The organism is Nostoc sp. (genome assembly GCF_036917555.1).
In the GTDB taxonomy this organism is placed as follows: domain Bacteria; phylum Cyanobacteriota; class Cyanobacteriia; order Cyanobacteriales; family Nostocaceae; genus Nostoc.
On record NZ_JBALDD010000023.1, the window covers coordinates 403,428 to 518,770 of the forward strand.

The following is a 115,343-nucleotide window of genomic DNA, read 5'->3' on the forward strand; positions in this document are numbered from 1 at the left end:
AACTGGCAAAAATGGGTAGCAGTGTATATCTAGAATATTGCTTTTCTTCAGTGTTTATCTTTAGGTATAAAATAATAAAGAAAAAAGCTGGTGAATTCACCAAAAACTAAAAAACGAGGCGCAGAGTAAATAACTTGTCAAATTCAGAGGTGAATCGTGTTTATCGACTACATCACACTAATGTTAATCAACATGGTAGCTGGGTTATTTCTCCTAGCTGACTATGTGTATCGTGGTATAGATAGTTCTAATCAAAGACTGTGGATTCCAGGATTTGGAATTACAGGTGCGATCGCACTCACAACTGGTTTACATATGAGCTTCACCTGGCCAATAATGGGTAGCTTTAACATTGCCTTCGGTGAGACAAGTATTCTATTTGGAATCTTGTTTGTGGCGGCTGCGATCGCCCTGGCTCAAAATTGGGATTTATTGACAATCGCAGTTTACGGCTTCTTTGCTGGTGCAGTTGCGATCGTAGTGGGTATCCGGATCATCAACTTGAATTTGACAAAGCAACCGCTTTTATCAGGAATCGGCTTTATTTTAACTGGGTTAGGTGGTATTTTTGCAGCACCAACTCTTTATTGGAAAACCAACCGAACTTGGCGGCTAATTGGCGTAGCAGTGCTGATAGTAGCCGCTCTAATTTGGGCATTGACTGGATATTTATCTTACTGGAATCATTTAGAGAGTTTCCAAAAGTGGGTTCCAGCGCCGATGCGGTAAGCAATTGATCTAGGCTAGAGACATAGTGAAAACCTTGCTTAAGATCAATATGCTGGACTTTCTTAATCCCCTTTTAAATCGCCATCCAGAGCGAGTCAAAGCCAACGTCGAACTTTACACATGGCAAACTTGTCCTTACTGCATTCGTGCCAAAATACTGCTGTGGTGGAAAGGTGTAAATTTTACTGAATACAAAATCGACGGCGACAAAGCAGCCAGAGCGAAAATGGCAGAACGCGCCAACGGTCGCCGTACAGTACCACAAATTTTTATCAATAACCAGCACATTGGCGGCTGCGATGACCTCTATCAGTTAGACACACAAAGTCAACTCGATCCCCTTTTAGCCCAAGCTGCTATTTAGAAATCAGATTAGCCCCCAACAATTTCCTTGGTGATGCTATGTTGGGCAATTTTTGATTTTAAATTGCTCGGTGAGCAAGTTTGTAGTAAGGACTTTAGTCCTTAATCCTGTTTTGTCTCTGTCGGAAAACAAGAATTGAACCCAGATTCTGAAATTGTGAATTAATAAAGCTTTGAGGCTTTATTTTCTAACAATAACTAAAATCTATAGTAAAAAATCGGAAATCAAAGCACCAAAAGGCTTTCAGCCATTGGGTTCTCCCACTCTGACAAAATAAGGTTAATTTTCTAAGCATTAAAGTGCTTACTACAAACCCTAAACCCTCAAAACTAGCTTGACAAAGTGCCAGTAAACTGTAGCGCAAGGAATATCGAATTGATAAGAATATGCTAACTAAGTATACAGAATATCTTATACATAAACAATGGATGAGTTATGCCCTAGAATTAGCAAAAACAGCAGGTGAAGCAGGTGAAATCCCTGTAGGTGCTGTTATCATTGATTCGACAGGCAAATTGCTAGCGCAAGGAGAAAACAGAAAAGAGCGCGACAAAGATCCTACCGCTCATGCGGAAATTCTCGCTCTCAAGACAGCGGCAACAACTTTACAAAATTGGCATCTTAATGAATGCACCCTCTATGTAACTCTCGAACCTTGCCCGATGTGTGCAGGTGCGATCGTCCAATCACGACTAGGACTACTTGTATATGGAGTAGACGATACAAAAACTGGCGCAATTCGTACAGTTATTAACATCCCCGATAGCGCTGCTTCTAATCACCGCTTACAGGTAATCGGAGGCATACTAGAGTCAGCTTGTCGTCAGCAATTACAGGCTTGGTTTGCCACTAAGCGGCGTCGGGTAAAATAACGGACAGAGGTAAAACTGTCCATTTAGTACGACACAAGTCACACAAGAGAATCTACGGTGTAACTAATCAGGCTTTTCGTTAAATTTTTACCCGTCAATCAGCTGCATCCGTCATGATGGAATTTTACTCTTCATCCAATACCTGCCAGCACACCTCAGCAAATCCTCAGGTAGATAGCACTACCTCAAGGGTTTCTCCTTGGTTAAGTCCCCTGGCATATTTATTAGGGCGTCACTGCCTATTACCATTATTCTTTGGACAAATTAGAATAACCGGAGAAAAAAATATCCCTACAACTGGGCCTGTGATCCTTGCGCCTACTCATCGGGCGCGTTGGGATGCCTTGCTCGTACCTTACGCTACCTCTGATTGTCGGAGAGAACAAGACTTGCGGTTTATGGTGACTATTGACGAATGCCAAGGTTTGCAAGGCTGGTTTGTCCAACGTTTGGGGGGGTTTGCTGTAAATTCTAAGCATCCGTCAATCCGCACGCTGCGACATGGAGTAGAACTACTTCAGCAGCAAAAAACCCTGGTAATCTTTCCAGAAGGTAACATTTTTCGTGATGGCCAAGTTCACCAGTTGAAGTCAGGAATTGCTCGTCTTGCTTTGAGTGCTGAATCTAGTCATTCCGGGCTGGGAGTGAAAATTATACCCGTAGGCATTAACTACAGCCAACCTTATCCCAATTGGGGTACAGATGTGAGTATTGACATTGGCTCTCCAATCAAAGTCGTGGATTACATGAATGGCTCTATAAAACAAGATGCCAAAAGCATTACAACTGATTTAGCAAAGGCATTGCAACAATTGAGCCATCAAGAAACAAAAGTTACTAACCACGCATTTGCAGAAATTACTAATTCTTGATACAGTCAAACCTTATAATCATTGACCGTGCATAATTCAGAAACTGCACTTTTTGAATATTTGACAATAATTGCTAACTGCTATATTCATCCTGAGTAAGTCACAAAAGATTAGTGGTGTTTTACGACCTTTGAGTATGTATATCTAGATTACCCTCTATTGATGATATATTTAGCCAAATTGGCATTTTTTTGAGCCAATAGCTAATTAATTGCCTGCAAACTATTGAATTGCCTGATGATAAATATTTTCACTATTTAGTCAGACAGTTAAATAAAAGTTGGGAAAGGCCGACTGAAGACATCGCCATTCTTAACTTGTTTGGTGCGATGCCTACACAAATACTTCGAGCAGTGCTTTGGGAAAATTCTCCTGCCAAATATCCCAGTTAACCTGAGATAATTCTTGGGGAGGAAACTTGGTAGTTAAGCAGATGGTGACGCACTCCCCCATAGGTATCGCTCATCACAGCGATATAAGTTAGTTGGTATACAGGGGTAATGGGAACTCTATTAAACTGATTTTTAGTCTAAATCAGAGATACTTAGGATGTAACTTTGCTTTGTCCAAGACCAAAACAGAGTTAAGATACCCGAAGTTTCCGTAACTCTTTTATATAGTTGTCGCACTAATTGATCCCATGAACACTGCTGTCGCTGTTACCTTGATGCACCGTACTGTTTTATCAGTTATAGCAGTCCTCAGCCTGCTATCACCTGTGAATGCTCAGGTATCACAGTCACCAGGCACTACCAGCCAACCACAACTCATTGACCCCAACGCTCCTAATAATCTCCGCCCCATAACCGAAAATAACAGCCTTTTGAGCATTGCAGGTGGCGATCGCTTAGTAAAAGATGCAGAACAAGCCGTTTCTGCTCAAAACTACCCTTTAGCTGCCAAGAAACTGCAAGAAGCACGTCAAGTTTATAATCAGCTATCTAATTTTTATCAAGAGTTAAATTCTAGCTTTTCGGGAATTGACAACAGAGTTTCTGATTCTCAGCGTCAAAAAGCTCTATTAACAGCCCAAAAGCGAGATGAAGCCACCTTTCAGCTAGCATTGGTACATCGGGCACAAAATCAGCCAGAATTAGCTGTACCGTTGTTAGTTCAAATAATTAAGAGTCAAAACCCGACACGGGATTTAGGCAAGAAAGCCTATAAACAGTTGTTTGAGTTGGGTTTTGTTGATTCACCCTATCCCAGAGAAGGTGGTAATTCATCCTCTTCATCACCAAAAAAATAAATTAAATTTTTGTTAGCTCTTTTACCTACATTTTCCTAAGCAGTTGCTTGGGAACGCCCCAGTGCTAAGATAGAGCTATCCGCCGTAACCAAAACCTGAGCGTTTTCAAGCAATACACCCCAGAGGCGCCTTTGTCTACAGCCTTGCCAAAGCCTGAAGTTGGCACAGGCATTTGCTCTATATCTGTTAATAATAGAAAAGTAAGTTTTTTCAGGAATTGCGATGATTAGTCCGCAACAGGTTGAGGAAATGATCAAGGCGGAACTGCCTGACGCACAGGTTCAGGTGCAAGACTTGACTGGGGGCGGCGACCACTATCAGGTGACAGTAGTTTCATCGCACTTTGCAGGTAAAGGACTAGTGCAACAGCACCAGTTAGTTTATGGTGCGTTGGGTCAAGCTATGTCAACTGAAGCGATTCATGCCTTGGCGGTGAAAACATACACTCCCGAAGCTTGGCAAGCAACAGCAGCTTCGTAAATAAGAGTCAGAAGTTAGGAGTTATGAATTTTGACTCCTCATTTCTCACTCCTCACTGTTGAATCCAACATAGGAAACACAAATACCATGACTCCAGAACTCAAAGACAAAATTGATAGCTTGCTACAAGAAAACAAGATTTTAGTTTTCATGAAGGGAAACAAGTTAATGCCCCAATGCGGTTTCTCCAACAACGTTGTGCAGATTCTCAATACCTTGGGAGTTCCCTTTGAGACGGTTGACGTTCTATCAGACCCTGAAATTCGCCAAGGTATTAAAGAATACTCTAGTTGGCCCACAATCCCCCAAGTATATATCAATGGTGAATTCCTTGGCGGTTCTGATATCTTGATTGAACTGTACCAAAAAGGTGAGTTGCAGGAAAAGGTAGAAGTAGCATTAGCTTCTTAATCTTTCTTCACGCAAACTAAACGGTATGCTGCTGAATTTGCCCTTCGCAATCAAGGCAATCTGCCGTTTTTAATATCCTTGAAAGGAGAGACACTATATTCTCTCCCCTTTCAAGGGTTTTTTAATTGGTTTCTGACAAAAATACTCTTTGTTGGGCTTGATTTCATAGCTAGCCAACAATCCCCTCAGTCTGATTGGCAAAACCAATATAGGGCTGAGGGGATGCGTTTAATCAATACAATATCTCCAAAATTTCACACCACTACAACCCGTTGACCAATACAGATAATATGCTATAATGATCTGCTGTAATTAACGGTTACTATCAATGGCCAGGTTAGTACTTTAGTAGTAATCGGGTTGTGGCTGTGGTTGCGGCACTGCAAAATTTGATCCATCGTACAAGTAGCGACTGGCTTCCTCTTCTAGGCGATGAATCAGAAAAGGTTCAATGACGTTGCTATGTCGTAGTGCGGCTAGATATCCATCCAAATACATCCGCATATCATCCGTGCGATAACCGCGATTCCATAGCTCGACGAAGGCGTCGGTGAGTCTTTGGTAATAGCGGATGGTTTGTGTGTCTTGGAGCATAACTGCTGTATTAATCTCTTTGGAATGAGAATTGTAAATGATTCACGCTAAAAAGTGAAGTGTAATTTCACTTTGGCATAAACTCAAAGTCAACACATCTACTTTGGGTATTACCCTCATAGCAGCTACAAGCTACTTTAATCCTATTCCAGAAAACATCGATTCTAGTTAGCTGCTAAATTATTTTTTTTGATTTTCACAATCAACAGGCCAATTGTATTGATGTTATGTTCCTGGATAGAAGCACTAAATTTTTGCAAAAAAATTCACTTTCACCATCACATTCAAAAGCTGTTGTAGTAGTGGTTAGCTGGTTAGGTTATAGATATTTGCCACATTCCACCCATCTAAAAGCAAAATGTTAAGCTAAAAGAACTTTTCATAAGTTTAACAACTCTTTCGAGAAATTTAATAAAAATTTAATAATATTTCTAATCTCCTATCAGCAAGGCATAAATTAAAGATATTGCCACTTATTTTATTAGGAAATGTAAAGTTAATCGCAATTGAAGTAACAAAGGCTACAAAACCTTAGAGATGGGCTTGTTACTTTGAAAGTCATCGACGCTAAGGGGTCTTGCCACCGTGGGTTCGGTTTGTATAGAAATCATTGAGGGGAATCCCCATCTGAGGTCGTTATTGGGTTGGCACTTGCAACAACTGGAATACCGCGTGCATCAAGCTGCCAGTATTTATCAAGCAAGGGAAGTATTTTTAAGCCATCAACCAACACTGGTAGTTTTAGATGCAGACCTGCCTGATGGTGATGGCATTGAGTTTTGTCGTTGGTTGCATCGTCAGCAGCAGCCTCTAATCTTAATGCTATCTGCCCGTAATAGTGAAGCTGATATAGTTGCAGGTTTAAAGGCGGGTGCAGATGATTACTTGAGCAAACCTTTTGGGATGCAAGAGTTTTTGGCACGGGTAGAGGTATTGATTCGCCGGAAGCGCACACCTACTGCACCAGCTTATTTGGATTATGGCACTTTGCAAATCGATTTAGTTCAGCGTCGTGTCCGCTTCCAAGGGGAGTTTATTGACTTAACACCCCAGGAATTCAGTTTGTTGTACGTTTTAGCACAAGCTGGAGGAGTACCTCTAAGTAGATCAGAATTGCTGCGTCGTGCTTGGCCTGACGCTATCGATAACCCTCGTACCATTGATACTCACGTTTTATCACTGCGAAAAAAGGTTGAACTCGATCCCCGGCAACCCAATTTGATTCAAACTATCCGCAATGTTGGATACCGTTTTAACATGGAAATTTTGAATACCAATATTTCACAGTCACAAACAACAAAGTTAGCTCGAGAAAGATTTAATAATCAACGTTCAACACTTACCAGTAGTCAAGTGTGAATGGGGCATTGGGGTGAGAAGGAGTAAGAAAACAACTCCTGATTCCTATCTCCTGACTCATCCAAAATTTAAAATCCAAAATCGTCTTGAGCTTCTGCTTGAATCAGGCCTTTTCGTAATTCAATCCAGTCTATCTCTGAGACTCTTTGATTTGCCAATAAATGACCTTGTTGCAGATGTAATAACCGAGTGCAAAACATCTGGGCTAGTTCCAGTTGGTGATTTACCATCAGAATCGTGGTTTGATGAATTTGACTCAACTGGGTTAAGACTTGCATTAGATGAGAAGCCATACCAGTATCGAGGGCAGAGGTTGGCTCATCTAATAATAATATTTTAGGCTGGATGACTAAGGCACGAGCGATCGCTACTAGTTGTCGTTGTCCTGCAGAAAGTTGTACCTCTGTTTGCCCTAACCATTCACTGGGAATGTGCAGTTGTTCTGTCCAGTAATCGATTCGTTGCTGAATTGTCTGTTTGGGCAAACCACGCAAAACTAAAGGATAAGCCAAGGCTTGCCCAACTGTCATCCCCAATAACTTTGACTCTTGCAATACAAGTACAAGCATCTGCCGTAGTTGGATGACGGGAATTTGACGATATTCTTGATTTTCTAGATAGAGTTTACCACTCGTGGGTTCAATTAGGCGGTTGATGAGGTGTAATAACGAAGTTTTCCCAGCACCTACTGGGCCTACAATGGCAATGCGTTCGCTCTGGAATACCTCTAAGGAAATATCCTGCAATATGGGGTATCCCTGCTGATTGCCGGGAAGTTGGGTTTTCAGCTTTGTAAACAGATTAACTTGCTCTAGCCTGAGTGTGGCTTTTGCTGTATTCAAGGGGAGTGGGGAGTGGGGAAGATGAGGGAGATGGGGGAGATGGGGGAGAGGGACAAGAATAACTGGTGGGAATTGATGACAATGCCCAATTCCCAATGCCCCATGCCCAATTCCCAATTTTAAGTTAATTGTCTGGTAGTTAACGCTGTAGCGATCGCCCAGCCATCGACTAATAGTAGCAGCAGAGTGAATACTAGTAAAATCAAGTACATCCAGGGCTGCGCTAAAGGGCGAACATCGGTGGTGTCAATGCTCGTCTTTACTTGGACAATTTGCACCAAACGGGCGAATCCAGCTATACGCATCGGTAGTAAATAAGCTTTTCCATCCTGGCTGAGGAAGTAATAAACTAGCCCTCCTTGGCCAGTGGTGCGGGGTTTTAACTCTTTAACTTGTGACCAAGGTAAAGACCAGCCTTTACGAAAAAAGCGAGGCACCCAGGCGGGGTAAGTAACCTGAATTCCTTGGTCATCTACCATTACTTGTTCAGTTAATACCGCGTACAAGGCAACTAAACCGATGCCAATCCCTATCCACAATAATTCTGGAGGTACGGGTGCAGCTGTTACCTGCGATAAAAAAGGTAATGGCACTGTGAGTGCTATGTATAGACTCAGCAACGTTATCCGAATCAAAGGAGACAAACGAAAAACAGAAGTTGAGATGTTGGCTGAGTTTGCTGTCACGGCTCAATTACAATGCTTTTCTTGATTGTAGGGTAGGTCTATGTCCCTGGTAGTTCACGGTAAATACTTTTGCACTACAATCCAACCAGTTAGGGATACCCAGGCAAATCCTACAAACAGAATAATATTTACGCTGATGTGTAAGGGTCTAGCCCAAGGTCGTCTAACGCTAATTTGGGTGGCACTGAAAGCAGACAGTAAAACTAGTGCTACCACTATCAATCCAGCGATTAAGTGTGATGAGTGACCTAAAGAACCAAAGTGCCCGAAAGTGCCAACAATACCGATCGCTAGCAGTAGTAACACTAAACTTACCATGCTGATGCCCATTGTATAGTGGAGCGATCGCACCCCTTTATTACCGCCTATAAATGGCGTAATAAAAGGGAATTGCTGCGAAGTTCTCCCCCGAAACATCCAAACACCAGTAACTGCTAACATCAGATATGCCAGCAGGGATAATCCCATTGACCAGGCGGCTATTTTCCACAACCAAAGAAATGAAGGCAGATTCATAAGAATGATTGTAGATGAGATGAGGGGGACAAGAAGAATAACCAATGCCCAATGCCCAATAAATAATAAACAAAAAGGGCTGCTGAATTAGCAACCCTTAAATTTAGATAAAATTGTTTTTTTTAATCAACCGAGGCTAAACCAAGGATTTGCAAGGGTTTTGTAGTATCTCCGATTTTTGTATTAATTTGCTGCACCATTAGTTTGGTATTAAAAGGGTCTTTTTCATCTGATGAGTCTGTATCAAACTCATTAGTACTGGGTTCTTCGAGCATCAGGCGCTCGCACGGAATCTTATCGGATAAAATTGCACTTGCCATCATCCCTGTATGAATCTCCACTTGACCTTTTCGCGGAGCTTCAAACACTAAACGTTGTCCAGGGAAGACAACCCTTTCAAAGTACCAACTGGGAATATTGGAGATGCGAGCTACCTGTATTTTGCTCGTGGCATTAATGTAGCAGCAGAGAATTTTTCCTGATTGCTCAGGTGGTAGAGGATCTAATATTTGAGCCATAACTGCTGAGGAGCTTTACGCCACAATTTTACATTACACTAGCCAAGCCTAGCACCCACTGATCCCCAGTTGCTGTAACTGCGAATACCAACTGAGTAGTTGTAGATTATTTCTGTCTAAAGATATATTTTTGGTTATAAAAATTTTGTAAATATTCACACCTTTTTTAGAATTATACACTATAGATAAAAGTTTTTGATATTTTTTTCTGGTATGAAAGTTTCAATTCTCTTAAAGCAGATCATTAGGGAATTGACATAACAATGATCCCCTTGCTTTTAGCATAGCGAAGAAGTAAGTTTTGCTGTTTCATCTATCCCAGGATTAATCGGCAGGGATCATCGCTTAATGAATAAACTCAATGTTATGGTAAAGCTATATGAAAAAATGTTCTCATAAAGCTCTCTATAGATTCTATGTATGTTTTATGTATAGAAATTTTAGCGTTTTCCGCAGTTGCTAACGGCAGCTTCGTGAGTACCAATAATCGGTTGAAATGTCAAGCACGATTGCGATAAATAAAACAAAATAAAACAAGCACACACTTTAAGACTGGATGGATGTTTCTCTCGCTTTCTCCACAGATTGGCAAGATGGAAGTTAAAACACAGATGATGGAAAATCGAATTCTTTACGTTCGCCTTCCTTGTAACCCCATCTTTCCTATTGGGGTTGTCTACCTGAGCGATCATGTCCACAAGCAGTTTCCTAATATTGAACAGCGCATCTTTGATTTGGGAACAGTGCCACCTTTAGATTACAGTTCGGCTTTGGATCGCTGTATTGATGAATTTAAACCGACACTACTAGTATTTTCTTGGCGGGATATTCAAATTTATGCCCCAGTTGGTGGACGTGGTGGCAATCCGCTGCAAAACGCTTTTGAATTTTACTACGCCAAAAATCCTCTATTGAAACTACGCGGCGGATTGGGCGGTTTACGAATCTTCATCGCTTACTATGTAGAGTTGTGGCAAAATCAGAGCTTAATCAAACGCGGTTTAAAGCGTGCCCAAAAATATAATTCTGATGCTCGTGTAGTTGTGGGTGGTGGTGCAGTCAGCGTATTTTACGAACAATTGGGTAAAAGTTTACCTCAAGGAACAATTATTTCTGTGGGTGAAGGCGAAACCCTGCTGGAAAAACTTTTAAGTGGCAAAGATTTTCGAGATGAACGCTGTTACGTTGCCGGAGAAACTCAACCACGTCAACGGCTAATTCACGAACAACCTACCCCAATAGAAAAAACAGCTTGTAACTACGACTATATCGAAAGTATCTGGCCGGAATTTAACTTTTACCTGCAAGAGCAAGACTTTTATATAGGTGTACAAACTAAACGTGGTTGTCCTCACAACTGTTGTTATTGCGTCTATACCGTCGTCGAAGGCAAACAAGTACGCATCAACCCAGCAGATGAAGTCGTTGCTGAGATGCGTCAATTATACGATCGCGGCATTCGCAACTTCTGGTTTACTGATGCCCAATTCATCCCCGCGAAAAAATTTATCGCCGACGCTGTTGAACTATTGCAAAAAATCGTCGATTCTGGTATGACAGATATCCACTGGGCAGCATATATCAGAGCCGACAATTTGACACCCGAATTGTGTGAGTTGATGGCGAAAACCGGGATGAACTACTTTGAAATCGGTATTACCAGTGGTTCTCAAGAACTCGTGCGAAAAATGCGGATGGGGTATAACCTGCGAAACGTTTTGCAAAACTGCCGTGACTTAAAAGCCGCTGGTTTCAACGACTTAGTTTCTGTCAACTACTCCTTTAACGTCATTGACGAACGTCCCGAAACCATCCGTCAAACCATCGCTTACCACCGTGAACTAGAACGGATTTTTGGCGCTGATAAAGTCGAACCTGCCATCTTCTTTATTGGACTACAACCCCATACCCATTTAGAAGAATACGCTTTCAAAGAAGGCATCCTCAAACCAGGGTATGATCCAATGAGTTTGATGCCGTGGACAGCCAAAAAACTTCTCTGGAATCCTGAACCCCTTGGTTCATTCTTCGGCGAAGTCTGCTTGCAAGCTTGGCAACAAAACCCCAACGACTTCGGGCGTGAAGTCATGAAAATCTTAGAAGAAAAGCTGGGTTGTACTGACTTAGAAGCAGCACTGACAGCACCATTAGAGACGAAAGAAAAACAATTAGCAGGTGTATCCTAGAAAACACCAGGATGTGGGGATATTCAGGTTTCTGAATTTCTCCCCCTCTTTTACTCAGTGCCTCTGCGGTTATTTTTACCAAATCCCATGTTAGAAGGTTCAATCCTACAACAGCTAGAAACAGCCCATCGCCACACCACCAGGCCAATTAGATTCGGTGTTTACTACAAAAATACCTTAGTTGCCCTGTGCCACGCTCTTGAAGACCATATCTTAACCGATGACGGTACACCCTTAGTGATCACAGCCTTCCAACAAGGTAAATGGTATCTACAAGAAGCTCAACGATATGCAGACATCGCCCAGTGTAGCCGCGAAATTGCCATCATGGCTGCCGCTGAATCCGGCTTTGCTGAACATCCTACCAGCCAGCTACCCAATGTAGACTTAGTAGCATTAGATCGAGTCGATCCAGTAGCGCAGGAGTGGCACTTAATTATTTTGTCTTCTAAATACACAGCAATGGTAATTTGTCAAGAATTATCTGAGGCTGATTATGGCAGCACTGGAGTACCGACATCAGACTTAGAGCGCAAATTCTATGGTTTGTGGACATTTGAGCCAGGGTTAGTGCAAGAGACAGCAGAAATAGCGATCGCTCACATCAAAAAATACAACCCAGAACTGGCAGAAAAACTCACAGCCGATAAACAGCAAATTGTACCTTCAATGGACAGATCCCAAAATTTAGGTGCAGTTGTCTCCCGTGTAGTAGATTACCTCCAGACTGGGCAAGAGAATTTATCTATCCCCACAGCACTTCAGAAACAAACGCTGGATCGCAACTTGGTTTCTAACGAAATCCAAGCCTTTTTGCGAATGGCGCAACTGATGGATATGGCAGATGTCAACAATCCAATGGCAGCTGCAGAAGTAGTAGTTCTTGCTGAAGCGATCGCCCAGCTTTTGGATCTTCCCGCATGGCAGATTAAGAGGTTACGGCTAGCGGCTTTGTTGCATCGCATAGATCCGTTACAAAATGCAGAAAGTGTCCTGAATTCTGGTAGTATACCGACACGCTACCAAGAAGATGCACCAAGTTGTCCTTTAATACCAGGGGCGCAAGTATTGCGAACAATGCCACGACTGCGAGCCGTTGCCCAAATTATCACTCACCAAACCGAGTGGTGGAATGGCGCAGGGGAACCAGCAGGTTTAGCTGGAGATGAAATTCCCCTAGAGTCGAGAATTTTAGCATTATTGGCAGACTTTCAGTGGCGAGTCAATCAGCAAAAATCCTCAAATCAAAGTCGAGAACAAATATTTACTCAAGCTTTAGATGAGTGCAGACAGCAACAATCTACTCGCTTTGACCCTAAACTTGTAGATACCTTAGCTTTGTTAGTTATGGGTTTACAACAAGGACTTGACTTACCCTTGATGACACCCAAAGTCAGCGCCGGTATCTGGATACTTGATTCCCAATGGGATAGCCAAAGCAAGATAAGTGAGGAGATTGGTAGTTACTTTACATGAATATTGAAGCCATTAAATTAGGAAAACTCAAACAACTTTCAGGGGCAAATTTAGAAGACGAGGAACTCTCTCGACTGGATTTAAGCCGGATTAATCTTGCTGGTGCTACCCTTGTTGGCACTAATTTTGCTGGTTCTAAACTCGAAGGTGGGCATTTGGAGGGGGCAAATTTGATGGGAGCCAACCTCCAAGAAACTGATTTGCGGGCGAACTTGATGGGAGCAAACTTGATGCAAGCAGATTTAACAGGCGCTGACTTGCGGGGTAGCAATTTGCGTGGTGCTAACTTGATGGGAGCAAGACTCAGTGATGTGTCATTGATGGGTGCTTTCTTGAGTGGTGCCAATTTGATGAATGTGAACTTACAAAGTGTAGACTTGCGCGGTGCTGATCTGCGCGGTGCAAACCTGACTGGGGCAAATCTTAAAGGTGCAGACTTAAGTCGCGCTGATTTACAAGGGGCTTTGTTGAGTGAAGCAAACCTGGAAGAAGCTGACTTGCGGGGGGCGAATTTGGCGGGAGCGAATTTTTCAGGGGCGAATTTACTCTGTGCAGAGTTAGAAGGTGCAAATTTGAGCGGCGTTAATTTGAATAAGGCGTGTGTAGTGGGTACTGTGGTTGAGACTCTTGCATAAAGATTCTACCAAAAAGCCCAGTATACTTGGGTATTGTTAAAATTTCCGCAAATGACACCCGTCGCCGCACAAGTCTCAATTACCGCAATTATTCCCATGTTGACTGCGATCGCAAATCGGCAATGGGAACAGTTCAAAGAACTAGAGGCAGATTTTGTATTCCAGTATGGAGTAGAAGTATGGCAAGAGGTTTTTAATTTCCGTCTCAAGCCAGCACTGGATAAAGATTCTGACAGATGGCTACTGATTCAGTGGTGTGGTGAAGGAATTATCTCAGTCAAAAATGTGGCGTAGGTGCGATCGCCCAAGGTGAATTATAGCGATCGTTTTTATTTCCATCCGAAATACACAATGATTTATACCTTAAGCTCATGTAGAATATTTACGGTCGGCAGCTGCAAGTAAGATTGAAGTCAGCACCAAAGGCTTTTAGCAGTCTATTATATCAAGGTTGTTATGCCGAACTTCCATAACTCTCTAGAACAACTTGACCGTTTTCAGGATCTAATTTAATGATCGCTGCCTTTAAATGGTCATTAATTTTGAAGAGTTGGTTTGGATTGTCAACAGATGGATGGAACATTTTTGAGGTCGGCAACAAGGCATATAAATCTCCAATATCGACGAACACACCATAGTCTCTGATAAGCCGTATAGTGCCGCTAACAATTTGACCAACCTGCAACTGTCTGAGTCTGATTGAAATAGAGCGATGGAGCAGTATTAGCCGATTATACTCCTCTCTAACTTCTATAATCTTGAGTGGAAGTTCCTCTCCTACTATCAATTCTTCTCTATGCTTATCAACATAAGTACGAATGAAGCCATGCAAACCCTCAATTTTCACTAATGCACCCCTCGAAGTTTTTTGAAGTATTTTTCCATACATTGTTACGTCTTCAGCCTGCAATTGGCGTACCCGTTCCCATGCTTTTCGCATCTCTAGTTGGCGAATTGAAAAAGAAACCGTTGGAGGATGCTCTTGAGAACATAAGAACCAGCAAATCCTTACTGATAATCCGCCTCCATGAACAGCAAGAATTTTGGTGTGTACGATCAGGTCTTCTCTATTGATAGGATGACCACATTTTTCAGAAGCCAGATACAATGTAGTTTCGTACAAGCGATCGCTATCTTTCAGTGTCTCAGGTGAACAATTCGAGAAGTAAATCTCATGTTCGCCATCGTAATTACCCACAACCAAAAATTCTCGAATTTCATTTAGTTGCACGGCTTCTTCTGGGGACTGAATCTCAGTGAGTGATAGCTCTAATAGTGGAACATAAGCTAGTTGATCGGTATAAAAATCGACTAGAACACCTGTAGACTCCAGCTTAATGATTTTTCCAGTGATGAGATCGCCGATTTGAAAGCTATCTAAACTAAAGCTCATAGCATAGTGGGCTTAACATAATTCATTATCTTGATTTTCATATATGAAGCGATCGCTCAGTTCGCCCTCGTATCCACAAAGCTAGTACACTCATTAACAACACCCCCATCACTCCTTGTAGGGGATTATTATTCACACCAGTTACCCAATCAGGAACTTGACCAGAATATTTCACTAATTTACCTACATTAATAATGTAGTAACCCCAAACTAAACCACCATGCAAACCAATTGGGAAACCCAAGCGTCCCCTTTGCCAACGCTTTCCCCATACCTGCGTTAACCCCAGCAGTACTAAAGCTGGAAATTGCGGCAGTGTATGAATAATTGCCTCCAAAGGTTTAATAAAGTGCAATGTAGCAAACGCAGTTGCATCTGTCCACAGTGCCACACGTGGACTGTAATCTCGTTGTAATTCATCTAGCAACCAGCCTCGGAATAACAATTCCTCAGCAAATCCAACACCTAAGCCAACAAGTAAACCCTCTAAAATCACTTTCAGCAAAAAGACTTTCGGTTGTTGCCACACCAACCAACCCAACAAACTTTCTACCCCAAAAAGTATCAGAATATTAATTATGCCCAGAGCCAAGCCACGCAGTAAATCCACACCATTTTGCCGCGTGAATTCTAAGCCATAATGCCGCAGAATTTGGGGCTGCTGGTAGACATATTTACCCCATAATCTCAGGAGAAAAATAAATACTGCATATAACAATACCAATGTCAATATACTTTCTAAGTTTGAATCATACACTAGTAAGTATATTGGTGTAGCCAATGGCAACCATAGCAACAGTAAAGTCAAAATAAAAGCACCCAGCCTAATAGGGGCAGGGCGTTCAGCTAAACGGACAAGGTTTTCTTTCATACCAAGTAAGTCATCAAACACCAGTCAATACTCTAAATTTCGACTAATGACCAATGACCAATGACCAATGACCAATGATTATTCATCAGGTTCAATCGTGCTACTTAAACCGTGACTTATCAATGTTTCGCAATAAAACTCAGCGTGTTCCAGGGCGCAAGTAATGACTAAAGCTAGCCCGTTAGTATGGGCTTCCATCATGATGCTCACAGCTTGGGGTTGGGTAAGGCTAGGTACAGTGGCTATTAGTGACTGTACAACATGCTCCATCGAGTTGTAGTCGTCGTTATGGAGCAAAACGCGATACCGAGGCGCGAGCTTGCGGGTTGTGGAAGGCTTTTCAATAGTTTCAACTGACACGGCTCTTTGCTCTTTTCTCGTTACTTCACTACAACAAAGTCTCTGTTTTGCGATCGCTCAACAGTTGTTTACCTATTCTATAGTATTTTTGCTCAGATATTATGCTAGGAAAACCCTTGGCTGCCAGGGATTGGTTGTATTAGTTTTACGTAGCGACTTGATCAGGTATACATATAAGACATGGCTGCCGTAAGAGTGCTACCCTAATCTTACAGAAGCTTTTCTTAAACGTAGCGCATTTTCACTTTTAAAATTAAGGAAGTTGCAAGCAAAATAATCCTTGCCCCTGCCCAAGATGGACATGAGCCTAGATTTTCTTCAAGCGGGACAAATTGTGTCTCTAAAATATGGCGACAGGAACCTGTATGCAGAAGTCATTCAATTTGTAGTTTCCCGCCAGCTATGCTGGGTGCGTCCTTTATTAATGGTTACTTTCATAGAAGAATCACCCCTAATTACTGATTTGCGAGATGCATCTGACTTACTTTGGCCTGCCAATTTATTTCGTCCAGCATTAGACACAGAAGTAATTACCTTCTTAAGCCAACTTTTAGCGAAAGAACCAAAAACTGAACCTGATTCGGTCGCAAAGCAGCAACTCAATCAGTTTATTCACCAACTTTGGCAAGCATATCAAGAGGGATTGGAGATTAAGGATTAGGGATTGGGCATTGGGAATAGACAACATAGAGACTTCTTGAATAATTCTTCCTTGTCTTCCTTGTCCCTCTTGTCTTCCCAGTCCCCAGGAATACACTGAGTTTCGACTGCGCTCAATTACTGCTGGTCGTTGGCGCAGCCTAAGAAGAGAAGTGTCCCTAATTCCCAGTCTCTTCCTCAACTGTAGCGAATACTAGCATTTTTCATGCATTGAAGACTGTGAAATTCAATTGCTACATCCTTCGCACCCGAAATTTTTTTGTTCCTTGCTAAGGTGGATAATTGTGGTTAACAGCGTCGTCAATCGCCTCATGCATCACCTGAATTATATGACTAGAAGTCAGTTTATCTGGATCACCAGTAGCCATATTGATGATATCAACTCCCTTAGCAACGAGTTCATTCCGCTTGTGGACAAATTCAGCAAACAGATTGGGAGGAATTTTTTTAGGCATTTAGCAAACTCTATGAAGATTTACTACGAATGCATAATGTAGAGGTTCATTAGCACAGTTTACGCCACCTTAAGTATTTAAATAATCAACCTTATAGAAAAATACTAGCAATGATATCGCCCTTGTATCCCCCTGCTAAATTTAATTACGAATTACGTTAGAGAGTCCTCGTATCCTTACAGAGAAGCAAGCTACACACAACTTCTGACTGCGGCACGCTGTTCGCCTTCGTAGAGAGCGTCATTATGAATTATTTTAAAATCCCAGGCTAGGAACCAACTGGATTCGTCCAGCATCCATCTCTGCCATTAATAATTCTAGGGCTTCGTAATCAACATCAGAAATGTAACCCAGTTCCGTCAGTTCTGAGTTTATTTCATTCTCTATCTCAGGAGTTAGTTTTTTAATGTCAAGAGCTTTTTCTACCAATTTACGAATAGCGTACTGAGTTCTCATAAGTAATAACCCAACTGTAATATGACACTAATCATCCCAGATCAGCCTCAGTATAAAGAGTGATCCAAATACTAACTTAGTAGTGATATATATCACAATTTAATTAGTTAGATAGATAATTCACTATGACTTTGCCGTATGCCATCAGCAACACTAAAGTGGCAGATTTAACCTAACGTTAAGACTTGGCTAAATTAGCTTTAGTTATAGACTAAGCAAGGTTTCTCAGCATAGTTACTGATAATTTGTCTGCTATATGGCCGTCTATAGTTGATTGTTTTTGAAGTGACATAAAAAAAAAGTATATATAAACACATTTTAACCTGGAATTATAACAATCTTTAAACAGACATACTAAAGCAATAAAGATTCAGCAAAGAGAGCTAAGACGTATGGTCGATGCAACAAAATAGAGTTTATGTTCAAATAATCCTTAGCTTGACGCTTCAAAATTCTTAATAGGATGTAACTATGCTGGCAGTGCTTAACTATCCCAAGATTGCAGTCATTCGCCCCCAAGGGTGTTTAAATGCTGCAAACGCCTTGAAATTTGAACGAGATATGACTACAGCGTTGGCGCAAAATGGTATTTCCATCTTGGTAGTAGACCTCGCAGCAGTAGAATCGTTAGACAGCACGGGGTTGATGGCATTGTTATCTACACACAAGCTGGCTCTCACTTTAGGAAGAAGTTGCCGACTTTGCGCTGTTGCTCCACAAATTAGAATTATTTTTGAACTGACGCAACTCGATAGGGTATTTGAAATATTAGACGCTGAAGCCGAATTGGCCCAAATATAACTTTATGTAAAAGCACAAAGGTTCGTGCAATAAATGGGCTTTTTGTAAAAGAGTTGTAAGTTGCAACGATAAACTTTGTTAGAAGACCTAATTCAATGCTAATGTTGGGGTTGGGTAGCTGTAATTAAGGTGGCTAGAAGATAGCACAGTGGTTGTTGCAGTTGAAAGATTAATAACGTCGGGTATTTTAAAACCAGCCCGTTACCTGGGTAACGAGCTATTAGCAGTACACAAACCTTGGGATACGGCAGCAATACGTTGGGTTTTAACCTATCCAGAAGTATATGAAGTCGGTGCATCTAATTTAGGGCATATCATTCTTTATAACATCTTGAATGCCCAACCGCGTCAATTGTGCGATCGCGCCTACCTCCCAGGAAAAGACCTGGCAGCCAAACTACGCGAAACTAATACGCCGTTGTTTGCGGTAGAGTCAAAGCGATCGCTGACTGAATTCGACATTTTAGGTTTTAGCCTCAGTTACGAACTGGGTGCAACTAATATCCTCGAAATGTTGGATTTGGCAGGAATTCCCTTAACATGGCGAGAAAGGCAGGGGAGCAGCACTTCTCTACGAGAGGCTGCGCCAACGGCTACGCTCAGTGACCGAGGAGCAGAGGGGCAGGAAGTCAGGGAATCTACCGATACCCAGTCATCCTTTCCGTTGATTTTCGCTGGTGGGCAAACAGCGACATCAAATCCTGAGCCTTATGCTGACTTTTTCGACTTTATCGCCCTTGGAGATGGAGAGGAACTTCTGCCAGAAATTGGTTTGGTGTTAGAAGAAGGCAAACGAGCAGGATTGAGTCGGGAAGATATATTGCTGGATTTGGCACAGATACCAGGCGTATATGTCCCTCAGTTTTACGATATGGCAGAGGATGGCTCAGTTCACCCTCGTCGCCCAGACGTGCCAAAACGAATTCTGCGACGGGTTGCAACTCCCATACCAGCATATTCCATCGGGTTAGTTCCCTATGTAGAAACGGTTCATGACCGCTTGACCATTGAGATTCGGCGTGGTTGCACTCGTGGCTGTCGCTTCTGTCAACCAGGAATGCTGACTCGACCAGCACGGGATGTAGAGCCTGATAAGGTTGTAGAAGCAATTGAACAGGGGATGCGGGCAACTGGTTACAATGAGTTTTCCCTACTATCTCTGAGTTGTTCTGATTATTTATCCCTACCAGCAGTAGGGATGGAAATCAAAAATCGCTTAAAAAATGAAAATATTTCTCTAACTCTACCAAGCCAACGGGTAGACAGATTTGATGAAAATATTGCCAACATCCTGGGAGGTACGCGGCAAGCTGGACTGACTTTTGCTCCAGAAGCTGGTACTCAGCGGATGCGAGACATTGTGAATAAGGGGTTGACGAATGAAGAATTATTGCGGGGAGTAAAAACCGCTTGGGAGCAAGGCTGGGACAAAATAAAGTTGTATTTTATGATTGGCTTGCCGGGTGAGACCAATGCTGACGTTGTGGGCATTGCCGAAACAGTAAGCTGGCTACAGCGAGAATGTCGGGGCAAAGGCAGAAAACCTTTAAACTTTAATCTGACGATTTCTAACTTTACGCCTAAGCCCCATACACCATTCCAGTGGCATTCAGTTTCTACCGCTGAATTTAAGCGCAAACAAAACCTGTTGCAACAAGAATTCCGCCGAATAAAGGCAGTGAAGGTAAATTTTACTGATGTCCGCATTTCGGCAATGGAAGATTTTGTGGGACGAGGCGATCGCAATTTGAGCAAAGTAGTCCGCCGTGCCTGGGAATTGGGTGCTGGTATGGATTCCTGGTATGAAAATTTAGATCGAGCTTTTAGCGCTTGGGGGTCTGCGATCGCCCAAGCCGATTTAGATTGGAAATACCGCCAAGTAGAAAATGGTGAATGGAATTTGTTTCACGCAGAGGAGCAGAGGAATACAGAAGATGGAAAAAATACCCAACTCCTAACTCCTAACTCATCACTCCCTAGTACAGACGCGATTAATCGCGTCTCTTCCCACTCCCTCGATATTCCCCTACCTTGGGATCATATTGATACCGGGATTGACAAAAAGTGGCTCCAAGAAGACTTGCAACGTGCTCTAGAAGCTGCAATTGTCCCAGACTGCTCTTTTGAAGGTTGTTCTCATTGTGGCGTCTGTGGCATCGACTTTGGTCATAACGTGGTGATTGAATCACCTGCTATCCCAAAATTCGCAGGCGAGTTTGTCCCCAACACAACAAAGGCGCAAAGACTGCGAGTTTGGTTTGGTAAGCAGGGTAATATGGCTTTGATGAGCCATCTGGATTTAATCCGTCTATTTGACCGAGTTGTGCGGCGAGCAGGCTTACCAATTGCTTTTACTGGTGGGTTTCACCCAATGCCACGGATTTCTCTAGCAACTGCTTTAGCTTTAGGGGCTACTAGCAGCGGGGAAATTGCAGATTTTGAGTTAACTGTGCCAGTGGAAGTTGATACTTTCCGAGAAAAGTTGGCTCATGAAATGCCCACAGACATACCTATATATAATGTGGAGCAGATAGATTTAAAAGCTAGTGCCGCTACCCAACTGCTAGAGACCGCAGAGTATTTGATTACTGTAGGAGCACTTGCAGAAACAACACCCATACAATGGCAAAACTGGATTGATACAATCAAAGCAAAAGAGGAACTTTGGTACGAGCAAATAACTAAATCAGGCAAGAGCCAGTTAATAAATCTGCGCGATCGCTTATTTGAACTGGAATTAGTAGAAAACTACAATTGCGTTGCAAAATCTATGTCATCTGTAATCCGTTATCTAGGTAGCTATCGCCAGGACGGTTTGCTGTTGCGTCCCGAACAAATCCTGTTTATGCTAGAGACAGTGGCTGGTGTAGAATTTCAACTCCTGCACATCCACCGCAATCGGCTAATTTTAGGGGTATAATCCCTGTAGGCCAACTTGCTAGTAGTTGTCCTAAGATGGCAGCTCACAGGAATTGATTTTTAGTAAGGTTGCGTTAGAATAGGGTGAAGATAAATTTTCTGGCGCTGCATTGAATTAGCTGGTTCACTACCCTGGTATTCAGGGGGCGAAAGCAAAGATATTAGAGTGCAACTTCTAGGATTTTATCCTAGACAAACAAAAAGCAGATTAAAGAATGCACACTCTCTCTATAGCTACCTTGTGAATCAGTAACTAACAGCAGGCTCGGTTAGCTTCTCTAAATCCATGCTTTTAAACAACTGCTGAATGTCTAATCCAGGTAGTGCCCAAGAGCTAGTGCATTACTTTTTTAGAGTTAAAGCAACCTCTGTCGGTTATGCCGACTTGTAGACGTTTACGAGACGCGCAAAGCGCTGCTTGTTTTAGGCTAGAGCGGCTTAAGGCAGGTTAGCAACTGGCGCAGCTAAGTATAACCCTAAGATAAATCCGGGGAATGGAAAATAGAAATAGTTTCTTTTTCTTAACGAATTCAGTAGGTTACTCTCAAATAAAGCATCCTGAATTAAGATGCTCACTCAGGATTTAGAACTTTCAACTCAGAACTCTCTTGATTGAGGGTATTGGATCACAAATCAACCACGGACGGTTGATTTAATTGCTTAAACGATATGCAGCAGTTCTAGAATAATCAGCCGTGGAAACGCTCTTAAGAGCGCCAATAGCTATTTAACTTAGAAGCTCAGATTTGCGATTTTTATTATTCAGTAGCGCCTTTTGAGGGTTGTGAATGCAACGAAAGTATAATATCAAACCGAGAAAACACTGCTAATTAAAACTGACGCAAAAACGCAAGTAGTTTTGAATTATTAAGTAATTAACCGGACTTGATACAACAAACCTCAAACCTGTAAGTGCTGCCAATTTTTGAGGAAATTGAATGCCAAAACAAATTATCATCGCGGAGCAGCACCAAATTGCTGCAGTTTTTTCTGAAGATCAAATACAGGAACTCGTTGTTGCTACAGGTCATCATCAAATAGGTGATATCTACTTAGGAGTAGTAGAAAACGTATTACCTGGGATAGATGCGGCTTTTGTCAATATTGGTGACCCAGAGCGCAACGGTTTTATTCACGTCACCGATTTGGGGCCATTGAAGCTCAAGCGTACCGCAGCGGCAATTACAGAACTACTAGCACCACAACAGAAAGTTTTGGTGCAAGTAATGAAAGAGCCAACGGGGACAAAAGGTCCCAGACTCACGGGTAACATTACCTTACCCGGACGCTACGTAGTACTGATGCCTTATGGTCGGGGCGTAAATTTATCCCGACGGATTAAAAGTGAAAGTGAGCGCAACCGCTTACGAGCGCTAGCGATTTTGGTTAAGCCAGCGGGAATGGGTTTGCTTGTGCGTACAGAAGCAGAAGGCAAACCCGAAGAAGCAATTATGGAAGATTTGGAGTTGCTGCAAAAGCAATGGGAGGCCATTCAGCAGGAAGCCCATTCCACCCGTGCTCCAGCACTGCTCAACCGAGACGATGACTTTATCCAGCGCGTATTGCGGGATATGTATGGTGCGGATGTCAATCGGATTGTCGTAGATTCTAGTACTGGTTTGAAGCGCGTCAAACAGTACTTGCAGAATTGGAGTGGCGGTCAAACACCGCAAGGATTGTTGATTGACCATCATCGCGATCGCTCCCCAATTTTAGAGTACTTCCGCATTACTGCTGCGATTCGAGAAGCTCTGAAACCGAGAGTAGACCTACCTTCTGGCGGTTACATTATCATTGAGCCGACAGAGGCATTAACCGTAATCGATGTTAACTCAGGTTCCTTCACGCGATCGGCAACAGCTAGAGAAACAGTTTTGTGGACAAACTGCGAAGCAGCAACAGAAATTGCTCGCCAGTTGCGTCTGCGAAATATCGCCGGGGTAATTGTCGTTGATTTTATCGATATGGAATTGCGACGTGACCAACTACAAGTTCTCGAACATTTTAATAAAGCACTCAAAGCAGACAAAGCTCGTCCCCAGATTGCTCAACTTACCGAACTGGGTTTAGTAGAATTGACCCGCAAACGTCAGGGTCAAAATATTTATGAATTGTTTGGTGAAACTTGCCCCACCTGTGGCGGTTTAGGACATACTGTACGTCTGCCTGGAGAAATCGAAAACCGATTACCGATACCGGCAGAGACACCAGAGCGCGAGCGTTTTGTATCTTTGCCTCACCGAGAACCACGTCAGCCATCTGCCCGCATCCCGGAACCACGAGAAACTTATGATGGATTTGGGGAAGCATTTGACGGCGACTCGGAATTGAGCAACCTCAATCTGATCAATCATCCTAGTTATCAAGAACTTAATGATAAGCGCCGTACGCGGACTCGCCGCAGTCGAATTGGTGTTAATGGGTTAAACGGGAAAGATGAAGCTCGGATTGTTCCCAATCCCCTGGCTTTTGTTAACGAGCCAGACCTAGACCTGGATGTAGAACCAGAACTAGGAGTTGCGCCAGAAATTCCCTCGCCTTCCCTTGGTAAACCAGGCTGGAGTGAAAGAGTAGAGCGCACTAAAATTATCAAGGCAGAACCAGTTAAGCCAGTGGTAGAACCACCGGAGATTAAAACTGTAGAAATGAGCCTTCAAGAACAGGATATATTTGCTTTAATGGGAATATCTCCCTTGGTGAAGTTAGAGCAAGAGGTTAAAAATACCAAGTCTGTGATTATTAATGTGATTCAGCCCGGTCAACAGCCAACGACCCCAATTGAATCAACCTCAGAATCAACTATTGTCCAAAAAGCAACACCTGAAGTAATCACTATTGCCCAAAAGGTAACACCTGAAATAACTGCAAGCAAAATACCCACACCAAAAGTTATTGAGCCAGAACAAAAATCTTTGATCGAAGAGACAACTGAACCATCGGAGTTGAGTGTGAATCCTTCGGGACGCTTGTCTGCCAAAGCTGCAGCCGCGAACGAGATCGCAGATGAAAGCGAAGCTAATAGCAGTGCCACTGCCAGCCGCCGCCGCCGCCGCCGTTCCTCAGCGATCGAGGATAATTAATTTACTTTATGGTAGAAACATCGCCAACGCCTTTGGAACAATCCACTTGGCTGGAGTTTTCTACCTTGTCAGGGATTCCAGGGTTGGTTGCAGGTGTTGATGAAGTAGGGCGAGGCGCTCTATTTGGCCCTGTGGTAGCGGCAGCTGTGATCCTACCAGATCGCGCTTTGCCAATACTGATGGCAGCTAAAATCAAAGACAGTAAAAAGTTGTCTAGTTCTCGGAGAACTCAGCTAGCGCAGCAAATTTGTGGGCTGGCTATAGACTGGAAAATTGGGTTTGCTTCTACTGCCGAAATTGACAAGATAAATATTTTGCAAGCAACGCTGTTAGCAATGAAGCGGGCTGTGCTGAAGTTAAAAGTACAGCCTGCACTTTGCTTGATTGACGGCAATCAGTCAATCAAAGATTTGCTATTGCCGCAACAAACAATAGTCAAAGGGGATGAGCGATCACTCGCTATTGCCTCTGCTAGTATTGTTGCTAAGGTTTGGCGTGACGATCTGGTAATGCGTCTAGCATTAAAATACCCTATGTACAACCTGGAGTGTAACAAGGGTTATGGTAGCCAACGGCATTTGCTGGCTTTGCAACAATACGGGCTCTCGCCCCTACATCGTCAGTCTTTTCGTCCTTGCCAAATCAAAGGTCTAAGTGCTGAGTAATTAAAGAAGAATTCAGAATGAATTAGTCGGGGATTCAGTCCTGCCACTAATTACAGAATTCAATTCTGAATTCTGGCTCCTGATTCCTGAATTCTGTTTGTTAAAAAATTACTCAGCATTCAGGATTGGTAATTCAGTGCTATCACTGTCAAGTCCTCTATCTTTAGTTTGTGATATCACCCAGTAGCGATAATCCGTCAAAAGTTGATTCAATAACCGTTGCTTGACCGACAACAGTACACTTTTGAGCAAACCATTGCCAGTAGTTTCTAAAATCGGCTTAGGAGTAAAGGAAAATGGTGGTGGGAAATCCACCAGCACTTCTAAATCAGCTTTTCCTTGCAGGCGAGTGCCAGTACTAAACTCTTTGGGAGACAAATACCCTTTTAAATTGAGAACAAAACGCTGGTTAATATACTCGAAACCTAAAATTTCACAGTTTAGCGATCGCAAATAAATTATTCCATTTGATTCTGCCCAGACTCTCATGTCTACAGTAGGTTGAATACTTAATGACATAAAAGTCAGCGGACGCATTTTCAAGCGAAATACTTCCTCAGAAAGCTGCTGAATCCGGCTATTGTCAACCAAAGCCTTAACCAGACGTTGAGGCTGACGCAAGTAGTGCTGAATGGGAATAGGCTGCTCTGGAACAGCGATTTCAACCGATTGGGAGGCAGTAAACCGGGTAGCCATGAGCTAATAAAAATATCTGTTTCTTAATTTTAATATTTTTTAACAACTTAGTTCTGATTATTAGAAAACTACAAAATTTATTGACTATAAAAACGATTGTCGCTTATCAGCTATACATCATTAGCAAAAAGTTGGTACGCTTATTCTATCTTTAGTTCAAGAAATATAGATGAGTATTTAACTCTTGACACAAAATCAAGAATATGCTCACTTATTTGGGTAGAAACCAATATCATTGCTCTTAAATCTTCAGAGGGATTTAGCCAAAAAACTGCTAGGAAATCTATCTGCTAGAAGACTGATTTCCATAACTTGTTTTTCTGGATAGATATTTTGTTCTATCCCTTTAGTGCGTAAATTTTAGAGATAACAGTGTTTAGTAAGAGTAGATGTTGAATATATTTGCCAAACCAAAATATTATAATCTCTGTTCACACATTAAACTCGCAGCTCAAGGCTAAAAGCATGACTTTATCAATCGCACATTTAGGGCCTCCCGGCACTTACACAGAACAAGCAGCTGTTCTTTATATCAACTGGTTGACTAAAAGTACGGGAGTTGAAGCTATGTTAAGTCCTTATCCCACCATCTCTCAGTCACTGCACGCCGTTGCTGATGGTCAAGCCCACTTGGCTGTTGTACCAGCAGAAAATTCTATTGAAGGGAGTGTTACCACAACACTAGATACACTTTGGCAGTTAGGCAATTTGCGAATTCAATTGGCTTTGGTATTACCCATTGTCCATACGTTAATTTCTTGCGTGTCTAGCTTAGATAAAATTAAAACTGTTTACTCTCACCCGCAAGCTTTGGCACAATGTCAGGGATGGTTAGAGCGGTTTCTGCCGACTGTACAGATTATTCCCAGTAATTCCACAACCGAAGCACTACAGCGATTGGAACAAGAAACAACAACGGCAGCGATCGCCTCTAGTAGAGCAGCTCAACTCTACAACCTGCCGATGCTTGCTAGTGGCATCAATGACAATCCAGAAAACTTTACTCGTTTTTGGGTAGTAAGTCAGGGTGAAGCGGAAGCTAGATACCGGGCATCAACAACACGCGCCAGTCACACATCGCTGGCTTTTAGTATGCCTGCCAACACACCCGGAGCATTGCTCAAACCTTTGCAAATATTTGCTCAACTAGGAATTAACCTCAGCCGGATTGAATCTCGTCCGACAAAGCGATCGCTAGGCGAATACTTGTTTTTCATGGATTTAGAAGCAGATGCCAAGGAAGCACAAATGCAATCTGCTTTAGCCGAATTAACTATCCACACAGAGATTTTAAAAATTCTTGGCACTTACAATATTTTACCCATCAGCGCCGTTAATTAAGAAGTTAGAAGTTATCTGTTAAGAGTTATCATTTAGGATTTACCAGTTATCAGCTAGGAAATATAAATTATAAGTTGTCGATCTTTTCTTTTTGTTTTTTCTTCCTAACTCCTTACTCTTAACTCCTAACTCCTCACTTTTGACTAAATGTATCTTTGAGAACAGCGCGAGCTGCCAAGTGATTCCGAGTAGAAGTTAAAATTTCTGCTTCCCGCTCTAGACGAGTTACAGTATCTTGCATTTCTAACAATAATTGCTGCTCTGCGGCGACACCATAAAGATTACTGGCTACCCAATAAGATAATTCTGTTGGTAGATCGGGCAAATCTTCTGGTAATTCAATGTTTTGTTCGGTTAATTTGGCTGACAAACGTACAACATCTCGCAGTAGTTGTTCTACTTCAGTTGATAAAGGTCGCAAATCTTTAGTCGGTGGTTGGTCTTCAATCCACTCAACTAAGCCAACACGATATGGCTTTTCACGAACATACTCTAATACACGAAATCTTTGCTGCCCTAAAGTCATCATCTTGATCCGATCGTCTGGCAGCCGTTGGTGATGAATGATTTCGGCACAGCAACCAGTGTTTGCAATTGTACCTTTGACTGGATCGAACATCAAGACACCGAACCTGCGATCGCTCTCCAAAATCGTGTTCATCATGATTCGGTAGCGAAATTCAAAGATGTGCAGGGGTAATGGTCTAGTAGGAAACAGAACTACTTCCGGTAACGGGAACAGAGGTAGTTCACGAACTGCAATTTTAGAAGATGATGTCATTGTTACTTGGGTATAAACTTAATCTTTAAAATTTCTTTTTCTCTGGTTTTCCCGTACTTTATCTACATTCTATCATTTGTTTCCTAGCTAAATAAAAGCCCTGAGATATATTTCTTCAGGGCTATGTAAATATTCATACTAGTGTCATTTGTCTGAGTACTAATGACTAATGACTAATAACTAATTAAAGTTTGACTTCGATATCTACGCCCGATGGTAGATCCAATTTCATCAGGGCATCAATAGTCTTAGAAGAGGGCTGGTAAATGTCAATAATCCGGCGATGAGTACGGGTTTCAAAGTGCTCCCGTGAATCTTTATCTACGTGAGGCGATCGCAGCACACAATAGATCCGGCGTTTTGTTGGTAAAGGAATTGGGCCTATAGCTGTAGCGTTGGTGCGGTTAGCCGTGTCTACAATCTTCTCGCAAGATGTATCTAATAAGCGCCTGTCAAAGGCTTGTAAGCGAATTCTAATCTTCTGCTGCTGTAAAGTTGCCATCTTTAATTTTCCAGGTTCTGCGTAATTAGGGGAGTATTTACAGGTTAAAGGTTACAAGTTATAGGTTACAGAAAACTATTACCTGTCCCCTGTAACCTATTACCTTATTTATAGAGGGAAGAGAAAGGAGCAGAGAGGCAAAATACATACCATCTCTGCTCCTTTGTTATGAGCGAAAAGGTGCTACTTGATAATTTTGGAGACGACACCAGCACCGATGGTGCGACCACCTTCGCGGATAGCGAAGCGCATTCCTTGTTCAATAGCGATCGCGTTGATCAATTCTACTGTCATCTTGATGCGATCACCTGGCATCACCATTTCTACTTCTTTACCTTCATCGGAGGTGTAGGCTTTGATAGTACCAGTTACATCAGTTGTCCGCACATAGAACTGGGGACGGTAGCCAGCGAAAAATGGAGTCTTACGACCACCTTCTTTTTCTGTTAGCACATACACCTCACCTTCAAATTCATTGTGAGGTTTAATCGAACCAGGTTTGGCAATGACCATACCCCGTTCAATATCAGCCTTCTGGATACCCCGGAGTAGTACGCCAGCGTTATCCCCAGCCATACCTTGGTCGAGACTCTTCTTGAACATCTCAATACCAGTTACGGTAGTGGCGCGAGTATCTCTGATACCCACTAGTTCAACGTTATCGCCAACTTTGACTACACCCCGCTCAATCCGACCTGTGGCGACAGTACCACGACCTGTAATTGAGAACACGTCTTCTACAGCCATCAGGAAGGGTTTATCAACATCCCGCTCAGGAGTGGGGATGTAAGAATCTACAGCATCCATCAATTCGTAGATTTTGTCTACCCAAGGATTTTCACCGCGTTTGGTCTTGGGATTCTTGGTCATTGCTTCTAGAGCTTGCAGACCAGAGCCTTTGACGATGGGGATGTCGTCACCAGGGAAATCATAGCTGCTTAACAGTTCTCTCAGTTCTAGTTCTACCAGTTCCAAGAGTTCTGGGTCATCCATCAAATCTTCTTTGTTCAAGAAGACAACCAGACTGGGAACGCCTACCTGTTTTGCCAACAGGATGTGTTCGCGGGTTTGGGGCATAGGGCCATCGGTAGCAGCAACTACCAGGATTCCTCCGTCCATCTGGGCAGCACCGGTGATCATGTTCTTCACATAGTCAGCGTGTCCTGGACAGTCTACGTGAGCATAGTGCCGACTTTCGGTTTCATACTCTACGTGAGCAGTATTGATGGTAATACCCCGTGCCTTTTCTTCTGGGGCATTATCAATTTGGTCGTAGCCCTTAGCTACAGCCTGACCCGTAGCTGCCAAGGTCATGGTGATGGCTGCTGTCAAGGTAGTTTTACCGTGGTCAACGTGGCCAACTGTACCGATATTAATGTGGGGTTTATTCCTTTCAAACTTTGCGCGTGCCATGAATGCTCATTTCCTTATTTTAACTAAGCGTTCCCTTTGCTTTTTGCAATGATAGTTTCAGCTACGCTGCGAGGCACCTCTTCGTAGTGGCTGAACTCCATCGTGAAGATACCCCTACCTTGCGTCTTTGAACGGATATCAGTGGCGTAGCCAAACATGGTCGCTAGTGGAACTTTGGATGCGACCTTAGCAAGTCCCTGTTCAGTGCTTTGGCTTTCAATCTGCCCTCTGCGGGAGATGAGGTCGCCAATGACGTTCCCGATATAGTCTTCAGGAACTTCAACCTCAACTTTCATCATAGGCTCTAAGAGGACGGGTGAAGCTTTCAGCACAGCCTCTTTCATCGCCATTGAGCCGGCGATTTTGAAAGCCATTTCTGAAGAGTCTACATCGTGGTATGACCCATCAATTAGCGTCGCTTTAACGTCAATCAACGGATATCCAGCTAGAACACCGGATTCACAGCTTTCTTTCATTCCTTGTTCTGCGGGGCCAACGTACTCTTTAGGTACTGTACCACCAGCAATTTTGGAAACGAATTCAAAGCCAGTACCGGGGTCTCCAGGCTCCAAATTGATCACAACGTGACCGTATTGGCCTTTACCACCACTTTGGCGGATAAATTTGCCCTCAATTTTGCTTACAGCTTTCCGAATTGTTTCTCGGTAAGCTACTTGCGGCGCACCTACATTCGCTTCCACCTTGAATTCTCGTAACATCCGGTCTACTAGAATTTCTAGGTGTAGCTCTCCCATCCCCGCGATCACAGTTTGATTTGTTTCCGGATCGACGCGGACACGGAAGGTGGGGTCTTCTTCTGAGAGAGATTGCAGAGCCTTGGACAGCTTGTCCATGTCGTTCTTAGTTTTGGGTTCAACCGCCACCGAGATCACAGGCTCAGGAATGAATAGGGATTCCAGAATTACTGGCGATCCATCATCACAGAGCGTGTCACCTGTCAAAGTGTCTTTCAATCCCAAAGCTGCTCCCAAATCACCTGCTCGCAGTTCATCGACATCTTGCCGATCGTCTGCCTTCATTAGAACTAAGCGGGAAATCCGTTCTTTTTTATTCTTACTAGCGTTGAGAACGTAGCTGCCCTTTTTCAGGACACCAGAATAAACGCGAACAAATGTCAGGCGACCGTAAGGGTCAGCCATAATCTTAAATGCCAGAGCTGCTAAGGGTTCGTTGTCATCAGCCCGCCGCTCAACAGTATCGCCATTCGGCAGTAAGCCTTGAATTGGCGGTACTTCACTTGGCGCTGGCAGGTAATCGACAACGGCATCCAGCATCAACTGTACGCCTTTGTTTTTGAATGCCGAACCGCAAAGTACTGGTACAATTGTTCCCGCAATTGTGCCTTTACGCAGGGCAGTCCGAACTTCCTGTTCTGTAAGTTCTTCGCCCTCGAAGTACTTAGTCATCAGAGCATCATCAGTTTCTGCCGCCGCTTCTATTAGCTTGGTGCGGAATTCGTCTACCTGCGCTTGCAATGCTTCCGGGATATCGGTTTCTTGGATATCGGTTCCTTGGTCATTAGCGTAAATATACGCACGCATCCGTACTAGGTCAACGATACCTTGGAAGTCGTTTTCACTACCGATTGGTAGTTGAATAGCGATCGCATTCGCCCGCAGGCGATCGCGGATTTGATCGTGAACTTTATAAAAGTTCGCTCCGGTGCGATCCATCTTGTTGATAAAGGCTATCCGAGGAACTTTGTAGCGTTCTGCTTGCCGCCATACTGTCTCAGACTGCGGTTGCACGCCGCCCACAGAACAAAATACTGCGATTACACCATCTAACACGCGCATGGAACGCTCAACTTCAATTGTGAAGTCTACGTGACCCGGGGTATCGATAATGTTAATTTGATGATCTTTCCAGCTGGTACTGATAGCAGCAGCAGTAATGGTAATTCCCCGTTCCCGCTCCTGCTCCATCCAGTCTGTGACGGCAGTTCCTTCATGAACTTCGCCAATTTTATGAATTATCCCAGAGTAAAATAATATTCTCTCTGTTGTTGTTGTTTTGCCCGCATCTATATGCGCCGCAATACCAATGTTGCGTACTTTATCTAGCGGGATCGTGCGTGCCACAGCTACCTCCTATAGTTTTTGCCTCATGATATCTTGTATATTACTCTTTGTTAAGATTCTATACTTTTACGGAAAACCGTCTTTTTTTGTAAATCCGCGATATACCACTTGGGCAAGGCGATATATCGCTTTTTTACTTAGTAACGATAGTGTGCGAATGCTTTGTTAGCTTCCGCCATCCGGTGCGTTTCTTCGCGTTTGCGAATGGCATTGCCAGTTTCGTTTGCAGCATCCATTAATTCATTTGCCAATTTGCTGGCCATTGTCCGGCCTGGTCTAGACCGGGAATATTGCACTAACCAACGCAGTGCTAAAGTAGTGCCCCGTTCTGTACGCACTTCCATTGGTACTTGGTAGGTTGCTCCACCAACTCGCCGAGCTTTTACTTCTACTAAAGGCGTGGCATTTCGCACTGCTCTTTCAAAGGTTTCCAACGCACCAGCACCAGTGCGTTCTTCAATCGTTTTTAATGCATCATAAACAATGCGTGCGGCAAGTGATTTTTTGCCATGACGCATGATCCGTCTGATAATCATGCTCACAAGGCGACTGTTATATACGGAGTCAGACGGAACTGGGCGCCTTTGAATAACACCACGACGAGACATACTTCACCTTTAATTCGGGATTGGCAACGAAATTATATGCTATCAGACACCGGAAACTAAAAGCGGTAGAACCTGACCCTCAGACTTCCTCTATTTTTTTCAACTGTTGCAGCAAGGCTGACTTACTTTAATGTCAATTCTTGATTTTGGATTTTGAATTTTGGATTAAAAGTTTTCGGTATATATTCCGATCCCAAGGATCTGAACAAATCAAAAGTCTGTAAGCCTAATTCCCTTGTGGGTTCGACCAATCCAAAAGACGCTCGATAACTCGCTAACGCTACGCTATCGCAAATCTAAAATCTAAAATTCATTGACTTGCTACCTGCAACAAAATACTCAAGGCGACAAGATTATAAACTTTAATGTTCAGATGAGAAATTAGCTGTAGATTACAGCATTCTCCTCCTTAGAACTTCTACACTTGCTCGCTTAGTGTAGATGTAGCTTGCTTGATTTTTTGAAACAGACTTTCGCAGCCTTCATAACTACTGTTAAAACACAGACGGCGATCCTTTTTTGTCCTTGGGCTTTTTTAAGGTAGACGATTAATCGTGTTGGATGCGATTAATCGCCTAATCCTATTTTTTCGCTACTTTAGGACGCTTGGTTCCATACTTGGAACGGCCTTGTTTGCGGTCTTTGACTCCGGCTGTATCTAGGGTGCCACGAATGATGTGGTATCTCACGCCTGGTAGATCCTTAACCCGACCGCCACGAATCATCACAACTGAGTGTTCTTGTAAGTTGTGACCAATGCCTGGAATGTAAGCTGTGACTTCAAATCCAGAGGTAAGTCTGACTCTTGCTACTTTGCGTAGGGCTGAGTTAGGCTTTTTTGGTGTGGTCGTGTATACTCTGGTACAAACTCCCCGACGTTGGGGACATTGTTTCAGAGCCGGGGACTTGGTTTTCTGACGCGCTTGTTCGCGCTCATTTCGTATTAGCTGCTGTATTGTTGGCATGAGTTACAGCGCGTAAAGCTGCTTATGGTCTAAGTTTTAACAAATCCTGATTATATCTTTTTTTACGGCTTTATGTCAATTGTTATTTTTCTTTAGTGATTGAACATCTGTTTTTTGACTATTTGTTCAATCACTAGGGACTCAAGGAGAAGGAATTGCCACAGCCACAGGTAGCGATCGCCTGGGGATTGTGGAAGCGAAAACCACCACCCATTAAGTCTTCTGAATAATCCACCCTCAAACCGTTGAGGGAATTTAAGCTTGTGGCATCTATGACTACTTGAATCTCATCCAAGTCAAAAACCTGGTCACCAACTTTTATTGCTTCATCGAAGGACATATCATAAAAGAATCCAGAACAACCACCTGGTTTTACTGCCAATCGAAACAAGACATTTGGCTGCTTGGACTTAATTCGCCCAATCTCACTAATGGCTGCTTGACTCAGATGAATCATGGAACTCGTTTTTTGCAATTGAATACCCCATCTTCCATTTTACAGATGGGTTGACCTTTGCTTGTGCAAAATTCCAAATCACCGAAGGTATGAGCGCGATCGCTATTACTACATTTATAACACTAACATGCTTCAGTCCCCACCTTAATAAGGTAGGGACTTCTGGGGTGCAATAGTTCGTTTACAAAGACGGTTTACACAAAAATGTATTCAGCTTTAGGATTAGAGCTTTAATAGCGTTCTTTTGGTTTTAATCTTTGGTACGGGCATAGTCATCTTGGTAGCGGATAATATCATCTTCTCCCAAGTATTCGCCATTTTGGACTTCAATCAATATCAATGGGATCACGCCAGGATTCTCTAAACGATGAGATGTACATTGGGGTACGTATGTTGACTCATTATTGCTCAGTAGTACTTCTTTCTCACCACAAACTACTCTAGCTGTACCAGAGACGACAATCCAATGTTCACTGCGGTGATGGTGCATTTGTAGACTGAGGCGGTGTCCTGGCTTAACTTCGATGCGTTTAATTTTGTATCCACGCCCTTCTTCCAAAACTGTAAAAGCACCCCAAGGACGTAATTCAGTTGCAGCAACGCCCCTGGAAGTTATGTTTGGAGGGAGGTGTAGAGTTTCAGTCTGTGTAGTTTCTTGATATCGAGCCATAGTTACCTCATTTGAAGACATAACAAACCGTTGGTACTCTTAATTATTGATAAAAAAAACCTGGCGCTATCTTGCAACCTTAAAAATCAGCAATTTTGTCGCACTTTGATAAACATAGCAAAATCAAACCTTATGGTGTAAACCATCACTACTAAAATTCTGATGTCTACACCAAGTCTTCATCAAGCAAAATGACAGCTTGTTCTAAACTTTAAAAAGTGACTGGGGATTAGGGATTGGGGATTGGTAATTGAGTTTTTTCTCTATTCCCTATTCCCTGATTATCGTGGTTGCAGAAAAATACCAATTCCGTTATGAACACGAGCAGCGGTACTGGGCGATCGATCGAGTAGTTGACCTCCTAAATAAAGGCTGGTAGAACTACCCCCATCCAAATTTAAAGCATCCACACAGCCCATTAGTTGCATCAATTGGGCATGTTCTGCCAAATTAGGCCCATAACCGCCGACACGATTATGTGTGGCAGTAATTATCAGTGTGCCTGTTGTCGTTGTGCAAATACCGCTACGAATAGCCTTTTCGGCAATAAAGGCATTACTGAATTTTTCGCCTTTGGCATCAAGGACAATTTGACGATTTTGGATTAATAGCGGCCCAGCACCGATAATGTAGGGATAACGACTAAAATTAGCTGGAATAGTAGCGCTGGAAATACTTACTGCGCTTCCAATAGGTAGCTGGGAGGCAGCACTAGTAGCGTTAGCACGTAAAGTTAGCAGGTAGCCATCCTGGGGAATGGGAACCGCTGTCGCACCAACTTTACCGCCTGGTAACTGATTAATAATTTGGTCTTTTTCTACCACTAAGATAATTTCGTTATCTGTCAGGGGTGTGTAAGTTGATCCCCAAGCTGAGGTGTAACGAGCAATGCCACTCTGGACGTAGCCACTGTTGAAAAACAGAATTGGTAGGCGCTGGTCATTTGCCGTAATTAAAGTTTCTTCTAAGGTGAGACGATCAAAGTAAAATTGGCCTGAATCATTCCAAGCGATCGCACCTCGGTTAAGAATCGGGCCTGATAACCACTGACCATCTCGACGAATCGCACCCAGTGGCAATCTGTTATTGCGGTTAAAATAACCACCATTAATTCCAGCTAATGCTAAGTAACGTTGTGCTGTTTGAATTAAGGGAGCAGTACCGGCTAGCCCTGATGGACTAGCCCACATAGGTTTCAAAGTTAGCCCAAATTTGTGGGGATTAACTTCTAACCAGACTACCGGAAAACGTTCTGTGCCTAAGTTGACATAATGCTGTCGCCAGCGCAATCCTGGGGCCCAACTAATATCTCGTTCTTCTAGAGGATCGGGTCGAATATCGATAATCAGACGATTGGGGTTAGCTACAGTAGTAACTTGAGGCGATAGACCAAAGGGAACGCTCAGACTAATGATCGTTTGGTTTTTCACCACCTCCACTTTTTGAATTAGTGGTTCAGGGGCTGGTGGTATTGGTTCTGTTGGTGTGGCTGGTGATAGTTGTTTGAGCAGGTTTGGCAGCAATGTTGGTGGTGCTGTTGGTGGCTGGGGAGTATAGCGTTCTATCAAAACAGGGTCGGCTATTCCATCGAGGGTAATTGTCCACTGTCGATTTGGCGGTACAGCGGATTTGGGAGTTGGCGTATCTGGATCAGAGGAAGGAGTTTGCAGTTTTGCGATCGCTGACCCTTGTGCAACTTGCCAGGGAGTGGGACGATCTAAATCGACAAGAATCCGAGCCTGTTGCAAAGGGGCACTTGCTTCTGAAGGTTCCTGGCTCTGAACAATATTTGTGATTTGTGTTTTTGGGGTAGAAATCACCAAAGTGTTGCCATTAGCTTGAATTTGCCATCCAGATGTTTGAGCAAAATTAGTGATATCCAGATAGCGATATGCCCCTACTAGCCTGGTAGCTAATACTAATGGCTGTGTCAACGACGAAAACCACTGTATTAGTTGCTTCGCTGAATTACTACTGTTTAAGAAATTTACTCCAATTAATTGCCTAAATGCCCCATCACTGATATTAGTTGTCACTTGGCCAGATTTTCCAGGCCGCTGTAACCAAGTTCCTGGTAAAGTACGACCATTGAGGGAAATTTGATTACCAGAGGATGCTACACCCGTTAAAGGAGGTGCAGGTGATTGTGAGATTAACCTGGGTATTGATTTGGTGGTTTTTAAGGACTCCTGGGCGTTGGTAGCACAAGTAGTCGTTAAGCACAGTACTGTTAAAAGTATTGGTGACACAGTAGCCCGGAAAAATCTGCGTTCGCCTTTGGTGTTGGCGGAGCCATCGCTAATCTCTGATTGGCAACAATTCGGCATTTTTACCATAATTTACTAGGTACTTTTGAAAACTATTACCCAAGGTCTAAACTAACCAATTATTTGGAAATATAAAGGAAAGATGACTTTATTTTTGAATAAATATGGTAATCTATATGTTGGCTAGTTATCTCTTTTAGACACACATTAATTTATTTAGACGCTAAAGCCACTGCAATCAAGTTTTTTAACTCCCACTAATCCTAACCACACTATATACGGTAGTTTTGGTTATCAAAACCGGATTAAGATATTTAATCCTAGCTGAACGTTGCTACTGTTATTACTTCAGTAATGTCTAGTTAATAGCAATATATGCGGCAACTGGTAAGCAGCAAAATTATAGACAACAACAATATTTAGGAATTGTCAAATGGGTATATATTGTAATACGCTGATTTTATTGCTGGATCGGGATGACTTTGGCTTTAGAACATAGTACAGCGTTTAGTTTCGTTTGTTTCAGGTGAGCCAAAAAAATAGGCTCTATGAATAGCTAGTGTGCATCTGGAAAAAGGGATTGAGAAAATACTTAACTTCAAAATATAAAAAATAAACTGTCAGGGCAACAATAATGTCTTGGCGGAGGTAATTTGTATAACACCGCATAAACACATAAAAAACACGCAATCATTTTAACACGGGGGAACTGATCGAGTAAAACCGAAGTTAAAATTTTTTCCCTAAATTTCAGTGCTTATATATTTTTCCATCGCTGAATTTAGAAATTTTTTCCCACAATGTAGTGGCAAAATTGGTAACTCAATACTTCAGGAACAGGGTATGAATAATAAACCGATGAATCAAGGCCAGAAAATCACAGCGGATATCATCAACTCAAGAGATACCTATCAGGGGCAAAAGTGGTTAGTAGAGGAACGAGATGCCTGTGGTGTAGGTTTTATTGCTCATCGCCAGAATCATACCAGCCACGAAATTGTCGAAAAAGCCTTAGCTGCTTTAACCTGTTTAGAACACCGGGGAGGTTGTAGCGCCGATCGCGACTCTGGTGATGGTGCTGGAGTATTGACAGCTATCCCTTGGGAGTTGTTCCAACAAGACTTTGCCCAAAGGGAGAAGGAATTTCCATCTACTGACCATATAGCTGTGGGGATGATATTTCTACCACAAGACCAGCAAGCTGCACAAAAAGCTAGGGTGACTGTTGAGCAAGTAGCTGCTGAAGAGAAATTAATTGTATTGGGTTGGCGAGTAGTGCCAGTGCAATCTGATTTGCTGGGGGTACAAGCAAGAGAAAATCAGCCCCAGATTGAACAAGTTTTGTTAGCTTCTGTTGACAAAAGCGGTGATGAATTAGAACGGCAGTTGTACATTACCCGCCGCCGAATTAGTAAAGCTGCAACTAACATCTCAGAAGAATTTTATATTTGTTCGTTGTCAAGTCGCACAATTGTCTACAAAGGCATGGTGCGTTCCGCTGTCTTGGGCAGCTTTTATGACGATTTAAAAAATCCAGCTTACAAAAGCGCCTTTGCTGTTTATCACCGCCGTTTTAGTACCAATACCATGCCGAAGTGGCCCCTAGCCCAACCGATGCGGCTTTTGGGTCACAACGGCGAAATCAATACCTTATTGGGTAACATAAACTGGATGATGGCACGAGAAGCTAGCCTGAATCATCCTGTATGGAACGATCGCATCGAGGAACTCAAGCCATTAGTTCATATTGATAACAGCGACTCAGCTACCCTAGACAATGTAGTGGAATTGCTGGTTTGCTCTGGACGCAGTCCCTTGGAAGCCTTAATGATTATGGTTCCAGAAGCTTACCAAAATCAGCCTTCTTTACATAAATTTCCAGAAATTGTTGATTTCTACGAATATTACAGTGGTTTGCAAGAAGCTTGGGACGGGCCAGCACTTTTAGTATTCAGCGATGGCAAAAAGGTTGGTGCAACTCTAGATCGTAATGGTTTAAGACCAGCTCGTTACGCGATCACCAAAGATGATTACATTGTTGTGGCTTCCGAAGCTGGTGTGGTGGACTTCCCAGAAGCCGATATTGTCGAGAAAGGTAGACTCGGCCCAGGGCAAATGATCGCCGTGGATTTAGAAAATCATGAAGTGCTGAAGAATTGGGATATAAAGGGGCGCATCGCCAAGCAGCATCCTTATGGAGAATGGCTGCAACAGCACCGTCAAGAATTAAAGTCATTGGTGAGCCAAGGCGGTCTTCTCCCAAGGGGAGACGCCAAGGGCGATAGCGCAGCGTTAGCGAGTCATCGAGCGTCTGGGGGTCTCCCCCATGAGCGATTGGCAAACCCTGAAGGGGTCATTAGTCATCCGTCATTAGCAAATGGCAATGGCAAAGGACAATTGACAAATGACCAAGGACAATTGACTATTGATAAGCAAACCTTACTTCAGCGTCAAACTGCCTTTGGCTACACCACAGAAGATGTGGAAATGGTGATTCATCCAATGGCGATCGCAGGTTCAGAACCGACTTTCTGCATGGGTGATGATATTCCCTTAGCGGTGCTGTCACAAAAGCCCCACCTACTTTATGACTATTTCAAACAGCGCTTTGCTCAGGTGACGAACCCAGCGATCGATCCCCTGCGGGAAAAGCTAGTGATGTCTTTGAAAGTTGAACTGGGTGAACGGGGTAACTTATTAGAACCCAAGCCAGAATATGCTCGGAGATTGAAACTTGAGTCACCAGTGTTAACGGATGCAGAATTAGAGGCAATTAAGCTGTCAGGATTTGCCACGGCTGAGTTATCAACCCTATTTGCGATCGCTAGCGGCCCAGAAGGATTGAAAGCGGCTGTGCAATCTTTACAAGCACAAGCAGCTGAGTCAGTCCGGGCAGGTGCAAAGATTTTAATATTAAACGATCGGGATCGGGTCAATGACAGTATCAACACAGAATATACCTACATTCCTCCCCTATTAGCAGTGGGTGCGGTACATCACCATCTGATTCGTGAGGGGCTGCGAATGAAAACATCCCTGATTGTAAATACTGCTCAATGCTGGAGTACCCATCACTTTGCTTGTCTGATTGGCTATGGTGCTGGCGCAGTTTGCCCGTACATGGCTTTAGATACGGTGCGTGATTGGTGGTCTGATCCCAAAACTCAAAAGTTAATGGGGGTACAAAAAATTCCCACCCTCACCCTAAAAGAAGCTTTAGGAAACTATCGCAAAGCAGTAGAGTCAGGTTTGCTAAAAATTCTCTCTAAAATGGGAATTTCTTTGCTCTCCAGTTATCAAGCAGCCCAAATATTTGAAGCGATTGGTATCGGTGGAGATTTAATCGAACTGGGATTTCGTGGTACGACTTCCCGCATCGGTGGTTTGAGTGTTACCGAACTTGCTGATGAAGTACTTTCCTTCCACAGCAAGGCTTTCCCAGAACTGACGACTAATAAGTTAGAAAACCTGGGCTTTGTGCAATACCGTCCTAACGGCGAGTACCACATGAATAGCCCAGAAATGGTTAAGGCGCTGCATAAGGCTCTAGATGGCAAAAACTACGACCACTACGAAGTTTACAAAAAGCACCTCCAAGGCAGACCAGTAACAGCCTTGCGGGACTTGCTGGACTTTCAAGGCGATCGCCCGTCGGTTCCTCTAGAAGAAGTGGAATCGGTATATGAAATAGTCAAACGCTTCTGTACCGGTGGCATGTCTTTAGGCGCTTTGTCAAGAGAAGCCCACGAAACTTTAGCGATCGCCATGAACCGCATTGGTGGTAAATCAAATTCTGGAGAAGGCGGCGAAGACCCAGTGCGCTACACAGTTTTAGATGATGTAGACGAGTCTGGTTACTCGCCAACCCTACCTCATTTAAAAGGATTGCAGAATGGCGATCGAGCTTATAGTGCCATTAAGCAAGTTGCATCGGGACGCTTTGGTGTCACCCCAGAGTACCTAGTCAACGCCAAACAAATTGAAATCAAAATTGCCCAAGGTGCAAAGCCTGGGGAAGGTGGACAACTGCCAGGGCCCAAGGTAAGCCAATACATTGCGATGTTGAGGCGCTCCAAGCCAGGTGTGACGCTGATATCGCCACCACCGCACCACGATATTTATTCGATTGAAGACCTAGCACAACTGATTTTTGATCTGCACCAAATTAACCCCAAAGCAAAGGTATCGGTGAAGCTAGTTGCAGAAGTTGGCATTGGCACGATCGCCGCGGGTGTAGCGAAGGCCAACGCTGATATTATCCAGATTTCTGGTCATGATGGTGGTACAGGTGCATCGCCACTCAGTTCAATTAAACATGCGGGTTCACCTTGGGAACTCGGTTTAAGTGAAGTGCATCGCGTCTTGATGGAAAATAGCCTGCGCGATCGCGTGATTTTACGCGTAGATGGCGGACTCAAGAGTGGTTGGGATGTGGTAATAGGTGCATTGATGGGCGGTGAAGAATTCGGTTTCGGCTCCATTGCCATGATTGCTGAAGGCTGTATTATGGCGCGAGTTTGCCACATGAATACCTGTCCTGTGGGTGTTGCTACTCAAAAAGAAGAACTCCGCAAGCGGTTTACGGGAATGCCGGAACAAGTTGTCAATTTCTTCTACTTCATTGCCGAAGAAGTGCGTAGTTTGTTAGCCCGACTTGGCTATCGTTCTTTGTCAGAAATCATTGGACGTGCAGATTTGTTAAAACTGCACCAAGAGGTAAAACTCACTAAAACACAATCATTGAATCTCGACTGTTTGCTTCAGCTACCAAATAGCAGAGACAATCGCAGTTGGTTGGTGCATGAAGAAGTTCACAGCAACGGCGTGGTTTTGGATGACAAGTTCCTTGCTGATCCTGACATTCAGGCTGCTATTAGAAATCAGTCTACTGTCACCAAGACTTACCCAATTATCAATACTGACAGAACAGTGGGCACAAGATTAGCGGGTGCGATCGCTTCCCAGTACGGTGACAGTGGCTTTGAAGGACAAATTAATCTCAACTTTACAGGTAGTGTTGGGCAAAGCTTTGGTGCTTTCAACATCCCAGGCATAATTCTGAGCCTAGAAGGAGAAGCAAACGACTATGTAGGTAAAGGGATGCATGGTGGTGAAATCATCATCAAACCTCCAACTGATGCTACCTATAACGCATCACAAAACGTGATAGTTGGCAATACCTGCCTCTATGGTGCTACTGGTGGCATATTATTTGCCAACGGACTAGCAGGAGAGCGCTTTGCTGTGAGAAACTCCAAAGGCATTGCAGTGATTGAAGGCGCTGGGGATCACTGCTGTGAATACATGACAGGTGGTGTGATTGTCGTCCTCGGCAAAGTAGGACGTAACGTAGCCGCTGGAATGACTGGTGGACTCGCATACTTCTTGGATGAAGATGACTCATTTCGTGAGTTAGTCAACCAAGAAATTGTCAAAATTCAGCGGGTGATTACAGAAGTAGGTGCAAAGCAACTGCAAGAATTAATCCAAACTCATGCAGAACGCACTGGTTCACCAAAGGCGAAGAAAATTCTGCAAAACTGGCAAGAATTTTTGCCAAAATTCTGGCAGTTAGTTCCGCCTTCTGAAGCTGATAGTTCAGAAGCCAATCCTGAAAAAACAACTGAGTTCAGTTTAGTAAGCAGTCATTAAGAGACTGACAACAAATAAATTATCCAATCTTGTGAGGCGGGCTTTCTGGCCTGCCTTTTAATAAAACAAGGTTTTCAGCGCCAAAAAACTTTCGTAATAGTCATGTAATAATATCAATACAGGAGCAATATTTAAGCGATCGTTCTTTGGAGAAAAAACTTATGGTTCACTGCTAGAGTGCCCTTAATTATCACTCTCCAACCAAATGCAAAAACAACCATGTTAACCAAAAAAGATAATTTTAGTATTTAGCCAATTACTATTGACTAATTACCTATAGTTAATAATTATTACTTTTTGTTAGCAAGCAACTTTTGATCTGTATCTTCAATTTCTAAAAGTTCTGGAATAGTTACAAAGCGATAGCCTTGCTTTTTAAAGTTGCTAATAATTTCTGGTAAAGCTTGCACAGTTCTAGAACGATTACCACCACCATCATGCATTAGCACAATCCCACCAGGTTTAGAATCTTTAATCACGTTATTGATCAACTTTGGTACAGCTGGTAACTTGTAGTCTGTGGAGTCAGCCGACCACATCACCACAGCATACTTTTGTCCTTTAGCATAACCAGCTAATCCATTGTGTAGGATGCCACCAGGCGGTCGGAACAAATTTGTTTTAACACCTGTAACTTGATAAATTAAGTCTGTTGTGCGCTCAATTTCAAAAGCAGCTGCTTGTTGATTAAAGAAGTGATACCAGTGATGCCAAGTATGGTTGGCAATGACGTGACCTTGAGCGACAATTTGCTTTCCTAACTCTGGATAATTTTTTAGGTTCTGCCCGACTACAAAAAACGTCCCTTTGATATTATTTGATTTCAGAATACTTAGCACTTGCTCTGTAGTCTGAGGCCAAGGACCATCATCAAAGGTAAGAGCAATCACTTTTTCACCCTGAGTAAGTTTTGCAGCTTTAATGATTTCCCCTTGAAAACGTGATGGTATGGGGTAGGCTAAACCCTTTGTTTGTGCTTCTTGCTGCCAACTTGTAAGCATCGCCGCCTTTAATTTCTCAATGCGCTGCTGAGTTCCTACGTTTGCAGATACATCCTTGACATTTATACTTGGTCTACTTTGAACCTCCGAAGCATTTGGCCTTAAAAGCATCATAAAAGCAAGACTGAAAACACCACCTAAAGCAAGTAGCGCAATTAATATTCCTTCTGGCCACAGAAACGACTTATTGTTTTCCACCTCATAGCTCCTTCAAAGATCGAACCATCACCACAGTTATGACGGTACGTTATAGCACATTTTTATGAGATATTTAGACACCAGTTGCTTTCTGGTAATCATGAAAATTGGAATTGGTACTAACGAGAATTCAGAATTGATAAGACAGATTATATTGTTTTAACTGAAATCTATATGCTCTAGATTTGGACAGGGTTGAATATACAATACTTGCTACTGTTTAATTTCAACCCAGTCATAAAAGGTAAGCTTTGCGCTTCCACATTCTTACTGCTAGCTCTAAGAAGGAGAGGAACACAATCAGATAATTAACCACACCCCAAAATCCTCTTAAATAGGAGTTATGAATTAGTTGCTGTTTTTCAGTTCACCGCTAAGGCAGCATTATCCTTTCAAGTTTTATAGATTTTCAAATAATGTCATACCGACAATTTGCACTTTTAGCAGACTGAAGTTTTTTTAGCCAGACTTTCTGACAGTAAAACTGTATAATTTACAACTTAAGTGAATTGTTTGATTAACATATAAAACTACTTACAAGGGCGGGTTATCTTTAAAAAAAGAGTCTGGTAAACTATTAGTTCTATTCTTGATAAAATATATTTTACTGCCTGTTGCCATTGTTTCCTTTTTAAGAAAAAGTTAAATTTTCAACTGATAGAATGTTACCTTGTACTTTCTATGAAATAGACTAGACGAAAATTGATTCAATATAGTTTCTCATTGCCAAGGGGCATTTATTCTTTAAATCTAGTCACCTTTAACTCATTCAGCAAAAATAATTCTATCAGCAGCTTACTTCTCTTTCGGATGCTGATATTTTAGCCGAAATTGCTACTAGCTTTCTGTCTGTGAATGTTTTTCTCGATAATTAAGTATGTTTATATCTTAATTAATAGTACAGTTTAATATGCACTGTCACCGTGTAATTACGGAAATTGATTTCGTATCCATAGGCAAGTGATTAAAATTACAATAGTCTGACATCTATCCATTAAAGCATCAAAGTCTATATTTAATATTGAAAAGTAGTATTTTTTACTAAAAACACTTATTTAACCAAATTTATGCATTTAAAAATACATTTACATTTTGACTAATTTTATGTAATATCACTTAATAATACAGACAAAAATATATTTTCTTGCAACTCAACCTCCAGCAAAACTACCCTGTCTACGACACGCTGCGCGATCTGCCTTTTTTCAGTAAAGTGAGGTAGATACTGTCAAACATGGGGTAGACTATTTTGCAACTCTACGACCAATTTTCTGTTTAAAGAAAAAACCTACTGGTTGTATTGCTCTAGCAATCTGTAACTAGCTTCTTTTGCCGGAAGAAACAAAGCTTACAATTATCTCATAACTTGCCTTATAATTACAGCAATTAGAATTTTTATTTTTAATTATCTATTTAGCAATCCTAATTATTAGCTTATATTACCTTAGACAAGTCATAGTTTATTTACAGTACTTCTGCTTATCTTTGGCAAATGGATAAGTGTATTATTTAATGTCTGTATAGGTTGACTCTAAACCCTGTTTTCCTATTAATATACCTTTTGAGTCAAAATAATCAAGGTATTTGTCTCACTTCTAAAACTGGCTAGAAACTTTTATGATTCCTCACGAAAGTGATGCAAAAGAAGAGCGTGCGTCGTTAAAAGTATGGCGTAGTTGGCAAGAAAATCTGATTTTAATTGCGATCGCACTGTGTTTGGCATTCTTAATTAGGACTTTTATTGCCGAACCGCGCTATATACCTTCTGATTCAATGTTGCCTACCTTACATACAGGCGATCGCTTGGTAGTTGAAAAAATCTCCTACCATTTTCACCCTCCCATAACTGGGGATATTATTGTTTTTCAGCCACCCGCAGAACTACAACGTCGAGGATATCCCAAAGACCAAGCGTTTATCAAGCGAGTTATTGGCCAGCCGGGTGAGGTAATTAGTGTTGCTTCTGGCAAAGTCTACCTTAACGGTCAACCCTTGGCAGAAGACTACATCGCTGAACCTCCAAATCAGCCATATCGACCAGTAAAAGTCCCAGAAGACGAATTTTTTGTTATGGGAGATAATCGCAACGATAGTAATGATTCTCGCTATTGGGGCTTTTTACCCAGAAAAAATGTCATCGGTCGGGCAACATTTCGCTTTTGGCCTCTTGATCGCATTGGGTTCATTTAATCAGTTTTAGATTTTGGATTTTTCTTTCAATCCAAAATTGCCAGAGTTAGGAGTTATTTTAAGACTTCTAACTTTTAACTTAAAACCTCAAATAATACATTATCTGGGCGATCGCATCACCAGTTAACTCTAACCGCCGTTGGAAATCAGCCAGGTTACGGTAAGGCCCTGCTGATTGCCGATTTTGCACCACTGCTTGTGCCAGAGACAAATCTATAAATGGAATTTGTGCTAACTTTTCAACTGTTGCTGTGTTTGGGTTAACCAAATGCGTCGGATTTTCTAAAGATTCGTGGTCATAGTAAACAAAATTCAGCAAAGGCTTTAATGGCTCCAGGCGCGGCGCTGGTATACCCAAAGCCGCAGCGATATCTTCAATACAGTAAAATTTCACACTTGAATGTGAAAGTTCCACAAGTGATCGCGCTTGGTGAATTGACAAACCTGGTAGGCGTAACCAATCATCTACAGTGGCTTGATTAGCATCAATGCGGATACCTAATTGGGCAGCTATCTGAATTTCTTCTCCAGATTGTAGGCGATAGTAAGGATCGTTGAGGAGCTTGGCGCGGAGTTTTTGCAGTCTGGAATTTAAAGGTAGCCAATTATTCATGATTGTCGCTTACCTCAAGAAATCTGGTCTAGCAATTGGCGGCGCTTTTGTTCAAATTCATACTCTGAAATCAGTCCATCCTGGCGCAGAGCATCTAATTCCCGCATTGCGTCAGCGATCGCTCCTACCTGATTACTCACCTGATGTAAATTCTTTGGGGCTGACTTCCCTAGATTAAAGTTACGATCGAAAGCTTCTTCATCTTGGGCTAAATACCAAACTCCCTCAATCGCACTAGCTACCTTGGGTATAGGCGTCCAGGAAAGCAAAAAATATAAAATACCCCACATCGGCTGTCCTAGATAAAATTTATGCCATCCTGAAATTGTCAACGTACCAGAAAAAGCTAGAACAGCAGCGATACTTCGGCTTTTGCGCTTAGTGAACATATTTCTAATAAATCTACCAACACCATAGTTTCTACAATAAGACAGTCAAAAGGCACAGAAACAATTCATCCCTAACTAAATCTTCCCAATCCCCATTACCCCTTATCCCCAGAGGGGACCCCACCTTCCCCAATTTGAAGAAATTTGAGTAACTTTCACATGACTGTGCATTGAGCTTTGATGTTAATTTTAAGTTTTTAACAGATCTAGACTACTACGATGTCACAGACTTTCCTACCGCCAGAATGGTTTAAACAGCTTTGCGATCCTTACGCTGTGCTAGGAATTTCTGTGAGTGCTGAAGATCGCCAGATTTTTAAACGCTATCACACTTTAGCGAAACTGCTACATCCCGATCGCTATGCTAAAAGCTGCAATCCAGACCAAGAATTAGCAACGGCAATACTGAGCTATTTAATCAATCCAGCTTACAAACAACTCAAAAATCGACACAAGCGTTTGATTGCTATAGCCATGCTGCGATCGGACGCAAGAGTATTACAGCAGCAAGCTTTGTGTGGGCAAAGTGCCATAGCTAAGGAAATTATAGAAATGTCTGCACCCCAAGCAGAATTGTTTTATGAAGAAGCGATCGCCTCCTATGCAGAAGCTCAATACAAATCACTCCATCATATCTATCAAATTACACAACAAATTAGCATACTGAATTTAGTTTACTTACAGTTGCATAAACCTGACTTGTTTCTACCGCAAAAAGCTGTTCGGATCATCCCTGAAGTAGAAGTCAAGCCAGTTGAATTGACATTAAATGAAAAAACTAATGTCAAACCAGTTTTGACAAACTACGCTCAACGTCACTACCAGCGAGCTATTGAGTACGTCAGGTTAGCCAATTGGCCCCTAGCCGTGCAAGAACTGCGCGATGCCATCAAGTTAGAGCCAAATAATAGCGACTATTATGCCTTATTAGGTTTAGTACATCTCAAACAGAAATTTATCGGGATGGCCAGGGTTTACATCCGTCAAGCATTAAAACTTAACCCACAAGATTTACTAGCTCAGAAATACGCTACCAGACTGAAAATTGAACCGGGTGAAAACACCAATCCTAAATCAATGGCTAAAGCTTTAAGTATTGCGGCTTTATTAAGTCGATTTACCAAGGGGAAACGTTCTCAAGTCAAGTGTTGAAATTTCGGTAACAAACCGTACTAAAACCGAAGCTTCGTGACTAGATTACTCCCCTAGACTAAAATAATAAATAGAAGTAAAACTATTAAGCTACTGAGTCTGGACGCTCAGTTTAATATAAGCAATATGGGATTCTTCGATTCTGAAATAGTTCAGCAAGAAGCAAAACAGCTGTTTGAGGATTATCAAGCGCTGATCAAGCTTGGCAATGGCTACGGCAAATTTGACCGCGATGGCAAAAAGCTGTTTATTGAGCAAATGGAAACCATGATGGATCGATACCGCATTTTTATGAAGCGCTTCGAGCTATCAGAAGATTTCATGGCACAAATGACAGTAGAACAACTGAAAACGCAATTAGGTCAGTTCGGTGTCACTCCGCAACAAATGTTTGACCAAATGCACCTCACTTTAGAACGGATGAAAGCCGAGCTAGAAAAACAGCCCTAACAAAAGTTAGGAGTTGGGAGTTAGGAGTTCTCAATAAACTCATAACTCATAACTTATTACTCCTAACTTTAATTTGACTTGGGACGAGAAAACTGGGAAGGTGGTTTGAAGTTTTCTACGGGTACGTTCTTAAGTGCCTTCTCCATAAAATCTTTCCAAATGGGAGCAACCATGACACCACCTGTGGCATGGTCAGCTAATTGTTTGTTGTCATCTCTCCCTACCCAGACAGCAGTTGTCAACTGTGGCACAGTACCAACAAACCAAATATCTTTTTCTGATGATGTTGTTCCCGTTTTTCCTGCGGCTGGGCGACCGAGAGCAGCACCTTTACCTGTACCTTCAGTGATTACCGATCGCATCACATCTAGAATTGCTGCTGATGCCCAAGGATCGAGAACTAGCTGCGGTTTAGGCGTGTTATCTAGCAACACGTTACCACTACTATCGGTAACACGGGCAATTACAGTTGGTGGAGATTGCCAGCCATAATTAGCAAAGGTAGCGTATGCACTAACCATTTCCAGAGGAGTAACACCAATTGCCCCAAGTGGCAAGGAAGTCACAGGTTCCATTGGACTCATAATGCCCAATGTCCGGCAGGTTTCGATGACTCTATTCATCCCCACAGCCTTACCAATCTTGATCACCGGAATGTTGCGCGATTGGGCTAAAGCTGTGCGGATTGGCATCGCTCCCCTAAAACCGCCATCATAATTTCTGGGAAAGTACCAACCGTTACCATCTCGATAGCTGACTGGAGCATCTACCACCGTTGAGTCTGGCCCATATTTACCAGTAGCAAAAGCAGTGTAGTATACAAACGGTTTAAAAGAAGATCCAGGCTGGCGCTGAGATTGAGTTGCACGATTGAATTCACTGGTCTTAGGATCTATACCACCCACCAGTGCTTTGATAAAATGTGTGCGCGGATCAATTGCTACTAAAGCCATTTGATTCTTAGATAATCCTTGCCCCAGAAGTGTTTTATGCCACTTAACGACAGTTTCCTCAGCCATAATTTGGAAGTTGGCATCAACTGTAGTTTGCACCCGCATCCCGCCTTTGAGTAGTGTCTCACGCCCAAACTTTTTAGCCAACTCCTGCGCTACGGTATTGGTTACATAGGGTAAAGCGCTACCTTGAAAGGATTTAATTCTCCCAAGTTTGATTTCTTGCTTGAGGGCATTATCGTATTCTGACTGGTTAATCCAGTTCAAGTCCCGCATCCGTCCCAGCACTTCTTTTTGTTTCTGTTTTGCCTTCTCCATGCTCACAAATGGGCTGAATTCTTCAGGTGCTTGGATCAAACCCGCCATCATTGCTGACTCACCCAAGCTTAAATATTCTGATGACTTATTAAAGTAACTGCGGGCCGCCGTTTGTACACCATAATTGTTATGACCCCAATAAACTTGATTGAGGTACATTTCTAAAATTTGGTCTTTAGTGAGAATTTGCTCTAACCGGATTGCTAGCACAGCCTCTGCTAACTTGCGGGTAAAAGCACGCTTGCGAGACAAAAATAAGTTTTTTACCAATTGCATGGTGACAGTAGAGCCACCCTCTTTGACTCCGCCTGCTGCTGCGTTAACTACTACAGCACGCCCAACGCCGACGGGGTTGATACCGTGGTGATCGTAGAAGTGGCTATCTTCACTTGCCAACACTGCCCGTTTTAAATTCGGGGAAATTCTATCTAGAGGTACGACTTCCCGGTTGGCTTCCCCGTGAATACTCGTTAAGAGTTTGCCCTTAACGTCATAAATGTAAGTCGTTTCTGAGGGAAAGAAGTTACGTAGCTGTCTCACATCTGGCAAATTACGGAAACTGATGGCTAAACCAACCAGTCCTCCGGCTACAATGGAACTTGCCAGCATGGTGATTGAGAGGAGAGTACCGCCAGTTACCTGACCGACTCCTTTCAAAAACTCAAAACCTGATGAAGCCCGATGCTGTGGCTGTTTATCTTCAAAAGTCCTAGACGACGACACGGCTATTTCACTTCCTCACTTGTAAATTTAACTGTAATTGATTGGGTGAAGCAAGGCGGTTAGTTTTTTGCAATTATAGTAGTTTGGCAGATGAGAAAGTGGATAAATTGCCAGTGAATATAACCAACTTAACTTCTAGTGTGCAAAACATAGCTAATAATGAATCTCTTGGAATGACACAAGATTTTGCTTGGTTGCGTCGTGGTGTAGTAGAAGTTTTCCCACAATCAGTTGATGTTAACAGCGAAAGTCTAGAAAGGCTCTTACTAACTACAGACCAACCTTTAAGGGTCAAATTCGGGATTGACCCGACAGGTACTGATATTCATCTTGGTCATAGCATACCAGTACGAAAACTGCGAGGATTTCAAGATGCAGGTCATACAGCAGTTTTAATTATTGGCGATTTTACAGCACGTATTGGCGATCCAACTGGTAAATCTGAAGTGCGTCGTCAGCTTACAGAAGCAGATGTAGCTAAAAATGCTCAGACTTATTTAGATCAAGTACGTCCTATCTTGGATTTTGACACACCAGGAAGGTTAGAGGTGCGCTATAACTCCGAATGGCTCTCTGGTTTAAACTTAGAGAAAATTTTGGAGTTACTCTCCACGATGACGGTGGGACAAATGTTAGCGAAGGAAGGATTTGCCGATCGCTATAAAAAAGAGAATCCGATTTTTATCCATGAGTTCCTGTACCCGTTAATGCAAGGTTTTGATTCGGTTGCAGTTGAGGCAGATGTGGAATTAGGTGGCACCGATCAGAAATTTAATATTGCTGTAGGTAGAGATTTGCAGCGCCATTTTGGTCAAAAGCCCCAATTTGGTATGCTGCTGCCAATTTTGATTGGCACGGATGGCGTGCAAAAAATGTCTAAATCTTTAGGTAATTATATCGGATTGTCAGAACACCCAGGACAAAAGTATCAAAAGTTGCAAGGAGTTCCCGATAATCTCCTAGAACAGTATTTTGAACTGTTGACGGATTTACCTTTAGATCAACTGCCAGAAAACCCCCGCGATCGCCAAACACTCTTAGCATGGGAAGTTGTTAAACAGTATCATGGCGAAACCGCAGCTCAAGAGGCGAAAGAAGCAGCCCAAAGCGGTGGTAAGGAAGGTGCAGTTCCAGAATTCTCTCTAGCTGGCGTGCAGCAATTTCCTACTAAGTTAGCGTATATTCTCAATGTCACTGGCTTGTGCAAAAGCACTGGGGAAGGAAAGCGGAAAATTCAAGAGGGTGGCGTGCGCCTAGATGGTGATCGCATCACCGATGCTGATACCACTTTCGATGCTCCTAGTGAATTACAAGGTAAAGTTTTACAAGTTGGAAAAAATAAGTTTGTGCGCTTAGTGCCTTAAATGGGGAGTGGGGAGTAGGGAATGGGGAATAGTCAACAGGTAGAACAACGAGTTATTGTGGCTTTGGATGTGCCGGATGAGCAAAGTGCGATCGCTCTTATAAATCGGCTACCGCAAGTTAGTTTCTGGAAAGTCGGTTTAGAGTTGTTTACTAGCACCGGCCCGAAAATTCTGGAAGTATTAAAGTCTCGGCAAAAGCGCATTTTCTTGGATTTAAAGTTTGATGATATCCCCAATACTGTTGCTGGTGCTTGCCGGAGTGCAGCTAGATATGGAGTGGATTTACTGACAATTCATGCTACTGCTGGTAGAGATGCCCTGAAAGCCGCAACTGAGGCGGCACAGGAAGGGGCTGCAAAAGCAGGTGTACAACCACCAAAGTTAATTGCTATTACTCTGCTGACGAGCATTTCTGCTCGGCAGTTGACATTTGATTTAAAAATACCTCTAGAATTGCCAGAATATGCTCTAGAAATGGCCCTGCTGGCTCAAGAATCTGGTTTGGATGGGGTAGTTTGTTCGCCTCAAGAGGTGGCACACCTACGACAAACTTGTGGAAATGACTTTTTGCTAATTTGTCCAGGGGTTAGACCAACTTGGGCTGATATTGGCGATCAAAAGCGATCGCTCACTCCAGCACAAGCCATTAAAGCCGGTGCAGATTATCTAGTGATTGGTCGTCCCATCACCGCTGCTACTGAGCCTGAGTTTGCTTGGAAGAGGATTTCTGAGGAGTTAATCACGGTGGCATGAAGCTAAGAGTCAGTGAGAAACTCAGAGTGCAAGGTGTAGGGGAGAACAATCTTGTCTCTTCGCTCAGTCAGAAAAATTATAGTTTCCTGTTTGCTTGTGGCTTCTGGGTTGTAGTTTCAAATAGCTTTGCTTACCCAGCCTTCTCGATGAACCCCACCCCTAAACCCTCGGCGCTAGCAGAAAAGGAAAATGTCAACAGTGATGCGAGGTCTTTGTGTTCTGAGCAAAATTTAGAAACATTAACTATACAGCTACTGCAAAAATTACCTAGTTATACCAATCGCGCTAGTCAACGCGCCCGCCGCCTCAGTAGAAGCAGTCAGGTTTACAGTTATATGTTAGTGGCAGGAAGACCTGAGTTTACTCCTCTGCCCCTTAACCTTGAAGAATATAGTGCAGATGCGTCTAAAAGTGCTGCATCACGAATTGAGCAAGTTTTCTTTACTACCTTGGAGCGGCAATATATAGGTAAGAAAGTTGTAGAATTGCAAGAATTTCACTGGCTGTTATTGACTAAAACTAAAAGTGGTTGGCAACTAGTGATGATGTTTTCTCAAGCTGGTTCCTATTCAAAACAGCAACCACTATCTCCACCACGCGATAGTAGTAACGGTACTGTTGCCCAAGGGGTTAAAGCTTGGTTGCGCGATTGTGAAGCTGGAAGTTTACGTCAATAAAACCTAATTCCAAATCTTCGTAAATTAGGAGAATGTTAAATAATGTCTAAAATACTTACTCAAATTCTCTATAAACAGGATTATCACTTGTGGTTAGAAACTACATTGAAACAATTGCAAGAAAGAGATTTAGAGTATCTTGATTGGGATCATTTGATTGAGGAGATTGAAGGATTGGGTAATGAACAGAAGCACAAGCTCGAAAGTTATTTACTGCAACTTCTCAAGCATTTGCTTTTGTATCAACATTGGAGCCTCCCTGAATGTAAAAATCATTGGGAAGTGGAAATTGATAATTTTCGGGTGGAACTCAGGAAATTAACTAAATCTAAAAACCTCTACAACTATCTGCTCACAGTGCTTGAAGAAGTCTACATTGATGCGCTACGACAAGCAAAAAAGAAAAGTGGATTGAATTGTTTTCCGCAAACTTGTCCTTATAGCATTGAGCAAATTTTAAATGTGGATTATTTACCACCATTTGAATTTTAAATTTTGTTTTGCGGTACTAGTCCCTTTACATAAAGATAAAAATACATCATTTAATTAGCTTGGATCAGCGGAATTGCACCTGTATCTTTAGGAAGATTTTCAGGAAAAATAGCTAATAAATAGCTAAAAAAAGTAGACGTTATTTAAAAACTCAGATTGGCTTGAATTTAAGCGTTGTAACTCCCGTTTTTTGGCGATAACATGAGGATAAGTTTATTTCAAGCTTTATCAAACCGCGTTTAGCGTCAGTTTTTTTATGGACATTCAGTTAATCAACATCGGCTTTGGTAACATCGTGTCTGCCAACCGAGTAGTTGCCATTGTCAGTCCAGAGTCTGCCCCGATTAAGCGGATTATTACCGATGCACGGGATAGAGGTCAACTGATTGATGCAACTTACGGTCGTCGCACTAGAGCTGTAATTATCACCGATTCCAGCCACGTAATTCTGTCAGCGATTCAGCCGGAAACGGTAGCGAATCGCTTTGTAATTTCTCGCGATCATCAAACTGTAGATAATTGACTAGCAGTAGATTTTTCCCACTCCTCTTTGTACCGTATCGGTAGTACTATGTGAATTAGACAAATTTTCTGTCACTCTTACTACAAATTCTTTAGTCACTAGTGGACTAGACCAGGAACACAAGACTAATGAATAATATGTATTGATTGATTCACAGGTTGAAGGGATGATGCCAGTTTTACCCATCCAGAGTAGTGCGACTACCGAAGAATGCTTACATTTAGGCAGGTTAATTGTTTTAACTGGCCCCAGTGGGGTCGGTAAAGGCACTTTAATGCGATCGCTCCTAGAGCGTCATCCAGAACTCTATTATTCTGTGTCCGTGACAACTCGTTCTCCCCGTCCAGGGGAAATTGATGGCAAAAGTTATTACTTTATCAGCCGCAGTAAGTTTGAGCAATTAGTTACTGAAGGTGAATTTTTAGAATCGGCAGAATTTGCTGGTAACTATTACGGCACTCCCCGTGAAGCTGTACTTAACCAAATTCATGCCAGTAAGTTAGTGGTGCTGGAAATTGAATTAGAAGGGGCAAGACAAATTCGTGCTTCCTTTCCCAGTACCCTCAGCATTTTTATTTTACCGCCTTCCTTTGATGAATTAGAGAAACGAATACGCTCTCGTGCCCAAGATTCTGAAGAAGCGATCGCCCGTCGTCTGCTCCGCGCCCAAGAAGAAATTCAAGCCGCAGATGAATTTGATATTCAAATCGTTAATGACGATTTTGAAACTGCTTTAAATAATATTGAAGCAGTTTTGTTTAAATAAATTAGGAGTTAAGAGTTAGAAGTTATGAATTATTTAAACTCCTAACTCCTAACTCCTAGTAATTAACCAAACAGACCTTGAATTAGTGCCAAATTACTAGTCAAAAAGTAAGCAACTACTGCACCACCAATACCACCAATCAAGAAAGAACTGGCGAAGTTGTTCCAGCTTTCTTTAGAGTTAAAAGCATCTGCTGGAAGCCTAGGTACGGTAACACTAGGAAGTGCTTTGGGTGGATTGCTACTGGCATACAGTGACAGAGCGCCTGTGAGAACTACAACCAGGCCAATGGCTGACAGCAACCCAGCTAAGTTAGCATCATTTGTATCACGCAGTGGGCCCAATTTGGCAAAGGGACCAAATAGCCAGTAACCATGAGCCATACCAACTTCTAAACCGCGTCTAGCAGGAGCCAGACCTGGGCGATAGGCAGGTAAATAATTAATGAACCACTTGCTCAAGGGAGAAGCATTAATCGGGGTTTCTAGGTTGCCTAGCTGTGGATCGCCAAATGCGGGAAAAACAACTTCCCGATTTCTGGGATCGCTGGGAAGATTCTTTGATGCATCTACTGCTTGTGCCATATTTTATGTTCGCCTCTAAAATTAAAATGGTGGCATTTTCATATTAATAATAATTGTAGCTAAAGAAGCATTTTGTTTAGGAAGTTTAGAAAAATTAATTTAGCTTGTTTTAAATCCGTGAACTCGCGATCTGTCAACAGGATCGCGAGTTTCAAAAAACTATTTTTGCTGTCTATTTTGGTGATAATTCTGCCTAACTAAGCTGAATACATCAACTACACAATATTAAGCAAAAAACAAGACATTGATTCAACTTTCCTAAATCCTATTTAACACTTATGGTAGTGGGTGAAAAAGTAGGTCGGGGAAAAAGCGGTTGAATTCAATCAAGATACCTGCTGTGATGAACAGCCATATCGTAGCTGCCACAGGCGCTGTGGAAATGAATTTAATCAAATAAGCTGATTGATCGCCTTTGTCTGCCATGAATTTAGTCTCCAAAATGAATGAATTAGTTAAACTGATTTAGCGTGGAGAAATGGGGATTTCTGTATCCTTGGCTGCTAATTTTCCAGAGAGCAATTCTTGGACTGCTGCTACTGGCCAAGTAAAGCCTGACGCTATTATGGGTAGTGCCAAACCAAGATCGATTTGGATTTCTTTTTGTTCAGTGTCAGATTCCTTTTTGATTGCTTGCAGATAGGCACGACCGACCCAACCAATCCAACCAGCAATGTATAGAAACAGAATACTAGGGATCAGGAAGTCACCAGCATGATCTAGACGACCATCGACAATCAAGTGGGGATACCCCTCAGGACCACACAGTTCTTGAGAATAACGCTCAAATCGCTTTATCCCTGATTGGGGATCGGCAGTGGTGTTACGGGCATTAGCTGCTAGCTCTTGAAAAGCGGGATTGTCTTTGCACGGTGTCAAATTAGCCCCTAAAGCTTGTGCTGGGGGGGCAAAATTGAACCAAAGACTAATCGCTAACATCAAAGCAAACAATCGTCGCATAGAGTTGTTTCCTTTTATTACAAAACAAGAAGTTCTTTGTACAAAACGAAGCGGCTTGTACAGTTGTTTATTTGCATAACTAGGAAGTCATCATACTCTTGGGTGGGAACCGAGTAAAGTTTAAGTAAATAAAAGTTAAAGCTTCTCAACCAAAACAGAGTGTTGAGTGCCCAGTTAGAACGCCGAGTATAAGAATTGTTGTTGTAGGGTAGTAAAGAAGCAAGATTTTTTCTCTACTATTCAGGATTCAGCACGGGCTAAACCCTAGCTATCCGCTAACAGCACTCAGAACTCTCAATGACAACCGTTTTAGCAATAGAAACCAGTTGTGATGAAACAGCCGTCGCAATTGTTAAGAATCGTAAAGTTTGCAGCAGTATCGTAGCCTCACAAATTCCAGTCCATCAGCAGTATGGCGGGGTAGTGCCAGAAGTAGCGTCTCGCCAGCACTTGGAAACGATAAATGTTGCGATCGCACAAGCCCTAGAGCAAGCCCAACTAGACTGGGGAAAAATTGACGCAATTGCCGCCACTTGTGCGCCTGGACTTGTAGGAGCGCTGTTGGTGGGGTTAACTGCTGCCAAAACTCTAGCGATGGTACACAACAAGCCATTTTTGGGGGTTCATCACCTCGAAGGTCACATTTACGCAACTTACCTGAGCGAATCAACTTTAAATGCCCCTTTCCTTAGCTTACTGGTTTCAGGCGGACATACAAGCTTGATTTATGTCAAAGATTGTGGTAAATACGAAACTCTGGGACAAACCCGTGATGATGCTGCAGGTGAAGCCTTTGATAAAGTGGCGCGATTGTTAAAGCTGGGTTATCCAGGTGGCCCAGTGATTGACAAGTTGGCACAACAGGGCAATCCTCAAGCCTTTGCTTTACCAGAAGGAAGAGTTTCTCTACCTGGTGGGGGGTTTCATCGTTATGATGCGAGTTTTAGTGGGTTAAAAACGGCTGTATTACGTTTAGTGCAGCAGTTAGAGAAAAATAGTGGACAAGTACCAGTGGCAGATGTAGCAGCTAGCTTTCAGGATACGGTAGCGCGATCGCTAACCAAAAGAGCGATCGTTTGTGCCGTAGACTATGGTCTAGATACAATTGCCATTGGTGGCGGTGTAGCTGCAAACAGCGGGTTGAGAAAAAACCTCCAAGCCGCCGCCGTTAAACATAACCTACGCGTCCTATTCCCACCTCTAAAATTCTGTACCGATAACGCCGCCATGATTGGCTGTGCCGCTGCTGACCATCTATCCCGTGGTCATACATCTCCCCTTACACTAGGCGTTGAGTCTAGGTTAGGGCTTACTCAGGTGATGAAGTTGTATCAACCTGTTGAGTAGTCATTTGTCATTTGTCATTTGTAACTACCAATGCCCAATACTTCGACTACGCTCAGTACAAGTGCCCAATGCCCTATACCCTATAACTATTAACTATTGCCCGGATGTGATCAGCCACTGCATCCGGCTGTTCTAACATAGCCAGATGTCCGCAATTAGGAATTTCCAGAACATTGTCACCACAATATTGAAAAAGTCTGTGAAAGCTAGCTAAATGGCGCACATACTTGGGTTCCATAACCTTGTCTTGGGCGCCAGCCAAAAAATAAACTGGCTGCTTTAGTTGGGATACTAGCTCAGGTAAACGATTGATTTCTTCTTCAGTTGTGGAATCTAACAGAGTTCCCAGAGCCGCTTCTGGATCAGCCACAACGAAATCTATTACTCGCTGACGTGCCCAATAGCGCTCCAAAGGACGAGCCACACTAGCTCTAGTAAACAGCAAATCAATCAAAGGCACTTGAGACAGCCAGCGCGGACGGACTTGCAAAAATTTCTGACCCGCCGAGCGAAACTGCTCAAAGGCTTCTTTGAGGTAAATACCACCGCCAGCGTTAATACAGATAACTCCCTTAACACACTCAGGCATTTGATCTGCTCCCCAAAGAGCAATCGTCCCGCCTAATGAGTGACCAATTAGCCAAGCACTTGTAATATTTAGCTGTTTCAGGAGAGCTGCTAAATCCTGAGTATACGCAGCAGGAGTATAAAGAGAATCGAAAGATGAGCCAACCGCACTACTGATGGGCGTCAGACTCAAAGACGTTTGTGCTCGACTAAAATCGGTTTTTACCTGGGATTGAGATTCACCAAAACCCCGCAAATCATAGGACAGGCACTGCAAATCATCTGATAGGCGGGAAATCACAGGTTGCCAATATCCACGGCTATTGAGCCAACCGTGGATAAATACTAAAGCATGGGGGCAGTAAGTGGGAGCCGTTAGCTCGTATGCGTGTGGAACGCCCAAGATTTCAATAGTTGCCATACTTGTATCGTACCCTTAAGGACGGGTGCGACTAAATACTAAAGTGGAAAGAGTTAGAAGTTAGGAGTGAGGAATTTTTAACTCATAACTCCTCACTTTTTTATTTACCCAGCAACCTCTGTCGCACTCCTTCAGCAATTTTGTGACCCAGATATTCAGGAATGAGGCTTTCATTCGGCCCTAACAAGTAGAGAATTAGCCGTGTACGTCCGCGCCAAACCAGTAAATTGGCATTGACTACCAAAAGGTCTTCCTGCCAGATAGCGTACATCACTTTGTAGAATAATCCTGGTTGATTATCAGCTTCAATCACTAGAGCAGGGAGATGAAAGACCGGATCGACATAGAACTCCGTTTGTACCTGCTCTAAGCCAGTGTCAAGATTAAATTCTACTGCCAGCATCTCTTCTACCTCAAACCGACCTCCTAAAGCCTCGCGAATGGCACGACAAACATTTTCTGCGGTTTTCTCGGTCAAGGCTTTACTACCACGAGATACCAACAGTTTGATAAAAACTAACATTGGCGGACGGATTTGACCGTATAGACTTAGACCGTGGATAGTCAATCCATAAGCTGCTAGTACACCAAAAATATCGCTGAGGAGAAAAGACTGGTTGCGGTAAGCAAAATGCAGGGCACTTTTGCTACCTTCCGGTTTCAGCTCAATAACAGCGCGTCTAGTTTTATAGAGACGGTAGGCTAGCCGCAAATTTTGCAGTTGAATTTCACTACTGACGAATTGCTCATAAAACTGGGGAAACGCTCGGTTAAAGCGCTTTAGGAGTTCCAGTGTCGAAGATTTTAAACCAGAAGCCATTGTTAAGGGTAAAACTCGCTTGCTTTCGTCATCTGGGGCTGGGTGTTAGGGAGTGGGTGTTGGGGGCTGGGGACTGGGGAGACAAAGGGACAAGGGGGACAAGGGGACAAGGGAGAATTATTGAACAAGCCTCTCCCTTGTCTCCCCCCTCTTTCTTGTCTACCTTGTCTCTTCTCCATGCCCAATGCCCAATCCCGTGTATACAATTCACTCCTAAGCTAACGTGCATTTAAGCTCTATACGAGCAATTGCCAGGATTAGGTTTTTCCATTATGAATTTTGAATTTTGAATTGTTTATATCCTTACCCTTTTGGTGAATTTCTCCTAGCCTTTACAACAAAATGCTAAAGTTGAAAATGATTGGTGTGAAACACGCTCTAACTGGCTGTTACCATTGCAAATCCCGAAAACAACCGAAAAACTTTGAGTGTAAAGGGTAGTAAATGGGGTAGCGATGTTAAAAGTGAATCAACACTCCTGAGAGTGGAAACCAATTCAGTTATACTACCCGAACCGCGTTGGCATGGGTTTTTGGAAAACTTGGTTTAGTACTCCTGAATCTGTAGGGACAACTAGGACAAACCTCTTTGAAGAGCATACAGCGGAAACTGCGGGCAACTCTAGCCCCAGTGGTATTAGCGAAGCTGCTTCAAAGGAGGCTCGGATCGTCTTCAGCACGGAACGAGATATTGACCTATATGAGCTAGAAGAACTCTGTGATGCAGTTGGTTGGTCGCGTCGTCCTTTAAGAAAAGTAAAAAAAGCTATTGAGCATAGTTTTCTCGTTGCCTCAATGTGGCAAGTGAGAGGAAACCAAAAGCGGCTCATTGGTTTTGCCCGTGCTACCTCAGATCACGCGTTTAATGCCACTATCTGGGATGTAGTGGTTCACCCAGACTTTCAAAGTCAAGGACTGGGCAAGGCGCTGATGAAATACGTTCTCAAAAAACTTAGGAGTGAAGAAATTAGTAATGTCACTCTCTTCGCTGACCCCCACGTTGTAGATTTTTACCGAACTATGGGGTTTATGGCTGATCCAGAAGGCATCAAAGGCATGTTCTGGTATCCTCACTAATGCTCAATCCAAATAAAACCCGATTCGCACAATAAAATCAGGTATAGTAGTACAAATCTATTATTTTAATTTGGTTTGACAAGGTTTAGCCGACGAACGCACAAGTAATATCTCTTGTAAAACTAAGTCGGCAGACAAACCTTTATCAGTCTAAATATCTAATCTAGCTAGTATTTGCAGAAAATATAAATATATTAGGGATGAGCGGTGTTATGTGATATGATTGCCTTAACGCTTTTGTGAAAGCGCGATCGCTTTGATGGAAAACTAAAACCAAACCAAAAAAAGTAGATTAAGTATAACGGGATGTAGCGCAGCTTGGTAGCGCGCCTGCTTTGGGAGCAGGATGCCGCAGGTTCAAATCCTGTCATCCCGATTGAACTAATATAGTTAACCGTTAAAGTAATTAGCTAGGTTTTTTGCCAAATCTGCAATTTAATTGGATATTTTTATGGAGAGGACCAATTAGACTGTTCTGCTGTTGAAGTTTAACAGGTAAATTTCCTAATTAAGTAGTAAGGTGATTTTTAATACTGAGCTTTGTATAGATTTGAGAAGAGATTAAAGCAATCGTAGATGGAACGATTGATTAACTAATAGCGTCAACCAATATTAGAAAAAGCCGATAAAATAGCATTTATCATCTCCAAGCTTGGAGAGATGGAGAGATTTTTTGCTGTTTGAGAAGACATATAATAGGCATCTACGGCATTTCGCGGTAAATAGCGAAGCGAAAGCTAGAAAAACACAACGTTAGCACAGCCAATTTGTGAAAATGATACTATAGCAACTCTAAATAGTTAGGGAACATTGGATTTTGACCGTTGAGGCTTAACACTCAACTTCAACGCGCACAATGAATTTTTCACAACTAAAATGAATTGCTATATAACTAAAGCTAGTTGGTGCTGTGCAAATCCAACCATTTGTTTAATTTAATTGGACTATTGATGCGAGGAGCAGTCATGAAATCATTTATTCGCTTAGGCGCAACATTGGGTATAGCTGGCAGTGTATTTTTAACAGGGCTTTCAGGAATAGGTAATATACCAGGAATGGGCAATCTAGAGGCGATCGCCTTGCCACAAGATCAGGTAGTGAAAAAGCTCCAAGAAGTACCTGTATTCACGCTTACCAATCCTAAAGGCGAATTTGTAGTTCTTTCGAGAAACAACGCATCCAAGCCGGTGTCACAAGTGGGATTTTTTATTAGCAAGCAAGATGCTCAAAAATTCCTTGACAATCGGCTCAAAAAAGAAAATCCCCAATTGGCAGGCACCCTACAGGTTAGACCTTTGTCCTTGGCAGACTACTATAAAATAGTCCAAGAAAGCAAAAAGAAATCAGATTCTGTGATTTATACTTTAGTGCCGACGCAACAGCAAGTAGCCTCAGCAACAAGTATGCTCAATCAAAATGGTAAAAAGGTAGAGCAATTCAATGGTATTCCCTTATTTGTACCAAAATTTAAGAAAGATAATAGCTATCTGACTATTCCTCTTGCCAAAGGTAATGAACGATACATACCTTTCTTTTTTGAGAAAGAACAAGCAGTGGCTCTGTTAGAGGAATTCAAAAAAGCCGTGCCAAAGGAAGGAGCCAATACTGAAATTCAGGTGGTGGACTTGTACGGTGTTATGGAAGCTCTCAATAGCAGCAGCGATCCTAGTATCAATAAAATTGTTCTGTATCCATCACGGGAGTCGATCAATTTTATTCGCTCCCTGGCGCCAAATCAATCACCAGCGGCCAAGCCAGCTGCTGCCCCCGCTCCGAAAAAATAACGGATATGCGCTCCAAGGTTGAGGTATGGGGGAGAAACATTTAATAGTCTCTGGTTTACAACTTTGGCAGTGGCGGAATGCAGCTCTTGAAGCAGCAGGAGCCACTGATGTCCCACCAATGGAAATAGATTGGCTACTTTTAGAGGTAGCTGGGTTAGACCGCTTGGCACTGCGTTTGGAGTCTTTTAAAAACTGGCCGCAAATTCAACTGCAATTGCCTCTAGAAGAGTTAGAGCACCTGTGGCAGAGGCGATTAAATGACCGCTTACCAGTGCAGTATATTGCCGGAGTTACACCTTGGCGTCAGTTTAAACTTGCGGTGTCGAGTGCGGTTTTGATTCCTAGACCAGAGACAGAGTGTTTAATTGATTTAGCTGAAGCATCTGCTAGGAATGGTTCAGGACACTGGGCAGATTTGGGTACTGGCAGTGGAGCGATCGCACTGGGATTAGCAGATATCTTGCCAAAAGCAACAATTCATGCTGTTGATTACAGTTTAGAAGCTCTGGCGATCGCTCGCTCCAACGCCGATAATTTGGGTCTTGCTGACCGGATTCAATTTTATCAAGGTTCCTGGTGGGAGCCACTGGCATTCTTAAAAGGTCAGTTCAGTGGTATGGTGTCCAATCCTCCTTACATCCCCACCAGCACCTTACCTACTTTGCAGCCAGAAGTAGTTAACCACGAACCACATCTAGCTTTGGATGGTGGCACTGATGGCTTAGATTGCATTCGCCATTTGATCGAAATCTCCCCTAGTTATTTGCGATCGGGTGGGGTGTGGCTGATTGAGATGATGGCAGGACAGGCAGATGCCGTGCGAGAAATTTTGCAAAATCAAGGTAGCTATTGTAAAATTCAAATTCACGCTGATTTAGCTGGAATTGAACGCTTTGCCCTTGCTTATAAAAGTTAGGAGTAGAGTTAGAAATTTTATATATTTTACTTGCTAATTGTAGTAAATTAATGCTAACAGCAAAATTATTGAGGCTAAAGCCTTGATAATTGTGTTGTACAAGAAGCTAAACATACAAAACAAAAACTGTATGTATGAGTCCTTAAAACCAAAGCTTTTGTTTTACAGGACTTGTATAGTTAATTTCTGGTAGTTGCAAGATGCTTAAGGCGCAAGACTTAAACGTAGTTACACTTCAATTATCAATTTTTACACCAAATATTTCTTCCTTTGCTGCTTCAAAGGCTTTAGGTATAATTTTAAGTAAATATTCCCAAAGATATGATGGTGATGTACAGGCACTACCTCTACCGGAAGAAGTTCCTTTAGAGGTTCCTAGAATAGTGTTGCAAAGTAAAGATAGAGCTTATAGGTTAGAAATTTCACCTGCGCGAATTAATTCTTTATGGTTAAAAACTGACAATGTACAAACAGAAAGAGAAGAAATTATTGATATTTGCAAGGAAGTATTAGAATATTACATTCAGTCAATGCAAATAGAAGTTAACCGCTTGGGCTTGGTTACAATAAGAGTTCATCAAACACAAAAACCAGCAACTTTGTTAAGTAAGAAATTTTGTAAGCCAGAATTAATAGATCAAGTGTTTTCCTCCTCTGAGAACTTTGAAATTCACAACCATTCTATTAAAAATATAGAAAACTTTGTGGTTAATGTGTGGACTCGCTGTAAAAGTGGATTGATAGCAAACAACGAGCAAACGCATTCAGCACTAATAGTAGAACAAGATTTAAATACACTTGCACAAGATTTAGAAGATCGCAAGTTTAATCTAGAGGAAATAAAAAGTTTTTTTAGTCTTATGCAGCTTGAATCACAAGCTATTTTACAACTTTATTTTCCAAATAATTAGATATGATAGCTATACTAGATTCACAAAACCAGTCAGCAATAGATACAGAAGAAAGTATTATTGAATATTCAATTAACCAATATGTTAAAGCTTCAATTATTAGTGGTGTTACAAATTTTGATAGTTTAACAAAAACTAAAGTTACTAGCAAACAATCAGTTTATGTTCAAGTTTTCACATCGGATAAAGTTTCAAAAATATTAGCAATTGTTAAATCTCTTGAGAAATTAAAAGAAGATATTCAACCTATAAAACAAGATCCTATTGAAATATTTTCCAGAAGACATCTATCTAGCTTTGCGGGATCAAGTAATTCATTGAATGAGGCATTAAAAATCACTCAAGAACGCCTGATTGAACTTTGGCAAGAAGATGAAGAAGATGAATACGGTATTGTAAGACCTAGTGTTTATGCTTTTGATAAAGCGTGGAGCATTATTACTGAAGCCTCACAATTTTTGAAAGATTCTTTTAGAAAAGCGTCTGTTTCTACGGATGACGAAGGAGGTATTCGACTGACCTGGACTAAACTTGAACCAGAAGCCGAAGTTCGTCTGATTTGTCCTTGTGACCACTCTAAAGAAGTATATTTGTACCATGAGAAAGATTCAGAATATAATATTGTCAAGAATGTCACAGGATTCAATTTAGCGAGTTGGTTAGACTGGCTCAATCAGGTGTGATGGATGGTGAACAATCTACTAGTGGCAAGAAAGAATATAAGCCATTGCCATGTAGCGCCATTGTTTACAGAGCATTGCTTAGAAAACAATGGATAGATAAAGATACAGAAAGAGTAAAAGCGGATGCTTATTTTTTACGTAAAAATAAAAACGAAAAAGGTCTTTCAGTTAATATTGCCGCACACTGCTCGCCTAAGCAGTGTGCGGCAAAGTTTAACAAGTGTTTTGCACTAGCAAGTTTGCACGTAGGACGCATTCGTGATTTAGGGTTAGATGTGATACAAGACTCTTTAGACCATGCTAATATAATTGGCCTACCTGATGTTAATGATGATGCAGTTACGGCTGAACGTCTTGCGGGTTTACTGGCAAAACAATCACGAATTATAAATCCGTAAATGCAAAATTGGGAACAATGGCAAAACCAGAACAATTCGCGTGTCAGTCACACTTGCAGAACAAATTTTGTCACATGCCAGGGTAATATATTCTGGCATTGAGCTAGAACGATAGTTGGCTTTACGGACTACTGTCGGCAAGAGTATTAAATGACAAAACCAAGGCTCTTAGCATGATAAAGCCTCGTTCATCCGCAACAACAGTAAAATTTGTTGACGAATATTGTCAGTATACATGACCCAAGTTTCTTTAGAAAATCTCATAGCTGGCACACGCGCTGGGCTTTTGGTGAGCTTTCCTACTGATACAGTTCCGGCACTTGCAGCGATACCAGAAAAAGCAGCATTAATTTTTGCGGCTAAACAACGCAGTCAAGACAAACCTTTGATTTTGATGGCGGCTAGTGCTGAAGATTTGTGGCCGTATGTCAAAGGTAGGGAGAATGAATATAAAGTTTGGCAAGAAGTAGCAGATAAATATTGGCCAGGAGGGCTGACATTAGTTTTGCCAGCGAGTGAACGCTTACCAAAAGTTATGAATCCCATCGATCCAACAACAATTGGGATTCGAGTACCAAACAGTGTGATCGCTCAAACTATTTTGGCGCAAACAGGCCCTCTTGCCACCACTAGCGCCAATTTTTCTGGTCAGCCGCCTTTGCAAACAATCACAGAAATTGAGACTCAGTTTCCCCAGGTTCTGACTTTAGCAACGACAGAATACCAGGGGGAAATACTAGGGATGGGTATACCTTCCACCGTTGCTAAATGGACAGGGATAAATTGGCAGATTTTGCGACAAGGTGCAATCGAGTTAGATATTTCAAGTGATAACCAAGTATAGGTAGCTATAATGTTGTTTTCGTGGTTTTAACAACAGAGAAATCTGAAACTTTAGTTTGCGCTGTTGTAGTCAATTAGCAAATTAATAATTGCCAGATATGAATTGGAGCAACTGGATATATCTAGGAGCAGGAATAGCACTAGGTATGGTTTTCCGTCAGTTATTTGGGCGTTTGTCAAATGTTTCGTCTAGCTCATCTCCAGTAGCGCCATTAGCTCAACAGGATATGTCACTAATATCACAACAGCTACAGCAAACACAGCTAGCATACCTGATGGCAAGGGAAATGAGCCAGTTTAAAGCTGGTTTTTTGGCGCGAACTACCCATGAATTGCGATCGCCTTTTAATGGTTTGATTGGCTTACATCAGTTAATTTTGTCAGATTTGTGTGAAAATCCAGCTGAAGAGCGAGAATTTATTGCCCAAGCTCACGAGCGAACACTGAAGCTGCTGAAGCTAATGGATGAAATTCTCAACGTTGCTAGAGCTGAACATGGCACCAATAAATTAGATATTCAGCCCAGACCCTTAGCCCCAATTTTAGAGGAGGTTCATGACTTAACTTATATGCTGGCGGCAAATCGCAATTTTCCCTTACAGTTATTACCCGCCGACTCAGAAATTTATGTTTTGACAGATTACCTCTGGCTCCGCCAAGTATTGATAAGTTTAATAGACACTGCGATTACCCAGATGGAGGAAGGCAGCATTTGTATTTCCAGTAGCACCCTATCTACAAACAATTTTGTAAATATTTGGCTGGATTTACCAACCCATGCTGTACCCTGGAGCGAGCCGATTGATTTGCTCAAATTTGAAGATCGGTTGACCCAGATTGACCAAAACAAGACTGCTCTTTCCCCAGGAATGAGGCTGTTGATTAACCAGACTCTGCTGGAAGTTATGGGAGGAAAGTTAGAAATCTTGCCCTCAACCACTGTGAAGGAACCACTTCAGCAGCTTACCAGACTACAAATCTCTATCCCCCTAGTGATTCCTGAAGCTGAACTTCTGTAGCACAAACAAAAGCACGGTTAGCTTGATTGTATAGCACCATCGTAGTGGTGCTATTGGTTTGAAAACCAATCTTTTCGTAGAAACCCTGTTGGTGAGTAGTCATCAGGTAAACGCGCTCAACCCACTTTATGCGGGGATGTCTTAAAACGGTTTCTACTAAATTGCTTCCCAAGCCACTATGTTGATATTCTGGATGAATCACAACATCCCAAATTGTGGCGCGATAGATGCCATCAGATGTTGCTCTGGCAAAGCCAATGAGCCGATCACTATTCCAGACGGAAATTACTGGCTCACTGTTGGCAATGGCTATACCTAAATCTTCAATACTGCGTCCCTTTGCCCAGAAAGCGGAAACGTTTAACAGTTTTTGGAGTTGATAAAGGTCAATTTCAGACTTGCGATCGCTAAATTTAATCTGAAGATCGTTCATGTATGGCATCCACTTTTGGCAGTATCTTTAAGCAGACATTTGGTGAAATTAAATATGCATCATCCAGAAATCTTGTAGAGACTTAGTAGTGCTAAGTCTTTATATTCTTTTTCAGCAGATGTCTAGTATGGTTAAGTCATATTTTGCTATAAATTGCTGTACGTGTAGAGAAAGAAAATTTAATGACAAACCCACTTCCATAGAGGATGAGTTGCTCCCTGTTGACGTATCCGATAAACTTGTTTTTCTAAACGTTGTTTTTCCTGTGGTGGCAGTCCGAGTAGAATATTCCGACTCTGCCAAACTAAAACAGCAGCAGTCATCCCTAGACAAAAGGCTAGACCAAAGGTAGACAGTGGATGGTAGAATAATCCAAATCTCACTGCCACCCAGGTAAAATATTGTTGCCACAGAGCAATTTCTGCACGTAGACCCCACAAGGAAACAGGCGCAATGGTCAGCCATAAACAGCCGACAAACAGCCACCGACCATATACTGTTAGCTGATGTAGTCTTTGTACTTGTTGAGCAAATGATGGGTCAGATTTCTCAAAATCTGGGACAGTATTTAATGGTTCTTCCGGTTGATCCATAGGGGAATAAGATTGCAAGGCGTGGGTGAGCAATTCAAAATGCTTTCACCCAATTGTGAAATATACACAAGTTTAACTATCCTGAGAACTGGGAGATGTATCAATCTCAGCACTTTCTACCAGCTGGGATTCACCCCTGCGCTCTCGCCACCAAGCTAGGAGAGTACTGGCGATGAAAATACTTGAATATGCACCCATTATAAATCCAATAATTAAGGCCAGGGCGAAGTTTCTCAGGGTTTCGCCGCCAAATAGGAATAGGGAAAATAATGTTAGCAAAACGGTTAACGTGGTATTAATCGATCGCGTTAAAGTTTGATTGGTTGCATCATTAACAACTTTGTCAATGCGATCGTTAGGATGTTGATTCAGTATTTCCCGAATGCGATCGTAGATGACCACGGTATCTGTCACCGAGAAACCAGTAATAGTCAAAATAGCAACCACAAAAAGGCTATCAACTTCAATACCTACTATTAATCCTAAGATGGCGAAAACACCCAGCGTAATCAAAACATCATGGAACAAGGCAAGAATTGCAATTACGGCATAGTCCACCTGGAACCGCACACTTAAATAAATAACGATCCCAGCAAAGGAGACAACCAGAGCTAATAACCCTTGAGAAAATAGCTGACGACCAAGTGTTGGCCCAACAGTGTCAATTTGAGTTACTTTCGGGTTAAAGGCTCCAATTTTTTCACTCAAAGCTGTTTGCAACTGGGTGCGTTGCTCGACATTTAATGTCTTTGTGCGAATGGATATTCCCTGTTGTTTTTGACCAACAACTTGGATGCTACTATTATTTAGCTTCTGAGTGTCAACTACTTCCCTAACATCAGAAATTTCAATCGGTTGAGTACAGCTGTTTGCTTGTGTACAATCGCGTTCAAATTGTAGTCGCGTACCACCAACAAAATCTAAACTGGGACGTAGTGGTGCGCCTAGTTGTTGCCAAGAAATCACCATCGCCACGATGCTAACGATCATCAGGGTGGCAGAAATTGTCCACCAAAGTCTCCGACGTTTGATGACACTAAATTTCATGACTGTACCTCCGCACCAGACTTAATTGACGTTGAGAGATTGGGACAAAACAACTCTGGCTTACGCAAGTTGGGAAATCCCAATGTTAAGAACAGCAGTGTGCGACTACAAGTAATGGCAGTAAACAAATTCACCCCTAACCCTAGCGCCAATGTCAAAGCAAAGCCTTTAACTAAACCTGCTCCTAACCAAAACAATGCTGCACAAGATATTAATGATGTGACATGACTATCTAAAATGCTAGACCAAGCTCGGTAGAATCCAGACTCTACAGAACGATATAAAGTTTTACCAGCACGTAGTTCTTCACGGGTGCGCTCAAAAATCAATACGTTAGCATCAACTGCCATGCCGATACTGAGGATAAACCCAGCAATACCGGGGAGAGTTAATGTAATGCCTAGCAAAGCGAAGGTGGCATAAGTCAATAGCGCATAGATAATTAAAGAAAAGTCGGCAATTAACCCTGGTAGTCGGTAGTAAACTAACATGAAAATTAATACTAACAGCAATCCGCCAATACCAGCGTAAATACTGCGTTGAATACTATCTTTACCTAAACTTGCCCCGACGGTACGGTTTTCAACTATTTCTACTGGTACGGGTAATGCCCCACCGCGTAGTTGCACGCCTAAGTCATTGGCTTGTTGGGCGGTAAACCGTCCTGTAATCACAGCAGAGCCACCAGTAATGCCAGTCGCGGCAAATTCTATACCCACGGTAGGAGCGCTAATAACTTCATTGTCCAGAAAAACACCAATACTACGCCCAGTACCAGCGAGATTTTTCGTCAAATTGGCAAATAGTTCACCACCCTTTTCGTCGAAGCGAATGGCAACATTCCAGTTGTTACCTTGAGTGGGTTCACCATAGGCATCCTTGAGGTATTTGCCAATTAGCGGTGGATTGGTGCTTTCAAACAATTCTGCGATCGCTTGATTATTTTTCTGTAAATTTTCTTGATTATTGACAATTGCCGCTTTGTCAGTACTCTTTCGCAACTCTTCTTGCTTGAATTTTAATTCGGCTCTTGATGCTTGAAAAGCAAGCAGTTGAGTTTCTGTATTCGGCTTTTGGGTACGAAATTCTAACTGCGCCGTACCCCCTAATACCCGTTCAGCTTGCTCTGGATCGTTGACTCCTGGTAGTTGCACCAAGATTTTATCTGAGCTGACTGTTTGGATTACTGGCTCAGAAACACCCAGACCATTAATCCGACCTTCGACAACTTTCTTCACACCTTCCAATTCTCGGTCGGTGATTTTGGGAATTTCTGCTGATGGTTTTACCTGAATTGTGAGCTGTGAACCTCCGCGCAAGTCCAGCCCAAGGGGTATCGGAATTGTGGCAATCACCGTAATAGCGGCGATTATCAGGACTAAAATCAAAATGAATAGCGATCGCTGTCTTTGCATACCATAACTCGCAACTGACAAACGCTATAATAGCGCTCTTTTGAGGAGTTATGAGTTAGGAAATGGGGAGTGGAAAGTGGGGAGTAGGGAGTAGGGGTTGAATTTATTCCCTATTCCCTATTCCCTGTTCCCTTTTCCCTATACTCGCAACGCCACCATTTTTTCCACAGCTTCTACTATTTGCTCTGGTTGGATGATTGTTAGTCGTTCCAGATTGCCGTTGTAAGGTGTAGGAATATCTTGGGAAGAAAGCCGCAGTACTGGCGCATCCAATTCATCGAATAAGCGATCGTTTATGGAGGCGATGACTTCTGCTCCAATACCCGCAGTTCTCATGGATTCTTCCACAACAATGACTTTATGGGTTTTACGTATTGATGCACCAATGGTATCAAAATCTAATGGTTTGAGGGATATTAAATCGATAACTTCTGGATCATATCCTTGTTTTTCAAGAGTTTTTACGGCTTGGACTACATGATGGCGCATCCGGGAGTAAGTAATAATTGTCACATCTTTACCTGGACGTACAATTTCTGCTTTATCTAAGGGGAGCAGGTATTCTTCTTCTGGTAAATCTTCTTTCAAGTTGTAAAGTAAAACGTGTTCAAAGAACAACACTGGATTATCATCACGGATAGCGGATTTCAACAGTCCTTTAGCATTTCTTGGTGTGGAGCAGGCAACAATCTTCAACCCTGGCACAGCTTGGAAGTAAGTTTCTAGTCGCTGGGAATGTTCTGCGCCTAGCTGCCGTCCCACACCTCCAGGGCCGCGAATTACCATCGGAATTTTAAAGTTACCGCCAGAAGTATAGCGCAGCATCCCAGCGTTGTTGGATATTTGATTGAAGGCGAGCAGTAAAAAGCCCATGTTCATGCCTTCAATGATCGGACGCAACCCAGTCATTGCGGCTCCCACAGCCATCCCAGTAAAGCTATTTTCAGCTATAGGGGTGTCTAGAATGCGGAGTTCGCCATATTTTTGGTACAGGTCTTTGGTAACTTTATAGGAACCGCCGTAGTGCCCGACATCTTCACCGAGAACGAATACGCTGGAGTCACGCGCCATTTCTTCATCAATGGCTTCCCGTAAGGCGTTGAAGAATAGTGTTTCTGCCATTTAGACCTTTTAGTACGATTATGGTTTTAGAATTTTATCGTGCTGCTGTCCCAAATAAGGTGAGCGATCGCACTGGTTAGAGTTTAGGTTTTTTAAACGAACCGCCCCAAACATAGAGCGAGTAATTGCCATAACTATATCAAAGCTATTTAATTTAGATTTTAGAGGTTTTATGAGCTTTATGAGCGATCGCCTGACACTTTAGCAAATACGGCTGATTTCTCTATGTAATAAAACTTAGGTATCTGTGTAAAATATACTCAAAATTTCCCGATTGAAAGATACTAACTTACTTTAGTCACACCAGAGTAAAAATTTTGTTGTAGCAATAATTTAAATATGCCTACTGTAGAACAATTAAAAACGTTGTTTATCTTAAGTTTTTGGGCTACTAAAATGTATTTACCTGTGTTTTTAGTCCGAATCGATCAACGAACAAAAAATCTTGTAATTATCGCTGGTGAGGAAAATGAAATTATAATTTAGCTAGACGGGAAGTGGAGATATGTATGAGTAAGCCAGATTTTATCACAATGCCCCGTGTCCAATTGCGTCAATATATCCTTGACCACAGAGAAGATGATGAAGCCTTTCAAACTTATTTAGATCGATTCATCTCTGAAGACGCTGTAATTTTCCCTGCACCGCAGTCAATAGATAGCTTGCAAATTAACTATTTCATCGAAACTCAGTCATTTTGAGCAAAGGGATGAAGCGGCGTAACAAACCTCCAAGATACTTCATTCCCTACATTTCGTATCCTGTGAGGTTGTTATTTCTTAGAGGGTGTTTGAAAAGTTATGAGCGGTAAAAATTTATGCCAAACGCCTTACCATGATGCGAATCGTAGCAAGATAGATAAAAGTCTCAGAAGTTTCTGGTAATAGTTCATAATCTTTGTTCAAACGCCGACACCCAGTCAGCCAGCCCAAGGTTCTTTCTATTACCCAACGTTTAGGTAACAAAACAAAACCCTTGTGCTCATGGGGTCGCAGTACAACTTGGACAATCCATCGGTAAAAATCCATCACCCACTGCATAAAAGGGTTGCCATCGTAACCACCATCAACCCAGATAGTAGAAAGACGTGAAACGGTGTCTCCCATATGTCTGACCTTGTTGAGTACTTGTTTACCGCCTAAGCGTTCGTCTACACTCGCTGCTGTCACAAAAACTCGCAGTACTAAACCTAATGTATCCACGGTTAAAAACTGCTTGCGTCCTTTGACCTTTTTTGCTGCGTCGTAGCCAACGTCAAGGCTTACCATCGCTGCACTTTTAACACTTTGACTATCAATTATTGCTTCTGATGGGCTAACAAATCGCTCGTTTTCTACCCTCACCCAACCTCTGAGTCGGTCATGGATGCTCATCCATGTTCCGTCAGTACGCCAATTGCGAAAGTAGGTATACACTGTTTGCCAGTTGGGAAAGTCTCCCGGTAGGTTTCGCCAAGTAGATCCTTGTGTCAATACATAAAAAATGGCGTTGATTACCTCCCAAACCTCGACTTTCCTTGGACGACCACCTTTTTTGCCCCTTGGAATTAACGGTTCTAGCAATTCCCATTGGTCTTGGGTCAGGTTACTGGAGTATGCTTTACTCATCGCTCTCAATGGTGCTGTATCTACGTATTTACAGCTTATGCCGTAAGAGCTTTTTTACTCAACTCCTAACTTTTCAAACATCCTCTTAGATTAAGTTTTATCGTTGTTGTCTGAAGGTGTCTCCTGATATGTCATATATTGATTTTACTTTAGAGAGAATTAAACAGAATTTTCAAATAAATACTATTGAGCAAACTGATATTTTTGCTAATATATCTGAGATAGAATCCAGTAATTTATTAAAATAAATCCTTCAATATAATTTACCTATAGCTATTGCTAGCAATAGTGAAAAAGCTCGCTCTCAGATGATTATTTCTCCAATTTTACTAAATTTGAGGCGACAATTAAATGACCAGATAAATTTGTTTTCTGGTGTTGAATTCAATGTTGATCCTGCACAAGGTTTAAATGGAATCTGTAATTTTATAATTACCCGTTATCCAGAAAGACTAATTATCACTGCACCAGTCATTATTATTGTAGAAGCTAAAAAAGAAAACATTCCTGCTGGTTTAGGATAATGTGTAGCCGAAATGTTAGCAGCACGAATATTTAACGAACGAGCAGGTAATGAAAATTTGATAATTTATGGAACTGTTACAACTGGAAGTATTTGGCAATTTTTAAAATTAGAAGGGCAATCTATCCAGATTAATTTAAGTGAATATTATCTTAAAGATGTCAATAAAATTTTAGGAATCTTAGCTAGTGGTGTCCGCTAAAAAAATTATAATGAAGTAGCGATCGCTATCCTTAAAACACCCGCTCAAAAGGTTTTTTCCGGTAATGTCGATAAATATCAAAATCACTGTCCAAAGTAGGGTAGGCGTAGCCTGCCGCAGGCATCACAGCAATATCTAAGCGTTCTGAAATGACAATCAAGGATAAATCTGCAAAATCCCCTGGTAAATCTATATACTGAGTATTCAACTCAGCAATGTGCGAAAAATCTTGCGGTAATAGTTGCTCACACTCATAAAGTTGTTTAGCAACATCTAGAAGAAACTCGTTTTGTGTACGCCAATCAAAGTTCAGCAACCACACCACTTCTGCAATACAAATGGGCGTAGTCACTAACTTAGAAGTAGAGTTCTCAAAAAAACGACGCACCTGTTGGTGATACTGATCTGTGGCGCTGTAGTACGCAAATAAAAACCCGCTATCCGCCAATATAAGCGGATAGTAGGTCATGGGTGGCGCTTGTTGAGATATTGAGCGATCGCTTTCTTACGGTTTGAGCGTTCCGATAAATCCATTGGTGCATCTTGCAGCAGATGTTCAGGGTGTCCACCCCGCCTCTCAACCAAAGATTTTACCCGCTTGTAAGGTCAGCCAGCTTTCAGCAATCAAGCGTCAAATCAACTCACTCTTGTCCGTTTGCTGGTGAGCCAAGATATCGGCTAACTGCCGTTCTACTTCTTCGTCCAGCTTGACACTGAGCATAACTTTTATCATTCTTGCAATACACGTATGACAAGGATAACGCGGATTAGTTAGTTTTTTTTGAATTTCGCACCAGATCAAGCCAAAACACAAAAATCTCACGCCCAAACACTAAAACACAACTCTGCATCTGAAGCGCATCTGCGTGAGATTTCCCACTAAATTAGTATTCAATATACCTAGCCTACTTTAACCATCGCGCCGCATCTTTGGCATGATAAGTCAATATCAAATCTGCACCAGCCCGTTTAAATCCAGTTAAAGTTTCCATAACCACCCGCTCTTCATCAATCCAACCATTGAGAGCCGCAGCTTTCACCATCGCATACTCACCAGAAACATTGTAAGCCGCAACTGGCAAGTTACTAGCTTCCTTGACGCGCCAAATAATATCCATGTATGCCAAGGCTGGCTTAACCATGAGCATATCAGCACCTTCAGCGATATCTAATTCAATCTCTTTAATCGCTTCACGGGCATTACCTGGGTCCATTTGGTAAGTTCTTCTGTCCCCAAATTGTGGTGTCGAGTCTGCTGCATCCCTAAACGGGCCATAATAACCTGAAGCATACTTAGCAGCATAAGATAAAATCGGCGTATCTTGAAATCCGGCTTCATCCAAACCCACACGAATCGCCTGTACAAAACCATCCATCATCCCAGAAGGCGCGATGATATCGGCACCAGCTTTCGCTTGAGAAACCGCTGTTTTCTTCAACAATTCCAGAGTTGGGTCATTTAAAACTCGTCCTGTTAAATCACCAACTTGCAGATAACCACAATGACCGTGGCTAGTATACTCACACAAACAAGTATCAGCAATTACAATCAAATCTGGTACTGCTGCTTTTACCGCTGTCGCTGCTTTTTGGACGATACCGCAATCATGCCAAGCGCCAGTGGCATCCACATCTTTATCAGCTGGAATCCCAAATAAAATAATAGAAGGAATTCCTAAGTCATAAACTTCTTTTGCTTCTTCAACAATTTTATCTACCGAAAGTTGGTAGACTCCAGGCATCGATTTCACCTCATTAGCGATTCCCTCACCTGGTACAGCAAATAGTGGGTAGATTAAATCGCTTGTTGTTAAAACAGTTTCACGAACCATCCGGCGCAATTGGGGATGTGTACGCAGACGACGGGGGCGATGTATAGGAAACATAAAATTTTATGAAGAAAAACAACCCAAATAGACACAAAACAAAGCGTCACAAAAGCAGGCTAAAATTTTCCTGCCGTCAGACAGACTACAAACAGTGCTTAACTGTCTTTTGCCCTACTCTTAATCAAGTTGTGGGGCAATTTTGTATTCTACAGCTTGGTTGCACCTATCCGACGGACTAGAAAAAAAACAACATTATGAAGCAATTCAAAATTCAAAATGATAAGGCCATCTGTTGGCAAAATCTTGGCGAATTGAGGGTTGAAATTTAAACGTATAGGCGCTTTGCCTTCCCGCAGGGTAGGGGCGCAGAGGTCAACGCAGAGGCACGCAAAGAATTCGCTACGAATTAATGAAATGTTGTACTTGGTAGCGAATAACTGACAATGCCCAATGTTCATACCTATAATCTCATTAAAAAACTCGGAAAATATAGGGATAACGGAAGGGTATATCAGGATTGTTGAAAACTCCGATGAGCGCCCAAATTGTTAATCCCCAGTGTAATAGATATCCCAGACCAGCTAGTGGTCCCAGCAATAATAGAGGTAACACTAACCAGCCGAATAAAAAAAACAGTGCTCCCAGAATTGCACCATAAAACCAGACATTAAAGTGGAAATTGATGGATTCTTTGGCGTTTTCTTTAACAACAGGATCGTTAGATACAAGCAGTATGGCGATAGGTACACCTACAGATACCAATGTTGTGCTGAAAAAAATCGCTCCATGCGACAAGGCTGATAGAAGCTTTCGCTTGTCTGTGTCGTACATTGCTTTCTCCTATTTAGTCAGATTGTTGGTTATACTACGACCCTATCATGAGCATCGTTGTCTTAAGATTAAAAGACTTGCCAGAGTCAAAAAAAATTAAGTTAACTAACAAACAAATACATTTATGTCTACTGAACTTCAGTCTGAACTTATTCAAGCAGTTGAACTTCGCCGCAACTTTGCGATTATATCTCACCCCGATGCGGGTAAAACTACACTAACTGAAAAGCTACTCTTGTACGGGGGTGCAATTCACGAAGCTGGGGCTGTTAAGGCGCGACGGGCACAGCGCAAGGCTACCTCTGACTGGATGGCGATGGAGCAACAACGGGGTATTTCCATTACCTCCACAGTGTTGCAATTTGAATACCGGAATTGTCAAATTAATTTATTAGACACTCCCGGACACCAAGATTTCAGTGAAGACACTTATCGTACCCTTGCCGCCGCCGATAATGCCGTGATGTTGATTGATGCAGCAAAAGGTTTGGAACCCCAAACGCGCAAATTGTTTGAAGTGTGTAAGTTGCGGGGTATCCCGATCTTTACATTTATCAACAAGCTTGATCGCCCAGGAAGGGAACCTCTGGAATTGTTGGATGAAATTGAGCAAGAATTGGGATTGCAAACTTATGCAGTCAACTGGCCGATTGGCATGGGCGATCGCTTTAAAGGTGTTTTTGACCGACACAAGCAACAAATACATCTATTTGAACGCAGCGCCCACGGTAGCCGAGAAGCCCGTGATACGATAGTAGAATTAGGCGATCCGAAAATAGAAGAACAGCTAGAACAAAACTTGTACTACCAACTGAAAAACGATCTAGAACTGTTAGAAGGAGTTGGACCAGAGCTAGATTTACAGTTGATACACGAAGGCAAAATGACGCCTGTGTTCTTTGGTAGTGCCATGACTAACTTCGGGGTAGAGTTATTCCTCAAGTATTTCCTCGACTATGCCCTCAAACCCGGTTCTCATGTCAGCAGTGTTGGCGAAGTTCCCCCTACATACCCGGAGTTTTCGGGGTTTGTCTTTAAACTGCAAGCGAATATGGACCCGAAGCACCGCGATCGCGTCGCATTTATCCGGGTCTGCACTGGTAAGTTTGAAAAAGATATGATGGTGAATCACGCCCGCATTGGTAAACTTATCCGTCTATCTCGCCCGCAAAAACTTTTTGCTCAAGAGCGAGAATCGATTGATGTGGCTTATCCTGGCGATGTGATCGGTTTGAACAATCCCGGTGTTTTTGCGATCGGGGATACAATTTACACGGGGCAAAAGCTTGAATATGAAGGGATTCCGTATTTTTCGCCAGAACTGTTTGCATCTATGAGGAATCCCAACCCCTCGAAGTCTAAACAATTCCAAAAAGGCGTTGCGGAATTGCGAGAAGAAGGCGCTGTGCAAATTATGTATTCAACTGATGAAGCCAAGCGCGATCCAATTTTGGCGGCGGTGGGTCAGTTGCAATTCGAGGTAGTGCAGTTTCGCTTACAAAACGAGTATGGTGTAGAAACCATATTAGATCCATTGCCCTACAGTGTCGCCCGTTGGGTTGAGGGTGGTTGGGAAGCATTAGAAAAGGTGGGACGAATATTCAATACCACTACAGTTAAAGACAGTATGGGACGGCCAGTGCTGCTATTCCGTAATGAATGGAATTGTCAACAGTTATTGGGCGACCATCCAGAGTTAAAATTAAGCGCGATTGCCCCAGTATTTTCTAGTCAACAACCAGTGGAGGAGTGAAGAAGAATATAGAATTCAGAATCCAGAATTCAGAATTATTCCAACAGGAGATCCAACTGAATTCTGACGACTGACGCCTTTATTCAATCTTTATCGTTCACTTGACAAATTTAACTGGGCGCGGTTGATTTCCACGGCATCCGAGGTTCGCGCTTTCGCACAAACGTGGATCATTTAGAAGAGATTGGAGTGCCAGAATTTGTATGCCTTCACATACCAAACCGTCTTTGGAGGCTGGTTTAGTTGCCCTCAAGCAAGGAAATTACCAAACAGCGATCGCTCAACTAGAACCTATTGCTAGTATTCAAAGCAATGCGACTGCTAGCTTACAAGCCCAGGTTGGTTTAGTGATGGCTTATGCTCGCACTGGCGAAGTTCCCAAAGCGATCGCTATTTCCCAGAATCTGATTGAGAGTAACAATCCGCAAGTTCAAGAGTGGGCAACACGCGCTCTCGAACATTTAACAAAACGTAAAAAATCCGATCAAGAATCAAAAAAAGTCGAAACTGGATTTGTTGCCTTTGAGAATTTAACCCCAGATTCAACCTCCGTTACTCCCCCGGAAACTCCTACATTAGAGGAAAAGCCGAACAACGATCAAGTAATAGAAACCAAAAGCGACGACATCGCGCCGATGGTGCCACTAGCTAGACTCAAAGCTACATTAGCGACACCGCTACCACCACCAGCTGCGCCCCTAAGCGGCTTTATGGGTTCCGTTACCCGTACCCAAGCCAAATTATTCGGTGTTATTTACTGGCGACAAGCACAACGCGCCAGAGCATGGCAACCACTACGTAAACCAAAATTAATTCCCTTGCGGTTACTGTCCGCCGGGACATTCATCGCCCTGTTTTGGGTGATCCGAGAAATCCTTAAGTTAGCATTGGGATTCATCAACCAGACTTTAGTCAAACTACCTTATCTGGAACCAATACAGCTTTTATACCGTGACCCTACTCAACTGTTGCTAATAGTATTGGTGATTTTAATCGGAGTATCACCTTGGCTGCTGGATCTGCTACTAGCGAACTTGTATGGTCAGCGAGAATTTCCGAAAGATGTATTGAATACCCATAGCCGCGAAGCTGTTCGGGTACTACAACGTTGTTGCCAACAGCGGCACTGGCCGTTACCCAAACTGCGGATTTTACCAACGGCTGCACCAATTATTCTGACTTATGGTAGTTTACCACGTAATGCCAGGATTGTTGTGAGTCAAGGGCTGTTAGAGCAGTTGGCAGATGATGAAATCGCCGTTATTTACGCCACGCAACTAGGGCATATTGCTCACTGGGATTTTGCTGTAATGTCTTTGTTGCTGCTGGTGACACTACCAACTCATAAGCTATATCAGCAAGTGTCGGAGTTGGGAGACAAAATATCAGCGAAAATTTGGCGCTGGCCGGTGACAATTCTGGCGAGTCTAATTTATGGAGTTTGGTGTTTGCTGACTGGAACTGCATTGTGGTTGTCGCAGTTGCGGCTTTATTATAGCGATCGCGTCGCCGCTGAAATTACTGGTAATCCCAATGCCCTGATTCGCGCTTTACTCAAAATCGCCATTGGTATTGCTGCTGATATCCAAAAACAAGAACACACCAGTTGGCAACTGGAAAGCTTAAATCTTTTAACACCAATCAGCTACCAACAGAGTTTGTCTTTGGGCACTATTGCCAGTAATCTATCTTTTGAATCTTTTTTGAAATGGGATATTGCCAATCCCTATCGCCGATGGTTTACGATTAATAATAGCCATCCTTTAATGGGCGATCGCCTTGAACGCCTCTGCCAAATAGCCCGTCACTGGCATCTAGACACCGAACTACATTTTGCAAGCGTTCCATCAAAGGTTAAGCGTCAGTCTTTTCTATTACAAGTCGCTCCCTGGTTGGGAATTCCTCTAGGGGTTCTATTTGCAGCTTTCGTCTGGCTAACCTGGCAACTAGCATTCACACTCAAGTTTTTAAATCTAAAGTGGATATATGAAGATTGGTCTTTCATTACAGGCTGCCTTCTGATTGGCTTTAGCATCGGTACTGTGATGCGGATTAATTCTTTCTTCCCCGATATTAAACCTGCCACCATACAAACTGACGACAGCTTACCCAACCTGTTAGCTGACCCTTCTGCCTTACCTATTGATAGCGTCAGCGTGCGTCTTGTGGGTAAATTATTAGGTCGTCAAGGCACTAGTAACACCCTAGCGCAAGATTTAATTTTGCAATCCAGCGCGGGTTTGGTGAAATTACATCACATTTCTTGGCTAGGACAATCAGTCAATCACCAGGATCTAATCGGGCGGCAAATTATCGTCACAGGTTGGTTCCGGCGAGGAGCAACACCTTGGATCGATATCCAAACCCTAGAAACTCAAAGTGGTAAAACCATTCATAGCCCTCATCCTATTTGGTCTACTTTTTTGGCTGTTGCAGCACAGGCTTGGGGCGCATACGTCTTTCTCACTGGTTAGTCATTGGTCATTAGCAAAGGACAAAGGACAAAGGACAAATCGGAATGTAAACAAAAGTTGCAGGTTTCCTTAACAAGTGTTACATTTATTTACACAAACAAGAGCAACTGACATAACTCAGCATCACCGCTTAGTTGTGGATTTAGTTGTGGATTTAGGTGCTTTTTCCCCGCTCTATACCTTTTTATCCTCCCAACACAGCAGCAAATTAACCAGCCACTGGCTGGTTTTTGTTTCAAAATATCTCACCTGAATAAAAAAATGTGTTTTATGTTACGATGCAGTAATACTAATGTCGGAAATGTATGCGCTAAACTAGCTACGTAGAAAATACCGTGGTAATTTAAGGAATGGTATTTGATTCTGCGAATAAGGGCATAAAAGAAAGCGTCTACTTTAGCAAGCAATAGGCTATTAAATTTACAATTCTTAGAATTAAGGTGTTATTAGCTCACCATAGTGTGAGCCTTTGGATTAAATAAGCTTGATCCCGACGAAAAACTGTATTGTTGTATAGGTTGACAGTTTCGAGCAAAAAAATTGGTTTATGGCAGTCTTGGTCAATAGCATCTATTTAAAAGCTAAAGCTAAGTGATTGTTTTCTTGCCTTGCCATGTTCATTCAACTCTGGAGGTATAGTTCATGTCTGTTCGCCTATATATAGGTAATTTGCCTAAAGATGAAATAGATCGTCAAGATCTGCAAGCCGTTTTTGCAGCAGAAGGTGATGCTGTAACTACTAAATTAATTAAAGACCGCAAAACTGGCAAATGCCGTGGTTTCGGTTTTCTTACAGTCAATAATGATGAACAAGCTGACGAAATTATTGAAAAGTATAATGGTCAGATGTTCAAAGATACTCCCATTAAGCTAGAGAAGGCATTACCTCGGACAAAGGGTGAAGAGGGCGACGAGCAAGCTCCTAAACCAGTTACTCTTGCTAGTAATAGTACCCCGACTCCTAGCCCCAACAGAGAAGGTAGCCGTCGTGAGAAAAGCTCTAAGAAGCCTCGTCGTGGCGGCGGTGGCGGAGGTTCTCGTGAAAGCAGCACTACAACCACCGATTCAGATGCTATTCGTCCAGATCCTCGTTGGGCTTCGGAATTAGAAAAGCTGAAGCAGATGCTAGCTGCACAAACTACAAATTAATCCTCAAGGGAGAGAAATTAAAAATTAAAAATCAGAATTTTTTTTGATTTTTAATTTTTAATTGTTGATAATTATCTAGCTGCTTAGTTTAATCAACTTGCAGCTAATTTTGTAAGTACGTAGGCGCAGTCCGCTGTAGGCATCGCATCGCCACTAGTCACACTAAGGCGTACCTGAGAGTTAGCAGCGAGGAGCGTGCAAATCGCCCAAGCTCCACAAAATCTATCTGGATTTCAATCAAATCAAACGACACATAAGTTTCACTAATTCATTATACTTATGCAATATGAGGTATACATTAATACAATCAAAGTTTATGTAGACTGATTGTTAAAGCTTGGTTATAAAAAAATAAAATTAAGTTTTTGTGATTAAACACATCAAAAACCCTGATCTTTATGAATGCGATCGCAGTAATTAGCTGGATTTAATAAATTATAGTCAGTAATGGCAAGCTTGATAATGCCAAGCGAATCAGAGGCGCGATCGCTCTAAAGATAATCTACACTCAAGGAGATACCGATCGTTTTCAGCTTCTGTTATGTCCTCAACTCTAGATTCTTTGCCACCTGCGCTCGCTAAAATTGTCCAGCGCTTTCAACGCGCTTCTGAACCGAAGCGACGCTACGAACAGCTAATCTGGTATGCTCAGAAGCTCAATGAGTTCCCAGAAGCTGATAAATTAGCCGAAAATAAAGTTCCTGGTTGCGTGTCTCAAGTTTATATCACCGCAGCCTTGGATGACGGTAAAATTGTATTTCAGGGCGATTCCGATTCCCAGTTAACCAAAGGATTAGTAGGGCTTCTGGTTGAAGGATTACATGGATTAACACCAACCGAGATTGTCCAACTTACTCCAGATTTTATTCAAGAAACAGGTTTAAATGTTAGCCTGACACCTTCCCGTGCTAATGGATTTTACAACATTTTTAAAACCATGCAAAAAAAAGCATTGGAATCTAAGTTAGATTTGCGTAACTAAACTTGGTCATTTGTCATTTGTCATTTGTCATTTGCAAAAGACAAAGGACAACTGACAAATAACATACAACTACCAAAATTTAGTCTCATGTCAACCAATCTATTATCTACCTCTGCTGCTATTGGTTTTGGTGGAGTAGTTCAAGAATATGTCTGGAACTGGGAAAACCAACAATTGCACGTTGTTTATGAAACCCTCGGTAAAGGTTCACCGCTATTGCTACTACCAGCTTTCAGCAGTGTTTCAACGCGTTTAGAAATGGGCGAACTTGCCAAGTTACTAGCTCCCGATTTTCAAGTTGTAGCCTTAGACTGGCCTGGATTTGGTGAATCTTCTCGCCCTGGTTTGAATTATCGACCAGAAATATATCAGCAATTTCTGGAAGATTTTGTCAAAGCTGTTTTTAATACTCCCATTACTGTGGTGGCGGCTGGTCATGCTGCTAGTTACGTTTTACAATTAGCTGTCAAACAGCAGGCTGCTTTTTCACGAATTATATTGTTAGGCCCTACTTGGCGTGGGCCTTTGCCGACAATGGGGGCAAGTCAGCAAATAGCTGGTCTAGTCAGAGAATTAGTGCGATCGCCTATACTTGGTCAAGCTCTCTACAAACTCAACACTACCCCATCTTTCTTAAGTTTTATGTACCGCCGTCATGTCTTTACTGACGCGGCTAAAATTACACCCAGTTTCATCGAGAAGAAGTGGCACACGACTCAACAACCAGGAGCGCGATTTGCATCTGCTGCCTTTGTAACTGGTAATCTTGATGCTGTACGCGAACAATCTGATTTTCTGGAACTTGTACAGTATTTAACCCTACCGCTCATGGTATTAATTGGAGAATCTAGCCCCCCCAAATCACGAGAAGAAATGAACGCTTTGGTAGCTTTACCAGGAGTGAGAAGCGTTGTCATACCTGGTTCTTTGGGACTACATGAAGAATACCCAGCAGTTGTTTTAGAAGCAGTTCAAGATTTTTTGTTCTCTTCAGAAAATTAAATCCTCACACCAAGATGCAAAGATTCATTTTGCGCCTTGGCGGAAGATTAAGATTAGTTTAAGCTACTGTGAGTAAGTTTTTGCAAGCGAGAAAAAGAAAGCGCCAGTAGACCGACTATACCAAGACCAAAAACAGTTGATGACTCAGGCACTGTCTTGACTTCAAAATCAAAACTGAAAGTCCCAGACTCCTCAAAGGGAATGGGGTTACTACCAGTGCCTAAATCCACGAGTTTGAATGATGCAGAGTAATTTCCCAGTGGTGCAACGACTAAAAAACTGACTGCAAGAGACGCAGATGCTTGCCATGTTTGAGTTACTTGCTTTTTCGAGCAAGTAGTGTTTCTTGAAACCACCACGCTTCTTCATCAAAGTATAATTTTTTTATTTACGATAATGATTATCACTTTTTCTCTGGCATTGTCAAGGTACTAACCTGCGACTTCCCGCAGGGAGGGTCGGCTTATATGCAATATTCCTATCAGGCTACGCCAACTTATGAATATTTATTACTTATTACAGATACATAAAAATAAAATGTTTCTTGATTAAATTATGTGATGATTTTGCTGAAACCCAAAATAACAGCAAGTTCGCACAAAAATAGAAAAAGATTTATCATAGGCGATAATGATTATCCATAAGGTGAGACAAGAGGAATTTAGAGTATGGTGGCTGACGTAATCAACAATTCAGTTCCCGTTACTGTTCTTACAGGCTATTTGGGAGCAGGTAAAACGACTCTACTCAATCACATCCTCACCTACGAACACGGCAAAAAAGTTGCTGTGATTGTCAATGAATTTGGGGAAGTGGGTATTGATAATCAATTGATTATCGATGCAGATGAAGAAATCTTTGAAATGAACAATGGCTGTATCTGTTGTACAGTGCGGGGCGACTTAATTCGCATCATTGGCAATTTGATGAAGCGGCGCGATAAATTTGACCATTTAGTAATTGAAACGACTGGATTAGCCGATCCTGCACCAGTGATTCAAACATTTTTTGTTGATGAAGATTTACAAAGCCAACTGTCTCTAGATGCAGTGGTGACAGTCGTAGATGCCAAGCACATCTCGCAGCACTGGGATGCAGACGAAGCACAAGAACAGATTGCCTTTGCCGATGTAATTTTACTTAATAAAACAGATTTGGTAGCGCCAGAAGAGTTAGATGAATTAGAAAAACGGATTCGGGCGATGAATGCGATCGCAAAAATCTACCGTACCCAAAATTCCGAACTAGGAATGGATGCTTTATTAGGTGTAAAAGCCTTTGATTTAGACCGGGCATTAGAAATTGATCCAGATTTCTTAGGCGAAGATGCTCATGTACACGATGAAACTGTCTTTTCTGTGGCTTTAGTAGAAGCAGGCGCAGTCGATGGAGAAAAATTAAACGCTTGGATTTCCGAGTTACTGCGTACCCAAGGCCCAGATATCTTTCGGATGAAAGGCATTTTAAATATTGCCGGAGAAGATAATCGATTTGTGTTTCAAGGAGTGCATATGATATTTGATGGCAAACCCGATCGCCCCTGGAAACCAAGTGAAACTCCCAAAAACGAACTGGTCTTCATCGGTCGCAATCTTGATGCAGGCCAACTCAAGCAAGATTTTCTCGCCTGTCTGGTATAAAAAGCGAGTTAGGAGTTATCAGTTAAAAATTCAAAACTCCTAACTTCTAACTTTTGTAGAAAATATGAAATCCACAACCAGCAAATCTAAGGAATTTGAACAACATTATTCGGGGACACTTTCAGATTATGTAACTGCGATCGCTTGGTCGCCACAAGGTCAAACTTTAGCAGCAACTTCCGCCGCCGGGGAAGTAGTTCTGTGGAATAATGGCGAACTTACAACCTTACAAACTGCTAACGGTAAATCAGTAGACTGTCTTGCCTTTTCACCAGATGGCAAATTTTTAGCCGTTGGTGGACAAGATGGACAGGTGAAAATTTGGCGCGATACTGAATTAATCGCCACGTTGGAAAATGCCCCTGCATGGGTTGACAAGTTAGCTTGGAATTACACCAGTAACCAACTGGCTTTTAGTTTGGGGCGTTATGTTCGAGTCTGGAATGCAGATACTCATGAAATTGTCGTGACGCTAAATTTCGACAACTCTTCAGTATTGGGTATAGATTGGCGCATTGACGGACAATACTTAGCCATAAGTGGTTATAAAGGAGTCAAAATTTGGCATAGTAAAAACTGGGATGAAGAACCATATAGCTTAGATATGACTACTGTCAGTTTAGCGATGGCTTGGTCGCCCGATGGCAAATTTCTCGCTTCTGGCAATATGGATCGTAGTGTCACTGTTTTGGAATGGAATAACCCCGATCCTTGGGTGATGCGTGGCTTCCCTGGCAAAATTCGCCAATTGGCATGGTCAGAAGCTATGACTAAAGTAGGTGCGCCAATACTGGCATCTTCTAGCGTTGAAGGTATTGTGGTGTGGGAAAAGCTAGAGGATGATTCATTAGGTTGGGAAGCACGAGTATTAACAAATCATGTGGGTGTGATTAATGCGATCGCCTTTGCACCTAAAAGCTTTCTTCTCGCTTCTGCTGCTGCTGACGGCTGGTTATGTTTGTGGAACAAAGCCAAGGAAGTATCCCAAATTATCACAGGTGTTTCAGGAGGATTTTCTAGCTTAGCTTGGCATCCCCAAGGCAAGTTACTGGCCGCAGGCGGCGAACAGGGCGAATTACTTGTATGGTCAAAGGTTTTGCGGGGTCAGGGATTCGGGCGTAGTTAAGCAATACTCACTAATTAAAGTTGAACCTCGGCAATTTATTGGCTATGCTGTATCAGCAAAGGTATCTTTGTAAATTATGAACATTATCAAACTGATTCTACTTGCCTGTCCTGCATTTCTGGTATCTATGCTGCTGGTAGTCAATCCAGCAAACGCATCCAGCCTGAAATCTACATACGCTACCAAAATTGTGACGGTAGTATCTATACAACAAATTCCCGATCTGGTAACACCAAACTTGATTCAAACATCTAATTCGATTATTGATCGAGTTGGTTGTAATTGTGCCAACTGTGTTCAGTCTAAATTTCAGTCGCTACAAGGCAAGCTGCCATCAGTCGGTTTTTAATAAACTTAGGAGTTATAAATATTGTTGGGGCACAGCATTGCTGTGCCCTTATTAATTTTATAAGCTATTTGTACCTAACTATCGCACTGGTTGCAGCATAATTATTTATGATATTCGCTGAAGTTCACGCCTAAAAAACGAGGTAGGAAAGCTGTTAGGTGAATTCCTAGATACTGAGAAAGCTGCTGGTAAGCCAGTGAAGTTGGTACGTTCGCCATCTGCACCCAAGCTGTTAAGCTCTTGTTAAAAGAGCTAGTCCGGGGATTAGAAAACTTGCTAGAGTGAACAGAGTTAGCCTTAATGTCTAATCGCCAAAACCTATACATCTCATGGATTTTGCTAATATTGCATCCCAGCTAAACGCTGGAACGATTTTACCAGAGGGGATTGTTATTCTCACCCTCTTGGGGGTTTTGATTGTTGATTTGATTTTGGGGCGTACATCCGCACGCTGGATTGGATATCTAGCGATCGCAGGTTTATTTGCTTCGATTGTCGCCCTATATTTTCAATGGGACGCTCCTAATCCCATCGGTTTTACCGGTAGCTTTAATAGTGATGACCTGAGTATCGTCTTTCGCGGTATTATTGCCTTGTCTGCGATCGCGAGTATACTGATGTCAATTCGCTACGTTGAACAGAGTGGCACCGCTTTAGCCGAATTTATCGCTATTTTGCTAAGTGCTACTTTAGGAGGGATGTTTTTATCCGGGGCTAGTGAGTTGGTGATGATTTTCATCTCCCTAGAAACCCTGAGTATTTCCTCTTACTTGTTGACAGGTTATACCAAGCGTGACCCCCGCTCCAATGAAGCGGCGTTGAAATACTTGTTAATTGGAGCTTCCAGTACGGCAATATTTTTGTACGGTGTATCCCTGCTGTATGGACTATCTGGAGGACAAACTGAACTAAGTGCGATCGCTAATGGCATTGCCACAGCGAAAGTGGGACAATCTTTAGGTTTAGTGATTGCGCTGGTTTTTGCGATCGCAGGTATTGGCTTCAAAATCTCCGCTGCACCCTTCCACCAGTGGACACCAGACGTTTACGAAGGCGCTCCCACCCCAGTCATCGCCTTTTTATCTGTCGGTTCCAAAGCAGCTGGGTTTGCCCTAGCTATCCGCTTGCTAACAACAGCCTTCCCCCTTGTTGCTGACGAGTGGAGGTTTGTCTTCACAGCTCTAGCCGTTCTCAGCATGATTTTGGGTAACGTAGTCGCCCTAGCTCAAACCAGCATGAAACGGATGCTAGCTTATTCATCCATTGCCCAAGCTGGGTTTGTGATGATTGGGTTGATTGCTAGTACACAGGCAGGATATGCCAGTATGATATTTTACCTACTGGTTTACCTGTTCATGAACCTGTGTGGTTTTACCTGCATCATCCTATTTTCACTGCGGACAGGAACCGACCAGATTGCCGAATACTCTGGCTTATATCAAAAAGACCCACTGCTAACACTGGCCTTGAGTATCTCCCTGCTTTCCTTGGGTGGTATTCCACCATTAGCTGGGTTTTTCGGCAAGATTTACTTATTCTGGGCTGGCTGGCAAGCAGGACTTTATTGGTTAGTTTTATTGGGCTTAGTCACCAGCGTCGTCTCCATTTACTACTACATTCGCGTAGTTAAGATGATGGTAGTTAAAGAACCCCATGAAATGTCCGACGCGGTGAAGAATTATCCACAAGTACGTTGGGATTTACCTGGGCTAAGACCTTTGCAGGTCGGTTTGGTGGTAACATTAATTGCCACTTCCATAGCAGGGATTTTGTCAAATCCACTGTTTACATTGGCTAACAATTCCATCTCCCATACCCCATTTTTGCAAGCAACAATCAACAGTAGTGTAAAAGCAAAAAAACTCTCGCTTTTACCAAAGTTAGATTCGGTTAGTCAGTCTCAACCCTCAGTTGATTCTACTGCTAAGATTTAACCGATTCTCAACCAAACTTTGTACTCAAAAACACGCCTGTTTGCTAATTAGTAGACAGGCGTTGTCATATCTTTTAACTGAAATTTTATGAGGCTGATTGAATAGGTATTTTAATTACAAATTCTGCACCTTTTCCTGGAACAGAAAAACAGTTAAGTTGCCCGTTATGTTTTTCGACTATAATCTGATAGCTTATATATAGCCCTAGTCCAGTACCTTTGCCCACAGTTTTAGTGGTAAAAAACGGATCAAATAGTTTTGAGCGAACTTGTTCATTTATCCCCAAAGCATTATCAGCAATACTAACCGCTATCCAATTTTTATCAATTACCTCAGTTTTAATTTGAATTTCGGGATTATTTTTTGTCAGTTTCTGATTGTCAGTAGTTTGTGAATTGACTGCTGACCACTGACCATTATTCGCTGACACCTCCAGTGCATCGATCGCATTAGCAAGAATATTCATAAACACTTGATTGAGTTGACCAGGGTAGCAAGTTATATTCGGCAGTTGACTATATTTTTTAATGACTTTGATTTCTGGGTACTCATGTGTAGCTTGCAGGCGATGCTCGAAAATCATTAAAGTACTATCAATTCCTTCATGGATATTAACTTGCTTAAGTTCTGCTTCATCAAGTCTGGAAAAATTACGTAGTGATTTAACAATTTCCTGAATGCGCTCTGTTCCCACTGTCATTGATTGGAAGAGTTTAGTTATATCTTGAATTAGAAAATCCAAATCTATTTCTTCTATTTGTTCTTGGATTTCTGGAGGACTACTTGGACAAAATTGTTGATAAATTTGCACCAATCTCAGTAAATCCTGAGTGTATTTATGAGCGTGGTGAAGATTGCCATAAATAAAACTTACAGGGTTGTTAATTTCATGGGCAATACCAGCAACCATCTGACCTAAACTAGACATTTTCTCAGCTTGGATAAGCTGAGTTTGGGTAAGTTGTAGTTCGTTTAGTGTTTCTTGTAAAGCAGTTGTACGTTCTTCAACCCGAATTTCTAACTCTTGATTCGCTTTCTTGAGCGCTTCCTCTGCCTGTTTACGTCTCAGAACTTCTTTTGCTAACTGATCGATTTTTTCGTTCAAGAGAACGAAATTACTGCTGGTCAGAATTCTATTTTCTAAGCGTAAGAGAATTAAAGCTGAACATCCAGGAGACCAAGGTTGAATAACGGCTCCTTGGCTACGACATATTAACGTTTGCCCATCATTCTTTCGTAAAGTCAAAGAGCCAATCACCATTGCCCTGCTACTTGAACAAGCTTGCAGATACTTTAAAATATCGTTGGCAGGCTCAGTTACAATTTCAACAAGCATTTTTCCGCGGAGTTCCTGACGGCGTAACCCCAACATCTCCGCTACTGGTTTATTAGTAGCTAACAACTGACCCTCTCCACTCACCAGAAGTAAAGGTTCTGGTAAAACTCTGGCAAATTCAAGAAATTGTTCAGGAGTCATGAGGCTTCAACTTTCACGGTTTGACTCTACTTTACATATCTGCACTAAGCTTATATCCTGGAGTTATTTTGTTTGATGCTGAAGGATTTACACAGATTCTATTCCCCTAAAGTATTCTCGACCTTCTGCATCTTCTGCCTCTTCTGTAAGTTTTAAGTAAACAATAACTTTACATCCAGAATAACCTTGTGCTATCGTCTCTTGCAATTCTACTTTCGCATATCCTAGATTATTAGCTGCGATCGTTCCAAAAACGTTTGAAGTCATCATGCACATGGCAGGACGATTAAGTACTTTGTCGCCAAATGGGCAGACACGGTTGCCAAAAACAATTTTTTCATCATTCTGCTCAATAACATAAAAATCACCCTGGATTCGTTTTTTTAAATCAATCAAAACATCAGCTACCTGCTTACGAGAAAGGTTAGAGATTTCCAGGGCAGATTTATAATCTTGGTTAATCTGCCTTCCCATCCTTTCACCAACAACGCTAATAAATCCTGAAGCTTCTTCTAAACCAACTACATCCTGCAAAGTACCAGATAATTCTCTGATTAGTGTACGTAAAAATATATCGCGATCTAAAGAAAGATTAAGCGTGGCAGTTGAGTGCTTGGGTACATTGATCATAATTTTTGAGGATACCATCTTAGAAGTACAATTATAGAGTTCCCCAAAATATCTCTAAAGTAACTACTTAATCTTTTTATTCTGATAATTTGATGTTTGCTTTTGGTTCTAATTAAAAAAATGTCCATAACAAATTCTGAGCCTTATCATTGTGACAGTTTAGCGTTTTGCATAGTTTCTTCTATGTTACGTCCCCATTATCCTTTCTAACCCTCATTCAAAAGTAGGGAATTAGATCAAGTCTTAAAAATGTTAGCCAGCAAAATATTAAGTGTTTTCCCATGAGCAGTGGGCTTGGGTTGCGAGAATATTCTAGGAAAAAATATCGTTAACACTAAACATATTTTATTATTAACTCATCCAGAAATGTACTTATTTGCAATCAGGATACAATTTTTATTTTATCTATAAATAAACGTTGTTATTTTGAAAACATAAATAATTACGAGGAATGAAGTAGCAATAATTTTGTTACTATAAATTGCTAATAGACTGAATATTTATTTTTTAATAGTTTAGATGAATTTTATATTTGCTAGTTTAATAAATAGGTATACTGATAATAAACTCAGAACCTTTTCCTAACACAGAATTTACTTCCAAAATTCCTTTATGTTTTTGGACAATTATTTGATAAGCAATTGATAACCCTAATCCTGTTCCTTTTCCCACAGGTTTTGTTGTGAATAAATGATCAAACATTTTTTGCTGAATATCAGCTGATATTCCCACCCCATTATCTTGAATCCGAATCGAGACATGATTCTTATCTTCAGTGAGGGCAGTATAAATTGTAATTTGATTGGGATTTAGCTTAATATCATTAAAACTCAGTCCAGCATTAGACTCATCTAAAGCATCAATGGCATTTGCCAAGAGATTCATAAATACCTGATTCAATTGTCCTGGAAAGCATTCTACTAGGGGAAATTCTTCGTAATATTGAACTACTTGAATAGCAGGACGAATCTTATTAGCTTGTAAACGGTGCTTGAGAATGAGGAGAGTACTGTTAATACCTTCATGAATATTAAACAGAATTTTTTGTTCTGTATCTGCTCTAGAGAAAGTTCGCAGGCTGTTGCTAATATTGGAAATACGATCTGTACCTTCTCTCATTGAAGAAATGAGTTTAGGTAGATCCTCGCGCACGTATTCTAAGTCAATCATTTCGATTGTTTCTTGAATTTGCTGAGATGTTTTAGGATAGGTCTGCTGATAGAGGTCAATTAGATATAATAAATTATCAATATACTCTTTAGCTGGAGTCAGATTAGCTGCAATAAAGCCAACTGGGTTGTTAATTTCATGAGCTACATCTGCTACCATGCTTCCCAAAGTAGACATCTTATTCTCCATTATCTGAAGATTAAGAAGCATTATTTCTAGCTCATGGCTTCTTTCTTCTAACTTATTTTGATATTCCTTTAATTCATCAATTACTCTCCTGAGCAAACATTCTTTTTTTCGGTTTGTTTCTTCAAGTTTTATCCGGTCTGATTCAGAGCGCTCTAATTTCTTTTGGAGAATTCGATTGGCTTTTTTTAATTCTTTAATTTCTTGTTGATAATCTAATATTCCCATTAACTTTTAATGACTTCCCAAAATTAAAGTTACAAAAGTTTCATTGTGGAATTGCGTCTGGCTAATTCCATCTATAGGAGCAATTTCTCCATAAGAATAAAATCCACAGGCAGGTAAATAGTCAGTCAGACAAAGTTTCGTATTCTGATACTCTTCTTGTGCCCTAGTACCAAGTATTTGCCGACGAGCTACACATGAAAAAAATAAAATAGCACTTGGTTCTGTACCAGGATAATTATCTAAGGCATTCATAAATGATGCTTTGGAAGCTGCCAAAATATCTTCATAACCTGCTTCAGAAATTTGAATAATTGCTTGATCGGGAATATCTCCAAAAAAGGTTATGCTACTAGATTCTTGATTGTAAGCAATAGGTGCTCTTATATAAAAATTGTCTTCATTCTCATCAAAGACTGCTAGTGGATATTCCATTGAAGGAGGAAGCAAACCTAAATAATGATGATAAAAATCTAAAGCTGGTTTACCATCTATTTCATAGACTATGTTTTTATCTACTTTAGTCACTTTGCTTGTTTGACCAATAGGATGCCAACCACTTGCAACAGCATGGGAAAACAATATTGTGCCGGAAAAAAGCAGAATTGGTACAGAATCACTTAATACTTCTGTTTGAAAAAATTGATATGTACTTTGATATCTTGATTGATCGCCTGCTAAACCACCGAATATTGGCATATATTGACCAAGAGCTAGCTTTAAGCCATTCAATATAGAGACACCACTAGTTGTGAGGCTCTCTGGATGAGTTAGGCATAGCTTTGGAGGTGCGGTACTTTTTGCTTTGGCTTGCTCCACAGCTTGTTTAGTTGCAGTAATTGGATCGTCTGAAACTTTGCGTCCAACTCCTGCATGAATTTCAACTTCGTCTGAGCAAAACAACATCAAGGTGATTGAATCTTGCTGAAACTCTAAGACTGAAGAAATTTCTCCATCTGTTGTTCCACCAATCAACTCAATCCCCAGAAAAACCCGATCGATTTGCTGCAAAATGAGAGAATGATCAAAGTCAATTGCAGCAAAAATAATCCCAGCTTTTGGTATATATCCTGCAAGAGAACTGACACATTGCTGAAGAACTTCTTCAATTGCTGAGAGAGAATCTGGATCGTTACTGTGACCTACTACTGCCTTGAACATAAATTTATTTATGATGTTTATAAACGGAACTTACTATAATTATTGAATGGGAAGTTTAATGATAAACTCTGAACCTTGCCCTCTTGATGAATTTACCTCTAGAGTTCCTGCATGTTTTTCGACAACAATTTGATGGGCAATTGATAATCCTAATCCTGTACCTTGACCCACAGGCTTGGTGGTGTATAAATAATCAAAGATTTTTTGTTGGACATCAGCCGACATTCCTACGCCATTATCTTTAATCCTAATCAAGATATAATTTTTATCTTCAGTGAAAGTGGTTTGAATCAAAATTTGATTAGGATTTGCTTCAATCTCAATATAGGTAAGTCCTACATTAGACTCCTCTAAAGCATCAATAGCATTAGCTAATAAATTCATAAATACCTGATTTAGTTGTCCGATAAAACATTCTAATTCTGGCAATATATCGTAATCTCTGATTACTTGAATATCGGGTCGAACTTCAGATGCTTTTAAACGGTGTTTGAGAATCATAATTGTACTATCTATGCCATCATGAATATTGCAATAAACTTTGCGATCGCTATCTGCTCGAGAAAAGGTTCTCAAGCTGGTACTAATGTTGCGAATGCGCTGAACTCCCTCTTTCATTGAGGAAATTAAATTAGGTAGATCGGCAAGTATATACTTCAAATCTATTGCTGCAATTTCCTCTTGAATTTCTGGAACTGGATTAGGATAGTGCTGCTGATAGAGGTCAATAATGTTAATCATGTCTTGGAAATATACTGAAGCGTGTCCAAGATTGCCATGAATGAAACCAACTGGATTATTAATTTCATGAGCAACTCCTGCTACTAATTGACCAAGGGCAGACATTTTTTCTGTCTGTACAAGCTGAAGTTGAGACTCTTGTAGGTCTTTTAATGCACTAGACAAAGCTGCTGTCCTTTCTGCAACTCGTTTTTCTAAAGTTTTTGTGAGATTTCGTAATTGCAGATGGGTTTTGATTCTAGCTAATAGTTCTTTTTCATGAAAGGGTTTAGTGATGTAATCAACTGCTCCTATATTTAGACCCTTTACTTTACTATCAGTATCAGAATTAGCCGTCATAAAAATTATGGGAATATCACAAGTTTCAGAATTTTTTTTCAGCTTTTTACAGGTTTCAAATCCATCGATTCCCGGCATTATTACATCTAACAAAATTAAATCAGGCAGTCTAGATTCAACCCGCTTAATTGCTTTTTTCCCATCATTTTCTGTGATTACTTTAAAGCCTACATTAGTTAAGATATTAAAGACAATTTCTAAATTAGTAGTAGTATCATCTACTACTAATATTAAATTATCTTCTGGTTCATAAAGTATTCTCATATCTAAATTTTTGTTCATGTATTTAAATTAATTTAACTCGTTGTTAATTATTCACTATTGCCCTGCGATCGCAGCTAAGTCACCTCTATTTTATTGGCAGACTGACTGCAAATTTATCGTCTGACAACCTTATAGTTCCCAAAAACTCTGATAACAGCAACATTCTCATACTAAATTGCCTACAGCTTTTTGCTGAAGCGATCGCTAATGGACATCAATCACCAATTTGAATTTTCACCAAAGTTTAAAATCCTCTTTTATGAAGGCGATCGCTCTTAAATTACTTACTATTACCCTTGTTTTTTAGAAAATTAGCGCTAACTAAGAACAATATTCTTGATGCCTTAAGTTAATCTTTTCAGTTAGTCAACAGTATTTATCATGAATATTCCTAGATGTAACTATATTTTTTATCAAAATTTCATAAAAAATATAGTTACAGATAATTACGGTTAGTTTTTTTAAACATTCAACAATATTGGTTAAGTTTGAAAATATTCATATAGATTTACACACCACGACAGTGACGTAAACATAATTTACGTCACTGTGTAACATATTGTATTTTAGTGAGTTGAATTTTTTCAAAAAATTGTCATAGGCTCTCTTTGAGTCTCTTGATTTTGTTCTCCTGTAATTAATATTTGTTATTTCTAACTAATCTATTTTTATGAAATAACTACTTTCCTCCGATTTATATTGTCCATTTTTATTTTATATCAATAACCATGTTGATTTTTTAGAAGAGTATGCTCTTGAATTGGTAACTCGCTTTAACCTACTGGTGAATAAATCAGTTTACCAACGTTTCATCAATTCAAATTTTTTTTAAGCTAGTAACTGGTGCTTATCCTTACTGCAAGCTAGAAAAAATCAAGTGCTTGGGGATTGTATTGGATTCATCATTTACCGAAAGAATAGAATTTTTTGTTTAATTTATATTATAAAATATGGCTTTTAATATATTTTCTTTACTTAACATTTTAATCTTGAACTGTAGCGTTTCCTCATCAAGTTAAGTACATATAAAAACTTCAACCACAACCCCTCTTTGAACTTACAAAGAGGGAAGATAAAGTACAGCTTTACCGGGCTAAGGTAAAGCTGTACCTCACTAAATAATGATGATTTGTCAATATAAGTGTTTTTGAACTAACTATCTTTATCCGCTTTTAATCGGACACCAGTATAGATGGTGTATTTTTGGCTGCGATAATAATAACGAGCACAAATACTACTTGATTTTTTGTTTAATAAAAGTCACAACCTGAGTTAGCTGTTTCTTCAAACCATCAATTTCTGCTTGCATTTTGACAATTTTCTCATTCAATACATTAATTTCTGCCTCGGAGACTCCTCCAGTACTGGGGGTTGCGACGCTAGGGGTTGCGACACTAGGAATTGCAACGCTAGGGGCTACTACCGTACTATTGGCGACACCAGAGGTCGGTAATGTACTATTTTTTATAGAAACTGCTGCTCCTACTGAAACTAATTCTGGGCGTGGCTGTTTCGCCTTAGCCATAGCTAACTTAATCGCGCCAATTAGTTGTTTCTGATCAAAAGGCTTGCCCAGAAATTCAAAATATTCAAATGGTTCTGTGATTTTCTCAGTCACCTCTTCCTTGCGACCTGACATGATCACTAAAGGAATTTTCCTTAATTCTGGGTGGGCTTGAACTTGCTGAAAAACTTCCCAGCCACTCATTTTAGGCAACAGGAAATCCAGCATAATCAGGCTAAGTTTTTCCTGAAGGATGAAATTTAGTCCTTCCACACCGTCTTTTGCTTCCAGTACCTCAAAATTGCCCGGAGGCAACATTTCTCGTACTTTTACCCTGACAACTGTAGTGTCATCGATAACTAAAATCTTGTTGCTTGCCACGACTGTTTGCTCTAACAGAAACTATAAGTGTAAATAGCGGCTTTGCCGATTGTCCTTGAGAATCCTCCCACTATATACAAAATTTCTAGCAATTGGGGGATAGTATATTTCGGTATAAATGACATTGTTAGAGGTATTTTGCAAAACTTTTGCTTGCGCTCTTTTAAATTTGTGTCATTGTGATATTTAATCAACAGACCACTACATCTATATCCGCATCTTGCTTGGATGTCTATGATTTCGTCACAACAAGCCGAACTAAAGTCTGAAATTATGGCAATGCCTAGCTGGCTACGTCGCCCGATTGGCAAAGCCAGTGAAATCTCTACCGTACAACGCATTATTAAGCAGCGCCAAATTCACACAATTTGCGAAGAAGGACGCTGTCCCAACCGGGGAGAGTGCTATGCCCAAAAAACTGCAACTTTCTTACTAATGGGGCCTACTTGTACACGCTCTTGTGCTTTTTGTCAAGTAGATAAAGGTCATGCACCGATGCCTCTTGATTTAGATGAACCTCAAAAGGTTGCACAGGCAGTGCAGCTTTTGGGATTGCGTTATGTGGTGCTGACTTCTGTAGCCCGTGATGACTTGCCTGACCAGGGTGCAGGGCACTTTGTAGAGACGATCGCGACTATCCGCCAATTGAATCCAGAGACTCAAATAGAAGTGCTGACCCCAGATTTTTGGGGTGGTGCTGGTGTTGGGGAAGAAGGTCAACGCCAGCGGATAGCGATGATTGTCAAAGCTAAACCAGCTTGTTTTAATCACAATATCGAGACAGTGCAACGATTAACTGGCCCGGTGCGCCGGGGAGCCAAGTACGATCGCTCGCTCTTGGTGCTGGCTACGGTTAAAAAAATCGATTCGACAATTCCCACCAAATCAGGTTTGATGCTGGGACACGGAGAAACACTTGATGAAGTCATTGAAGCAATGGCTGATTTAAGGGCTGTGGGATGTGATCGCTTAACTATCGGGCAGTATATGCGTCCTTCTCTAGAACATCTGCCAGTCAAAAAATATTGGACTCCAGAGGAATTCGATCAGCTTGGCAGATTAGCATGGGAAATGGGATTCAACCATGTTCGTTCTGGGCCTCTGGTTCGCAGTTCCTATCATGCTGGGGAGGAGGGAGTAGGCAGTGGGGAGTAGGGAGTGGGGAGTGGAGAAATGAGGGAGACGAGGGGGACAAGGGAGAATATCTCCCCAATGCTCAATGCCCCATGCCCAATGCCCAATTCCCAACTTCACACAAATATTCTTAAAGAATTTGAGTATTTGGTACGCCAGTTTGGTATTTCTTAAAAAGTCATGACATAAGGAGAATCGCATTATGACTGCTAAAGCTAAGAATTCCCCAGTTGCCGACAGCGGGGCTAAACCTCCCTACGCCTTTCGCACAGGCTGGGCACTGTTCTTGTTAGCTATCAATTTCCTGGTAGCAGCCTACTATTTCCACATTATTGAATAATTAGAAGTGGAGTGGTGCTGCTCAAATCGTTCCTTTGAATAAACCTTTGGGACGAATGAGCAGCACCAAAATCATGATGAACAGTGCGACACCTTGTTTATACTGTGAACCCAGCCAAGGAGTGCTGATTTCCTGGACGATGCCAATGATAAAAGCTGCTGCGATCGCACCGTAGGGATTGCCAATCCCACCAAGAATTACCGAGGCAAATAATGGTAATATTAGGAACCATCCCATATTCGGGCGCACGGCTGTAATTAACCCATACATACTGCCGCCCAATGACGTAAGAGTGCCAGCTATTAGCCAAGTCCAGAATATTACTCGGTCAACATTGATACCTGAAACCCTGGCTAAATCCAGATCGTCGGCAACTGCTCGCATCGCCTTACCAATTTTGGTATTTTGCAGCAGGTAATGCAGCGCCAAAATTGCTAGCACCGCCAACCCTAATACCAATAATTGATTTTGCGGTATCTTTAAACCCAAAATATCTAAAGCTGGAGTAACAGGTAAATTATAATTTTGGTTCTTGCCACCCCAGATAAAAATGATCCCATTGCGAATAAATAAGGCAAGCCCGATAGAAATAATAATCAGCGTAGTGGAAGTAGCACGAATAGAGCGCATCTTTGACCACAGTAACTTTTCCGATAACAGCATTGCTGCTACTGTTCCCGCCGCCGCTAGGATCATCGACAGCCAAATATTGACTCCAATAGTGTTTATTAGCCAAGTTAGATAAGCCCCTAAAGTGAGAAAGTCACCATGAGCAAAGTTAGATAGCCGTAAAATTCCATAAGTAAGAGTCAGTCCGACTGCGGCTAGAGCAATAATGCTCCCCACCGCAATCCCATTAACGATTAGTTGGGCAAATTGTGTATCCATAAGTCTTAAGTTGCGTTTAAAAAATTTTAGGTTAGTAGTTTATACAATAATTTTTTTTGAATTAGCTGCTAAACTCGACATCATAAGTTATGGTTTATAACAACATAAGTTATCGTTTATAAATAAAAAAGAATTGTCCACTAATATACATAAAATCCTGTTGGGATTTTTATGCAAAGCTAAACTTGTTCAGCGGTCTAGTTGACTATGCAGCAGTACTCAAGCTTACCAGACCAGAACTCACTGATAGATGCAACGTCAAAACTTTTGACAACAATTGAGATTGAGGAACTTTGCGCCCAGTTGCGGCTGGAGAGCAGCTTAAATCTGTTACAAAGTCGCCTTGATGATTGCTTTCCTTGTGCTTGTAACACTGTCCCACAGACAGAAGCCGCACAAGCGGAATTTTTCCAAACCGTGGTTAACGAGATTAATATTGCTGTTGACAGCTGTAATCTGGCACTTACAGAATGTGCCGTAGGCATCGCTATGTGTCAACCACAAGAAACTGTTGCCACAGTTTGTTATATTTCTTGTTCTCCATCCCCAAATTCACAACCTTTATTTCTAGAAGTGCTGACAGCAGAAAAAAAGCTGCTGTTGAGATTGCAAGAGGTCATAAAACTTGAAGATTTGCAACAGCTTGAGAATCAACAACTACCAAGCGCTTGGCGGTTAGCTGATGATTCTGGCAGCATTATGGGCTGGCTAATTATCGCCACAGCGCCCCTAAGCTCTGATCGTGAGTCGCTCATAGAATCACAAGCTCAACTCAGATCGAAATTGATGGCAAGGTCTGCTAGGTACTGTACTAAAGCCTTATTACAACTTAGACATATCTTATCTTTCCAGCAACGGTGTCAACAGTTAAGTAACTCTAATCAAGAATTGGAGCGCACAAATCAACTGAAAAATCAGTTTCTGGCAAACACCAGCCACGAAATTCGCACACCGCTTAGTTCCATTATTGGGTTTACTTATCTGCTTTTAGCCCCAGGGTACGAACCAACTAAAGAACGCCAGCAAGAGTATTTAAATATTATTCAGTCTAGCGGTAAACACTTACAAGCTCTGATTAATGATATTTTGGATCTCTCTAAAATTGAAGCAAATCATCTAGAAGTTACCTGGGAAACATTAGATGTGCAATTCGTATGTGATAGTGTTTTCGCACTGGTAAAAGAGAAAGCTGCTGATAAGGATTTAAAACTGCGTCTAAAAATTAACCCCGATATCACAACCCTAGTAGCTGATGAATTGCGACTCAAGCAAATGCTGTGGAATTTACTCTGGAATGCCCTAAAGTTCACCAGGGAAGGAAGTGTTGGCTTAGAGGTTGTTCTGGAAGGTGTATTTGTACATTTTACAGTTTGGGATACTGGCACTGGCATTTCTCAAGAAGACAAAACTCAACTGTTTCAACCCTATTTTCAAATTGACAAGGCTGATAGTGTTGAAGGTACTGGTTTGGGTTTAGCACTGACTCAAAAACTCGCCAAAATTCACGGTGGTGATGTGAAAGTGGAATCTGAAGTGGATCGCGGCTCCCGTTTTACCCTGATACTTCCCCTTAACCAAGAGGCGGGAGTGGGGGGAGTAGAGGGAGCAGGGGGAGCAGAGGAAGCAGGGGAAGCAAGATTTTCCTCATCTCCTCTGCCGACTCCTAGTTCTTCTAGAGAAATTTTGCTGGTAGAAAATGATTTACCCAATGCTAATTTGATACAAATTTCTCTAAGTAGATTGGGATATCAGGTGACTTGGGTTGAGAATGCTGTCCAGATGTGGGAAGCTCTAAGACAGTTAGACCCAGCTGTGATTTTAATGGATGTTTGTCTGGCAAATGGAAATGGTCTGCACTTGGTGCAACAAATACGAGAACATCAGCAATATCGGACGATTCCGGTAATTGTTCAAACAGCAATGGCGATGAAAGGCGATCGCGAAACCTGTCTAGCTGGTGGAGTAAATGACTATATTTCTAAACCGATTGATTTACCGCTTTTAGCTAGTCTGGTGGCCAAGTACAGTCAACCACCAACCTTGGTTGATGGGGAGTGGGGAGTGAAGAGTGGGGAGTGAAGGAGACAAAAAGAAACCATGCCCAATGCCCCATGCCCAATGCCCAATGCCCCATAACTAATGACTACAATATAAATGATTGGGTGCTATAAGGTTTTGGCAGGATTGGGAAATGATGCTGACAGAAAAATTTGAGCAATTAAAAGCCTTATTTAGAGGAATGGAGCAGGCGTTGATTGCCTACTCTGGGGGCGTTGATAGCACTTTGGTTGCCAAAATTGCTTATGATGTGTTGGGCGATCGCGCTTTGGCTGTCACGGCTGTTTCTCCTTCGCTGTTACCAGAAGAATTGGAAGACGCGAAAATTCAAGCTGCAACTATTGGGATTCCTCACAAAATCGTCCAGACTCACGAGATGGAAAATCCCAATTACACCTCTAACCCTGTTAATCGCTGTTATTTTTGCAAAAGTGAGTTGCACGACACTCTCAAACCTTTAGCTTTAGAACTGGGTTATCCTTATGTAGTGGATGGGGTGAATGCTGATGATTTGCATGATTATCGCCCAGGAATTCAGGCAGCGAAAGAAAGAGGTGCGCGATCGCCTTTAGCAGAAGTAGGTGTCACCAAAGTTGAAGTTCGCCAACTTTCGCAACAACTCGGTTTACCTTGGTGGGATAAACCTGCTCAACCTTGTCTCAGTTCCCGGTTTCCTTACGGTGAAGAGATTACTGTCGCTAAGTTGCAACGAGTTGGTAGAGGAGAAATTTATCTGCGAAAACTAGGTTGGCAGAATTTACGTGTGCGATCGGAAGGGGATACAGCACGTATTGAATTACCACCAGAACAAATCAAAGAGTTTGTGTTGACTAACGATTTACAAACATTAGTTTCGGCATTTCAAGATTTTGGATTTATCTACGTAACCTTAGATTTAGAAGGTTATCGTAGCGGTAAGTTAAATCAGGTTTTAAATAGGGAAGTCTTGGGCGTTAAAGTATAGGATTTTAGTTCTATAAATATAGAGTTTATTTACCGTCTAGAGAAACTAGAAAGCAACCGTTAATCCTCCAGATATTATTGGGCTGTTTTTCCATAAAATATAAAGCCCTTAAGGGTACTCCATCAGGAGCAAGTAGCAGCATTGGTTGAGTTATATTTCCCTGGATGGTTGTTATTTTCTCAAAAAAGACAGAACGAGGACGGTATACTGCTGGGTAGCTTGTCTTTACCATCTGCATAAAATTTTCTGGGGTTCCGAATTGCGCCTGAATCACCGGACTAGCAAAGGCAAAAGCGCCTTGGGCATCATCTTTTTTAAAGGCTGCCAATTGGTATTCAATTACAGAACGTATGTTGATGGCATCGGTATCAGTAACTTCCATAAATTTAAAAATTGCGTAGGCGCAGCCCGTCGTAGACATCGCTCCAAGTGTCGGCAAAGCGATCGCTCAATTCTCACGCTGAGTAAGCTTGTATTCTATCTGCTGTAATGCTGTTCGCCACACATCATATCCCTCTTGAGACAGGTGCAACCCATCTGTGGTCAACTCTGGACGCAAATTGCCTTCTATATCCGTAAACCAGCTATAAATATTGAGATAATTAGCACCTTCTTGTTTGGCAATCACGGTTAGTTGGATGTTGATGTGACGAATGCGACTATTGGAAATTTTTGGTAGACGAGTAGGCAAAATTGATTGGACAATAATTTGAGCTTGGGGGTGAGCCTGCCGTAAACGACGGACAATCCGGCGATAATTACGCAAAATTGTTTCATCAGTAGCGCCTTTTCGTAAGTCGTTAATCCCAGCCATGATATAAATTACATCTGGTCGCGTCGCTGAAAATGCTCCCAATCTTTTTAAAACGCCACTAGATGTATCTCCAGATATGCCTTGATTTAGCCACAATTTACCAGCAGGCAGTTTTTCTCTCGGAAACCACATACTCAAAGAATCACCAACTAAAATACTTAGATGATTGGCACCTTGACCTTGAGCGATCGCTCTAGCTTCTAAAGCTAGTAAAGTTTTCCAGTCGTCGTAAGTTAGTTGACGTTTCTTGATCGACTCCCACAATGATTGCAAATTATCACTATCTACGCGTGTATAAATCTGACCTGTTTTCAGAGCCGCCAATCTTTGGTAGTAAAGTTGATTTCCAGATGTCAATAAGAGGCTAGTTGCTTGGGCGCTGGGGTTGAGTGATGACTCTGTTGATACTGGTAATGCCTGACTGCTGAATTCTGGTACGCTAGGGACGTTTTTCTCACTCACTATTGGCTGCGAACTTTTTAGGGGTTGGAACGCTTGGCCGCTGAGTTCTGGTAAGGAGAGATCAACGCTCTTGATAATTTTTGTACTGACTATTGTCTGCGAACCCTGTTTTAAATCCCACAGGAATCTAGAACTTTCTGGCAGTACAATTGACAGATGTGGAAGAGCCGATGCTGGTATTGCTAATCCTGTTAACAAGCCTGCTGCCAACAGATAAGGGTCCCTCATCGCTTTCTCTCTCCTCTACTCACTGCTTTCCCTTATGACAGCATTAGTTGCCTGTATTCAGGAAAATTTTACTTCGGTTAAGTTATTATTCTTATTTACGCTGTATAGTTCTGTAAAGCGTGTTTATGAGATTATATTTGACAATTTACGATCTCTTTAAAGTACGGGTTTCCCGGTGGTATACAAATCTTCTTTGTGTGAATAATTCTACTGAAAGCACTGTTTTCATCAGCCGACCACTTTTTCTAACTCAGTTATCACAAATATTACTAGTATTTGTAAACTCAGCGATTAGTGAGTGATTTTTGAGGATCTCAGGACAGAGTTTTTGCTTTTGATGTTGCTAATATGTGAAATAACCATCAGATTTTAGGTTTCTAGATTTCAGTCAATTGTTGCGATCATCTGAGAGTTTGCTAGGGCGAGAGGCTATATCTAACGACAAGCAGTTTCTCTACAAGACGCTACCCATAGTTTGCTTCTTTGCAGGAGTACACTTCTACATTTTTCACTTTGTCATGTTAAATTAAGCAGTGCAAATGCACGAGTTATTAAAGATGTGACTAGTTCAGATTAAAGATTCGAGAACTAGCACAAGTGAAAGTATGGTTACAAAAAGAAGTTTCTGGCCGTTCTGGGATAATTTCCAGCACAGTTATAAGTTATGTGCGTCGTTGCGAAATGACAACAGTTGACTTTTTTGCTATATACAAATTAGCTTATGCCTTTAATGTGATGATTGAGGACTTGATGGAAATTTTGGAGAAATAGGCAAAATTATAATTGTTGAGAATATTGATATCATACGATGATGTGTACTCAATGAGCAAGTATGACGTTTGCCATACTGAAAATTTGATAACTCACTATACGTAATTTAAAATTTATGTTTACTAATTGAAGTATGAGTTGAAACACATTTAAATTAAGTTTTAACTCTAGAGAATAACCTCATTGAAAGTGCTAAGATTTAGGCTGAATCATTAGTGTTTTCCTTTTCTTCTGTGGCAAGAGCTAGTACAGCAATTGGTGTCAGTCCCATTATTAAGGAGATTGTGCAAAAACAGGCACATTCCACACGTTTGACCCTGAAAGAAGTTATTCTCATGGGGATGTTAGCTATTGATAAACTAGATGATCGAGGTCGTCAAGAGCTAGCAGATCAAGTTCATCAAATGCAGGTGAATGGAGAAATTTAATTGAGTAGTTATGAGTTAAGAGTTATAAGTTATAAATTTTAACGTCTCACTCCTAACTCTTTACTTAATTTGGTTATTGGCTAAATCGATAACGACTTCCAATTACATAACTTTCATTAATTTCAAAAGATATCCATCGGCGTTGCAGAGTTTCAGCAACAAAGCCGGTTGTATTAGAACCTGCAAATGGATCTAATACCATATCACCTTCATCAGTTAAAAATTTGATGAAGAACTCGGCGAACCCTTGAGGAAAACGTGCTGGATGGGGTCTAATTTCTGCTGTTTTGCAGCGTCGTAAATAAGCACTATTCGATTCAGTATTAGCAATTTCTAGCAAATTCGGCGGAATTGCACCTTGGTTATCTTTTTGAAATTTATCAGAAATATCATGTCCACTAGGACGTATTTTTGCCTTATAACCATTTTTTAATAACTGTTTCATACTTTGGCTATAGGGCTTTAATACTTTTCTGTTATCTGCTTTAGGATGCGGTGTTTTAGACAACCACCAAACTGTATTTATAGAATCTTTTACACGAATCCGCCTGATTGTCACCCACTCAGCAGGGCTTGGCAGTCGAGCCGGATTATAGTGGTAAAATTCTTGAGCAAGAAAGAAACCTACTTCTTTACATAATCTTACTAAAAGTTCGTATTGGTAGATACTCCGCACGGGATTACCTGGTAGGTAAGCGCCACCTAAATCTAGTACGAATGAGCCATTATCTGCGAGAACTCTTTTAAATTCGGATGCAAAAGGCAGAAACCACTCAATATATTTTTCAGCAGTTTCGTTACCGTATTCTTTTTTTCGTGTCAGAGCGAATGGAGGTGAGGTAAGAATTAAATTAATACTATTATCATCAATGAATTTAGTAAGTTTAAGACTATCACCTAAATATGCTGCTCCGTTCGGCTGGGTATAATAGGGATTAAAAATTATTTCTTTTGGTGGCGTTATGGGTTCTTTTTGCAAGAGTGATAATATTATCTAGTTTTTTCTAGTTATAACTTGTTTTGGTATTGTCTAAGGATTTAATTTTAAAAGTTCCTTTTTTAACGCACAGGGATGCAGAGGTAAGCGCAAAGTAATGCAGAGGACTATATTAACTTTGTATTCCTGTACATGATAATATACTCCTGAAATATTTGGTGACAAGTCAGTACAGAGGTTTTAAAAACTTTGCGGTTTTCACTAGCTTGATAACAAACTTGAGATTATGTCAGTTTCAAAGCTTGAAGCATTACTGTATTCAACTGCTGAACTTGATTTGCTCCTAATTTACCTATCCTTCTGCTAATTAGTCTACGCTCTATGGTAGTTATTCAAGTCACCCTAACTTTAGAAGCAACCCGTAATCCAGTACTAGTAAAATCTGGATCTGAAGGTTCTAAAATGAACTCTTCTGGACTCAAACTACTTATATTTTGAGATGAAATAAAACATAAAGTTACATCATCGCCTATGGTGTCTATCCATAAAACTAAACCAGGGCGTAGCTTTGTTCCACTCAAGTCTGTAAATGGAAATGGAAATGGAACCAAGACGATATCACTTTTTTGGAGAGACATTAGATAGGTTCTCCGTCGTCAAGTGAGTATATGTCTGGTTCATTTTCAAGAAAGTTAAAGGCTCCTCCAGTCAGGGAAAGTAGCATTAGATCACAAGTTGAAGGCTCTGATGAATCGAAAAATAGTTTTTCTTCCAATAGCGATCGCTCCTCATCAGAGAGAGATAGGATAACTTGCAACAGTGATTCAACAAGTTTAATGTTCATTTCGTATTTCGGTTTGTTTTACATACATTTTTTCTATTAATTCCTTTTCGTTTTTTCCTTTTGGTATCTGTATGAGACACAACGAGATACCGAGTTCTTGTTCGTCTTCTTGATCAAGTGATTCAAATTGCGTGAATTCATCCTCCATTAAGAAGTAACGTGCTTCTTATTCATTAGAAAAGGTGTATTTAGAACCATCACAATCTAATATCTCAGCGGAGAAATCATCGTAAGTTCTCAACCTTGCCCAATTTAAGTTAGGAAAACTACATGACATCAGCCACCAATTTTCTTTGATAATAGATTTTTGTTGGAATTGCATTTTATTTCCATTTATTTTTATAGCACCTTCAACTTCTATTACTGTAATTTTAAACTTAACTAATTTCACAAAAAATCCCCCACCTCGCGGCAGGGGATTTTTATTAGTTATCTACAAAACTAGCAGCCGAATTAACCGAACTTACCAGCAGTAGAAGCAATCAAGAATGCAGCGTAAGTTACGATGTAGCCAACAGTGAAGTGAGCTAGACCAACTACACGAGCTTGAACGATGGACAGAGCCACAGGCTTATCTTTCCAGCGAACTAGGTTAGCTAGAGGAGTGCGTTCGTGTGCCCAAACAAGGGTTTCAATCAACTCTTGCCAGTAACCTCTCCAGGAGATTAAGAACATGAAGCCAGTAGCCCAAACTAGGTGTCCAAACAGGAACATCCAAGCCCAGACAGACAGGTTATTCACGCCGTAAGGGTTGTAACCGTTAATCAACTGAGCAGAGTTAGCCCAGAGGTAATCGCGGAACCAGCCCATGAGGTATGTAGAGTTCTCATTGAACTGAGCTACGTTGCCTTGCCAAATACCTAGATGCTTCCAATGCCAGTAGAAGGTAACCCAACCAAGGGTATTAAGCATCCAGAATGTAGCGAGGTAAAACGAATCCCATGCTGAGATATCGCAAGTACCGCCACGACCGGGGCCGTCGCAAGGGAAGGCATAGCCGAAGTCCTTTTTATCAGGCATCAGCTTAGAACCACGGGCATCCAAAGCACCTTTGACCAAGATCAAGGTGGTGGTGTGCAGACCTAAAGCGATCGCATGGTGTACCAAGAAGTCGCCAGGGCCAATTGTCAAGAACAGGGAGTTAGTACCAGCATTGATGGCATCTAACCAGCCTGGCAACCAAACGTTAGCGTAGTTGGGCCATGCTGTGTAAGCAATACTATCTGGGTTAGATAGTAAGGTGTCTAAACCGTACAGTACTTTGCCGTTAGCAGCTTGGACGAATTGAGCAAATACTGGCTCAATTAGGATTTGCTTTTCAGGAGTACCGAAAGCAACTACTACGTCGTTGTGTACATACAGACCGAGGGTGTGGAAGCCCAAGAAAAGGGATACCCAGCTGAGGTGGGAAATAATCGCTTCTTTGTGCTGAAGTACGCGCTCAAGAACGTTACCCTTGTTTTGCTCTGGGTCGTAATCACGTACCCAGAAGATTGCTCCGTGGGCAAAAGCACCAAGCATCAGGAATCCAGCAATATACTGGTGATGCGTATACAACGCTGCCTGGGTTGTGTAGTCCTTCGCAATAAATGCGTAGGAAGGCATGGAGTACATGTGCTGCGCTACCCAGGAAGTGACAACACCTAACGCTGCTAAGTGCCATCCCAATTGGAAGTGCAGGGAGTTGTTGTAGGTGTCGTAGATACCTTGGTGAGGTAGGTTGAACGGGCCTTCAACAGGAATACCAAAGAAGTTCTTGGCATTCAAGGCTTCTTTGAGACTGTGACCAATCCCAAAGTTTGTCCGGTACATGTGACCAGCAACAATGAATAAAACTGCGATCGCTAGGTGGTGATGAGCTATGTCAGTCAGCCACAAAGCTTCTGTCTGGGGATGGAAACCACCCAAGAAACTCAGAATTGCAGTTCCTGCACCTTGCGATGTCCCGAATATGTGTCCAGGAGTGTCAGGGTTTTGAGAGTAAACACCCCAGTTGCCTGTAAAGAATGGTGTCAAACCTGCTGGGTGGGGTGGGGTGGATAGGAAGTTATCCCAACCTACGTGCTGACCGCGAGCTTCGGGGACAGCAACGTGAATTAAGTGACCAGCCCACGCCAAAGAACTAACACCAAACAAACCTGCTAAGTGGTGGTTTAGACGATGTTCAGCGCTCTTAAACCATGCCAAGCTAGGACGGAACTTGGGTTGCAAGTGCAGCCAACCAGCGAACAGTAATACAGCAGCGAATAACAACAAGAACACTGAACCGTTGTACAGTTCACCATTCGTCCGCATTCCGATGGTATACCACCAATGGTAGAGACCAGAGTAGGTAATGTTTACCGGATTGCTAGCGCCAGCTTGGGTAAATGCTTCAATCGCTGGTTTACCGAAGTGGGGGTCCCAAATCGCGTGGGCGATGGGACGGATGTGAAGGGGATCTTTAATCCACTGTTCAAAGTTACCTTGCCAGGCTACGTGGAACAGGAGGCTGGATGCCCACAGGAAGATGATTGCCAAGTGACCGAAGTGAGTTGCGAAAATCTTTTGGTAAAGATTTTCTTCCGTCATGCCATCATGGGTTTCAAAATCGTTGCCTGTAGCGATCGCATACCATATCCGACGAGTCGTCGGATCCTGTGCGAGATCCTGGCTAAATTTCGGAAATTTTGTCGCCATAGGTTTAATAAATCCTCTGACCTTTAGCCATCAAGTATCAGCGTCTAGAGTCCTGAGTACCAAGTTTTGAGTATTTTCTCAGCATTCAGCACTCAGCACTCCACAACTGATTGCTACCCTACTGAAAGAATGTGTGCATGGAAGAATGCCCAAGTTGTGGCAATTCCTCCTAAGAGGTAGTGAGCTACCCCTACAGCTCGACCCTGAATAATGCTCAGAGCGCGAGGCTGAATTGCTGGTGCTACCTTCAGTTTGTTATGCGCCCAAACAATGGACTCAATCAGTTCTTGCCAGTAGCCGCGACCACTGAACAGGAACATCAAGCTGAATGCCCAGACAAAGTGAGCGCCTAAGAAGAGTAGACCATAGGCAGATAGCGCACTGCCATAGGAATTGATGACTTGTGTAGCTTGTGCCCACAAGAAGTCTCGCAACCAACCGTTGATGGTGATAGCGCTTTGGGCAAAGTTACCACCAGTGATGTTAGTCACATTCCCGGCTGCATCTACGGTTCCCCAAACATCTGATTGCATCTTCCAGCTGAAGTGGAAAATTACAATTGATATGGAGTTGTACATCCAGAAAAGTCCGAGGAATACGTGATCCCAACCAGAGACTTGACAGGTACCGCCACGACCAGGGCCGTCGCAAGGGAAGCGGAAGCCCAAGTTTGCCTTGTCTGGAATCAGACGAGAACTACGGGCGTACAGCACACCTTTAAGCAGAATTAGGACGGTGACGTGAATGGTGAAAGCGTGAATGTGGTGAATTAGGAAGTCCGCTGTGCCCAAAACAATGGGTGCAGCTGCCACTTTTCCGCCAACAGCCAAGACACCGCCGCCAAAGACATAGCTAACTGGTTCTAGGGCATTGGGTGCAGTTGTACCAGGAGCCAAGGCATGGATATTTTGTATCCACTGGGCGAATACTGGCTGCAATTGAATCCCTGTATCAGAGAACAAGTCTTGAGGACGACCCAATGCACGCATTGTGTCGTTGTGGATGTAAAGTCCAAAGCTATGGAAGCCGAGGAAAATAGACACCCAGTTCAGGTGAGAAATAATCGCGTCACGGTGACGAATCACCCGATCCAGCAAGTTGTTTTGATTCACAACTGGATCGTAATCCCGCACCATGAAGATAGCAGCGTGAGCCGCTCCACCAACAATCAAGAAGCCGCCGATCCAAATATGGTGAGTGAATATGCACAACTGCGTAGCGTAGTCAGTTGCCAAATATGGATAGGGGGGCATCGCGTACATGTGATGCGCGATGATGATGGTCAGCGAACCCAAGAAGGCCAAGTTAGTAGCCAACTGAGCGTGCCAGGATGTGGTCAGGTTTTCGTAGAGACCTTTGTGACCTTCACCAGTGAAAGGACCTTTGTGGTTTTCGAGGATCTCTTTAATGCTGTGACCAATACCCCAGTTAGTACGGTACTGATGACCAGCAACGATAAAGAGAACTGCGATCGCTAAGTGGTGATGAGAAATATCAGTCAACCACAAGCCGCCTGTTACCGGGTTTAGACCGCCCTTGAAGGTTAGGAAGTCAGCATACTGACCCCAGTTCAAGGTGAAGAAAGGTGCTAAACCAGCTGCAAAGCCAGGGTACAGTTCAGTCAACAAGTCTTTGTTCAAGATGAACTCGTGGGGCAGGGGTATGTCTTTGAGAGCAACGCCTGCATCCAAAAGCTTGTTGGTCGGTGCGGACACATGGATTAAGTGACCTGCCCATCCCAAGGAACCACAACCTAGCAGTACTTGCAAGTGGTGATTCAGCATCGATTCCACATTCTGGAACCATTCCAGTTTGGGAGCGCGTTTGTGGTAGTGGAACCAACCGGCAAATAGGAACAAGCCTGCTAATACCAATCCACCGATCGCAGTTACGTAAAGCTGGAAGGAGTTTGTAATCCCCCAGCCACGCCATACTTGGAACAAACCGGAGGTGATTTGAATACCGTGGAAACCACCGCCAACATCACCGTTTAAAATGTCTTGTCCCACAATGGGCCAAACAACTTGAGCACTAGGCTTAACGTTTAACGGGTCGCTTAGCCAAGCTTCATAGTTAGAAAACTTCGCGCCGTGGAAAATCATCCCGCTCAACCAGATGGTAACAACGGCTAAGTGGCCGAAGTGGGCTGAGAATATCTTACGCGAGATGTCTTCTAAATCGCTTGTATGTGTATCAAAATCATGGGCGAGTGCGTGCAGGTTCCAAATCCATGTGGTGGTTTTGGGACCTCTGGCTAAGGATCTGTCAAAGTGTCCAGGTTGCGCCCATCTCTCGAATGAGGTTGGAACTGGATCGTTATCGACGATTACTCTTGCCTTCTTTTCCTCTCGCTCCGGAGGACTTATTGTCATTCGACCTCCTCTCTTGATAAGGAATGAGGAATCATGTATACCACAAAGTGAACCATTACCGTATACTCCAGAATTTTACTGAAGCCGCGATCAAGACCCGATGTGGAGAGTTGTTTCTCGTTGAATTATAGAGTCTTCACTTGTACATTGTTAGAGATATTTTAACAATAATTCAAACTTGCTCAAATATTGCTGGAATTCATGCCTTAACTGGCTTTTAACTTCAAACTTTTTGTCCAAAAGTCAATAGTTTATCTATTTAATTTACAAACAATAACAATTCGTAAAATTTATGGTTTGGCTGTATGTAGCCAATGTCCCAACTTTTACTGCTATTACTCATGAACATTTATGTCATATTTCAATTTTTGCAAGTAAAACGCTGTAAAGAATATGACTTATTTTAAAATTTTATGAGATACAAAGGAAAACTTATGGGATGTGAGGTAGATTTCACCTTTTGGGCTATAGTTCCAGATGGACAGTTTGAGCCAAAATAATCTGTCAATTGTCGAAGACTATCACTGGGTGTAACGCATGAACTCGTGGCAGAAAAGGGTGTTAGAGAAGCTCCTCCCTCAGAGGTTCCCGATTCTCAGGTGGGTAATGACATTGGTGCTGGTATTACACTTGACCAGTTGCGGCGAGAAAGCCGACAGCCAGGAAGTATCTACTGGCTATAAAGAAAACTCCCCACAGATTTCTCAAATTTCAAAGCAATTTTCGGAAGTTTCCCCTCCATCTGTTATTCAAGAACTGCGGACAATTTTGGAAGTTTATCAGCCACAAGTGACAATTGTTACTCCAAAAATTGATGAAGTTCTTCAAGACAACAAAGTCACAGCCAGTTTTCAGGTTAAGGATCTACCAATATTTAAAGACCCACAATTACAACTGGGCCCACATCTACACGTAATTCTGGATAATCAACCTTATATACCTGTTTACGACCTGAATCAGCCCTTGGTTTTGCCAGACTTGTCTCCAGGTAGTCATACCCTGCGTGTTTTTGCTTCTCGTCCTTGGCATGAAAGCTTTAAGAATGAAGGCGCTTATGCCCAAACAACATTTCACGTCTTCACCAAAACCGACGACAACACCCCAGATCCTAAATTACCCCTGCTAACTTACAGCCGCCCTCAAAGCAGCTACGGGGCAGAACCAATTTTACTGGACTTCTATCTAACTAATGCTCCTCTCCACCTCATCGGCAAGGAAAACGCCAGTGACGAGTTCAGTGATTGGCGCATCCGCTCCACTATTAATGGTGAAAGCTTTATTTTTGATCGCTGGCAGGCAGTTTACCTTAAAGGCTTCCGTCCAGGGAAAAACTGGGTAAAGCTAGAATTTCTCGATAATCAGGGAAATCCTGTCAAAAATGCTTTTAATACTACAGTTAGATTGATTGACTACCAGCCAAAAGGTAAAGACACTCTGTCGAGAATTGTCAGAGGAGAACTCACAGCAGCTGAGGTGCGCCCGATTGTAGACCCGAATTATAAACTTGCACCTAAACCCACACCCACACCTTCTGTTGAAAAAACACCCCAAATACAGCCTATTCCTGAAACTGAAATTCCAGAACAATCCAAAACACAGCCAGAAAAACCAAAATTAGAAGTTCCAACAGCTGCACCATCTCCCAGCTTGTCCCCAACGCCACCAGAAATTATTGAGTCTCCAGCATCAGAATTACAGCCAGAGGTAACACCAACACCTGAATCAACGCCGTTACCCGAAAAAGTAACGCCTCAGCCAACAAAACCAAGATTTGGTGGATTTTTTAACCGTGGGGCTGGTAAAGTTCCCACCCCAGAAGCACCAGTTGCACCATCTCCTAGTTTGCCACCCACACTGCCAGAGATTATCGAGTCTCCCACACCAGAAATTATTACGCCAACACCAGAACCACAGCCAACGGTAATGCCAACTCCTGAATCAACGCCGTTACCCGAAAAAGTAACGCCTCAGCCAAAAAAATCTTCTAGATTTGGTGGGTTTTTTAATCGTCGAACGGCTAAGACACCTACTCCCCAAGTAACAGTTGCCCCATCTCCTAGTTTGCCACCAACGCTGCCAGAGATTATTGAGTCTCCGACACCAGAAATTATTACGCCAACACTAGAACCACAGCCAGAGGTAACGCCAACACCTCCTTCTGCTGAATTACCCGAAAAACAAGTGCTACAGCCATAAAAAACAGGATTTAGTTATACCTTGAAGGCTGGTAGAGGCAGCAGAGAAGTGAAATAAATCACTTTTCTTCTGCGTCATCGGACTCAGCAATATGCGGTAAAAAGTTTCAAAATTTTTGCTTTTGCTGAATAACTAGGGAATTCTAAGTAAGGATTGACTCTTATTGCTTACTTAGGATTAATATGGCTTTCCAGACTCCAGATTCAGATTTTCCATCAGTTTCCAGTGATATCGCCGTCGTCCAATCGAGCCAAAAAGGGTGGTTCTCAAAAATTACCAACGGTTTGAGTATTGGCAACAAAATTAAATTTGGCTATAGTCTTGCCCTTGGTGTGGGAATTGTCG

General features: G+C 42.0%; 114 protein-coding genes and 1 tRNA gene (1 of these 115 only partly in view). 60 read left to right on the plus strand and 55 right to left on the minus strand.

The genetic code is table 11. The annotated features are described in order from the left end of the window. Positions 1 to 156 precede the first annotated feature (156 nt). From V7K60_RS10460 to grxD, 7 genes are all read left to right on the plus strand, one after another. The gene (locus V7K60_RS10460) at positions 157 to 729 is read left to right on the plus strand and encodes a DUF981 family protein (RefSeq protein ID WP_334925225.1); all 573 of its coding nucleotides are present in this window, start codon (positions 157 to 159) and stop codon (positions 727 to 729) included. 49 nt (positions 730 to 778) lie between these two features. Continuing rightward, positions 779 to 1,093: a glutaredoxin 3 gene (grxC, locus tag V7K60_RS10465; RefSeq protein ID WP_334925227.1), complete on the plus strand. Its 315-nt coding sequence runs from the start codon at positions 779 to 781 to the stop codon at positions 1,091 to 1,093. 386 nt (positions 1,094 to 1,479) lie between these two features. Further along, complete coding sequence (tadA, locus tag V7K60_RS10470) at positions 1,480 to 1,965, plus strand: tRNA adenosine(34) deaminase TadA (protein ID WP_334925229.1); 486 nt, start codon at positions 1,480 to 1,482, stop codon at positions 1,963 to 1,965. Between the two features lie 113 nt (positions 1,966 to 2,078). Next, positions 2,079 to 2,837 (plus strand): lysophospholipid acyltransferase family protein, encoded by a 759-nt coding sequence (locus tag V7K60_RS10475; RefSeq protein ID WP_334925231.1) that lies wholly within the window; start codon positions 2,079 to 2,081, stop codon positions 2,835 to 2,837. Positions 2,838 to 3,477: 640 nt separating this feature from the next. Next, on the plus strand, positions 3,478 to 4,086 hold the full coding sequence (locus tag V7K60_RS10480; protein ID WP_334925233.1) for a hypothetical protein: 609 nt from the start codon (positions 3,478 to 3,480) through the stop codon (positions 4,084 to 4,086). Between the two features lie 222 nt (positions 4,087 to 4,308). Then, positions 4,309 to 4,566: a BolA family protein gene (locus V7K60_RS10485; RefSeq protein ID WP_292859473.1), complete on the plus strand. Its 258-nt coding sequence runs from the start codon at positions 4,309 to 4,311 to the stop codon at positions 4,564 to 4,566. Positions 4,567 to 4,653: 87 nt separating this feature from the next. Beyond that, positions 4,654 to 4,977: a Grx4 family monothiol glutaredoxin gene (grxD, locus tag V7K60_RS10490; RefSeq protein ID WP_094349509.1), complete on the plus strand. Its 324-nt coding sequence runs from the start codon at positions 4,654 to 4,656 to the stop codon at positions 4,975 to 4,977. Positions 4,978 to 5,322: 345 nt separating this feature from the next. On the opposite strand, the gene V7K60_RS10495 is transcribed toward grxD, so the two are convergent. Continuing rightward, positions 5,323 to 5,571 (minus strand): DUF6761 family protein, encoded by a 249-nt coding sequence (locus V7K60_RS10495; RefSeq protein WP_104907495.1) that lies wholly within the window; start codon positions 5,569 to 5,571, stop codon positions 5,323 to 5,325. 585 nt (positions 5,572 to 6,156) lie between these two features. Between V7K60_RS10495 and V7K60_RS10500 the strand changes: the two genes are divergently transcribed. Further along, positions 6,157 to 6,930 carry a response regulator transcription factor gene (locus tag V7K60_RS10500; protein WP_334925235.1) on the plus strand — a complete coding sequence of 258 codons (774 nt, stop codon included), beginning with the start codon at positions 6,157 to 6,159 and terminating at the stop codon, positions 6,928 to 6,930. Between the two features lie 68 nt (positions 6,931 to 6,998). Here the strand turns inward: V7K60_RS10500 and V7K60_RS10505 are convergent, their stop codons facing one another. The 4 genes from V7K60_RS10505 to V7K60_RS10520 all read right to left on the minus strand — a co-directional run bounded on the left by V7K60_RS10505 (position 6,999) and on the right by V7K60_RS10520 (position 9,492). Next, positions 6,999 to 7,772, minus strand: a complete 774-nt coding sequence (locus tag V7K60_RS10505; protein ID WP_334925237.1) for an ABC transporter ATP-binding protein — start codon at positions 7,770 to 7,772, stop codon at positions 6,999 to 7,001. Between the two features lie 119 nt (positions 7,773 to 7,891). Then, a complete protein-coding gene (locus tag V7K60_RS10510; protein WP_334925239.1) occupies positions 7,892 to 8,458 on the minus strand; it encodes a hypothetical protein in 567 nt (188 codons plus the stop codon). A gap of 54 nt (positions 8,459 to 8,512) precedes the next feature. Then, positions 8,513 to 8,974, minus strand: a complete 462-nt coding sequence (locus tag V7K60_RS10515; protein ID WP_334925240.1) for a DUF4079 domain-containing protein — start codon at positions 8,972 to 8,974, stop codon at positions 8,513 to 8,515. A 122-nt stretch (positions 8,975 to 9,096) separates the two neighbouring features. Beyond that, positions 9,097 to 9,492: a DUF1830 domain-containing protein gene (locus V7K60_RS10520; protein ID WP_334925242.1), complete on the minus strand. Its 396-nt coding sequence runs from the start codon at positions 9,490 to 9,492 to the stop codon at positions 9,097 to 9,099. Positions 9,493 to 10,085: 593 nt separating this feature from the next. On the opposite strand from V7K60_RS10520, the gene V7K60_RS10525 reads away from it, so the two are divergent. The 4 genes from V7K60_RS10525 to V7K60_RS10540 all read left to right on the plus strand — a co-directional run bounded on the left by V7K60_RS10525 (position 10,086) and on the right by V7K60_RS10540 (position 14,083). Then, positions 10,086 to 11,678 carry a photosystem II high light acclimation radical SAM protein gene (locus tag V7K60_RS10525; protein WP_334925244.1) on the plus strand — a complete coding sequence of 531 codons (1,593 nt, stop codon included), beginning with the start codon at positions 10,086 to 10,088 and terminating at the stop codon, positions 11,676 to 11,678. An 87-nt stretch (positions 11,679 to 11,765) separates the two neighbouring features. Beyond that, a complete protein-coding gene (locus V7K60_RS10530; RefSeq protein WP_334925246.1) occupies positions 11,766 to 13,154 on the plus strand; it encodes a DICT sensory domain-containing protein in 1,389 nt (462 codons plus the stop codon). Then, entirely contained in the window at positions 13,151 to 13,789 is a 639-nt protein-coding gene (locus tag V7K60_RS10535) for a pentapeptide repeat-containing protein (RefSeq protein WP_334925248.1), read from the plus strand. Before V7K60_RS10530 ends, V7K60_RS10535 begins: the two co-directional genes overlap by 4 nt. A gap of 51 nt (positions 13,790 to 13,840) precedes the next feature. Beyond that, positions 13,841 to 14,083 carry a hypothetical protein gene (locus tag V7K60_RS10540; RefSeq protein WP_334925250.1) on the plus strand — a complete coding sequence of 81 codons (243 nt, stop codon included), beginning with the start codon at positions 13,841 to 13,843 and terminating at the stop codon, positions 14,081 to 14,083. A gap of 160 nt (positions 14,084 to 14,243) precedes the next feature. On the opposite strand, the gene V7K60_RS10545 is transcribed toward V7K60_RS10540, so the two are convergent. The 3 genes from V7K60_RS10545 to clpS all read right to left on the minus strand — a co-directional run bounded on the left by V7K60_RS10545 (position 14,244) and on the right by clpS (position 16,413). Continuing rightward, positions 14,244 to 15,182: a S1 RNA-binding domain-containing protein gene (locus V7K60_RS10545; protein WP_334925251.1), complete on the minus strand. Its 939-nt coding sequence runs from the start codon at positions 15,180 to 15,182 to the stop codon at positions 14,244 to 14,246. A 37-nt stretch (positions 15,183 to 15,219) separates the two neighbouring features. Then, complete coding sequence (locus tag V7K60_RS10550; RefSeq protein ID WP_334925252.1) at positions 15,220 to 16,053, minus strand: CPBP family intramembrane glutamic endopeptidase; 834 nt, start codon at positions 16,051 to 16,053, stop codon at positions 15,220 to 15,222. 78 nt (positions 16,054 to 16,131) lie between these two features. After that, a complete protein-coding gene (gene clpS / locus V7K60_RS10555) occupies positions 16,132 to 16,413 on the minus strand; it encodes an ATP-dependent Clp protease adapter ClpS (protein ID WP_104907504.1) in 282 nt (93 codons plus the stop codon). A gap of 295 nt (positions 16,414 to 16,708) precedes the next feature. Between clpS and V7K60_RS10560 the strand changes: the two genes are divergently transcribed. Further along, entirely contained in the window at positions 16,709 to 17,074 is a 366-nt protein-coding gene (locus V7K60_RS10560) for a hypothetical protein (RefSeq protein ID WP_334925253.1), read from the plus strand. Positions 17,075 to 17,342: 268 nt separating this feature from the next. Here V7K60_RS10560 and V7K60_RS10565 read toward each other — a convergent pair whose 3' ends face one another. Together V7K60_RS10565 and V7K60_RS10570 are read right to left on the minus strand one after the other, a co-directional pair. Beyond that, on the minus strand, positions 17,343 to 17,528 hold the full coding sequence (locus V7K60_RS10565; protein WP_334925254.1) for a hypothetical protein: 186 nt from the start codon (positions 17,526 to 17,528) through the stop codon (positions 17,343 to 17,345). 255 nt (positions 17,529 to 17,783) lie between these two features. Beyond that, on the minus strand, positions 17,784 to 17,984 hold the full coding sequence (locus tag V7K60_RS10570) for a hypothetical protein (protein WP_094349495.1): 201 nt from the start codon (positions 17,982 to 17,984) through the stop codon (positions 17,784 to 17,786). Positions 17,985 to 18,455: 471 nt separating this feature from the next. Here V7K60_RS10570 and V7K60_RS10575 point away from each other — a divergent pair, with 471 nt between their 5' ends. The 4 genes from V7K60_RS10575 (at position 18,456) to V7K60_RS10590 (ending at position 25,449) form a co-directional block, all read left to right on the plus strand. Beyond that, a complete protein-coding gene (locus V7K60_RS10575) occupies positions 18,456 to 18,785 on the plus strand; it encodes an STAS domain-containing protein (protein ID WP_334925256.1) in 330 nt (109 codons plus the stop codon). A 148-nt stretch (positions 18,786 to 18,933) separates the two neighbouring features. Continuing rightward, positions 18,934 to 21,705 carry a TIGR03936 family radical SAM-associated protein gene (locus V7K60_RS10580; protein WP_334925258.1) on the plus strand — a complete coding sequence of 924 codons (2,772 nt, stop codon included), beginning with the start codon at positions 18,934 to 18,936 and terminating at the stop codon, positions 21,703 to 21,705. A gap of 937 nt (positions 21,706 to 22,642) precedes the next feature. Then, positions 22,643 to 24,784 carry an Rne/Rng family ribonuclease gene (locus V7K60_RS10585; protein WP_334925260.1) on the plus strand — a complete coding sequence of 714 codons (2,142 nt, stop codon included), beginning with the start codon at positions 22,643 to 22,645 and terminating at the stop codon, positions 24,782 to 24,784. Between the two features lie 8 nt (positions 24,785 to 24,792). Further along, positions 24,793 to 25,449: a ribonuclease HII gene (locus tag V7K60_RS10590; protein WP_334925262.1), complete on the plus strand. Its 657-nt coding sequence runs from the start codon at positions 24,793 to 24,795 to the stop codon at positions 25,447 to 25,449. A 108-nt stretch (positions 25,450 to 25,557) separates the two neighbouring features. On the opposite strand, the gene V7K60_RS10595 is transcribed toward V7K60_RS10590, so the two are convergent. Next, complete coding sequence (locus tag V7K60_RS10595; protein ID WP_334925264.1) at positions 25,558 to 26,145, minus strand: DUF1997 domain-containing protein; 588 nt, start codon at positions 26,143 to 26,145, stop codon at positions 25,558 to 25,560. 465 nt (positions 26,146 to 26,610) lie between these two features. Here V7K60_RS10595 and pheA point away from each other — a divergent pair, with 465 nt between their 5' ends. After that, a complete protein-coding gene (pheA, locus tag V7K60_RS10600) occupies positions 26,611 to 27,486 on the plus strand; it encodes a prephenate dehydratase (RefSeq protein ID WP_334925266.1) in 876 nt (291 codons plus the stop codon). Positions 27,487 to 27,619: 133 nt separating this feature from the next. On the opposite strand, the gene V7K60_RS10605 is transcribed toward pheA, so the two are convergent. The 9 genes from V7K60_RS10605 to V7K60_RS10645 all read right to left on the minus strand — a co-directional run bounded on the left by V7K60_RS10605 (position 27,620) and on the right by V7K60_RS10645 (position 37,320). Beyond that, entirely contained in the window at positions 27,620 to 28,267 is a 648-nt protein-coding gene (locus tag V7K60_RS10605; RefSeq protein WP_322726970.1) for an LON peptidase substrate-binding domain-containing protein, read from the minus strand. Between the two features lie 184 nt (positions 28,268 to 28,451). Then, positions 28,452 to 28,769 carry a 30S ribosomal protein S10 gene (gene rpsJ, locus V7K60_RS10610; protein ID WP_008232935.1) on the minus strand — a complete coding sequence of 106 codons (318 nt, stop codon included), beginning with the start codon at positions 28,767 to 28,769 and terminating at the stop codon, positions 28,452 to 28,454. Positions 28,770 to 28,952: 183 nt separating this feature from the next. Further along, positions 28,953 to 30,182, minus strand: a complete 1,230-nt coding sequence (gene tuf, locus V7K60_RS10615) for an elongation factor Tu (RefSeq protein ID WP_334925268.1) — start codon at positions 30,180 to 30,182, stop codon at positions 28,953 to 28,955. A 23-nt stretch (positions 30,183 to 30,205) separates the two neighbouring features. Beyond that, complete coding sequence (fusA, locus tag V7K60_RS10620; RefSeq protein WP_334925270.1) at positions 30,206 to 32,284, minus strand: elongation factor G; 2,079 nt, start codon at positions 32,282 to 32,284, stop codon at positions 30,206 to 30,208. A gap of 137 nt (positions 32,285 to 32,421) precedes the next feature. Further along, positions 32,422 to 32,892: a 30S ribosomal protein S7 gene (rpsG, locus tag V7K60_RS10625; RefSeq protein WP_069070112.1), complete on the minus strand. Its 471-nt coding sequence runs from the start codon at positions 32,890 to 32,892 to the stop codon at positions 32,422 to 32,424. Between the two features lie 581 nt (positions 32,893 to 33,473). Further along, positions 33,474 to 33,857: a 30S ribosomal protein S12 gene (rpsL, locus tag V7K60_RS10630; RefSeq protein ID WP_334815629.1), complete on the minus strand. Its 384-nt coding sequence runs from the start codon at positions 33,855 to 33,857 to the stop codon at positions 33,474 to 33,476. A 133-nt stretch (positions 33,858 to 33,990) separates the two neighbouring features. Further along, positions 33,991 to 34,314 carry a HesB/IscA family protein gene (locus tag V7K60_RS10635; RefSeq protein ID WP_334925272.1) on the minus strand — a complete coding sequence of 108 codons (324 nt, stop codon included), beginning with the start codon at positions 34,312 to 34,314 and terminating at the stop codon, positions 33,991 to 33,993. A gap of 250 nt (positions 34,315 to 34,564) precedes the next feature. After that, positions 34,565 to 34,984 (minus strand): cupin domain-containing protein, encoded by a 420-nt coding sequence (locus tag V7K60_RS10640; protein WP_322695584.1) that lies wholly within the window; start codon positions 34,982 to 34,984, stop codon positions 34,565 to 34,567. Positions 34,985 to 35,265: 281 nt separating this feature from the next. Further along, a complete protein-coding gene (locus V7K60_RS10645; protein WP_442944367.1) occupies positions 35,266 to 37,320 on the minus strand; it encodes a phosphodiester glycosidase family protein in 2,055 nt (684 codons plus the stop codon). Between the two features lie 774 nt (positions 37,321 to 38,094). Between V7K60_RS10645 and gltB the strand changes: the two genes are divergently transcribed. Beyond that, a complete protein-coding gene (gltB, locus tag V7K60_RS10650) occupies positions 38,095 to 42,903 on the plus strand; it encodes a glutamate synthase large subunit (RefSeq protein WP_334925277.1) in 4,809 nt (1,602 codons plus the stop codon). 290 nt (positions 42,904 to 43,193) lie between these two features. Here gltB and V7K60_RS10655 read toward each other — a convergent pair whose 3' ends face one another. Beyond that, positions 43,194 to 44,102: a polysaccharide deacetylase family protein gene (locus tag V7K60_RS10655; protein ID WP_334925279.1), complete on the minus strand. Its 909-nt coding sequence runs from the start codon at positions 44,100 to 44,102 to the stop codon at positions 43,194 to 43,196. A 1,617-nt stretch (positions 44,103 to 45,719) separates the two neighbouring features. Here V7K60_RS10655 and lepB point away from each other — a divergent pair. After that, positions 45,720 to 46,292, plus strand: coding sequence for a signal peptidase I (gene lepB / locus V7K60_RS10660; RefSeq protein ID WP_334925281.1), 573 nt, complete (start codon positions 45,720 to 45,722; stop codon positions 46,290 to 46,292). Positions 46,293 to 46,371: 79 nt separating this feature from the next. Here lepB and V7K60_RS10665 read toward each other — a convergent pair whose 3' ends face one another. After that, positions 46,372 to 46,905: a ComEA family DNA-binding protein gene (locus tag V7K60_RS10665; RefSeq protein ID WP_334925283.1), complete on the minus strand. Its 534-nt coding sequence runs from the start codon at positions 46,903 to 46,905 to the stop codon at positions 46,372 to 46,374. 14 nt (positions 46,906 to 46,919) lie between these two features. Next, positions 46,920 to 47,294: an NINE protein gene (locus V7K60_RS10670; RefSeq protein ID WP_334925285.1), complete on the minus strand. Its 375-nt coding sequence runs from the start codon at positions 47,292 to 47,294 to the stop codon at positions 46,920 to 46,922. Positions 47,295 to 47,513: 219 nt separating this feature from the next. Between V7K60_RS10670 and V7K60_RS10675 the strand changes: the two genes are divergently transcribed. Together V7K60_RS10675 and V7K60_RS10680 are read left to right on the plus strand one after the other, a co-directional pair. Continuing rightward, positions 47,514 to 48,446: a J domain-containing protein gene (locus tag V7K60_RS10675; protein WP_334925287.1), complete on the plus strand. Its 933-nt coding sequence runs from the start codon at positions 47,514 to 47,516 to the stop codon at positions 48,444 to 48,446. Between the two features lie 126 nt (positions 48,447 to 48,572). Continuing rightward, positions 48,573 to 48,896, plus strand: a complete 324-nt coding sequence (locus V7K60_RS10680) for a DUF1825 family protein (RefSeq protein WP_292762021.1) — start codon at positions 48,573 to 48,575, stop codon at positions 48,894 to 48,896. 68 nt (positions 48,897 to 48,964) lie between these two features. Here the strand turns inward: V7K60_RS10680 and V7K60_RS10685 are convergent, their stop codons facing one another. Beyond that, positions 48,965 to 50,890, minus strand: coding sequence for a transglycosylase domain-containing protein (locus V7K60_RS10685; protein ID WP_334925289.1), 1,926 nt, complete (start codon positions 50,888 to 50,890; stop codon positions 48,965 to 48,967). A 173-nt stretch (positions 50,891 to 51,063) separates the two neighbouring features. Here V7K60_RS10685 and tyrS point away from each other — a divergent pair, with 173 nt between their 5' ends. The 6 genes from tyrS (at position 51,064) to gmk (ending at position 55,465) form a co-directional block, all read left to right on the plus strand. Continuing rightward, positions 51,064 to 52,254: a tyrosine--tRNA ligase gene (gene tyrS / locus V7K60_RS10690; RefSeq protein ID WP_334925530.1), complete on the plus strand. Its 1,191-nt coding sequence runs from the start codon at positions 51,064 to 51,066 to the stop codon at positions 52,252 to 52,254. A 21-nt stretch (positions 52,255 to 52,275) separates the two neighbouring features. Beyond that, positions 52,276 to 53,007 (plus strand): orotidine-5'-phosphate decarboxylase, encoded by a 732-nt coding sequence (gene pyrF / locus V7K60_RS10695; protein WP_334925290.1) that lies wholly within the window; start codon positions 52,276 to 52,278, stop codon positions 53,005 to 53,007. Beyond that, positions 53,004 to 53,684, plus strand: a complete 681-nt coding sequence (locus tag V7K60_RS10700; protein ID WP_334925292.1) for a hypothetical protein — start codon at positions 53,004 to 53,006, stop codon at positions 53,682 to 53,684. The genes pyrF and V7K60_RS10700 overlap by 4 nt, the downstream gene beginning before the upstream one ends. A 42-nt stretch (positions 53,685 to 53,726) precedes the next feature. Beyond that, positions 53,727 to 54,176: a DUF29 domain-containing protein gene (locus V7K60_RS10705; protein ID WP_334925294.1), complete on the plus strand. Its 450-nt coding sequence runs from the start codon at positions 53,727 to 53,729 to the stop codon at positions 54,174 to 54,176. 256 nt (positions 54,177 to 54,432) lie between these two features. Next, the gene (remA, locus tag V7K60_RS10710; RefSeq protein WP_073639751.1) at positions 54,433 to 54,699 is read left to right on the plus strand and encodes an extracellular matrix/biofilm regulator RemA; all 267 of its coding nucleotides are present in this window, start codon (positions 54,433 to 54,435) and stop codon (positions 54,697 to 54,699) included. A 166-nt stretch (positions 54,700 to 54,865) separates the two neighbouring features. Beyond that, positions 54,866 to 55,465 carry a guanylate kinase gene (gene gmk / locus V7K60_RS10715; protein WP_334925532.1) on the plus strand — a complete coding sequence of 200 codons (600 nt, stop codon included), beginning with the start codon at positions 54,866 to 54,868 and terminating at the stop codon, positions 55,463 to 55,465. A 62-nt stretch (positions 55,466 to 55,527) separates the two neighbouring features. Here the strand turns inward: gmk and V7K60_RS10720 are convergent, their stop codons facing one another. The 3 genes from V7K60_RS10720 to V7K60_RS10730 all read right to left on the minus strand — a co-directional run bounded on the left by V7K60_RS10720 (position 55,528) and on the right by V7K60_RS10730 (position 57,009). After that, the gene (locus tag V7K60_RS10720) at positions 55,528 to 56,049 is read right to left on the minus strand and encodes a photosystem I reaction center protein subunit XI (RefSeq protein WP_334925296.1); all 522 of its coding nucleotides are present in this window, start codon (positions 56,047 to 56,049) and stop codon (positions 55,528 to 55,530) included. A gap of 276 nt (positions 56,050 to 56,325) precedes the next feature. Next, complete coding sequence (gene psaJ / locus V7K60_RS10725; RefSeq protein WP_094349471.1) at positions 56,326 to 56,475, minus strand: photosystem I reaction center subunit IX; 150 nt, start codon at positions 56,473 to 56,475, stop codon at positions 56,326 to 56,328. A 39-nt stretch (positions 56,476 to 56,514) separates the two neighbouring features. Continuing rightward, the gene (locus V7K60_RS10730; RefSeq protein WP_334925298.1) at positions 56,515 to 57,009 is read right to left on the minus strand and encodes a Photosystem I reaction center subunit III; all 495 of its coding nucleotides are present in this window, start codon (positions 57,007 to 57,009) and stop codon (positions 56,515 to 56,517) included. Between the two features lie 297 nt (positions 57,010 to 57,306). Here V7K60_RS10730 and tsaD point away from each other — a divergent pair, with 297 nt between their 5' ends. After that, the gene (gene tsaD, locus V7K60_RS10735) at positions 57,307 to 58,356 is read left to right on the plus strand and encodes a tRNA (adenosine(37)-N6)-threonylcarbamoyltransferase complex transferase subunit TsaD (RefSeq protein WP_334925300.1); all 1,050 of its coding nucleotides are present in this window, start codon (positions 57,307 to 57,309) and stop codon (positions 58,354 to 58,356) included. Between the two features lie 73 nt (positions 58,357 to 58,429). Here the strand turns inward: tsaD and V7K60_RS10740 are convergent, their stop codons facing one another. Then, positions 58,430 to 59,344, minus strand: a complete 915-nt coding sequence (locus V7K60_RS10740) for an alpha/beta fold hydrolase (protein ID WP_334925302.1) — start codon at positions 59,342 to 59,344, stop codon at positions 58,430 to 58,432. 100 nt (positions 59,345 to 59,444) lie between these two features. Next, positions 59,445 to 60,164, minus strand: coding sequence for a hypothetical protein (locus V7K60_RS10745; protein ID WP_012410214.1), 720 nt, complete (start codon positions 60,162 to 60,164; stop codon positions 59,445 to 59,447). 524 nt (positions 60,165 to 60,688) lie between these two features. On the opposite strand from V7K60_RS10745, the gene V7K60_RS10750 reads away from it, so the two are divergent. The 9 genes from V7K60_RS10750 to V7K60_RS10790 all read left to right on the plus strand — a co-directional run bounded on the left by V7K60_RS10750 (position 60,689) and on the right by V7K60_RS10790 (position 67,794). Continuing rightward, entirely contained in the window at positions 60,689 to 61,240 is a 552-nt protein-coding gene (locus V7K60_RS10750; RefSeq protein ID WP_334925304.1) for a GNAT family N-acetyltransferase, read from the plus strand. A gap of 302 nt (positions 61,241 to 61,542) precedes the next feature. After that, a tRNA-Pro gene (locus V7K60_RS10755) sits at positions 61,543 to 61,616 on the plus strand. A 589-nt stretch (positions 61,617 to 62,205) separates the two neighbouring features. Beyond that, the gene (locus tag V7K60_RS10760; protein WP_334925305.1) at positions 62,206 to 63,024 is read left to right on the plus strand and encodes a Tic22 family protein; all 819 of its coding nucleotides are present in this window, start codon (positions 62,206 to 62,208) and stop codon (positions 63,022 to 63,024) included. Positions 63,025 to 63,049: 25 nt separating this feature from the next. Continuing rightward, positions 63,050 to 63,940: a peptide chain release factor N(5)-glutamine methyltransferase gene (gene prmC, locus V7K60_RS10765; protein WP_334925307.1), complete on the plus strand. Its 891-nt coding sequence runs from the start codon at positions 63,050 to 63,052 to the stop codon at positions 63,938 to 63,940. A 200-nt stretch (positions 63,941 to 64,140) separates the two neighbouring features. Next, positions 64,141 to 64,851 carry a hypothetical protein gene (locus tag V7K60_RS10770; protein WP_334925309.1) on the plus strand — a complete coding sequence of 237 codons (711 nt, stop codon included), beginning with the start codon at positions 64,141 to 64,143 and terminating at the stop codon, positions 64,849 to 64,851. Positions 64,852 to 64,853: 2 nt separating this feature from the next. Then, on the plus strand, positions 64,854 to 65,534 hold the full coding sequence (locus V7K60_RS10775) for a hypothetical protein (protein WP_334925311.1): 681 nt from the start codon (positions 64,854 to 64,856) through the stop codon (positions 65,532 to 65,534). Next, a complete protein-coding gene (locus V7K60_RS10780) occupies positions 65,534 to 65,932 on the plus strand; it encodes a hypothetical protein (protein WP_334925314.1) in 399 nt (132 codons plus the stop codon). Before V7K60_RS10775 ends, V7K60_RS10780 begins: the two co-directional genes overlap by 1 nt. Before the next feature lie 235 nt (positions 65,933 to 66,167). Next, complete coding sequence (locus V7K60_RS10785; protein ID WP_334925315.1) at positions 66,168 to 66,776, plus strand: L-threonylcarbamoyladenylate synthase; 609 nt, start codon at positions 66,168 to 66,170, stop codon at positions 66,774 to 66,776. A gap of 97 nt (positions 66,777 to 66,873) precedes the next feature. After that, positions 66,874 to 67,794: a sensor histidine kinase gene (locus V7K60_RS10790; protein WP_334925316.1), complete on the plus strand. Its 921-nt coding sequence runs from the start codon at positions 66,874 to 66,876 to the stop codon at positions 67,792 to 67,794. On the opposite strand, the gene V7K60_RS10795 is transcribed toward V7K60_RS10790, so the two are convergent. The 5 genes from V7K60_RS10795 to V7K60_RS10815 all read right to left on the minus strand — a co-directional run bounded on the left by V7K60_RS10795 (position 67,757) and on the right by V7K60_RS10815 (position 72,404). After that, entirely contained in the window at positions 67,757 to 68,227 is a 471-nt protein-coding gene (locus tag V7K60_RS10795; RefSeq protein WP_334925317.1) for a GNAT family N-acetyltransferase, read from the minus strand. The genes V7K60_RS10790 and V7K60_RS10795 overlap by 38 nt on opposite strands. Positions 68,228 to 68,406: 179 nt before the next feature. After that, the gene (locus V7K60_RS10800; protein WP_334925318.1) at positions 68,407 to 68,820 is read right to left on the minus strand and encodes a hypothetical protein; all 414 of its coding nucleotides are present in this window, start codon (positions 68,818 to 68,820) and stop codon (positions 68,407 to 68,409) included. Positions 68,821 to 68,892: 72 nt separating this feature from the next. Continuing rightward, complete coding sequence (gene secF, locus V7K60_RS10805) at positions 68,893 to 69,867, minus strand: protein translocase subunit SecF (protein WP_334925320.1); 975 nt, start codon at positions 69,865 to 69,867, stop codon at positions 68,893 to 68,895. Then, the gene (gene secD / locus V7K60_RS10810; protein WP_334925534.1) at positions 69,864 to 71,282 is read right to left on the minus strand and encodes a protein translocase subunit SecD; all 1,419 of its coding nucleotides are present in this window, start codon (positions 71,280 to 71,282) and stop codon (positions 69,864 to 69,866) included. The genes secF and secD overlap by 4 nt, the downstream gene beginning before the upstream one ends. A gap of 138 nt (positions 71,283 to 71,420) precedes the next feature. Further along, a complete protein-coding gene (locus tag V7K60_RS10815; RefSeq protein WP_292776035.1) occupies positions 71,421 to 72,404 on the minus strand; it encodes an alpha-ketoacid dehydrogenase subunit beta in 984 nt (327 codons plus the stop codon). A 339-nt stretch (positions 72,405 to 72,743) separates the two neighbouring features. Here V7K60_RS10815 and V7K60_RS35200 point away from each other — a divergent pair, with 339 nt between their 5' ends. Both V7K60_RS35200 and V7K60_RS10820 read left to right on the plus strand, forming a co-directional pair. Next, the gene (locus tag V7K60_RS35200; protein ID WP_442944368.1) at positions 72,744 to 72,890 is read left to right on the plus strand and encodes a DUF6888 family protein; all 147 of its coding nucleotides are present in this window, start codon (positions 72,744 to 72,746) and stop codon (positions 72,888 to 72,890) included. 23 nt (positions 72,891 to 72,913) lie between these two features. After that, a complete protein-coding gene (locus V7K60_RS10820; protein ID WP_334925322.1) occupies positions 72,914 to 73,105 on the plus strand; it encodes a DUF6887 family protein in 192 nt (63 codons plus the stop codon). Positions 73,106 to 73,219: 114 nt separating this feature from the next. Here V7K60_RS10820 and V7K60_RS10825 read toward each other — a convergent pair whose 3' ends face one another. Further along, positions 73,220 to 74,011, minus strand: a complete 792-nt coding sequence (locus tag V7K60_RS10825; RefSeq protein ID WP_334925324.1) for an IS5 family transposase — start codon at positions 74,009 to 74,011, stop codon at positions 73,220 to 73,222. A gap of 308 nt (positions 74,012 to 74,319) precedes the next feature. On the opposite strand from V7K60_RS10825, the gene V7K60_RS10830 reads away from it, so the two are divergent. Further along, positions 74,320 to 74,535 (plus strand): hypothetical protein, encoded by a 216-nt coding sequence (locus V7K60_RS10830; protein WP_334925326.1) that lies wholly within the window; start codon positions 74,320 to 74,322, stop codon positions 74,533 to 74,535. Positions 74,536 to 74,547: 12 nt separating this feature from the next. Next, a complete protein-coding gene (locus tag V7K60_RS10835; protein ID WP_334925328.1) occupies positions 74,548 to 74,736 on the plus strand; it encodes a hypothetical protein in 189 nt (62 codons plus the stop codon). 31 nt (positions 74,737 to 74,767) lie between these two features. Here the strand turns inward: V7K60_RS10835 and V7K60_RS10840 are convergent, their stop codons facing one another. The 3 genes from V7K60_RS10840 to V7K60_RS10850 form a co-directional block, all read right to left on the minus strand. Continuing rightward, positions 74,768 to 75,205, minus strand: coding sequence for a type II toxin-antitoxin system VapC family toxin (locus V7K60_RS10840; protein ID WP_334925330.1), 438 nt, complete (start codon positions 75,203 to 75,205; stop codon positions 74,768 to 74,770). A gap of 436 nt (positions 75,206 to 75,641) precedes the next feature. Then, positions 75,642 to 76,622: a porphobilinogen synthase gene (gene hemB / locus V7K60_RS10845; RefSeq protein WP_273763867.1), complete on the minus strand. Its 981-nt coding sequence runs from the start codon at positions 76,620 to 76,622 to the stop codon at positions 75,642 to 75,644. Between the two features lie 414 nt (positions 76,623 to 77,036). After that, positions 77,037 to 77,396 (minus strand): DUF4870 domain-containing protein, encoded by a 360-nt coding sequence (locus tag V7K60_RS10850; protein ID WP_334925332.1) that lies wholly within the window; start codon positions 77,394 to 77,396, stop codon positions 77,037 to 77,039. Between the two features lie 124 nt (positions 77,397 to 77,520). Here V7K60_RS10850 and prfC point away from each other — a divergent pair, with 124 nt between their 5' ends. The 5 genes from prfC (at position 77,521) to V7K60_RS10875 (ending at position 84,756) form a co-directional block, all read left to right on the plus strand. After that, positions 77,521 to 79,149, plus strand: coding sequence for a peptide chain release factor 3 (gene prfC, locus V7K60_RS10855; protein WP_334925334.1), 1,629 nt, complete (start codon positions 77,521 to 77,523; stop codon positions 79,147 to 79,149). Positions 79,150 to 79,352: 203 nt separating this feature from the next. After that, positions 79,353 to 81,623 (plus strand): M48 family metalloprotease, encoded by a 2,271-nt coding sequence (locus V7K60_RS10860; RefSeq protein WP_334925336.1) that lies wholly within the window; start codon positions 79,353 to 79,355, stop codon positions 81,621 to 81,623. A 642-nt stretch (positions 81,624 to 82,265) separates the two neighbouring features. Then, positions 82,266 to 82,772: an RNA recognition motif domain-containing protein gene (locus V7K60_RS10865; protein ID WP_322727003.1), complete on the plus strand. Its 507-nt coding sequence runs from the start codon at positions 82,266 to 82,268 to the stop codon at positions 82,770 to 82,772. A gap of 541 nt (positions 82,773 to 83,313) precedes the next feature. Beyond that, positions 83,314 to 83,754, plus strand: coding sequence for a SufE family protein (locus V7K60_RS10870; protein WP_334925338.1), 441 nt, complete (start codon positions 83,314 to 83,316; stop codon positions 83,752 to 83,754). 87 nt (positions 83,755 to 83,841) lie between these two features. Continuing rightward, positions 83,842 to 84,756 carry an alpha/beta fold hydrolase gene (locus V7K60_RS10875; RefSeq protein WP_334925340.1) on the plus strand — a complete coding sequence of 305 codons (915 nt, stop codon included), beginning with the start codon at positions 83,842 to 83,844 and terminating at the stop codon, positions 84,754 to 84,756. 53 nt (positions 84,757 to 84,809) lie between these two features. Here V7K60_RS10875 and V7K60_RS10880 read toward each other — a convergent pair whose 3' ends face one another. Next, the gene (locus tag V7K60_RS10880) at positions 84,810 to 85,112 is read right to left on the minus strand and encodes a PEP-CTERM sorting domain-containing protein (RefSeq protein ID WP_334925342.1); all 303 of its coding nucleotides are present in this window, start codon (positions 85,110 to 85,112) and stop codon (positions 84,810 to 84,812) included. A 312-nt stretch (positions 85,113 to 85,424) separates the two neighbouring features. On the opposite strand from V7K60_RS10880, the gene V7K60_RS10885 reads away from it, so the two are divergent. From V7K60_RS10885 to V7K60_RS10895, 3 genes are all read left to right on the plus strand, one after another. Next, on the plus strand, positions 85,425 to 86,396 hold the full coding sequence (locus tag V7K60_RS10885; RefSeq protein WP_334925344.1) for a CobW family GTP-binding protein: 972 nt from the start codon (positions 85,425 to 85,427) through the stop codon (positions 86,394 to 86,396). A gap of 64 nt (positions 86,397 to 86,460) precedes the next feature. Continuing rightward, a complete protein-coding gene (locus V7K60_RS10890; RefSeq protein WP_334925346.1) occupies positions 86,461 to 87,522 on the plus strand; it encodes a WD40 repeat domain-containing protein in 1,062 nt (353 codons plus the stop codon). Between the two features lie 76 nt (positions 87,523 to 87,598). Beyond that, entirely contained in the window at positions 87,599 to 87,871 is a 273-nt protein-coding gene (locus tag V7K60_RS10895; protein ID WP_334925348.1) for a hypothetical protein, read from the plus strand. Between the two features lie 101 nt (positions 87,872 to 87,972). Here V7K60_RS10895 and V7K60_RS10900 read toward each other — a convergent pair whose 3' ends face one another. Then, positions 87,973 to 88,197, minus strand: coding sequence for a hypothetical protein (locus tag V7K60_RS10900; protein ID WP_334925350.1), 225 nt, complete (start codon positions 88,195 to 88,197; stop codon positions 87,973 to 87,975). 3 nt (positions 88,198 to 88,200) lie between these two features. Here V7K60_RS10900 and V7K60_RS10905 point away from each other — a divergent pair, with 3 nt between their 5' ends. Further along, positions 88,201 to 89,805 carry an NAD(P)H-quinone oxidoreductase subunit N gene (locus V7K60_RS10905; RefSeq protein ID WP_334925351.1) on the plus strand — a complete coding sequence of 535 codons (1,605 nt, stop codon included), beginning with the start codon at positions 88,201 to 88,203 and terminating at the stop codon, positions 89,803 to 89,805. Between the two features lie 85 nt (positions 89,806 to 89,890). Here V7K60_RS10905 and V7K60_RS10910 read toward each other — a convergent pair whose 3' ends face one another. The 6 genes from V7K60_RS10910 to V7K60_RS10935 all read right to left on the minus strand — a co-directional run bounded on the left by V7K60_RS10910 (position 89,891) and on the right by V7K60_RS10935 (position 97,883). Next, a complete protein-coding gene (locus V7K60_RS10910) occupies positions 89,891 to 91,282 on the minus strand; it encodes an ATP-binding protein (protein ID WP_334925353.1) in 1,392 nt (463 codons plus the stop codon). Between the two features lie 87 nt (positions 91,283 to 91,369). After that, complete coding sequence (locus V7K60_RS10915) at positions 91,370 to 91,912, minus strand: methanogen output domain 1-containing protein (RefSeq protein ID WP_334925354.1); 543 nt, start codon at positions 91,910 to 91,912, stop codon at positions 91,370 to 91,372. A 540-nt stretch (positions 91,913 to 92,452) separates the two neighbouring features. Further along, on the minus strand, positions 92,453 to 93,496 hold the full coding sequence (locus V7K60_RS10920) for a sensor histidine kinase (protein WP_334925356.1): 1,044 nt from the start codon (positions 93,494 to 93,496) through the stop codon (positions 92,453 to 92,455). A 6-nt stretch (positions 93,497 to 93,502) separates the two neighbouring features. Beyond that, positions 93,503 to 94,654: an FIST signal transduction protein gene (locus V7K60_RS10925; protein ID WP_334925359.1), complete on the minus strand. Its 1,152-nt coding sequence runs from the start codon at positions 94,652 to 94,654 to the stop codon at positions 93,503 to 93,505. Between the two features lie 39 nt (positions 94,655 to 94,693). Further along, positions 94,694 to 96,016 (minus strand): hybrid sensor histidine kinase/response regulator, encoded by a 1,323-nt coding sequence (locus V7K60_RS10930; protein ID WP_334925360.1) that lies wholly within the window; start codon positions 96,014 to 96,016, stop codon positions 94,694 to 94,696. A gap of 1,216 nt (positions 96,017 to 97,232) precedes the next feature. Beyond that, complete coding sequence (locus tag V7K60_RS10935) at positions 97,233 to 97,883, minus strand: response regulator (protein WP_334816988.1); 651 nt, start codon at positions 97,881 to 97,883, stop codon at positions 97,233 to 97,235. A 234-nt stretch (positions 97,884 to 98,117) separates the two neighbouring features. Here V7K60_RS10935 and lipA point away from each other — a divergent pair, with 234 nt between their 5' ends. Both lipA and V7K60_RS10945 read left to right on the plus strand, forming a co-directional pair. Further along, positions 98,118 to 99,038, plus strand: coding sequence for a lipoyl synthase (gene lipA, locus V7K60_RS10940; protein WP_334925536.1), 921 nt, complete (start codon positions 98,118 to 98,120; stop codon positions 99,036 to 99,038). Between the two features lie 181 nt (positions 99,039 to 99,219). Then, positions 99,220 to 99,357 (plus strand): photosystem I protein PsaX, encoded by a 138-nt coding sequence (locus V7K60_RS10945; RefSeq protein ID WP_292859685.1) that lies wholly within the window; start codon positions 99,220 to 99,222, stop codon positions 99,355 to 99,357. 21 nt (positions 99,358 to 99,378) lie between these two features. On the opposite strand, the gene V7K60_RS10950 is transcribed toward V7K60_RS10945, so the two are convergent. After that, positions 99,379 to 100,245, minus strand: coding sequence for a branched-chain amino acid ABC transporter permease (locus tag V7K60_RS10950; RefSeq protein ID WP_334925363.1), 867 nt, complete (start codon positions 100,243 to 100,245; stop codon positions 99,379 to 99,381). A 207-nt stretch (positions 100,246 to 100,452) separates the two neighbouring features. Here V7K60_RS10950 and hrmK point away from each other — a divergent pair, with 207 nt between their 5' ends. Both hrmK and larE read left to right on the plus strand, forming a co-directional pair. Further along, positions 100,453 to 102,324, plus strand: coding sequence for a hybrid histidine kinase/response regulator HrmK (gene hrmK, locus V7K60_RS10955; protein ID WP_334925365.1), 1,872 nt, complete (start codon positions 100,453 to 100,455; stop codon positions 102,322 to 102,324). A 112-nt stretch (positions 102,325 to 102,436) separates the two neighbouring features. After that, positions 102,437 to 103,267: an ATP-dependent sacrificial sulfur transferase LarE gene (larE, locus tag V7K60_RS10960; protein ID WP_334925367.1), complete on the plus strand. Its 831-nt coding sequence runs from the start codon at positions 102,437 to 102,439 to the stop codon at positions 103,265 to 103,267. Between the two features lie 25 nt (positions 103,268 to 103,292). On the opposite strand, the gene V7K60_RS10965 is transcribed toward larE, so the two are convergent. Together V7K60_RS10965 and V7K60_RS10970 are read right to left on the minus strand one after the other, a co-directional pair. Continuing rightward, a complete protein-coding gene (locus V7K60_RS10965) occupies positions 103,293 to 103,649 on the minus strand; it encodes a DUF4864 domain-containing protein (RefSeq protein WP_334925538.1) in 357 nt (118 codons plus the stop codon). A gap of 66 nt (positions 103,650 to 103,715) precedes the next feature. Continuing rightward, positions 103,716 to 104,771: an SGNH/GDSL hydrolase family protein gene (locus V7K60_RS10970; RefSeq protein ID WP_334925369.1), complete on the minus strand. Its 1,056-nt coding sequence runs from the start codon at positions 104,769 to 104,771 to the stop codon at positions 103,716 to 103,718. A gap of 597 nt (positions 104,772 to 105,368) precedes the next feature. On the opposite strand from V7K60_RS10970, the gene V7K60_RS10975 reads away from it, so the two are divergent. Both V7K60_RS10975 and V7K60_RS10980 read left to right on the plus strand, forming a co-directional pair. Next, entirely contained in the window at positions 105,369 to 105,542 is a 174-nt protein-coding gene (locus V7K60_RS10975) for a helix-turn-helix domain-containing protein (RefSeq protein ID WP_442944369.1), read from the plus strand. Positions 105,543 to 105,757: 215 nt separating this feature from the next. Next, a complete protein-coding gene (locus V7K60_RS10980; protein ID WP_099099566.1) occupies positions 105,758 to 105,970 on the plus strand; it encodes a hypothetical protein in 213 nt (70 codons plus the stop codon). A 73-nt stretch (positions 105,971 to 106,043) separates the two neighbouring features. Here the strand turns inward: V7K60_RS10980 and V7K60_RS10985 are convergent, their stop codons facing one another. From V7K60_RS10985 to psaA, 6 genes are all read right to left on the minus strand, one after another. Then, complete coding sequence (locus tag V7K60_RS10985; RefSeq protein ID WP_334925371.1) at positions 106,044 to 106,949, minus strand: DNA-methyltransferase; 906 nt, start codon at positions 106,947 to 106,949, stop codon at positions 106,044 to 106,046. A gap of 350 nt (positions 106,950 to 107,299) precedes the next feature. Beyond that, on the minus strand, positions 107,300 to 107,545 hold the full coding sequence (locus V7K60_RS10990) for a hypothetical protein (protein ID WP_334925373.1): 246 nt from the start codon (positions 107,543 to 107,545) through the stop codon (positions 107,300 to 107,302). Beyond that, on the minus strand, positions 107,545 to 107,751 hold the full coding sequence (locus V7K60_RS10995) for a hypothetical protein (protein ID WP_334925374.1): 207 nt from the start codon (positions 107,749 to 107,751) through the stop codon (positions 107,545 to 107,547). Before V7K60_RS10995 ends, V7K60_RS10990 begins: the two co-directional genes overlap by 1 nt. 166 nt (positions 107,752 to 107,917) lie before the next feature. Then, positions 107,918 to 108,142: a hypothetical protein gene (locus tag V7K60_RS11000; protein ID WP_334925375.1), complete on the minus strand. Its 225-nt coding sequence runs from the start codon at positions 108,140 to 108,142 to the stop codon at positions 107,918 to 107,920. Positions 108,143 to 108,204: 62 nt separating this feature from the next. Beyond that, entirely contained in the window at positions 108,205 to 110,430 is a 2,226-nt protein-coding gene (gene psaB, locus V7K60_RS11005) for a photosystem I core protein PsaB (RefSeq protein WP_334925376.1), read from the minus strand. A gap of 113 nt (positions 110,431 to 110,543) precedes the next feature. Further along, positions 110,544 to 112,802, minus strand: coding sequence for a photosystem I core protein PsaA (gene psaA, locus V7K60_RS11010; RefSeq protein ID WP_334925377.1), 2,259 nt, complete (start codon positions 112,800 to 112,802; stop codon positions 110,544 to 110,546). Positions 112,803 to 113,347: 545 nt separating this feature from the next. Here psaA and V7K60_RS11015 point away from each other — a divergent pair. From V7K60_RS11015 to V7K60_RS11025, 3 genes are all read left to right on the plus strand, one after another. Continuing rightward, entirely contained in the window at positions 113,348 to 113,485 is a 138-nt protein-coding gene (locus V7K60_RS11015; protein WP_334925379.1) for a hypothetical protein, read from the plus strand. After that, entirely contained in the window at positions 113,433 to 114,998 is a 1,566-nt protein-coding gene (locus tag V7K60_RS11020) for a hypothetical protein (protein ID WP_334925380.1), read from the plus strand. Before V7K60_RS11015 ends, V7K60_RS11020 begins: the two co-directional genes overlap by 53 nt. Positions 114,999 to 115,180: 182 nt before the next feature. Beyond that, positions 115,181 to 115,343: the beginning of an ATP-binding protein gene (locus tag V7K60_RS11025; protein WP_334925382.1), read on the plus strand. 1,643 nt of this gene lie beyond the right edge of the window; only the first 163 of its 1,806 coding nucleotides appear in the window; its start codon is at positions 115,181 to 115,183; the stop codon falls past the right edge of the window.

Excerpts from the sequence above, each read along its gene's own strand:
- grxC (WP_334925227.1), top strand. The coding sequence starts at position 779 with ATGCTGGACTTTCTTAATCCCCTTTTAAATCGCCATCCAGAGCGAGTC.
- tadA (WP_334925229.1), top strand. The coding sequence starts at position 1,480 with ATGCTAACTAAGTATACAGAATATCTTATACATAAACAATGGATGAGT.
- V7K60_RS10475 (WP_334925231.1), top strand. The coding sequence starts at position 2,079 with ATGATGGAATTTTACTCTTCATCCAATACCTGCCAGCACACCTCAGCA.
- V7K60_RS10480 (WP_334925233.1), top strand. The coding sequence starts at position 3,478 with ATGAACACTGCTGTCGCTGTTACCTTGATGCACCGTACTGTTTTATCA.
- V7K60_RS10485 (WP_292859473.1), top strand. The coding sequence starts at position 4,309 with ATGATTAGTCCGCAACAGGTTGAGGAAATGATCAAGGCGGAACTGCCT.
- grxD (WP_094349509.1), top strand. The coding sequence starts at position 4,654 with ATGACTCCAGAACTCAAAGACAAAATTGATAGCTTGCTACAAGAAAAC.
- V7K60_RS10495 (WP_104907495.1), bottom strand. The coding sequence starts at position 5,571 with ATGCTCCAAGACACACAAACCATCCGCTATTACCAAAGACTCACCGAC.
- V7K60_RS10515 (WP_334925240.1), bottom strand. The coding sequence starts at position 8,974 with ATGAATCTGCCTTCATTTCTTTGGTTGTGGAAAATAGCCGCCTGGTCA.
- V7K60_RS10520 (WP_334925242.1), bottom strand. The coding sequence starts at position 9,492 with ATGGCTCAAATATTAGATCCTCTACCACCTGAGCAATCAGGAAAAATT.
- V7K60_RS10525 (WP_334925244.1), top strand. The coding sequence starts at position 10,086 with ATGGAAGTTAAAACACAGATGATGGAAAATCGAATTCTTTACGTTCGC.
- V7K60_RS10530 (WP_334925246.1), top strand. The coding sequence starts at position 11,766 with ATGTTAGAAGGTTCAATCCTACAACAGCTAGAAACAGCCCATCGCCAC.
- V7K60_RS10535 (WP_334925248.1), top strand. The coding sequence starts at position 13,151 with ATGAATATTGAAGCCATTAAATTAGGAAAACTCAAACAACTTTCAGGG.
- V7K60_RS10540 (WP_334925250.1), top strand. The coding sequence starts at position 13,841 with ATGACACCCGTCGCCGCACAAGTCTCAATTACCGCAATTATTCCCATG.
- V7K60_RS10545 (WP_334925251.1), bottom strand. The coding sequence starts at position 15,182 with ATGAGCTTTAGTTTAGATAGCTTTCAAATCGGCGATCTCATCACTGGA.
- V7K60_RS10550 (WP_334925252.1), bottom strand. The coding sequence starts at position 16,053 with ATGAAAGAAAACCTTGTCCGTTTAGCTGAACGCCCTGCCCCTATTAGG.
- V7K60_RS10560 (WP_334925253.1), top strand. The coding sequence starts at position 16,709 with ATGGACATGAGCCTAGATTTTCTTCAAGCGGGACAAATTGTGTCTCTA.
- V7K60_RS10565 (WP_334925254.1), bottom strand. The coding sequence starts at position 17,528 with ATGCCTAAAAAAATTCCTCCCAATCTGTTTGCTGAATTTGTCCACAAG.
- V7K60_RS10570 (WP_094349495.1), bottom strand. The coding sequence starts at position 17,984 with ATGAGAACTCAGTACGCTATTCGTAAATTGGTAGAAAAAGCTCTTGAC.
- V7K60_RS10575 (WP_334925256.1), top strand. The coding sequence starts at position 18,456 with ATGCTGGCAGTGCTTAACTATCCCAAGATTGCAGTCATTCGCCCCCAA.
- V7K60_RS10585 (WP_334925260.1), top strand. The coding sequence starts at position 22,643 with ATGCCAAAACAAATTATCATCGCGGAGCAGCACCAAATTGCTGCAGTT.
- V7K60_RS10590 (WP_334925262.1), top strand. The coding sequence starts at position 24,793 with ATGGTAGAAACATCGCCAACGCCTTTGGAACAATCCACTTGGCTGGAG.
- V7K60_RS10595 (WP_334925264.1), bottom strand. The coding sequence starts at position 26,145 with ATGGCTACCCGGTTTACTGCCTCCCAATCGGTTGAAATCGCTGTTCCA.
- pheA (WP_334925266.1), top strand. The coding sequence starts at position 26,611 with ATGACTTTATCAATCGCACATTTAGGGCCTCCCGGCACTTACACAGAA.
- V7K60_RS10605 (WP_322726970.1), bottom strand. The coding sequence starts at position 28,267 with ATGACATCATCTTCTAAAATTGCAGTTCGTGAACTACCTCTGTTCCCG.
- rpsJ (WP_008232935.1), bottom strand. The coding sequence starts at position 28,769 with ATGGCAACTTTACAGCAGCAGAAGATTAGAATTCGCTTACAAGCCTTT.
- tuf (WP_334925268.1), bottom strand. The coding sequence starts at position 30,182 with ATGGCACGCGCAAAGTTTGAAAGGAATAAACCCCACATTAATATCGGT.
- rpsG (WP_069070112.1), bottom strand. The coding sequence starts at position 32,892 with ATGTCTCGTCGTGGTGTTATTCAAAGGCGCCCAGTTCCGTCTGACTCC.
- rpsL (WP_334815629.1), bottom strand. The coding sequence starts at position 33,857 with ATGCCAACAATACAGCAGCTAATACGAAATGAGCGCGAACAAGCGCGT.
- V7K60_RS10635 (WP_334925272.1), bottom strand. The coding sequence starts at position 34,314 with ATGATTCATCTGAGTCAAGCAGCCATTAGTGAGATTGGGCGAATTAAG.
- V7K60_RS10640 (WP_322695584.1), bottom strand. The coding sequence starts at position 34,984 with ATGGCTCGATATCAAGAAACTACACAGACTGAAACTCTACACCTCCCT.
- V7K60_RS10645 (WP_442944367.1), bottom strand. The coding sequence starts at position 37,320 with ATGGTAAAAATGCCGAATTGTTGCCAATCAGAGATTAGCGATGGCTCC.
- gltB (WP_334925277.1), top strand. The coding sequence starts at position 38,095 with ATGAATAATAAACCGATGAATCAAGGCCAGAAAATCACAGCGGATATC.
- lepB (WP_334925281.1), top strand. The coding sequence starts at position 45,720 with ATGATTCCTCACGAAAGTGATGCAAAAGAAGAGCGTGCGTCGTTAAAA.
- V7K60_RS10665 (WP_334925283.1), bottom strand. The coding sequence starts at position 46,905 with ATGAATAATTGGCTACCTTTAAATTCCAGACTGCAAAAACTCCGCGCC.
- V7K60_RS10670 (WP_334925285.1), bottom strand. The coding sequence starts at position 47,294 with ATGTTCACTAAGCGCAAAAGCCGAAGTATCGCTGCTGTTCTAGCTTTT.
- V7K60_RS10675 (WP_334925287.1), top strand. The coding sequence starts at position 47,514 with ATGTCACAGACTTTCCTACCGCCAGAATGGTTTAAACAGCTTTGCGAT.
- V7K60_RS10680 (WP_292762021.1), top strand. The coding sequence starts at position 48,573 with ATGGGATTCTTCGATTCTGAAATAGTTCAGCAAGAAGCAAAACAGCTG.
- tyrS (WP_334925530.1), top strand. The coding sequence starts at position 51,064 with ATGACACAAGATTTTGCTTGGTTGCGTCGTGGTGTAGTAGAAGTTTTC.
- pyrF (WP_334925290.1), top strand. The coding sequence starts at position 52,276 with ATGGGGAATAGTCAACAGGTAGAACAACGAGTTATTGTGGCTTTGGAT.
- V7K60_RS10700 (WP_334925292.1), top strand. The coding sequence starts at position 53,004 with ATGAAGCTAAGAGTCAGTGAGAAACTCAGAGTGCAAGGTGTAGGGGAG.
- V7K60_RS10705 (WP_334925294.1), top strand. The coding sequence starts at position 53,727 with ATGTCTAAAATACTTACTCAAATTCTCTATAAACAGGATTATCACTTG.
- remA (WP_073639751.1), top strand. The coding sequence starts at position 54,433 with ATGGACATTCAGTTAATCAACATCGGCTTTGGTAACATCGTGTCTGCC.
- gmk (WP_334925532.1), top strand. The coding sequence starts at position 54,866 with ATGATGCCAGTTTTACCCATCCAGAGTAGTGCGACTACCGAAGAATGC.
- V7K60_RS10720 (WP_334925296.1), bottom strand. The coding sequence starts at position 56,049 with ATGGCACAAGCAGTAGATGCATCAAAGAATCTTCCCAGCGATCCCAGA.
- psaJ (WP_094349471.1), bottom strand. The coding sequence starts at position 56,475 with ATGGCAGACAAAGGCGATCAATCAGCTTATTTGATTAAATTCATTTCC.
- V7K60_RS10730 (WP_334925298.1), bottom strand. The coding sequence starts at position 57,009 with ATGCGACGATTGTTTGCTTTGATGTTAGCGATTAGTCTTTGGTTCAAT.
- tsaD (WP_334925300.1), top strand. The coding sequence starts at position 57,307 with ATGACAACCGTTTTAGCAATAGAAACCAGTTGTGATGAAACAGCCGTC.
- V7K60_RS10740 (WP_334925302.1), bottom strand. The coding sequence starts at position 59,344 with ATGGCAACTATTGAAATCTTGGGCGTTCCACACGCATACGAGCTAACG.
- V7K60_RS10745 (WP_012410214.1), bottom strand. The coding sequence starts at position 60,164 with ATGGCTTCTGGTTTAAAATCTTCGACACTGGAACTCCTAAAGCGCTTT.
- V7K60_RS10750 (WP_334925304.1), top strand. The coding sequence starts at position 60,689 with ATGGGTTTTTGGAAAACTTGGTTTAGTACTCCTGAATCTGTAGGGACA.
- V7K60_RS10760 (WP_334925305.1), top strand. The coding sequence starts at position 62,206 with ATGAAATCATTTATTCGCTTAGGCGCAACATTGGGTATAGCTGGCAGT.
- prmC (WP_334925307.1), top strand. The coding sequence starts at position 63,050 with ATGGGGGAGAAACATTTAATAGTCTCTGGTTTACAACTTTGGCAGTGG.
- V7K60_RS10770 (WP_334925309.1), top strand. The coding sequence starts at position 64,141 with ATGCTTAAGGCGCAAGACTTAAACGTAGTTACACTTCAATTATCAATT.
- V7K60_RS10775 (WP_334925311.1), top strand. The coding sequence starts at position 64,854 with ATGATAGCTATACTAGATTCACAAAACCAGTCAGCAATAGATACAGAA.
- V7K60_RS10780 (WP_334925314.1), top strand. The coding sequence starts at position 65,534 with ATGGATGGTGAACAATCTACTAGTGGCAAGAAAGAATATAAGCCATTG.
- V7K60_RS10785 (WP_334925315.1), top strand. The coding sequence starts at position 66,168 with ATGACCCAAGTTTCTTTAGAAAATCTCATAGCTGGCACACGCGCTGGG.
- V7K60_RS10790 (WP_334925316.1), top strand. The coding sequence starts at position 66,874 with ATGAATTGGAGCAACTGGATATATCTAGGAGCAGGAATAGCACTAGGT.
- V7K60_RS10795 (WP_334925317.1), bottom strand. The coding sequence starts at position 68,227 with ATGAACGATCTTCAGATTAAATTTAGCGATCGCAAGTCTGAAATTGAC.
- V7K60_RS10800 (WP_334925318.1), bottom strand. The coding sequence starts at position 68,820 with ATGGATCAACCGGAAGAACCATTAAATACTGTCCCAGATTTTGAGAAA.
- secF (WP_334925320.1), bottom strand. The coding sequence starts at position 69,867 with ATGAAATTTAGTGTCATCAAACGTCGGAGACTTTGGTGGACAATTTCT.
- secD (WP_334925534.1), bottom strand. The coding sequence starts at position 71,282 with ATGCAAAGACAGCGATCGCTATTCATTTTGATTTTAGTCCTGATAATC.
- V7K60_RS10815 (WP_292776035.1), bottom strand. The coding sequence starts at position 72,404 with ATGGCAGAAACACTATTCTTCAACGCCTTACGGGAAGCCATTGATGAA.
- V7K60_RS35200 (WP_442944368.1), top strand. The coding sequence starts at position 72,744 with ATGCCTACTGTAGAACAATTAAAAACGTTGTTTATCTTAAGTTTTTGG.
- V7K60_RS10820 (WP_334925322.1), top strand. The coding sequence starts at position 72,914 with ATGAGTAAGCCAGATTTTATCACAATGCCCCGTGTCCAATTGCGTCAA.
- V7K60_RS10825 (WP_334925324.1), bottom strand. The coding sequence starts at position 74,011 with ATGAGTAAAGCATACTCCAGTAACCTGACCCAAGACCAATGGGAATTG.
- V7K60_RS10830 (WP_334925326.1), top strand. The coding sequence starts at position 74,320 with ATGATTATTTCTCCAATTTTACTAAATTTGAGGCGACAATTAAATGAC.
- V7K60_RS10835 (WP_334925328.1), top strand. The coding sequence starts at position 74,548 with ATGTTAGCAGCACGAATATTTAACGAACGAGCAGGTAATGAAAATTTG.
- V7K60_RS10840 (WP_334925330.1), bottom strand. The coding sequence starts at position 75,205 with ATGACCTACTATCCGCTTATATTGGCGGATAGCGGGTTTTTATTTGCG.
- hemB (WP_273763867.1), bottom strand. The coding sequence starts at position 76,622 with ATGTTTCCTATACATCGCCCCCGTCGTCTGCGTACACATCCCCAATTG.
- V7K60_RS10850 (WP_334925332.1), bottom strand. The coding sequence starts at position 77,396 with ATGTACGACACAGACAAGCGAAAGCTTCTATCAGCCTTGTCGCATGGA.
- prfC (WP_334925334.1), top strand. The coding sequence starts at position 77,521 with ATGTCTACTGAACTTCAGTCTGAACTTATTCAAGCAGTTGAACTTCGC.
- V7K60_RS10860 (WP_334925336.1), top strand. The coding sequence starts at position 79,353 with ATGCCTTCACATACCAAACCGTCTTTGGAGGCTGGTTTAGTTGCCCTC.
- V7K60_RS10865 (WP_322727003.1), top strand. The coding sequence starts at position 82,266 with ATGTCTGTTCGCCTATATATAGGTAATTTGCCTAAAGATGAAATAGAT.
- V7K60_RS10870 (WP_334925338.1), top strand. The coding sequence starts at position 83,314 with ATGTCCTCAACTCTAGATTCTTTGCCACCTGCGCTCGCTAAAATTGTC.
- V7K60_RS10875 (WP_334925340.1), top strand. The coding sequence starts at position 83,842 with ATGTCAACCAATCTATTATCTACCTCTGCTGCTATTGGTTTTGGTGGA.
- V7K60_RS10885 (WP_334925344.1), top strand. The coding sequence starts at position 85,425 with ATGGTGGCTGACGTAATCAACAATTCAGTTCCCGTTACTGTTCTTACA.
- V7K60_RS10890 (WP_334925346.1), top strand. The coding sequence starts at position 86,461 with ATGAAATCCACAACCAGCAAATCTAAGGAATTTGAACAACATTATTCG.
- V7K60_RS10895 (WP_334925348.1), top strand. The coding sequence starts at position 87,599 with ATGAACATTATCAAACTGATTCTACTTGCCTGTCCTGCATTTCTGGTA.
- V7K60_RS10900 (WP_334925350.1), bottom strand. The coding sequence starts at position 88,197 with ATGTATAGGTTTTGGCGATTAGACATTAAGGCTAACTCTGTTCACTCT.
- V7K60_RS10905 (WP_334925351.1), top strand. The coding sequence starts at position 88,201 with ATGGATTTTGCTAATATTGCATCCCAGCTAAACGCTGGAACGATTTTA.
- V7K60_RS10910 (WP_334925353.1), bottom strand. The coding sequence starts at position 91,282 with ATGACTCCTGAACAATTTCTTGAATTTGCCAGAGTTTTACCAGAACCT.
- V7K60_RS10915 (WP_334925354.1), bottom strand. The coding sequence starts at position 91,912 with ATGATCAATGTACCCAAGCACTCAACTGCCACGCTTAATCTTTCTTTA.
- V7K60_RS10920 (WP_334925356.1), bottom strand. The coding sequence starts at position 93,496 with ATGGGAATATTAGATTATCAACAAGAAATTAAAGAATTAAAAAAAGCC.
- V7K60_RS10925 (WP_334925359.1), bottom strand. The coding sequence starts at position 94,654 with ATGTTCAAGGCAGTAGTAGGTCACAGTAACGATCCAGATTCTCTCTCA.
- V7K60_RS10930 (WP_334925360.1), bottom strand. The coding sequence starts at position 96,016 with ATGAACAAAAATTTAGATATGAGAATACTTTATGAACCAGAAGATAAT.
- lipA (WP_334925536.1), top strand. The coding sequence starts at position 98,118 with ATGATTTCGTCACAACAAGCCGAACTAAAGTCTGAAATTATGGCAATG.
- V7K60_RS10945 (WP_292859685.1), top strand. The coding sequence starts at position 99,220 with ATGACTGCTAAAGCTAAGAATTCCCCAGTTGCCGACAGCGGGGCTAAA.
- V7K60_RS10950 (WP_334925363.1), bottom strand. The coding sequence starts at position 100,245 with ATGGATACACAATTTGCCCAACTAATCGTTAATGGGATTGCGGTGGGG.
- hrmK (WP_334925365.1), top strand. The coding sequence starts at position 100,453 with ATGCAGCAGTACTCAAGCTTACCAGACCAGAACTCACTGATAGATGCA.
- larE (WP_334925367.1), top strand. The coding sequence starts at position 102,437 with ATGATGCTGACAGAAAAATTTGAGCAATTAAAAGCCTTATTTAGAGGA.
- V7K60_RS10965 (WP_334925538.1), bottom strand. The coding sequence starts at position 103,649 with ATGGAAGTTACTGATACCGATGCCATCAACATACGTTCTGTAATTGAA.
- V7K60_RS10970 (WP_334925369.1), bottom strand. The coding sequence starts at position 104,771 with ATGAGGGACCCTTATCTGTTGGCAGCAGGCTTGTTAACAGGATTAGCA.
- V7K60_RS10990 (WP_334925373.1), bottom strand. The coding sequence starts at position 107,545 with ATGTCTCTCCAAAAAAGTGATATCGTCTTGGTTCCATTTCCATTTCCA.
- V7K60_RS10995 (WP_334925374.1), bottom strand. The coding sequence starts at position 107,751 with ATGAACATTAAACTTGTTGAATCACTGTTGCAAGTTATCCTATCTCTC.
- psaB (WP_334925376.1), bottom strand. The coding sequence starts at position 110,430 with ATGGCGACAAAATTTCCGAAATTTAGCCAGGATCTCGCACAGGATCCG.
- psaA (WP_334925377.1), bottom strand. The coding sequence starts at position 112,802 with ATGACAATAAGTCCTCCGGAGCGAGAGGAAAAGAAGGCAAGAGTAATC.